Source organism: Kaistia hirudinis (assembly GCF_014196455.1).
In the GTDB taxonomy this organism is placed as follows: Bacteria; Pseudomonadota; Alphaproteobacteria; order Rhizobiales; family Kaistiaceae; genus Kaistia; species Kaistia hirudinis.
Genome location: NZ_JACIDS010000005.1, coordinates 1 through 110,271, shown reverse-complemented (window position 1 = coordinate 110,271; position 110,271 = coordinate 1). Strand labels below are relative to the sequence as shown.

General features: G+C 66.1%; 114 protein-coding genes, 1 tRNA gene and 1 pseudogene (1 of these 116 only partly in view). 58 read left to right on the top strand and 58 right to left on the bottom strand.

Features of this window, described 5'->3' with window-relative positions:
* Window positions 1-1,455: the 3' portion of a winged helix-turn-helix domain-containing protein gene (locus GGR25_RS19140; RefSeq protein WP_183400478.1), read on the top strand. 123 nt of this gene lie to the left of the window's left edge; only the last 1,455 of its 1,578 coding nucleotides appear in the window; its start codon lies beyond the left edge, outside the window; the stop codon is at window positions 1,453-1,455.
* Window positions 1,456-1,468: 13 nt separating this feature from the next.
* Here the strand turns inward: GGR25_RS19140 and GGR25_RS19135 are convergent, their stop codons facing one another.
* On the bottom strand, window positions 1,469-2,380 hold the full coding sequence (locus GGR25_RS19135) for a pseudouridine-5'-phosphate glycosidase (RefSeq protein ID WP_183400477.1): 912 nt from the start codon (window positions 2,378-2,380) through the stop codon (window positions 1,469-1,471).
* A 247-nt stretch (window positions 2,381-2,627) separates the two neighbouring features.
* Here GGR25_RS19135 and GGR25_RS19130 point away from each other — a divergent pair, with 247 nt between their 5' ends.
* From GGR25_RS19130 to GGR25_RS19105, 6 genes are all read left to right on the top strand, one after another.
* Entirely contained in the window at window positions 2,628-3,788 is a 1,161-nt protein-coding gene (locus GGR25_RS19130) for a GGDEF domain-containing protein (RefSeq protein WP_183400476.1), read from the top strand.
* Between the two features lie 170 nt (window positions 3,789-3,958).
* Window positions 3,959-5,041, top strand: coding sequence for a recombinase RecA (gene recA, locus GGR25_RS19125; protein WP_183400475.1), 1,083 nt, complete (start codon window positions 3,959-3,961; stop codon window positions 5,039-5,041).
* A 464-nt stretch (window positions 5,042-5,505) separates the two neighbouring features.
* A complete protein-coding gene (locus GGR25_RS19120) occupies window positions 5,506-6,447 on the top strand; it encodes a glycosyltransferase (protein ID WP_183400474.1) in 942 nt (313 codons plus the stop codon).
* Between the two features lie 100 nt (window positions 6,448-6,547).
* Window positions 6,548-8,179, top strand: a complete 1,632-nt coding sequence (locus tag GGR25_RS19115) for a hypothetical protein (RefSeq protein ID WP_183400473.1) — start codon at window positions 6,548-6,550, stop codon at window positions 8,177-8,179.
* A 204-nt stretch (window positions 8,180-8,383) separates the two neighbouring features.
* On the top strand, window positions 8,384-11,035 hold the full coding sequence (alaS, locus tag GGR25_RS19110) for an alanine--tRNA ligase (RefSeq protein ID WP_183400472.1): 2,652 nt from the start codon (window positions 8,384-8,386) through the stop codon (window positions 11,033-11,035).
* A 19-nt stretch (window positions 11,036-11,054) separates the two neighbouring features.
* A complete protein-coding gene (locus tag GGR25_RS19105; RefSeq protein ID WP_183400471.1) occupies window positions 11,055-12,812 on the top strand; it encodes a cation:proton antiporter domain-containing protein in 1,758 nt (585 codons plus the stop codon).
* A 6-nt stretch (window positions 12,813-12,818) separates the two neighbouring features.
* Here the strand turns inward: GGR25_RS19105 and GGR25_RS19100 are convergent, their stop codons facing one another.
* From GGR25_RS19100 to GGR25_RS19090, 3 genes are all read right to left on the bottom strand, one after another.
* Window positions 12,819-13,547, bottom strand: coding sequence for an SDR family oxidoreductase (locus tag GGR25_RS19100; RefSeq protein WP_183400470.1), 729 nt, complete (start codon window positions 13,545-13,547; stop codon window positions 12,819-12,821).
* Between the two features lie 281 nt (window positions 13,548-13,828).
* Window positions 13,829-14,851 carry an aldo/keto reductase gene (locus tag GGR25_RS19095; RefSeq protein WP_183400469.1) on the bottom strand — a complete coding sequence of 341 codons (1,023 nt, stop codon included), beginning with the start codon at window positions 14,849-14,851 and terminating at the stop codon, window positions 13,829-13,831.
* Window positions 14,852-14,899: 48 nt separating this feature from the next.
* Complete coding sequence (locus GGR25_RS19090; protein WP_183400468.1) at window positions 14,900-15,736, bottom strand: SDR family NAD(P)-dependent oxidoreductase; 837 nt, start codon at window positions 15,734-15,736, stop codon at window positions 14,900-14,902.
* Window positions 15,737-15,889: 153 nt separating this feature from the next.
* Here GGR25_RS19090 and GGR25_RS19085 point away from each other — a divergent pair, with 153 nt between their 5' ends.
* Together GGR25_RS19085 and GGR25_RS19080 are read left to right on the top strand one after the other, a co-directional pair.
* Window positions 15,890-16,798, top strand: a complete 909-nt coding sequence (locus tag GGR25_RS19085; RefSeq protein ID WP_183400467.1) for an AraC family transcriptional regulator — start codon at window positions 15,890-15,892, stop codon at window positions 16,796-16,798.
* Between the two features lie 19 nt (window positions 16,799-16,817).
* A complete protein-coding gene (locus GGR25_RS19080) occupies window positions 16,818-17,225 on the top strand; it encodes an META domain-containing protein (protein WP_183400466.1) in 408 nt (135 codons plus the stop codon).
* Window positions 17,226-17,296: 71 nt separating this feature from the next.
* On the opposite strand, the gene GGR25_RS19075 is transcribed toward GGR25_RS19080, so the two are convergent.
* Window positions 17,297-18,514 (bottom strand): NADP-dependent isocitrate dehydrogenase, encoded by a 1,218-nt coding sequence (locus tag GGR25_RS19075; protein WP_183400465.1) that lies wholly within the window; start codon window positions 18,512-18,514, stop codon window positions 17,297-17,299.
* A gap of 181 nt (window positions 18,515-18,695) precedes the next feature.
* Window positions 18,696-19,250 carry an HdeD family acid-resistance protein gene (locus GGR25_RS19070; protein ID WP_183400464.1) on the bottom strand — a complete coding sequence of 185 codons (555 nt, stop codon included), beginning with the start codon at window positions 19,248-19,250 and terminating at the stop codon, window positions 18,696-18,698.
* A gap of 168 nt (window positions 19,251-19,418) precedes the next feature.
* Here GGR25_RS19070 and GGR25_RS24810 point away from each other — a divergent pair, with 168 nt between their 5' ends.
* From GGR25_RS24810 to GGR25_RS19060, 3 genes are all read left to right on the top strand, one after another.
* Complete coding sequence (locus tag GGR25_RS24810) at window positions 19,419-20,234, top strand: RNA methyltransferase (RefSeq protein WP_246410045.1); 816 nt, start codon at window positions 19,419-19,421, stop codon at window positions 20,232-20,234.
* Entirely contained in the window at window positions 20,231-21,016 is a 786-nt protein-coding gene (gene murI, locus GGR25_RS19065) for a glutamate racemase (protein ID WP_343068120.1), read from the top strand. The genes GGR25_RS24810 and murI overlap by 4 nt, the downstream gene beginning before the upstream one ends.
* A gap of 202 nt (window positions 21,017-21,218) precedes the next feature.
* Entirely contained in the window at window positions 21,219-21,506 is a 288-nt protein-coding gene (locus tag GGR25_RS19060; RefSeq protein WP_183400462.1) for a GIY-YIG nuclease family protein, read from the top strand.
* Between the two features lie 180 nt (window positions 21,507-21,686).
* Here the strand turns inward: GGR25_RS19060 and ttcA are convergent, their stop codons facing one another.
* Window positions 21,687-22,541 (bottom strand): tRNA 2-thiocytidine(32) synthetase TtcA, encoded by an 855-nt coding sequence (ttcA, locus tag GGR25_RS19055; protein WP_183400461.1) that lies wholly within the window; start codon window positions 22,539-22,541, stop codon window positions 21,687-21,689.
* Between the two features lie 244 nt (window positions 22,542-22,785).
* Here ttcA and GGR25_RS19050 point away from each other — a divergent pair, with 244 nt between their 5' ends.
* Both GGR25_RS19050 and GGR25_RS19045 read left to right on the top strand, forming a co-directional pair.
* Entirely contained in the window at window positions 22,786-23,115 is a 330-nt protein-coding gene (locus tag GGR25_RS19050; protein ID WP_246410043.1) for a GIY-YIG nuclease family protein, read from the top strand.
* A gap of 318 nt (window positions 23,116-23,433) precedes the next feature.
* Window positions 23,434-24,489: an NAD(P)-dependent alcohol dehydrogenase gene (locus GGR25_RS19045; protein WP_183400459.1), complete on the top strand. Its 1,056-nt coding sequence runs from the start codon at window positions 23,434-23,436 to the stop codon at window positions 24,487-24,489.
* Between the two features lie 16 nt (window positions 24,490-24,505).
* On the opposite strand, the gene GGR25_RS19040 is transcribed toward GGR25_RS19045, so the two are convergent.
* On the bottom strand, window positions 24,506-25,405 hold the full coding sequence (locus GGR25_RS19040; protein WP_183400458.1) for a DMT family transporter: 900 nt from the start codon (window positions 25,403-25,405) through the stop codon (window positions 24,506-24,508).
* A 124-nt stretch (window positions 25,406-25,529) separates the two neighbouring features.
* Window positions 25,530-26,147, bottom strand: a complete 618-nt coding sequence (gene rpsD, locus GGR25_RS19035) for a 30S ribosomal protein S4 (protein ID WP_183400457.1) — start codon at window positions 26,145-26,147, stop codon at window positions 25,530-25,532.
* 301 nt (window positions 26,148-26,448) lie between these two features.
* Between rpsD and GGR25_RS19030 the strand changes: the two genes are divergently transcribed.
* Genes GGR25_RS19030 through GGR25_RS19020 form a run of 3 tightly spaced genes read left to right on the top strand, consistent with a single transcriptional unit; the run spans window position 26,449 to window position 28,642 of the window.
* Window positions 26,449-26,799, top strand: a complete 351-nt coding sequence (locus GGR25_RS19030) for a YciI family protein (RefSeq protein ID WP_183400456.1) — start codon at window positions 26,449-26,451, stop codon at window positions 26,797-26,799.
* A gap of 14 nt (window positions 26,800-26,813) precedes the next feature.
* Complete coding sequence (locus tag GGR25_RS19025) at window positions 26,814-27,377, top strand: dihydrofolate reductase family protein (RefSeq protein WP_183400455.1); 564 nt, start codon at window positions 26,814-26,816, stop codon at window positions 27,375-27,377.
* Window positions 27,374-28,642, top strand: a complete 1,269-nt coding sequence (locus tag GGR25_RS19020; protein WP_210300023.1) for an RNA polymerase sigma factor — start codon at window positions 27,374-27,376, stop codon at window positions 28,640-28,642. Before GGR25_RS19025 ends, GGR25_RS19020 begins: the two co-directional genes overlap by 4 nt.
* On the opposite strand, the gene GGR25_RS19015 is transcribed toward GGR25_RS19020, so the two are convergent.
* A complete protein-coding gene (locus GGR25_RS19015; protein WP_183400454.1) occupies window positions 28,639-29,079 on the bottom strand; it encodes a hypothetical protein in 441 nt (146 codons plus the stop codon). The two genes, GGR25_RS19020 and GGR25_RS19015, sit on opposite strands and share 4 nt — an antisense overlap.
* Before the next feature lie 219 nt (window positions 29,080-29,298).
* On the opposite strand from GGR25_RS19015, the gene GGR25_RS19010 reads away from it, so the two are divergent.
* Window positions 29,299-30,300: an LLM class flavin-dependent oxidoreductase gene (locus tag GGR25_RS19010; protein ID WP_183400453.1), complete on the top strand. Its 1,002-nt coding sequence runs from the start codon at window positions 29,299-29,301 to the stop codon at window positions 30,298-30,300.
* Between the two features lie 579 nt (window positions 30,301-30,879).
* On the opposite strand, the gene GGR25_RS19005 is transcribed toward GGR25_RS19010, so the two are convergent.
* The 4 genes from GGR25_RS19005 to purL form a co-directional block, all read right to left on the bottom strand.
* Complete coding sequence (locus tag GGR25_RS19005; RefSeq protein ID WP_183400452.1) at window positions 30,880-31,359, bottom strand: BA14K family protein; 480 nt, start codon at window positions 31,357-31,359, stop codon at window positions 30,880-30,882.
* Between the two features lie 224 nt (window positions 31,360-31,583).
* A complete protein-coding gene (gene grxD, locus GGR25_RS19000) occupies window positions 31,584-31,919 on the bottom strand; it encodes a Grx4 family monothiol glutaredoxin (protein WP_183400451.1) in 336 nt (111 codons plus the stop codon).
* Window positions 31,920-32,045: 126 nt separating this feature from the next.
* Window positions 32,046-32,279 carry a BolA family protein gene (locus GGR25_RS18995; RefSeq protein WP_183400450.1) on the bottom strand — a complete coding sequence of 78 codons (234 nt, stop codon included), beginning with the start codon at window positions 32,277-32,279 and terminating at the stop codon, window positions 32,046-32,048.
* A gap of 42 nt (window positions 32,280-32,321) precedes the next feature.
* Window positions 32,322-34,535 (bottom strand): phosphoribosylformylglycinamidine synthase subunit PurL, encoded by a 2,214-nt coding sequence (gene purL / locus GGR25_RS18990; RefSeq protein WP_183400449.1) that lies wholly within the window; start codon window positions 34,533-34,535, stop codon window positions 32,322-32,324.
* Between the two features lie 138 nt (window positions 34,536-34,673).
* On the opposite strand from purL, the gene GGR25_RS18985 reads away from it, so the two are divergent.
* Window positions 34,674-35,066, top strand: a complete 393-nt coding sequence (locus GGR25_RS18985; protein ID WP_183400448.1) for a hypothetical protein — start codon at window positions 34,674-34,676, stop codon at window positions 35,064-35,066.
* 3 nt (window positions 35,067-35,069) lie between these two features.
* On the opposite strand, the gene purQ is transcribed toward GGR25_RS18985, so the two are convergent.
* The 4 genes from purQ to purC all read right to left on the bottom strand — a co-directional run bounded on the left by purQ (window position 35,070) and on the right by purC (window position 37,466).
* Window positions 35,070-35,726, bottom strand: coding sequence for a phosphoribosylformylglycinamidine synthase subunit PurQ (gene purQ / locus GGR25_RS18980; RefSeq protein WP_183400447.1), 657 nt, complete (start codon window positions 35,724-35,726; stop codon window positions 35,070-35,072).
* An 11-nt stretch (window positions 35,727-35,737) separates the two neighbouring features.
* Window positions 35,738-35,980 carry a phosphoribosylformylglycinamidine synthase subunit PurS gene (gene purS, locus GGR25_RS18975; protein ID WP_183400446.1) on the bottom strand — a complete coding sequence of 81 codons (243 nt, stop codon included), beginning with the start codon at window positions 35,978-35,980 and terminating at the stop codon, window positions 35,738-35,740.
* 81 nt (window positions 35,981-36,061) lie between these two features.
* A complete protein-coding gene (locus GGR25_RS18970; RefSeq protein ID WP_183400445.1) occupies window positions 36,062-36,574 on the bottom strand; it encodes a hypothetical protein in 513 nt (170 codons plus the stop codon).
* Between the two features lie 127 nt (window positions 36,575-36,701).
* Window positions 36,702-37,466 carry a phosphoribosylaminoimidazolesuccinocarboxamide synthase gene (purC, locus tag GGR25_RS18965; protein WP_183400444.1) on the bottom strand — a complete coding sequence of 255 codons (765 nt, stop codon included), beginning with the start codon at window positions 37,464-37,466 and terminating at the stop codon, window positions 36,702-36,704.
* A 281-nt stretch (window positions 37,467-37,747) separates the two neighbouring features.
* Between purC and GGR25_RS18960 the strand changes: the two genes are divergently transcribed.
* Genes GGR25_RS18960 through GGR25_RS18950 form a run of 3 tightly spaced genes read left to right on the top strand, consistent with a single transcriptional unit; the run spans window position 37,748 to window position 39,637 of the window.
* A complete protein-coding gene (locus tag GGR25_RS18960; protein ID WP_183400443.1) occupies window positions 37,748-38,071 on the top strand; it encodes a DUF1476 domain-containing protein in 324 nt (107 codons plus the stop codon).
* A 16-nt stretch (window positions 38,072-38,087) separates the two neighbouring features.
* Window positions 38,088-38,861, top strand: a complete 774-nt coding sequence (locus GGR25_RS18955; protein ID WP_183400442.1) for an HpcH/HpaI aldolase family protein — start codon at window positions 38,088-38,090, stop codon at window positions 38,859-38,861.
* A gap of 53 nt (window positions 38,862-38,914) precedes the next feature.
* Entirely contained in the window at window positions 38,915-39,637 is a 723-nt protein-coding gene (locus GGR25_RS18950; protein ID WP_343068134.1) for an MIP family channel protein, read from the top strand.
* A gap of 76 nt (window positions 39,638-39,713) precedes the next feature.
* On the opposite strand, the gene GGR25_RS18945 is transcribed toward GGR25_RS18950, so the two are convergent.
* The 3 genes from GGR25_RS18945 to rpe all read right to left on the bottom strand — a co-directional run bounded on the left by GGR25_RS18945 (window position 39,714) and on the right by rpe (window position 42,293).
* Window positions 39,714-40,190: a glutathione peroxidase gene (locus GGR25_RS18945; protein ID WP_183400440.1), complete on the bottom strand. Its 477-nt coding sequence runs from the start codon at window positions 40,188-40,190 to the stop codon at window positions 39,714-39,716.
* Window positions 40,191-40,253: 63 nt separating this feature from the next.
* Complete coding sequence (purB, locus tag GGR25_RS18940) at window positions 40,254-41,561, bottom strand: adenylosuccinate lyase (protein WP_183400439.1); 1,308 nt, start codon at window positions 41,559-41,561, stop codon at window positions 40,254-40,256.
* Window positions 41,562-41,627: 66 nt separating this feature from the next.
* Window positions 41,628-42,293, bottom strand: a complete 666-nt coding sequence (gene rpe / locus GGR25_RS18935) for a ribulose-phosphate 3-epimerase (protein ID WP_183400438.1) — start codon at window positions 42,291-42,293, stop codon at window positions 41,628-41,630.
* A gap of 150 nt (window positions 42,294-42,443) precedes the next feature.
* Between rpe and GGR25_RS18930 the strand changes: the two genes are divergently transcribed.
* Window positions 42,444-43,694, top strand: a complete 1,251-nt coding sequence (locus tag GGR25_RS18930) for an NAD(P)/FAD-dependent oxidoreductase (protein ID WP_183400437.1) — start codon at window positions 42,444-42,446, stop codon at window positions 43,692-43,694.
* Here the strand turns inward: GGR25_RS18930 and GGR25_RS18925 are convergent, their stop codons facing one another.
* The 9 genes and pseudogenes from GGR25_RS18925 to GGR25_RS18885 form a co-directional block, all read right to left on the bottom strand.
* On the bottom strand, window positions 43,695-44,786 hold the full coding sequence (locus GGR25_RS18925) for a branched-chain amino acid ABC transporter substrate-binding protein (protein WP_183400436.1): 1,092 nt from the start codon (window positions 44,784-44,786) through the stop codon (window positions 43,695-43,697). It abuts the gene before it with no gap.
* Window positions 44,787-44,895: 109 nt separating this feature from the next.
* A complete protein-coding gene (locus GGR25_RS18920; protein ID WP_183400435.1) occupies window positions 44,896-46,014 on the bottom strand; it encodes a branched-chain amino acid ABC transporter substrate-binding protein in 1,119 nt (372 codons plus the stop codon).
* A 188-nt stretch (window positions 46,015-46,202) separates the two neighbouring features.
* Window positions 46,203-46,541 (bottom strand): DUF6867 family protein, encoded by a 339-nt coding sequence (locus GGR25_RS18915; RefSeq protein WP_183400434.1) that lies wholly within the window; start codon window positions 46,539-46,541, stop codon window positions 46,203-46,205.
* A 61-nt stretch (window positions 46,542-46,602) separates the two neighbouring features.
* Window positions 46,603-47,340 (bottom strand): ABC transporter ATP-binding protein, encoded by a 738-nt coding sequence (locus GGR25_RS18910; protein ID WP_183400433.1) that lies wholly within the window; start codon window positions 47,338-47,340, stop codon window positions 46,603-46,605.
* A gap of 20 nt (window positions 47,341-47,360) precedes the next feature.
* Window positions 47,361-48,239 (bottom strand): annotated as a pseudogene (locus tag GGR25_RS18905) (ABC transporter ATP-binding protein); the annotation flags it as partial.
* Entirely contained in the window at window positions 48,239-49,624 is a 1,386-nt protein-coding gene (gene livM / locus GGR25_RS18900; protein WP_183400431.1) for a high-affinity branched-chain amino acid ABC transporter permease LivM, read from the bottom strand. The gene livM and the pseudogene GGR25_RS18905, both read right to left, overlap by 1 nt.
* Before the next feature lies 1 nt (window position 49,625).
* A complete protein-coding gene (locus GGR25_RS18895; RefSeq protein ID WP_183400430.1) occupies window positions 49,626-50,543 on the bottom strand; it encodes an ABC transporter permease subunit in 918 nt (305 codons plus the stop codon).
* Between the two features lie 245 nt (window positions 50,544-50,788).
* Window positions 50,789-52,039: an MFS transporter gene (locus GGR25_RS18890; RefSeq protein ID WP_183400429.1), complete on the bottom strand. Its 1,251-nt coding sequence runs from the start codon at window positions 52,037-52,039 to the stop codon at window positions 50,789-50,791.
* A gap of 134 nt (window positions 52,040-52,173) precedes the next feature.
* Window positions 52,174-53,007 carry a uracil-DNA glycosylase gene (locus GGR25_RS18885; RefSeq protein WP_183400428.1) on the bottom strand — a complete coding sequence of 278 codons (834 nt, stop codon included), beginning with the start codon at window positions 53,005-53,007 and terminating at the stop codon, window positions 52,174-52,176.
* A gap of 94 nt (window positions 53,008-53,101) precedes the next feature.
* On the opposite strand from GGR25_RS18885, the gene GGR25_RS18880 reads away from it, so the two are divergent.
* Window positions 53,102-54,421 carry a PQQ-dependent sugar dehydrogenase gene (locus GGR25_RS18880; protein ID WP_183400427.1) on the top strand — a complete coding sequence of 440 codons (1,320 nt, stop codon included), beginning with the start codon at window positions 53,102-53,104 and terminating at the stop codon, window positions 54,419-54,421.
* A gap of 3 nt (window positions 54,422-54,424) precedes the next feature.
* Here the strand turns inward: GGR25_RS18880 and GGR25_RS18875 are convergent, their stop codons facing one another.
* Window positions 54,425-55,411 carry a L,D-transpeptidase gene (locus GGR25_RS18875; protein ID WP_343068119.1) on the bottom strand — a complete coding sequence of 329 codons (987 nt, stop codon included), beginning with the start codon at window positions 55,409-55,411 and terminating at the stop codon, window positions 54,425-54,427.
* A 173-nt stretch (window positions 55,412-55,584) separates the two neighbouring features.
* Here GGR25_RS18875 and GGR25_RS18870 point away from each other — a divergent pair, with 173 nt between their 5' ends.
* Together GGR25_RS18870 and GGR25_RS18865 are read left to right on the top strand one after the other, a co-directional pair.
* Window positions 55,585-57,246: an electron transfer flavoprotein-ubiquinone oxidoreductase gene (locus GGR25_RS18870; protein WP_183400425.1), complete on the top strand. Its 1,662-nt coding sequence runs from the start codon at window positions 55,585-55,587 to the stop codon at window positions 57,244-57,246.
* A gap of 206 nt (window positions 57,247-57,452) precedes the next feature.
* Complete coding sequence (locus GGR25_RS18865; RefSeq protein WP_380146381.1) at window positions 57,453-57,818, top strand: DoxX family protein; 366 nt, start codon at window positions 57,453-57,455, stop codon at window positions 57,816-57,818.
* 22 nt (window positions 57,819-57,840) lie between these two features.
* Here GGR25_RS18865 and pcaD read toward each other — a convergent pair whose 3' ends face one another.
* The gene (pcaD, locus tag GGR25_RS18860; protein WP_183400424.1) at window positions 57,841-58,626 is read right to left on the bottom strand and encodes a 3-oxoadipate enol-lactonase; all 786 of its coding nucleotides are present in this window, start codon (window positions 58,624-58,626) and stop codon (window positions 57,841-57,843) included.
* A gap of 266 nt (window positions 58,627-58,892) precedes the next feature.
* Between pcaD and GGR25_RS18855 the strand changes: the two genes are divergently transcribed.
* The 4 genes from GGR25_RS18855 (at window position 58,893) to GGR25_RS18840 (ending at window position 62,184) form a co-directional block, all read left to right on the top strand.
* On the top strand, window positions 58,893-59,900 hold the full coding sequence (locus tag GGR25_RS18855; RefSeq protein WP_246410041.1) for an XdhC family protein: 1,008 nt from the start codon (window positions 58,893-58,895) through the stop codon (window positions 59,898-59,900).
* The gene (locus tag GGR25_RS18850; protein WP_183400422.1) at window positions 59,897-60,505 is read left to right on the top strand and encodes a nucleotidyltransferase family protein; all 609 of its coding nucleotides are present in this window, start codon (window positions 59,897-59,899) and stop codon (window positions 60,503-60,505) included. The genes GGR25_RS18855 and GGR25_RS18850 overlap by 4 nt, the downstream gene beginning before the upstream one ends.
* A 118-nt stretch (window positions 60,506-60,623) precedes the next feature.
* Window positions 60,624-61,772, top strand: a complete 1,149-nt coding sequence (locus tag GGR25_RS18845; protein WP_183400421.1) for a GGDEF domain-containing protein — start codon at window positions 60,624-60,626, stop codon at window positions 61,770-61,772.
* Window positions 61,773-61,917: 145 nt separating this feature from the next.
* Window positions 61,918-62,184 (top strand): usg protein, encoded by a 267-nt coding sequence (locus GGR25_RS18840; RefSeq protein ID WP_183400420.1) that lies wholly within the window; start codon window positions 61,918-61,920, stop codon window positions 62,182-62,184.
* A 57-nt stretch (window positions 62,185-62,241) separates the two neighbouring features.
* Here the strand turns inward: GGR25_RS18840 and GGR25_RS18835 are convergent, their stop codons facing one another.
* The 4 genes from GGR25_RS18835 to GGR25_RS18820 form a co-directional block, all read right to left on the bottom strand.
* Window positions 62,242-62,985, bottom strand: a complete 744-nt coding sequence (locus tag GGR25_RS18835; protein WP_183400419.1) for a proteasome-type protease — start codon at window positions 62,983-62,985, stop codon at window positions 62,242-62,244.
* Window positions 62,986-63,066: 81 nt separating this feature from the next.
* Window positions 63,067-63,882, bottom strand: coding sequence for a transglutaminase family protein (locus GGR25_RS18830; RefSeq protein ID WP_183400418.1), 816 nt, complete (start codon window positions 63,880-63,882; stop codon window positions 63,067-63,069).
* A gap of 13 nt (window positions 63,883-63,895) precedes the next feature.
* Window positions 63,896-64,837 (bottom strand): alpha-E domain-containing protein, encoded by a 942-nt coding sequence (locus GGR25_RS18825; RefSeq protein WP_183400417.1) that lies wholly within the window; start codon window positions 64,835-64,837, stop codon window positions 63,896-63,898.
* Between the two features lie 60 nt (window positions 64,838-64,897).
* Window positions 64,898-66,316, bottom strand: coding sequence for a circularly permuted type 2 ATP-grasp protein (locus tag GGR25_RS18820; protein WP_183400416.1), 1,419 nt, complete (start codon window positions 66,314-66,316; stop codon window positions 64,898-64,900).
* A gap of 494 nt (window positions 66,317-66,810) precedes the next feature.
* Between GGR25_RS18820 and GGR25_RS18815 the strand changes: the two genes are divergently transcribed.
* Entirely contained in the window at window positions 66,811-68,412 is a 1,602-nt protein-coding gene (locus tag GGR25_RS18815) for a glucosyltransferase domain-containing protein (RefSeq protein WP_183400415.1), read from the top strand.
* 50 nt (window positions 68,413-68,462) lie between these two features.
* Here the strand turns inward: GGR25_RS18815 and GGR25_RS18810 are convergent, their stop codons facing one another.
* Complete coding sequence (locus GGR25_RS18810; RefSeq protein WP_183400414.1) at window positions 68,463-69,656, bottom strand: hypothetical protein; 1,194 nt, start codon at window positions 69,654-69,656, stop codon at window positions 68,463-68,465.
* 306 nt (window positions 69,657-69,962) lie between these two features.
* Here GGR25_RS18810 and GGR25_RS18805 point away from each other — a divergent pair, with 306 nt between their 5' ends.
* Window positions 69,963-70,844 (top strand): isopenicillin N synthase family dioxygenase, encoded by an 882-nt coding sequence (locus GGR25_RS18805; protein WP_183400413.1) that lies wholly within the window; start codon window positions 69,963-69,965, stop codon window positions 70,842-70,844.
* A 6-nt stretch (window positions 70,845-70,850) separates the two neighbouring features.
* Here the strand turns inward: GGR25_RS18805 and GGR25_RS18800 are convergent, their stop codons facing one another.
* The 3 genes from GGR25_RS18800 to map all read right to left on the bottom strand — a co-directional run bounded on the left by GGR25_RS18800 (window position 70,851) and on the right by map (window position 73,117).
* Entirely contained in the window at window positions 70,851-71,303 is a 453-nt protein-coding gene (locus tag GGR25_RS18800; RefSeq protein ID WP_183400412.1) for a GtrA family protein, read from the bottom strand.
* Window positions 71,304-71,585: 282 nt separating this feature from the next.
* Entirely contained in the window at window positions 71,586-72,287 is a 702-nt protein-coding gene (radC, locus tag GGR25_RS18795; protein ID WP_183400411.1) for a RadC family protein, read from the bottom strand.
* Window positions 72,284-73,117 carry a type I methionyl aminopeptidase gene (gene map / locus GGR25_RS18790; RefSeq protein WP_183400410.1) on the bottom strand — a complete coding sequence of 278 codons (834 nt, stop codon included), beginning with the start codon at window positions 73,115-73,117 and terminating at the stop codon, window positions 72,284-72,286. Before map ends, radC begins: the two co-directional genes overlap by 4 nt.
* Window positions 73,118-73,327: 210 nt before the next feature.
* On the opposite strand from map, the gene GGR25_RS18785 reads away from it, so the two are divergent.
* Window positions 73,328-74,083 (top strand): competence/damage-inducible protein A, encoded by a 756-nt coding sequence (locus GGR25_RS18785; RefSeq protein ID WP_183400409.1) that lies wholly within the window; start codon window positions 73,328-73,330, stop codon window positions 74,081-74,083.
* Here the strand turns inward: GGR25_RS18785 and GGR25_RS18780 are convergent.
* On the bottom strand, window positions 74,080-74,856 hold the full coding sequence (locus GGR25_RS18780) for a bestrophin-like domain (RefSeq protein ID WP_183400408.1): 777 nt from the start codon (window positions 74,854-74,856) through the stop codon (window positions 74,080-74,082). The genes GGR25_RS18785 and GGR25_RS18780 overlap by 4 nt on opposite strands.
* Before the next feature lie 169 nt (window positions 74,857-75,025).
* Between GGR25_RS18780 and gpt the strand changes: the two genes are divergently transcribed.
* Window positions 75,026-75,523: a xanthine phosphoribosyltransferase gene (gene gpt / locus GGR25_RS18775; RefSeq protein WP_183400407.1), complete on the top strand. Its 498-nt coding sequence runs from the start codon at window positions 75,026-75,028 to the stop codon at window positions 75,521-75,523.
* A gap of 10 nt (window positions 75,524-75,533) precedes the next feature.
* Entirely contained in the window at window positions 75,534-75,863 is a 330-nt protein-coding gene (locus GGR25_RS18770) for a hypothetical protein (RefSeq protein ID WP_183400406.1), read from the top strand.
* Between the two features lie 69 nt (window positions 75,864-75,932).
* Here the strand turns inward: GGR25_RS18770 and GGR25_RS18765 are convergent, their stop codons facing one another.
* On the bottom strand, window positions 75,933-76,832 hold the full coding sequence (locus GGR25_RS18765) for a DMT family transporter (protein ID WP_183400405.1): 900 nt from the start codon (window positions 76,830-76,832) through the stop codon (window positions 75,933-75,935).
* A 134-nt stretch (window positions 76,833-76,966) separates the two neighbouring features.
* On the opposite strand from GGR25_RS18765, the gene GGR25_RS18760 reads away from it, so the two are divergent.
* Window positions 76,967-77,827, top strand: coding sequence for a LysR substrate-binding domain-containing protein (locus GGR25_RS18760; protein WP_183400404.1), 861 nt, complete (start codon window positions 76,967-76,969; stop codon window positions 77,825-77,827).
* 7 nt (window positions 77,828-77,834) lie between these two features.
* Here GGR25_RS18760 and GGR25_RS25060 read toward each other — a convergent pair whose 3' ends face one another.
* Window positions 77,835-78,563, bottom strand: a complete 729-nt coding sequence (locus GGR25_RS25060) for a ChuX/HutX family heme-like substrate-binding protein (RefSeq protein WP_183400403.1) — start codon at window positions 78,561-78,563, stop codon at window positions 77,835-77,837.
* Window positions 78,564-78,780: 217 nt separating this feature from the next.
* Here GGR25_RS25060 and GGR25_RS18750 point away from each other — a divergent pair.
* From GGR25_RS18750 to GGR25_RS18740, 3 genes are all read left to right on the top strand, one after another.
* A tRNA-Leu gene (locus tag GGR25_RS18750) sits at window positions 78,781-78,865 on the top strand.
* A 139-nt stretch (window positions 78,866-79,004) separates the two neighbouring features.
* Window positions 79,005-79,598, top strand: coding sequence for a TetR/AcrR family transcriptional regulator (locus GGR25_RS18745; RefSeq protein WP_183400402.1), 594 nt, complete (start codon window positions 79,005-79,007; stop codon window positions 79,596-79,598).
* 193 nt (window positions 79,599-79,791) lie between these two features.
* Window positions 79,792-80,607, top strand: a complete 816-nt coding sequence (locus tag GGR25_RS18740) for an SDR family NAD(P)-dependent oxidoreductase (RefSeq protein WP_183400401.1) — start codon at window positions 79,792-79,794, stop codon at window positions 80,605-80,607.
* 111 nt (window positions 80,608-80,718) lie between these two features.
* On the opposite strand, the gene GGR25_RS18735 is transcribed toward GGR25_RS18740, so the two are convergent.
* The gene (locus GGR25_RS18735) at window positions 80,719-81,420 is read right to left on the bottom strand and encodes a PadR family transcriptional regulator (protein WP_183400400.1); all 702 of its coding nucleotides are present in this window, start codon (window positions 81,418-81,420) and stop codon (window positions 80,719-80,721) included.
* 179 nt (window positions 81,421-81,599) lie between these two features.
* On the opposite strand from GGR25_RS18735, the gene GGR25_RS18730 reads away from it, so the two are divergent.
* Entirely contained in the window at window positions 81,600-83,183 is a 1,584-nt protein-coding gene (locus tag GGR25_RS18730) for an AMP-binding protein (RefSeq protein WP_246410038.1), read from the top strand.
* Window positions 83,184-83,207: 24 nt separating this feature from the next.
* On the opposite strand, the gene GGR25_RS18725 is transcribed toward GGR25_RS18730, so the two are convergent.
* The 3 genes from GGR25_RS18725 to GGR25_RS18715 form a co-directional block, all read right to left on the bottom strand.
* On the bottom strand, window positions 83,208-84,422 hold the full coding sequence (locus GGR25_RS18725) for an EAL domain-containing protein (protein WP_183400398.1): 1,215 nt from the start codon (window positions 84,420-84,422) through the stop codon (window positions 83,208-83,210).
* A gap of 186 nt (window positions 84,423-84,608) precedes the next feature.
* Window positions 84,609-85,781, bottom strand: coding sequence for an FAD-dependent monooxygenase (locus tag GGR25_RS18720; protein WP_183400397.1), 1,173 nt, complete (start codon window positions 85,779-85,781; stop codon window positions 84,609-84,611).
* A gap of 18 nt (window positions 85,782-85,799) precedes the next feature.
* The gene (locus GGR25_RS18715) at window positions 85,800-86,048 is read right to left on the bottom strand and encodes a zinc-finger domain-containing protein (protein ID WP_183400396.1); all 249 of its coding nucleotides are present in this window, start codon (window positions 86,046-86,048) and stop codon (window positions 85,800-85,802) included.
* Window positions 86,049-86,194: 146 nt separating this feature from the next.
* On the opposite strand from GGR25_RS18715, the gene GGR25_RS18710 reads away from it, so the two are divergent.
* The 5 genes from GGR25_RS18710 to GGR25_RS18690 all read left to right on the top strand — a co-directional run bounded on the left by GGR25_RS18710 (window position 86,195) and on the right by GGR25_RS18690 (window position 89,340).
* Window positions 86,195-86,953 carry an alpha/beta fold hydrolase gene (locus tag GGR25_RS18710; protein WP_183400395.1) on the top strand — a complete coding sequence of 253 codons (759 nt, stop codon included), beginning with the start codon at window positions 86,195-86,197 and terminating at the stop codon, window positions 86,951-86,953.
* A 193-nt stretch (window positions 86,954-87,146) separates the two neighbouring features.
* On the top strand, window positions 87,147-87,971 hold the full coding sequence (cysE, locus tag GGR25_RS18705; RefSeq protein WP_183400394.1) for a serine O-acetyltransferase: 825 nt from the start codon (window positions 87,147-87,149) through the stop codon (window positions 87,969-87,971).
* Window positions 87,972-88,070: 99 nt separating this feature from the next.
* Window positions 88,071-88,286: a DUF3126 family protein gene (locus GGR25_RS18700; protein ID WP_183400393.1), complete on the top strand. Its 216-nt coding sequence runs from the start codon at window positions 88,071-88,073 to the stop codon at window positions 88,284-88,286.
* A 180-nt stretch (window positions 88,287-88,466) separates the two neighbouring features.
* Window positions 88,467-88,805: a DUF6949 family protein gene (locus GGR25_RS18695; protein ID WP_183400392.1), complete on the top strand. Its 339-nt coding sequence runs from the start codon at window positions 88,467-88,469 to the stop codon at window positions 88,803-88,805.
* A 10-nt stretch (window positions 88,806-88,815) separates the two neighbouring features.
* Window positions 88,816-89,340, top strand: a complete 525-nt coding sequence (locus tag GGR25_RS18690) for a gamma carbonic anhydrase family protein (RefSeq protein WP_183400391.1) — start codon at window positions 88,816-88,818, stop codon at window positions 89,338-89,340.
* Window positions 89,341-89,383: 43 nt separating this feature from the next.
* Here the strand turns inward: GGR25_RS18690 and GGR25_RS18685 are convergent, their stop codons facing one another.
* From GGR25_RS18685 to GGR25_RS18675, 3 genes are all read right to left on the bottom strand, one after another.
* A complete protein-coding gene (locus GGR25_RS18685; RefSeq protein WP_246410035.1) occupies window positions 89,384-90,004 on the bottom strand; it encodes a transglutaminase-like cysteine peptidase in 621 nt (206 codons plus the stop codon).
* Between the two features lie 402 nt (window positions 90,005-90,406).
* Window positions 90,407-91,009: a PilZ domain-containing protein gene (locus tag GGR25_RS18680; RefSeq protein WP_183400390.1), complete on the bottom strand. Its 603-nt coding sequence runs from the start codon at window positions 91,007-91,009 to the stop codon at window positions 90,407-90,409.
* 84 nt (window positions 91,010-91,093) lie between these two features.
* Window positions 91,094-91,714, bottom strand: coding sequence for a PAS domain-containing protein (locus tag GGR25_RS18675; RefSeq protein WP_183400389.1), 621 nt, complete (start codon window positions 91,712-91,714; stop codon window positions 91,094-91,096).
* Between the two features lie 348 nt (window positions 91,715-92,062).
* Here GGR25_RS18675 and GGR25_RS18670 point away from each other — a divergent pair, with 348 nt between their 5' ends.
* A complete protein-coding gene (locus tag GGR25_RS18670) occupies window positions 92,063-92,800 on the top strand; it encodes a rhomboid family intramembrane serine protease (protein ID WP_183400388.1) in 738 nt (245 codons plus the stop codon).
* A 178-nt stretch (window positions 92,801-92,978) separates the two neighbouring features.
* Entirely contained in the window at window positions 92,979-93,410 is a 432-nt protein-coding gene (locus GGR25_RS18665) for a CBS domain-containing protein (RefSeq protein ID WP_183400387.1), read from the top strand.
* Window positions 93,411-93,427: 17 nt separating this feature from the next.
* Here GGR25_RS18665 and hisI read toward each other — a convergent pair whose 3' ends face one another.
* From hisI to folE, 3 genes are all read right to left on the bottom strand, one after another.
* Window positions 93,428-93,886 (bottom strand): phosphoribosyl-AMP cyclohydrolase, encoded by a 459-nt coding sequence (gene hisI / locus GGR25_RS18660; RefSeq protein ID WP_183400386.1) that lies wholly within the window; start codon window positions 93,884-93,886, stop codon window positions 93,428-93,430.
* Window positions 93,883-95,145, bottom strand: coding sequence for a 3-phosphoshikimate 1-carboxyvinyltransferase (gene aroA, locus GGR25_RS18655; protein ID WP_183400927.1), 1,263 nt, complete (start codon window positions 95,143-95,145; stop codon window positions 93,883-93,885). The genes hisI and aroA overlap by 4 nt, the downstream gene beginning before the upstream one ends.
* A gap of 129 nt (window positions 95,146-95,274) precedes the next feature.
* Window positions 95,275-95,886, bottom strand: a complete 612-nt coding sequence (folE, locus tag GGR25_RS18650; RefSeq protein WP_183400385.1) for a GTP cyclohydrolase I FolE — start codon at window positions 95,884-95,886, stop codon at window positions 95,275-95,277.
* Window positions 95,887-95,983: 97 nt separating this feature from the next.
* Here folE and GGR25_RS18645 point away from each other — a divergent pair, with 97 nt between their 5' ends.
* The 6 genes from GGR25_RS18645 (at window position 95,984) to thrS (ending at window position 100,553) form a co-directional block, all read left to right on the top strand.
* Window positions 95,984-96,430, top strand: coding sequence for an iron-sulfur cluster assembly scaffold protein (locus GGR25_RS18645; RefSeq protein WP_183400384.1), 447 nt, complete (start codon window positions 95,984-95,986; stop codon window positions 96,428-96,430).
* A gap of 12 nt (window positions 96,431-96,442) precedes the next feature.
* Window positions 96,443-96,811 (top strand): VOC family protein, encoded by a 369-nt coding sequence (locus GGR25_RS18640; RefSeq protein ID WP_183400383.1) that lies wholly within the window; start codon window positions 96,443-96,445, stop codon window positions 96,809-96,811.
* A 53-nt stretch (window positions 96,812-96,864) separates the two neighbouring features.
* Entirely contained in the window at window positions 96,865-97,239 is a 375-nt protein-coding gene (gene yidD, locus GGR25_RS18635) for a membrane protein insertion efficiency factor YidD (RefSeq protein WP_183400382.1), read from the top strand.
* A gap of 110 nt (window positions 97,240-97,349) precedes the next feature.
* On the top strand, window positions 97,350-97,475 hold the full coding sequence (locus tag GGR25_RS24960) for a hypothetical protein (RefSeq protein WP_281378648.1): 126 nt from the start codon (window positions 97,350-97,352) through the stop codon (window positions 97,473-97,475).
* Window positions 97,476-97,544: 69 nt separating this feature from the next.
* Window positions 97,545-98,378: a class D beta-lactamase gene (gene blaOXA / locus GGR25_RS18630; protein ID WP_183400381.1), complete on the top strand. Its 834-nt coding sequence runs from the start codon at window positions 97,545-97,547 to the stop codon at window positions 98,376-98,378.
* A gap of 207 nt (window positions 98,379-98,585) precedes the next feature.
* The gene (gene thrS / locus GGR25_RS18625) at window positions 98,586-100,553 is read left to right on the top strand and encodes a threonine--tRNA ligase (protein WP_183400380.1); all 1,968 of its coding nucleotides are present in this window, start codon (window positions 98,586-98,588) and stop codon (window positions 100,551-100,553) included.
* Window positions 100,554-100,618: 65 nt separating this feature from the next.
* Here the strand turns inward: thrS and GGR25_RS18620 are convergent, their stop codons facing one another.
* Window positions 100,619-101,623 (bottom strand): hypothetical protein, encoded by a 1,005-nt coding sequence (locus GGR25_RS18620; RefSeq protein WP_183400379.1) that lies wholly within the window; start codon window positions 101,621-101,623, stop codon window positions 100,619-100,621.
* Window positions 101,624-101,830: 207 nt separating this feature from the next.
* On the opposite strand from GGR25_RS18620, the gene GGR25_RS18615 reads away from it, so the two are divergent.
* On the top strand, window positions 101,831-102,409 hold the full coding sequence (locus tag GGR25_RS18615; protein WP_183400378.1) for a nitroreductase family protein: 579 nt from the start codon (window positions 101,831-101,833) through the stop codon (window positions 102,407-102,409).
* A gap of 90 nt (window positions 102,410-102,499) precedes the next feature.
* Complete coding sequence (locus GGR25_RS18610; RefSeq protein ID WP_183400377.1) at window positions 102,500-103,642, top strand: DUF2336 domain-containing protein; 1,143 nt, start codon at window positions 102,500-102,502, stop codon at window positions 103,640-103,642.
* 7 nt (window positions 103,643-103,649) lie between these two features.
* Here GGR25_RS18610 and GGR25_RS18605 read toward each other — a convergent pair whose 3' ends face one another.
* Window positions 103,650-104,432 (bottom strand): NAD kinase, encoded by a 783-nt coding sequence (locus GGR25_RS18605; protein ID WP_183400376.1) that lies wholly within the window; start codon window positions 104,430-104,432, stop codon window positions 103,650-103,652.
* Window positions 104,433-104,512: 80 nt separating this feature from the next.
* Window positions 104,513-105,208 (bottom strand): fumarylacetoacetate hydrolase family protein, encoded by a 696-nt coding sequence (locus tag GGR25_RS18600; RefSeq protein ID WP_183400375.1) that lies wholly within the window; start codon window positions 105,206-105,208, stop codon window positions 104,513-104,515.
* Between the two features lie 169 nt (window positions 105,209-105,377).
* Between GGR25_RS18600 and purU the strand changes: the two genes are divergently transcribed.
* The 3 genes from purU to GGR25_RS18585 all read left to right on the top strand — a co-directional run bounded on the left by purU (window position 105,378) and on the right by GGR25_RS18585 (window position 107,890).
* Window positions 105,378-106,238, top strand: a complete 861-nt coding sequence (purU, locus tag GGR25_RS18595) for a formyltetrahydrofolate deformylase (RefSeq protein WP_183400374.1) — start codon at window positions 105,378-105,380, stop codon at window positions 106,236-106,238.
* Window positions 106,210-107,142: a bifunctional methylenetetrahydrofolate dehydrogenase/methenyltetrahydrofolate cyclohydrolase FolD gene (gene folD, locus GGR25_RS18590; RefSeq protein ID WP_183400373.1), complete on the top strand. Its 933-nt coding sequence runs from the start codon at window positions 106,210-106,212 to the stop codon at window positions 107,140-107,142. The genes purU and folD overlap by 29 nt, the downstream gene beginning before the upstream one ends.
* A 121-nt stretch (window positions 107,143-107,263) precedes the next feature.
* Entirely contained in the window at window positions 107,264-107,890 is a 627-nt protein-coding gene (locus tag GGR25_RS18585; RefSeq protein WP_183400372.1) for a 3'-5' exonuclease family protein, read from the top strand.
* A gap of 7 nt (window positions 107,891-107,897) precedes the next feature.
* Here the strand turns inward: GGR25_RS18585 and GGR25_RS18580 are convergent, their stop codons facing one another.
* Window positions 107,898-108,725: a glycosyltransferase family 2 protein gene (locus GGR25_RS18580; RefSeq protein ID WP_183400371.1), complete on the bottom strand. Its 828-nt coding sequence runs from the start codon at window positions 108,723-108,725 to the stop codon at window positions 107,898-107,900.
* Window positions 108,722-110,161 (bottom strand): hypothetical protein, encoded by a 1,440-nt coding sequence (locus GGR25_RS18575; RefSeq protein WP_183400370.1) that lies wholly within the window; start codon window positions 110,159-110,161, stop codon window positions 108,722-108,724. The genes GGR25_RS18580 and GGR25_RS18575 overlap by 4 nt, the downstream gene beginning before the upstream one ends.
* Between the last annotated feature and the right edge of the window lie 110 nt (window positions 110,162-110,271).

Sequence of the window (110,271 nt, the reverse complement as noted above, 5' to 3'; positions counted from 1 at the left end):
CGCCATCCCGGCGTGATGCTGTCGCGCAACCAGTTGCTCGATGCGATCGACGGCGAGGGCTCGGACAGTTCGGACCGCCGGGTCGACTTCATCATTAACCGCCTGCGCGCCAAGCTCGGCGATCCGGCGCGCTCGCCGCGCCTGATCGAGACCCGCTATGGCGAGGGCTATGTGTGGATCGCCGATCGCGTGCGGGCGGAGATTCCGGCCGGCACATTGCTGGTGATCGGCCCGGTCCATGGCGTGCCGGCCGGCGCGGCCTCGTCATTCGTGCAGGGCTTCCTGGCGGCGCTCGACCGCGCATTCCGGGCGCAGGCGGCGCCCGGCGAGCCGGTGCTCCTGCTGCCGGACTGGAAGCCGGGTGCGCCGTCGTCCGCGCCACGCTTCTCGATCGAGATCAGCTTCGGCCTCCGCGGCGGAGTGTGGCACGGCGCGGCGCTGCTGCGCGAGGGCGTCCGGCGCGACATCCTCGTGGCGGAAAGGCTGGACTTCGCCGACCAGACCGCGGCGCATGCGGAGGCTGAGCGGCTCGCCGGGCTCTGCCGCGCGACGATGTGGCGGCATATGGCGCATAGCACGGCCCAAAGCGCGGTCACCCCGACCGAGCAGCCGCTCTATGTCCGCCTGTATGACGCCAGCCGGCGCTTCGCGCTGGCCGATCAAAGCTGGATCGAGATGGAAGCGCAGCTGCGCGCCGCGGGCGCCGATCGTTCGGACGAGCCCGAGGCCGCGCTCATGTGGGGCTGCCATCTCTATGCGCGGCTGCTGTTCGAGGGCGGCGCCGGCGGCCTGAGCGCGTCGGATCGCGCGGCGATCAGCGACGAGATCGAGCGGCGCGCCATCGCCAGCCTGCCGCATTGCGCCGGGCGGCCGCTACTGGTGCTCGCCGCCGCCAAGCTCTTGTTCTTCGTCGACCGGGGCTATGACGCGCTGGCGGAGGAACTCGCCGAGCAGGCCTTCGCGCAGAGCACGGCGCTCGCCGCCTCCTTCGCGATGATCGGCCAGATCAGGCTGTTTCGCGGCGAGCCGCAGGAGGCGATCGAATTGTTCGATCGCGGCATCGCGCTCACCGAGCGCGGCTCCGAATTCCACCTCTATCTGCTCACCTTCCGCCTGACGGCCGAACTCGCCGGCGGCGACCGGGCGGCGAGCGCGGCGTCATTCGCGGAGCTGTGCGCCCTCAATCCCCGATCACTGTTCGACGTCGGGCCGTTCATCGCCGAGGCGCGGGACGATGGCATGAATCCCGCCGTCCAGGCGCTGTTCGACCAGTTCGACCTGGCGCGGACCCGGGGCGCGGTCGCCTATCTGCATTTCGTCATGGGGCGGCATTTCCGCGTCGAGGCGCAGCGCGAGCGCATCCTGGCCGGCATTGTCTACCATGCGCGCCGCCGCTTCGGCGCCGACGCCATTCCCGAAGAGGTCCGGCAGGCGGTTCCGGGCCTCGTCGCTTAGGCCAGCCGTTGCCTCAGCGCAGCGCGACGGCGATCTCGGCGGCGAGGCGGGCATTGTTCTTCACCAGCGCGATATTGGTCGCGAGGCTCTTGCCGCCCGTGAGTTCGAGGATCCGGCCGAGAACGAAGGGCGTGACGGCCTTGGCGCGGACGCCTTCGCGCTCCGCATCGGCGATCGCCGCCTCGATATGGCCGCGCATGACCGAGGCCGGGATCTCGTCGGTGAGCGGAACGGGATTGGCGACCAGCACGCCGCCGGTGGTGCCGATCTCCTCGCGCTTGGCGACGAAGGCCGCAATCGCCGCGGGATCGTCGAGGCGGAGCGGCGAGGGGAGGCCGCTCTCGCGCGACCAGAACGCCGGCAATTGGTCCTGCCCGGCGGTCACGATCGGCACGCCGAGCGTCTCCAGCACCTCGAGCGTCTTGGGAATGTCGAGCAGCGCCTTGGCGCCGGCGCAGACGACGGTGACCGGCGTGCGCGCGAGCTCATAGAGATCGGCGGACACGTCGAAGCTCGTCTCGGCGCCGCGATGGACGCCGCCGATGCCGCCGGTCGCGAAGACGCGGATGCCGGCGAGATGGGCCGCGATCATCGTTGCCGCGACGGTGGTCGCGCCGGGACGGCCGGTCGAGAGCGCGAAGGCGAGGTCGGCGCGCGAGAGCTTCATGACGCCCTTCAGCGACGCGAGATGCTTCAGCTCCTCGGCCGTCAGGCCGACGCGGATCTTCCCGTCCATGATGGCGATCGTCGCCGGAACGGCGCCCGCCGCCCGCACGATCCGCTCCACGGCGAGCGCCGTCTCGATATTCTCCGGATAGGGCATGCCATGGGTGACGATGGTCGTCTCGAGCGCGACGATCGGGCGTCCCTCCGCTTTCGCGGTACGGACTTCATCGGAAAGGAGCAGGGTCTGGTCGAGCGACATGATCTCAGCACGGCAAGGGGAAAATTCGGCGAGAGGTGGACAGCATGTCACCGCGCCGGTCAAGCGGCAATGCGGGAGCCCACCCCGGCGGTCCCCCGGCAAAGGACACGCCTGTGAGCCTCTCGCCGCGACAGGCGGCCGGATACAGCCAATCCGCAGAGATTCGTAAAGGACTTCCTAGCAGCTTTGCCGCAAAAGCTGTGCCGATGTGGTAGATCGGCTGCTGTCGGCAGTCGCAGGAAATCCGATGTCCCTCGATTACAGCACCATCCTGATATCCGTCGGGTTCTCGGCGGCTGGTCTCGCGCTGGCCGTCCTCGGCGGCTGGCTGCTGGTGCGCAGCGAGCGCTTCATGCTGACCTGGGCCGTCGCGCTGGTGTTCATCGTGGGCAATGTGGTGGCCTATGGCCGGCACGTCAGTACGCCGTCACCTGTCATGGCCTGGCTTTCCATGGTGTTTCTGATGGTCGGCTTCGCGACCATCTACGGCGCTTCGGTGCAATTCGTCCGCGGTGTCTCGCCGGTCGTCCCCTCCATCCGGGCCGCCGTGCCGTTCGTCGTCGGCGTGTCGATCCCTATGGTCTTCGGGCTCGATGGCATCGCCTTCTTCATCGAGAATGCGGGCGCCGCCATCCTCTTCTTCATGACCGGGATCCGCTATTGGACCGCACGCGCCGAAGCACCGGCCGCCATCACCGCGATCGCCATCCTGCATGGCATCGTCGGGTTCGGCTTCGCGCTCTGCGCGCTGATGATCGCGCTCGGCGGAAAGGTCGTGCTCGACGGGCCGCCGCAGAACTGGGCCGAGGATCTCAGCCTCGTGGTTGGGCTGGTCGGCATGACCGGCATCGGCGCGCTGTCGCTCTCGCTCACGCAGTGGCGGCTCGGCGCGCGACATCGCCGCGACGCGCGCACCGATCCGCTGACCGGGCTGTTGAACCGCCGCGCGCTGTTCGAACTCTTCGGCAGCCGGCCGATCGAGGTTGGAACGGCGGTCATCGTGTTCGATCTCGATCACTTCAAGCAGATCAACGACAATTTCGGCCATGCGGCGGGCGACGAGGTTCTCCGCCGTTTCGCCGCGACGCTGCTGCGCCTGTCCGCGCCCGCAGGGCCCGAGCTGAGGGCGGCCCGCCTCGGCGGCGAGGAGTTCGCGCTGATCCTGCCCGCGACGCCGAAGCAGGTGGCGTTGCAGATGGCCGATCTCGTCCGCCGGCGCTTCGCAGCGGAAGTCTTCGAGGCCGGGCAGGGCACGATGAACTGCACGGCGAGCGCCGGCGTCGCCGTGGCCGAGAGCGATTCGTGCACCTTCGAGGCGACGCTGAACGCGGCCGACCGGGCGCTATACGAGGCGAAGTCGGCCGGGCGCGACCGCACCTTCCCGGCGCCGCGCCCGCTGCTGCTCTGAGGCTGCGCGCGGCGGCCTCCGCCGGATTGCGGCCCTGTGGACATAGCGGGAACACAGCGAAAAAAGACAAATCGCGACGATGGTTTGCGGGATTCCTTGCACATGCGAACAAAACATGTACATTGTCGGTGTTTGATCGACTCTGGCGACTATGGAATAAGGAAGTCGGGATGTCCCAAACCGTTCTCCGTCTCGTCGAAGGGGCCACAATGGACAAGTCGAAGGCGCTCGACGCGGCGCTCAGTCAGATCGAGCGCGCGTTCGGCAAGGGTTCGATCATGCGGCTCGGCAAGAACGAGAAGGTGGTCGAGGTCGGGACGGTGCCGACGGGATCACTCGGTCTCGACATCGCGCTCGGCATAGGCGGCCTGCCGCGCGGCCGTATCGTGGAGATCTATGGGCCGGAATCGTCGGGCAAGACGACGCTGGCGCTGCACACGATCGCGGAAGCGCAGAAGTCGGGCGGCATCTGCGCCTTCGTCGACGCGGAGCATGCGCTCGATCCGGTCTATGCGCGCAAGCTCGGTGTGAACCTGGACGATCTCCTGATCTCGCAGCCCGACACGGGCGAGCAGGCGCTCGAGATCACCGATACGCTGGTGCGCTCCGGCGCGATCGACATCCTGGTGGTCGATTCGGTCGCGGCGCTGACGCCGAAGGCCGAGATCGAGGGCGAGATGGGCGACAGCCTGCCGGGCCTGCAGGCGCGCTTGATGAGCCAGGCGCTCCGCAAGCTCACCGCTTCGATTTCCAAGTCGAACACCATGGTGATCTTCATCAACCAGATCCGCATGAAGATCGGCGTCATGTTCGGCAATCCCGAGACGACGACGGGCGGCAATGCGCTCAAGTTCTACGCCTCGGTGCGCCTCGATATCCGCCGCATCGGCGCGATCAAGGACCGCGACGAGGTGGTCGGCAACCAGACCCGCGTCAAGGTGGTGAAGAACAAGCTCGCCCCGCCGTTCAAGCAGGTCGAATTCGACATCATGTATGGCGAGGGCGTCTCCAAGACCGGCGAACTCATCGATCTCGGCGTCAAGGCGGGCATCGTGGAGAAGTCGGGCGCCTGGTTCTCGTATGACAGCCAGCGCCTCGGCCAGGGCCGCGAGAATGCCAAGACGTTCCTGCGCGACAATCCGGAGATCGCCCGGACGATCGAACTCGCGATCCGCCAGAACGCCGGCCTGCTCGCCGAAGCCCTGCTCGCAAAGGATGGCGGCGAGGATTCGGACGAGGCCATGGAGGCCTGATCTGCGAATCGCCTCGAGCGGGACGGTCTCGCTTTGCCTGTGGCATGCAGTGGGATAGCGGCCTCGAATGCGTGAGCGGGTTGGCCTGTCAGCCAATTCGCGACGCATCCTGTTGTATTCGGTGGTTTCGGACGGGCGAGCATGACACGGTCTTGGCCGCGAGCGGGTTCCGCCCGACTGCGGTTCAATGAAGGCGATCGAGGCGCGCGGGCTGGAGGCGATGCCTTGGTTGGGGGGGGCTGCGAAGTGCTGCCGGAGACCGTTTGGTCGCTCGCCCGAAGGGCGAGAGGGGGCGAGTGGCTTGGCCTGACTTCGTGCCTGTGTCTCGCTGCCGTCGTCGACGTCGCCAAAACATGCATCGTCGATAAGGCTCCTAATGCGCTGGCGCCCCGGCGCGGATTGCACGATGTGTGCGATCATGTGAGAAGAAGCGGGTCGAAGCGGACGCGATCCTTGGGGGGAGCATGGGTGGGGCAAAGAACCCCGGCGGGCAGCAGCGCCTCGCCGTGCTTGTTCCCTGTTTTAACGAAGCGCTCACCGTCGGTTCTGTCGTGAGTTGCTTTCGGGCCGCGCTCCCTGACGCGGAGATCTACGTATTCGACAACAACTCGACGGATCAGACCGCGTCGATTGCGACGGCGGCGGGCGCGATTGTTCGCAGCGAACCCCGCCAGGGCAAGGGCAACGTCGTGCGGAGGATGTTCGCTGACGTCGAGGCGGACGTCTATATTCTCGTTGATGGCGATGGCACATATGATGCCGAGGCGGCGCCGTCTCTCGTCGCGAAGCTGAACGCCGAGGGGCTCGATTTCCTCAACGCTGCGCGCGTGGAAGATGGCGCGGGTGCCTATCGGCTTGGCCATCGTTTCGGAAATCGAGTCCTGACGGGCGTTGTCCAGAGAATCTTCGGTCGACAGCTGGACGATATGCTCTCGGGCTACAAGGTTCTTTCGCGGCGCTATGTGAAGAGCTTTCCGGCGATGTCGTTCGGCTTCGAGATCGAAACGGAACTGGCCGTGCATGCGCTGGAACTGAGGCTGCCGATGGCCGAGGTCCCCACGCGATACATCGAGCGTCCCGAAGGTTCGTTCAGTAAGCTTCGGACCATCCGTGACGGGACGCGCATCCTGATGCTCATCGCGCGGCTGGTCAAAGACGAACGCCCGCTGCAGTTCTTTGGTTTGCTTGGCGTTGCGGCCATTATGGTCGCTCTTGTGCTCGGATTTGGCGTTGCGGTGACGTTCCTGGAGACGGGCCTTGTTCCGAGGCTGCCGACAGCCGTGCTGAGCGTCGGCCTCGTCGTCGTCGGCGTGCTGTCCATCTTCTCGGGGCTTATCCTGGATACGATAGCGCGCATGCGTCAGGAACTGAAGCGCCTGTTCTATCTTTCGGCGGATTCGCGATGACCGGGACCGCGTTCCGAGGCGTGCTGTCGGCTGCAATGGTTGGGACTGGTCTCGGCCAGATCAGGCAAGGCGCTGCTGCGCCGCGATATGAGGGCATCAGATGAGGCGGCTCGCCCCGCCGTTTGGCAGCCAGGATGACGGTGGACGGCCGCGAGCGATCCTGTCGGCGCTCTGCGTCGCCATTTCGGTGCTTCTTGTCGCGGTCTATCTAATTGGAGCCTCGATTAGACCGCTGGTCCTGGTCATCGGACCGGACAGCTGGGGCTATCTGCGTCTCGCGATCCATCTCGACACCGGCCTTCCGGTCGGCGCGATCGGGACGAGAAGTATCGGCTATCCGTTGTTCGTGGCGCCGATCCTCGCGCTGAGAGGGCAGCTTCCTGATATTGCGGTGGCGCAGACGCTGCTTGTCGCGCTGATGGCCGTCATCGCGGCCGCGGTGAACCTGCGCATCCATCGCGTCTTGGGCCAACGAGAGCGGTCGATGTTCAGCATCATATCGACCCCGTTGCTCGTGCTGGCGATTCTGTCCTACGAGCCGACGACAGGCTATGCATTCTCGATATTGCCTGAGACGCTCTATGGGTTCCTGATAGTCCTCTGCGTCTTCCTCTGTCTTGAACATGTCGTGAAACCAAGCGGCACCATCCGCGCAATACTCGTTGCTGTTATGGTATTTTTGGCCGTGTGGCTTGTCTATGTAAAGCCACATGCAATCCTATTTGTATCGTTTCTGATCGGATATGTGCTTTACGATATATTGTCGAGCATACTCGCGAAATCATGGCGTTACGCGATTGCGTCGACCTTGGCATTCGTTGCGGCTGGCGTTGCTGCGTCCCTGCTGATCATCGCGCCGGATGTCATGCTGAAGCGGCAATTCGGGCGCTACGCAGAATCATTCGGTGCTCTGACGTTCTTCTGCAACCACCCGGCGATTGTTCTTCCAGCCGTTCGAGGTCTTGGCCTGCCTGAAGCCTTCACGGCCGATATGGAGCGTGTCCTGCAGCAGACGATCGACAATGGCGCCAATGGCTGGCCCGTTCTCGGCGTGAACGGCGACGATTGCGTCTACAGGAGCCCGCTCCGGCAGCGCCTGGGCGGCTATTTCGGCGATGACGACAAGGCCTCGCTCAAGTTCCTCAATGACGCGGCAATCCATGGAATCTTGATGAATCCGGCGGGGATGGCGCGGATCGTCGTCCGGGAGTTCGCCTATGGGCTGGCGCATCCGTTCCCCAATCTTGCGGAACCGATGGGCACGGGGCGTGATGTCTATGACGGTCTGGCCCAAAGGGAAGCGGAACTCATCGGCCGCTATGGCACGGTGGGTGCGAAGATGGCGGGCGTTGTCGGTGATCCGCTCGGAACAGCAGCACCTGCGCTTGCCTCATTTGGGCGGGCGATCCTGTCGTTGCTTGATGCGGCGGCCGCGTATCTCTGGCTGCTCATTGGGGTCTGGGCCGCTATTCTCGTCGGTGTCTCGGTCCGAATGGGCAGGGCCAGAGTTGTCCTCCGATCCGCCCGCGGCATTGGGATCATAGTCGGCGCCTATCTGTCCTCGATCGCGATCGTGGCTGTGGCGCATACCTTCGATATTGCGCGCTATGCCGAAGCGATCGCACCGTTGGCGATGCTTGCGATGGTGGTGTCGCTTGCCTCGCTCCTTGCCGCCACCGCGCAGACAGTTGCCGCCCGCCCGCTGCGGGAGGCCCCGGGCAGGAGCCTCTGACCGCCTCGGCTTTTCGCCGGCCGGCGGCCTCGGCGCCGCGGGCCGTTGACGTCATGGCCGCGGGACCCTCGTCCGGCCGGATCGGTAACCTTGCGACGCGACGCGAGCGTTTCTGGACAGGGGAGCGGACCGCCGCTACAAACGCACGTCCTTTTCCGCGGCGCCATTTGGCGCCGCTCTTCGGTTTCAAGCGGGTTCACTTGCATGAGCAGCGTCAACGACATCCGGTCGGCCTATCTCGATTACTTCGCGAAGAACGGCCACGAGATCGTCGCCTCCAGTTCGCTGGTTCCCAAGAACGATCCGACGCTGATGTTCACCAATGCCGGCATGGTCCAGTTCAAGGACTATTTCACCGGCCGTTCGGGTGCGCCCTATCCGCGCGCCACGACCTCGCAGAAATGCGTGCGCGCCGGCGGCAAGCATAACGACCTCGACAATGTCGGTTATACCGCCCGCCATCACACCTTCTTCGAGATGCTGGGCAATTTCTCGTTCGGCGATTATTTCAAGGAGCGGGCGATCGAGCTCGCCTGGAACCTCGTTACGCGCGAATTCGGCCTCGCCAAGGACCGGCTCTGCGTCACCGTCTATCATGAGGATGACGAGGCGTTCGGGCTCTGGAAGCGCATCGCCGGGCTGCCCGACGAGAAGATCATCCGCATCGCGACCTCCGACAATTTCTGGCAGATGGGCGACACCGGCCCCTGCGGCCCGTGCTCGGAGATCTTCTTCGACCATGGCGAGGGCATTCCCGGCGGCCCGCCCGGCAGCCCGGACGAGGATGGCGACCGCTTCATCGAGATCTGGAATCTCGTCTTCATGCAGTTCGAGCAGATCGCGCCGGGCAACCGCGTGCCGCTGCCGCGCCCCTCGATCGACACCGGCATGGGCCTCGAGCGCATCGCCGCCGTCATGCAGGGCGTGCACGACAATTACGACATCGACCTGTTCAAGGCGCTGATCCGCGCCTCGGTCGAGGCGACCGGCGTGCCGGCAGAGGGGGCGCAGCGCGCCAGCCATCGCATCATCGCCGATCACCTCCGCGCCTCGTCCTTCCTGATCGCCGACGGCGTGCTGCCGTCGAACGAGGGCCGCGGCTATGTGCTGCGCCGCATCATGCGCCGCGCCATGCGCCATGCGCATATCCTCGGCGCCGCCGAGCCGCTGCTGTGGCGTCTGGTGCCGGCGCTGGTGCGCGAGATGGGCCGCGCCTATCCCGAGTTGGTGCGCGCCGAGGCGCTGATCACCGAGACGCTGCGTCTCGAGGAGATCCGCTTCCGCCGCACCTTGGCGCGCGGCCTCACGCTGCTCGACGAGGCGACCACGGAACTCTCCGGCGGCGCGACGCTCGACGGCGAGACCGCGTTCCGTCTCTACGACACCTATGGCTTCCCGCTCGACCTGACACAGGATGCGCTGCGCGCCCGCGGCATCGCGGTGGATACGGCCGGCTTCCAGAGCGCGATGGAGCGGCAGAAGGCCGAGGCACGCGCCAGTTGGGCCGGCTCCGGCGACACAGCGGCGGAGACGATCTGGTTCCGCCTGCGCGACAAGCTCGGCGCGACCGAATTCCTCGGCTATTCGGCCGAAGCGGCCGAGGGCAAGGTGCTGGCGCTGGTGCGCGACGGCGCCGAAGTCGCCTCGGCTGGCGAGGGCGATTCAGTCTCGATCGTGCTGAACCAGACGCCGTTCTATGGCGAATCGGGCGGCCAGGTCGGCGACGCCGGAACCATCGAGACGGAGTCGGGCGCGGTCATCCGCATCGACGACACGCAGAAGCGCGCGGACGGCCTGTTCGTGCATATCGGCGAGGTGGTGAAGGGCGAGGTCAAGGACGGCGACGCCGTGCGCCTCGCGGTCGACCACAGCCGTCGCGGCGCCATCCGCGCCAATCATTCGGCGACGCATCTGCTGCATGCGGCGCTGCGCAAGGTGCTCGGCGAGCATGTCGCGCAGAAGGGCTCGCTGGTCGCGCCCGATCGCCTGCGCTTTGACTTCTCGCATCCCAAGCCCATCGATGCGGCGGAACTCGCCGAGATCGAGGACATTGCGAACGACGTCGTCCTCCAGGATGCGCCGGTCGTGACGCGGCTGATGGATCGCGACGAGGCGATGCATTCGGGCGCGATGGCGCTGTTCGGCGAGAAATATGGCGACGAGGTTCGCGTCGTCTCGATGGGCGAGCTGGGCGGCAAGACCTATTCGGTCGAGCTGTGCGGCGGCACGCATGTCGGCCGCACCGGCGAGATCGGGCTCGTCACGCTGGTCGGCGAGGCCGCGGTCGCGGCCGGCGTGCGCCGCGTCGAGGCGTTGACCGGCAAGGCGGCGCGCGATCATCTGGAACTGCAGGACAAGCGCCTCAAGCAGGTTGCGGCCGCGCTCAAGGTGCGCCCGGACGAGGCGGCCGATCGCGTTGCCGTGCTGGTTGAGGAGCGGCGCCGGCTCGAGCGCGAACTCGCCGAGGCGAAGAAGAAGCTCGCGCTCGGTGGCGGCGGCGGCAGCGCGGCCGGCGACGGCATCGTCGAGATCGCCGGCATCCGCTATCTCGGCCGCGTGGTCGAAGGCATCGCGCCGAAGGATCTGAAGGGTCTCGTCGACGAGGCGAAGAAGACCGTCGGCTCGGGCGTGGTCGCGTTCGTTGGCGTTGCCGAGGACGGCAAGGCCGCGATCGTGGTCGGCGTCAGCGACGATCTCAAGGAGAGCCGCAGCGCGGTCGACCTGGTCCGCATCGGCGCCGAGGCGCTGGGCGGCAAGGGCGGCGGCGGACGGGCGGACATGGCGCAGGCCGGTGGCCCGGACGGCGCCAAGGCCGGCGAGGCTTTGCAGGCGATCGAGGCGGCGCTGACGGCGTAAGGCTGCGGGCGGGAGGACGATGGAACACCTCGCCGACGGCCGACAGCTCTTCGTCTTCCTGGTGGCAGCGGGCATCGTCGTCCCGCTGTTCCAGCATCTGAAGCTCGGCATCGTCCTCGGCTTCGTTATCGCGGGGATCATCGTCGGGCCCGGTGGCCTGGGCCATCTGGTGTCGATCAGCCCGCTCTTCGCCTATGCGACGATCCAGGACGTCTCGCGGCTGCAGGCGCTCGGCGATCTCGGCATCGTCTTCCTGCTGTTCACGATCGGGCTCGAGCTGTCGTTCGCGCGCCTCGGCGCGATCGGCCGACTGATGATGGGGGCGGGCGGGGCGCAGGTGATGCTGGCGACCGGCGGCATCTATGCGATCGGCGCGTTCTCAGGCTTCGAGTTTGACGATTCGCTCGTCTTCGGCATGGCCTTCGCGCTTTCGTCGACCGCGATCGTGACGCAGTCGCTCGTCGAGCGGAAGCGGCTCGGTGGACCCGTCGGGCGCACGGCGCTCGGCGTGCTGATCCTGCAGGATCTGATGGTGGTGCCGATCGTCATCGTCGTGGGCATCCTGGCCCTGCCGGGCGCCAGCGTGGGGCTCGCGCTCATCAAGGGCCTCGTGATCGCCGCCGTCGTCATCGCGGGCGTGGTCGGGCTCGGGCGCTTCATCGTCCGCCCGCTGATGCGCTTTGCGGGCGCGACAGGCAATCGGACGCTGCTGCTCGCGATCACGCTGCTCATCATCGTCGCGGCCGCCGCGATCACCGCCTCGGCGGGCCTTTCGGCGGCGCTCGGCGCCTTTCTTGCCGGCCTGCTGCTGAGCGAGACCGAATATCGCCACCAGCTCGACGTCGATATCGAGCCGTTCAAGGATCTGCTGCTCGGCCTGTTCTTCATGACGGTCGGCATGACGATCGACCTCGCCGCGGTGGCCGGCGCGCTGCCGCTGATCGTCGGCGCGCTCGCCTGCATCTCGCTGGTCAAGCTCGCCGCCGGCTATGTCGCCTGCCGGATTTCGCGGATCCCGCGCCCGGCCTCGATCGAGACCTCGTTCATTTTGGCAGGGGCCGGCGAGTTCGCCTTCGTCGTGTTCACGCTCGCCGCCCGCGACAAGGTGATCGAGCCTGACATTGCGCGCCTCGCGACGACGATCGCCGCGATCTCCATGGTGGTGACGCCGCTCTTCGGCCTCCTGGGTGCCCGTCTCGCGCTGCTCTTCGAGCAGAAGAGCAGCGAGGCGCGGCATGGCGTGCATGACACGCAGGACTATTCCGATCACGTGCTGATCGCCGGCTTCGGCCGTTTCGGCAGCGGCATCGCCTATCTCTTGAAGGCCGAGGACATTCCCTATGTCGGGCTCGATCTCGACGCCGCGCATGTCGATACCGCGAAGCGGGCGGGCGAGCCCGTCTTCTATGGCGATGCAACCCATACGGAAGTGCTGCGGAAGCTCGGCGCCGATCGCGCGCGCGCCTTCGTGGTGACGGCTGACGATCCCAAGGTCGCCGAACGCATCGTCGCGCTCATGCATGAGCACTGGCCCGACGTCCCGATCCATGCCCGCGCGCGCAGCATCGTTCACGCCGCGCGCCTGCAGGAACTGGGTGCCGGCGATGTCGTGCCCGAGGCGCTCGAAGGCAGCCTCCAGCTCGCCGGCCGCCTGCTGGGCGATGTCGGTCTGCCTGACGAGGCGATCGACCAGCGCCTCACCGTGGCGCGCGAAGCCGTGCGCGCGCGCCTGCATCTCGATGCGCCGGGCCCGAGCCCGGCACCGCCATCCGCCTGAGACGTCTCAATCGATCAGGAAGCCGCCGTCGACCGGCAGCGTCACGCCATTGACCATCGAGGCGCCGTTACCGAGCAGATAGGCGATGGCGCTGGCCACCTCGACCGGCTCGACGAAGCGGCCGAGCGGGATGCGCTTCAGCATGGGTTCGGATTTCGCGGGATCGCTCCAGGCCTTCACGGCCATCGGGGTCAGCGTCACCGTGGGATTCACCGCATTGACGCGGATGCCCTGGTGGCCGAGCTCATGGGCCATCACCCGCGTCATGGCGTCGAGCGCGCCCTTGGTGGCGCAATAGGCGGTGTGATCCTGGAAGCCGATCGAGGAAGCGATCGAGGAGACGTTGACGATGGCGCCGTGCACGCCGCGGGCGATCAGGCTCTTCGCCGTTTCCTGCGCGACGATCATCGCGGCGCGGACATTGACGGCCATCAGATGGTCGAAGCTCTCGACCTTGACGTCGAGGAAGGATTCGAGCGTGGTCGTGCCGGCGCAGTTGACGAGATAATCGGCCGGCTGCGCCGCGATCGCGGCGCGCCGCGTCGCCTCGGCATCAGCGAGGTCGACCGCGATCGTCTCGCAGCCGGTCTCCTCGGCCAGCGCGGCGAGGTCTTCGGCGCTGCGCGACAGCGCGATCACCTTGGCGCCGAGACCCGCGAAATAGAGCGCCGTGGCGCGGCCGATGCCCTTGCCGGCGCCTGTGACCAGAACGCGCTTGCCATGAAATTCCGACATGATTCCTCCTCCCGATTGGGCCGGAGGCTAGCCATTTCGGCGCGTCGGGGGAAGGCGGGGAGGAGGATCTTCACCTCCCCCTCAGGGGGAGGTCGGCGCGAAGCGACGGGAGAGGGTTTAGGGAACCATCAGGTGCTGCCGAGGCGATTCAGCGCCTTATTCTGCGCCTTCCCTAAACCCTCTCCCGCCGGCCTTCGGCCGTCGACCTCTCCCTCAGGGAGAGGTAAAGAAGGTGCGCCGGGCCCCCAACCGAGGCCCGGCCACCTTCGTTCAGGCCCCCGTCAGCTGGCCTTGCGGCCTTCGCTCTGGCGGGTGAGCATCCAGCCGGGATATTCGGCGGGCAGGGCGCTGGCCGCGTCCAGCTTTGCCAGTTCCTCGGCCGAGAGCGTCACGCCGGTGGCGGCGAGGTTTTCGTCGAGCTGGGCGACCGTCTTCGCGCCGATGATCACCGTCGTCACGAAGGGCTGGGCGAGCAGGAAGGCGAGGGCGATCTGCGCGACCGAGACGCCCTTCGCCGTGGCGACCTCGCGCATCACGTCGATGACGTCGAAGGCGCGGTCCTTGTTCACCGGCGGGAAGTCGAAGTTCGCGCGCCGGCCGCCCTCGGCCGCCGAGCCGTCGCGGCCATATTTGCCCGAGAGCAGGCCGCCGGCCAGCGGGCTCCAGACCATCAGCCCGACCTTCTGGTCGAGCAGCAGCGGTGCGATCTCGCGTTCGAGGTCGCGGCCGGCGATGGTGTAATAGGCCTGCAGCGAGGCGAAGCGGGCCCAGCCATGTGCGTCGGCGATGCCGAGCGCCTTCATGATCTGCCAGGCGGCCCAGTTGGAGACGCCGACATAGCGCACATGGCCCTGGCGTACGAGATCGTCGAGCGCGCGCACCGTCTCCTCGACCGGCGTCAGCGGGTCGAAGCCATGGATCTGGTAGAGGTCGATATAGTCGGTGCCGAGCCGCTTCAGGCTCGCCTTGACCGCGTCCATGATGTGGCCGCGCGAGGCGCCGCGATCATTCGGGCCGGGGCCGACCTGGCCGAGCGCCTTGGTCGCCAGCACGATGTCGGTGCGCTTGCGGCCGGAATTGACGATGGCGCGGCCGGTGATCTCCTCGGAGAGGCCTTCGGAATAGACGTCGGCGGTATCGATGAAGTTGACGCCGGCGTCGAGCGCGCGGGCAACGATACCGTCGGCGACGGTCTGGTCGAGTTCGCCGATGGCGGTCCAGAAGCCGCGACCGCCAAAGGTCATGGTGCCGAGCGTGAGTTCGGAGACGAGGAGGCCGGTGCCGCCGAGATTTCTGTAGCGCATGGTTTTCCGTGTCCTTGGATTGAGGTCAGATGAGGGATGGGGCGGCGGCTAGAAGGCGCCGTCCGTTGTCGGGGAGAGGGGGCGCGTCGCCGCGAGTTCGCCGGTGAGACGCACGATCTTGGCTTCGAGCACGTCGGCCGCATCGGAGCCGGCGGCATAACGGAACAGCGGCTTTTCGGCGTTCGACAGATCGACGATCACCTTGGCGAGGCGCGCCGGATCCCCGGCCTGGCGATGGTTGCGCTCGCGATAGCCGGCGCGGATCTGCGACGAGATCTCGGCATAGTCGGGGATCGCATTGCCGCCGAAGCGGACCGAACTCTCGTCGAGGAAGTCCGTGCGGAAGAAGCCGGGCTCGACCACCGTCACATGGATGCCGAACGGCGCAACTTCCTGCGCGAGCGATTCAGAGAAGCCCTCGACTGCAAATTTCGAAGCGCAATAGAGCGAACCGCCGAGGCCGCCGCGCTGGCCGGCGATCGAGGAGAGGTTGAAGATGCGGCCTGAACGCTGGCGCCGCATCACCGGCAGCACGGTGCGGGTGACGTTGAACAGCCCGAACACATTGGTCGCGAATTGCCGCTCCGCGTCGCCCGGCGCGCTTTCCTCGAACAGGCCGAGATGGCCATAGCCGGCATTGTTGACGAGGACGTCGATCCGTCCGAAGGCGGAGACCGCCGAAGCGACGGCCACCTCGATCTGCGCCGGATCCGTGACGTCCAGCGGCAGCGCCAGCAGCGCGTCGCCCGCATCGGGGAAGGCGCTCGCGATCTTTTCCGGGTCGCGGCCCGTTGCCACGATCCTGTCGCCCGCGGCAAGCGCCGCCTTGACGATCTCCGCCCCGATGCCGCGCGTCGCGCCGGTAACGAACCAAACCTTGCTCATCGCAATCTCCCGTTCTGGTGATGCTGAGATGGCGATCCCAAGGCGTCCGCCTTAGCCGAAAGCTGGCGGCTTCTTGCACGATCCGCTCAGAGTGCCGATCTTGGGGTTTGGCGGGATTGCCCCCCGCGCGGCGCGCAGGCGATAGGATGGCGCATGGAACAGCTCAGTGAACTTCGCGACATCATGCTGCGCCGCGCGCCGCCGGGGCGGAGCGAGACACCCGTCCCGTCGCTGCGGCTATTGCGCTCCCATGCCGTGACGCTGGCGGCGCCGGCTTTCTACGAACCGGTCTTCTGCCTCGCCGTCCAGGGATCGAAGCGCCTTGTCGTCGGCGGCGAGCCGCTGGTCTATGACCAGTCAAACTATCTAGTCGTCGCCGTCGACATGCCCGTCATGGCCTGCATCGTCGAGGCGAGCGAGGACCAGCCCTATCTCTGCGTCACGCTGCGGCTCGACCGCATGGCGATCGTCGACATTCTGGCGAGCCTGCCGCCGACCGAGCCGGCCGATCAGGGCGTCGGTCTCGCCATCGGCTCCGTCGATGCGGATTTGCTCGATCCTGTCCTCAGGCTCGTTCGCCTGATCGAGCGGCCGCAGGACGCCGCGATCCTCGCGCCGCTGATCGAGCGCGAGATCCTCTACCGCCTGCTGACCGGGCCGGCCGGTTCGGTGCTGCGGCAGATGGTGGCGCAGAACAGCCGCCTTGCCCGGGTCGACCGCGCGATCGACTGGATCAAGCGCCATTTCCACGAGCCGATGCGGATCGAGGGGCTGGCGGAGATCGCCGGGATGAGCCCGGCCTCGCTGCACCGCCATTTCCGCGCCGTGACGGCGATGAGCCCGCTGCAGTTCCAGAAGCAGTTGCGCCTGCAGGAGGCGCGCCGGCGCCTGGTCGCGGAGCAACTCGACGCCGGCATCATCGGCTTCTCCGTCGGCTACGAGAGCCAGTCGCAATTCAGCCGCGAATATGCACGTCTCTTCGGTGAGCCGCCCGCGCGCGACGCGCAGCGCCTGCGCGCCCTGACGGCGAGCGATCCTGGCCGCCTCGTCCCGGCGACGTGAGGGCCCAAGGGAGGAAACGATGCGCCTCGATCCCGCTCTTCTGCTCGCTTCGGCGCTTCTCGCCATCCCGGCCGCCGCCTCGGCCGCGACCGAACCGCCGACCGGGCATTGGCGGGCCGAGACCATCGCCGGCAAGCCGGTCGCCAAGGACGTGAAGAGCGAGATCGAGATCGCGGCGGACGGCAAAATCGCGGGCACTGGCGGCTGCAACCGCCTGATGGGCCAGGCGAAGATCTCCGGCAAGTCGATCAGCTTCGGGCCGCTCGCCGGCACCATGATGATGTGCCCGGATGAGGCGATGGCGCAGGAGCGCGCCTTCCAGGAGGCGCTCAAGGCGACGCAGCGCTTCACGCTCAAATCGGGCGGCAAGACGCTCGTGCTCAAGAACAAGGCCGGCAAGGCGACCGCCGTGCTCGTGCGCGAATAGATATCCGGAAACGAAACGGGCGGGGAAGATCCCCGCCCGTTCTGTATTGAAGATGATGCGCGACGCGCCGATCAGGCGGCGGCCATCGCCTTGGTCAGGTTGTCGCTGACCTTGTCGAGGAAGCCGGTCGTCGACAGCCACTTCTGGTCCGGGCCGACGAGCAGCGCGAGATCCTTGGTCATGTCGCCGGCCTCGACCGTGTCGACGCAGACCTTCTCGAGCGTGTCGGCGAACTTGGCGAGCGCGGCATTGTCGTCGAGCTTGGCGCGATGGGCGAGGCCGCGCGTCCAGGCGAAGATCGACGCGATCGAATTGGTCGACGTCTCCTTGCCCTTCTGGTGCTCGCGATAGTGGCGCGTCACCGTGCCATGCGCCGCCTCGGCCTCGACGGTCTTGCCATCGGGGGTGAGCAGCACGGAGGTCATCAGCCCGAGCGAGCCGAAGCCCTGCGCGACCGTGTCGGACTGAACGTCGCCATCATAGTTCTTGCACGCCCAGACATAGCCGCCGGACCATTTCAGCGCCGAGGCGACCATGTCGTCGATCAGGCGGTGCTCATAGGTGATGCCGGCCGTCTTGAAGGCATCGGCGAACTCGGCCTCGTAGACTTCCTGGAACAGGTCCTTGAAGCGGCCATCATAGGCCTTGAGGATCGTGTTCTTGGTCGACAGATAGACCGGGTACTTGCGCATCAGGCCGTAGTTCAGCGAGGCGCGGGCGAATTCGCGGATCGATTCGTCGAGGTTGTACATCGCCATGGCGACGCCGGCGCCCGGGAACTTGAAGACTTCCTTCTCGATGACCGAGCCGTCCTCGCCCTCGAACTTGATCGTCAGGCGGCCCTTGCCGGGCACCTTGAAATCGGTCGCGCGATACTGGTCGCCGAAGGCATGGCGGCCGACGATGATCGGCTGCGTCCAGCCCGGAACCAGGCGCGGCACGTTCTTGCAGATGATCGGCTCGCGGAAGATGACGCCGCCGAGGATGTTGCGGATGGTGCCGTTCGGCGACTTCCACATCTCCTTGAGGCCGAATTCCTTCACACGCGCCTCGTCCGGCGTGATCGTGGCGCATTTCACGCCGACGCCGACCTTCTTGATCGCCTCGGCGGCCTCGACGGTGACCTTGTCGTTGGTCGCGTCACGATGCTCGATGCCGAGATCGTAATATTGCAGGTCGATATCGAGGTAGGGATGGATCAGCTTGTCCTTGATCGCCTGCCAGATGATCCGTGTCATCTCGTCGCCATCGAGCTCGACGACGGGATTGGCTACCTTGATCTTCGCCATGGGGAATAGGCCCTCGCTTGATGTTGGGCGGGTCCACCGCCGCCCAAGGGGAGGATCGCGGGCGGGCAGGACGGCGCTTCTTGAACGTGCGAGGTCCCTATAGCACCGCTGCCGCAATGCGAGAAGGCGCGGGAAGGGGTTCCCGCGCCGGTTCGTATCGTCGCGCGCGCCGCGCTATTCGTCAGGCGATGCGCTTCGCCGCGAGGCCGAGCGCGATATAGCTCCAGCCGGTGAAGATCAGCGAGATGCCGGCGAGCGTGCCAGGCACGAGCAGGCCGGAGAAGGAAATGTCGGCCAGGATCATGATGCCGACGATGAGCGCGATGATGCCGGCCGTCAGGATCCAGCCCCAGCCGTCGATCGGGCGCAGGCGGAAGCCGAGAATGACCTGGAATACGCCCTTGGCGATGAAGACGGCGGCGATGACCAGCGTCAGCGCGATGCTGCCGGTCGTCGGCGAGGCATAGATCGCGATGCCGCCGAGCAGCAGGATGATGCCGATGATCAGCTGCCAGATGAAGCCGGTCCAGCTCTGCACGCTGAAGGCGCCCCAGATCTGGAACACGCCGGCGACGACCAGCGCCGCGGCCAGCAGGATCGACAGCGCGATCGAGGAGATCAGCGGCTGCATGATCGCGAAAACGCCGCCAATGATGAAGATGATGCCGAGAGCGAGGAACCAGCCCCACTTCGCCTGAACGGTATCCGAAATGCTTCTGAAGCTCGCCGTGGCCATGGCCCATCCCCTTCCGACTCGACGCGCGGATTGTCGCGCAAGGGGCGGGCTGACACAATTGAATGTTGTCGCGCGCCTCCCGGCCCGCGCGTGGGCGCGGTCATGTGGCTGGCGGGCCCGGCGGCGATGGGGTAGGAGCAGGGGTTCATCCCCCATGCCGATCGGTCCATGAACGACACCTCGAACCCGCTTCTCATCGACGGCCCCGCCGTGATCCTCGTCGAGCCGCAGCTCGGCGAGAATATCGGCACGGCCGCCCGCGCCATGGCCAATTTCGGCCTGTCGGACCTCCGCCTCGTCAAGCCGCGCGACGGCTGGCCGAGCGAGAGCGCCGTGCGGGCCGCGAGCCGGGCCGACCATGTGATCGAGCGCGTGCGCCTCTTCGACAGCGTCGAGGCGGCGATCGCCGACCTCGGCTATGTCATCGCGACGACGGCGCGCGTGCGCGGCCTCGCCAAGCCCGTGCGCGGTCCGGCCTCGGCGGGGGAGAAGATGCGCGCCCATGCGCTTGGCGGCATCCGGTCCGGCATGCTTTTCGGGCGCGAGCGGATCGGCCTCATGAACGAGGAAATCTCGCTCGCCGACGAGATCGTCACGCTGCCGGTCGATCCCGATTTCGCCTCGCTGAACATCGCGCAGGCCGTGCTGATCCTCGCCTATGAATGGCGCCGCAGCGGCGTCGTGCAGGAGGAGGAGGGGCTGCGCTTCACCACGCGCACGGATTCGCGCCCCGCGAACAAGGAAGAGATGCTCGGCCTGTTCGAGCATCTCGAGGGCGCGCTCGACGCCGTCACCTTCTTCCGCCCGCCGGAGAAGAAGCCGGCCGTGGTGGCGACTTTGCGCGCCATGCTGCAGCGCGCCGGCTTCACCGAGCAGGACGTGCGCACGCTGCGCGGTGTCGTGGCGGCGCTGCAGAACCGGCCGACCCGGCCGCACAAGCGCGCCGACGGCACGCTGACCACCAGCCGGGAGAAGAAGGAGTGAGCATCCGCCTGCTCGTCTTCGATTCAGGCGTCGGCGGGCTCTCGGTGCTGAAGGAGATCCGCCGCCGCGTGCCGACGGCCGATATCCTCTATGTCGCGGATGACGCGGCCTTCCCCTATGGCGATTGGGAAGACGAGCCGCTCAAGGCGCATGTCGTCGCGACGATCGGCGCGCTGATCGCGCGCGAGGCGCCCGACGCGGTGGTCATCGCCTGCAACACGGCCTCGACCCTCGTCCTGCCGGCGCTGCGCGCGCTCCACGCCATTCCCTTCGTCGGCACGGTCCCCGCGATCAAGCCGGCGGCGGAGACGACGCAGAGCGGCGTCGTCGGCGTCCTCTCGACGCCCGGGACGATGCGGCGCGATTATACCCGCGCGCTGATCCGCGATTTCGCGGCTTCCTGCCATGTCCGCCTGGTCGGCTCGTCGGAACTGGCGCCGCTGGCCGAGGCCGCGATGCGCGGCGAGGTTGTCGAGGATGCCGCGATCCGCTTCGAGATCGAGCCGGCCTTCATCACGGTCGAGGGGCGGCGTACCGACAAGATCGTCCTCGCCTGCACGCATTATCCTTTCCTGCTCGACCGTCTCGTGGCACTGGCGCCCTGGCCGGTGGACTGGATCGACCCCGCCGACGCGATCGCCCGCCGCGTCGTCTCGCTGCTCGGCCTCACCGAGGCCCCCGACGCCCCGCTCGCACGCGGCACGGCGCAGCTGACGAGCGGCAAGTCCTGGCCGCCGGCGCTGTTGCCCGTGCTGGCACGCTTCGGACTGGAGCCGCGGTAGACGTCGGTCTGCTTTCGCAGCGCTTCGGCTGCATGGATCCCGGCTTCCGCCGGGATGACGCCGGTGTGGGGGATGGCGCGTGCATAAGCGTCGCCCCGCTCCCAAAACCCTTCAAGCTGCCGTCATCCCGGCGAAAGCCGGGATCCATTCAGCCTGAGGCATGGGGCGTGACACCACGGCAGGACCGGGCGATGATCCATCTATGCAACCGTGCGTCTACATCATGGCCTGCGGCTACAACGGCACGCTCTATGTTGGCGTGACGAGTTCGATCGTGCATCGCGCATGGCAGCACCGTGAAGGCCTCGCCGACGGCTTCGCGAAGCGATACCGGACGCGGATGCTCGTTTACTACGAACTCTTGGGCTCGATGCCGGAGGCGATCCGGCGGGAGAAGCAGATCAAGGAGTGGCGGCGCTCCTGGAAGATCGACCTGATCGAGCGCGGCAATCCGACATGGCGCGATCTTTATCCCGAGATCGCGCAGTGAGGCGATTCCTTCCCCACGCATCGGCTGCATGGATCCCGGCTTTCGCCGGGATGACGCCGGTGTGGGGGGATGGCGCGTGCACAAGCGTCAACCCGCTCCCAAAGTCCTCCAAGCTGCCGTCATCCCGGCGAAAGCCGGGATCCATTCAGCCTGAGGCAGGGGGCGTGACGGCCCCTGCGCTCAGTCCCTTATCGTCAGCCCGGCGAAGTCGAACAGGTCGCGGTCGAGGAGGTGCGAGGGGTTGGCGTTGGTGAGTGCCTTCATCATCACGTCCTTGCGGCCCGGCGCCTTCTTTTCCCATTCGGCCAGCATCGCCTTGACGAGGTTGCGCTGCAGGCCTTCCTGCGAGCCGCAGAGGTCGCAGGGGATGATCGGGAAGGCCATAGCGTTCGAGAAGCGCGCTATGTCGTCCTCGGCGCAATAGGCGAGGGGGCGCAGCACGAAGAGGTCGCCCTCGTCATTGACCAGCTTCGGCGGCATCGCGGCGAGCTTGCCGCCATGGAAGAAGTTCATGAAGAAGGTTTCGAGGATGTCCTCGCGGTGATGGCCGAGCACCACCGCCTGGCAGCCTTCCTCGCGCGCCACTCGATAGAGATGGCCGCGGCGCAGCCGCGAGCAGAGCGCGCAATAGGTCCGGCCCGTCGGCACCTTGGAGACGACGACCGAATAGGTGTCCTGCCGCTCGATCCGGTAGGGGACGCCGACGCCGTCGAGGAAGCTCGGCAGCACATCGGCCGGGAAGCCCGGCTGGGCCTGGTCGAGATTGCAGGCGAGAAGATCGACCGGCAGCAGGCCGCGCCATTTGAGATCGAGCAGCATGGCGAGGAGCGCATAGGAATCCTTGCCGCCCGAGAGGCAGACGAGCCAGCGATCGCCCGGCCGCACCATGGCGAAATCGTCGAGCGCCTCGCGCGTCTGCCGGATCAGCCGCTTGCGGAGCTTGCCGAACTCGACGGAGGAGGGCGCCGCACGAAAAAGCGGGTGGCAGGTATCGCCCGCCTCCAGATCATCGACGGGATCGAGCGTTTCGGACATGTATGGCGGCTCCGGCTTCGCCGTTCTCTTTGCCGAAAAGCGCAGCGCCGCGCAATGGTCGGGGGGCCGGGACATAGCCCGCCTACGCCGCAAAGGCGATCGGCGCTTCGGCTGCATGGATCCCGGCTTTCGCCGGGATGACGCCGGTGTGGGGGGAGGGCGCGTACATAAGCGTCGACCCGCTCCCAAAACCCTCCAAGCTGCCGTCATCCCGGCGAAAGCCGGGATCCATTCAGCCTGAGGCATGGGGCGTGACAGCGCGGCATGGTCGGGCGATGATCCATCTATGCAACCGTGCGTCTACATCATGGCCAGCGGCTACAACGGCACGCTCTATGTTGGCGTGACGAGTTCGATCGTGCATCGCGCGTGGCAGCATCGCGAGGGCCTGATCGGCGGTTTCGCGAAACGGCACAGGACGCGGATGCTCGTTCACTACGAACTCTTGGGCTCGATGCCGGAGGCGATCCGGCGGGAGAAGCAGATCAAGGAGTGGCGGCGCGCATGGAAGATCGACCTGATCGAACGTGGCAATCCGACCTGGCGCGATCTTTATCCCGAGATCGCGCAGTGAGGCGATTCCTTCCCCACGCTGCGGCTGCATGGATCCCGGCTCTCGCCGGGATGACGCCGGTGTGGGGGAGGGCGCATGCATCATCGGCAACCAGATCTCGAAACCCTCCAAGTTGCCGTCATCCCGGCGAAAGCCGGGATCCATGCAGCCTGAGGCACAAGACTAACAGCGCGGCAGCACGCGCGCGTCACCGGCTTTGCCCGCCCACACCACCCCGCCTTGCCTCGTCGCCCCTGTCGCCCTATCGTTGTGACGGGGCGTATCCAAAAACGTCTTCCATCCCATCCTTGAATCGACTCAAGTCCCACGGAGTCCGATATGTTCGTCTGCACCGGTTATGCCGCGCAGAGCGCTGACACGCCGCTCGCGCCCTTTTCCTTCAACCGCCGCGATCCCGGCCCGACCGATGTCGAGATCGAGATCCTCTATTGCGGCGTCTGCCATTCCGACCTGCACACGGCGCGCGGCGAGTGGCCGGGCACGGTCTATCCCAATATTCCCGGCCACGAGATCGTCGGGCGCGTGCGCCGCGTCGGCGCCGATGTGAAGAGCTTCAAGGTCGGCGACTTGGCCGGCGTCGGTTGCCTGGTCGATTCCTGCCGCACCTGTGCGAACTGTGTCGAAGGTCTCGAGCAATATTGCCTCGTCGGCGCGACCGGCACCTACAATGCGCCGGACAAGCACACGGGCGGCGTCACCTATGGCGGCTATTCTAAGGCGGTCGTCGTCGACGAGGCCTTCGTGCTGCGCCTGCCGGAAAATCTCGATCTCGCGGCCGTCGCGCCGCTCCTCTGTGCGGGCATCACGACCTATTCGCCGCTGCGCCACTGGAAGGCCGGTCCCGGCAAGACGGTGGGCGTGGTCGGGCTCGGCGGCCTCGGCCATATGGCGGTGAAGCTGGCGCGGGCCATGGGCGCCGAAGTCGTGATGTTCACGACCTCGGAGAGCAAGCGCGCGGATGCCGAGCGGCTCGGCGCGCATCACGTCGTCGTGACGCGCGATCCTGAGGCGCTGAAGGCCTGGGGCGGCAAGCTCGACCTGATCATCGACGCGGTCTCGGCCGAGCACGACATCAACGCCTATCTCGTGCTGTTGAAGCGCGACGGGACGCTGGTGCAGGTCGGCGCGCCGCCGGCGCCGCTACCGGTGCATGTCTCGAACCTGATCTTCGGGCGCCGCTCCTTCGCGGGCTCGCTGATCGGCGGCATTCCCGAGACGCAGGAAATGCTCGATTTCTGCGGCAAGCACGGCATCACTGCCGATATCGAGATGATCCCGATCGACAAGATCAACGAAGCTTATGACCGCATGCTGAAGAGCGACGTCAAGTATCGCTTCGTGATCGACATGGCGACCCTGCCGGCCGCCGCATAAGACCGCATCGGCGGCGTCAGCGGCGTCGGCCCATGAGGTTGACGAGCGCGACGCCGCCGATCGCCATCGCGCCGCCGGCAAGACCGAGCGGCGTCGGGATCTCGCCGAGCCAGACGAAGCCGATCAGCGTCGCGGTCGGCGCGATCAAATAGAGGAAGTTGGAGGCGCGCGCGGCCGCGAAGGTCTTGAGCGCGACCGCCCAGGTCAGATAGCCGATCACGGTCGGGAAGACCGCGAGATAGAGGATCGCCGCGCCCACATCCGCCGGGGCGCGCGAGAGCGCATCGAGCGTATCCGGCACGGCCGGCAGCAGCGGCAGCGCGCCGATCAGCAGGATCCAGGCCGTGACGACGATCGCCGGCATGCGGCCGAGCAGCGGCTTCTGTACGATTGTCGAGATCGACGTGCAGAGCGCCGCCCCGAGGATCAGCAGCACGCCCGGATCGAAGCCGAAGGCCTCGCCGCTGCCGACGGCGATCAGCCCGACGCCGGCGAAGGAGACGGCCGTGCCGATCCAGCCCCAGAGCCCGAAGCGCTCGCCGAGCAGCGGCAGCGCGACCAGCGCCACGATGATCGGATTGACCTGGATGATGAAGGCGGCGGGGCCGGCGGCGACGGTGCGCTCGCCCGTATTCAGCAGCACGGCATAGGCCGCGATGAAGAGCGGGCCGATGATCGCGAGCCGCAGCAGGTCGCGCGGGGCGGGCAGGGGCGGGCGGGCGATCGCCAGATAGAGCCCGGCGGGAATGGCAGCGGTCAGATAGCGCGCGGCGGCGAGCTCCACCGGCGTCAGATGCTGGAGCCCGACCCGGATCGCCGCGAAGGCCGAGGCCCAGGTGATGATGGTGACGAGAATGGCGCCATAGCCGATGGCCGCGCGGCGGTCGCGCGCTTGGGGCGTCACAGCATGGCTCATGCTTCGGATCCTCCGGCGAGCGTCTTGATAGACGCTCGGCATCGTCGACGCAAAGGCCTGCTGCCGGCCCGGAAAGCAAAAGGCCGCCCGGAGGCGGCCTTTCGAACTCAGCGGCTGAAAGAAATCAGCGCGAATAGAACTCGACGACGAGGTTCGGTTCCATGTGCACCGGATAGGGCACATCGGCGAGGCCGGGAACGCGGGCGAACTTCGCGGTCATCTTGTGATGATCGACTTCGATATAGTCCGGCACGTCGCGCTCGGCGAGCTGCGTCGCCTCGATGACCATGGCGAGCTGCTTCGAGGTATCCTTGACCTCGATCAGGTCGCCGACCTTCACCGAGTAGCTCGGGATGGTGACGCGGCGGCCATTGACCTTGATGTGGCCGTGCGAGACGAACTGGCGCGCGGCGAAGACGGTCGGCACGAACTTGGCGCGGTAGACGACCGCATCGAGACGGCACTCGAGCAGGCCGACGAGGCTCTCGGACGAATCGCCCTTCCGGCGCGTCGCCTCGGCATAGATCTTCCGGAACTGCTTCTCGGAGATGTTGCCGTAATAGCCCTTGAGCTTCTGCTTGGCGCGGAGCTGGGTGCCGTAGTCGGACACCTTGCCCTTGCGACGCTGGCCGTGCTGGCCCGGGCCGTATTCGCGCTTGTTGACCGGGGACTTCGGACGGCCCCAGAGGTTTTCGCCAAGACGGCGGTCGATCTTGTGTTTGGACGAAGCACGCTTCGACATCGCATATCCCTTGAGGATAGAGTTTCAGGGACACGCGCCCTCCTCTGTCCACCCATGGGGGGCGAACCGACAGGACCAGGCCGAAGCCTCATCCGCGGGTGCGTGAAATGACAGGCGGGGCCCGAAGGACCCGCTTGCCACGGGCGCTCTCATAGGCGGGATGCTTCGCCATGTCAATGAAAGCGCGGCCGGGCAGACGCCGCATGGTTTTTTTCCACGGCCTTGTCCATTGCGGCGGGCGCTCGCGCGTCATTGGGTTGGCGGCGCATGATGCCTCGCCTGAAGCTCGGGAGAAAAGACGATGCAATATCTGCTCATGCTCTATTTCGACGACACGGCCTGGCCGCAGATGACGCCGGAGCAGCAGAAGGAGGGCGAGGCGGCCTATATGGCCTATACGCAGGCGCTCGCCGATTCCGGCGCGCTGGTCGGCGCCAATCGCCTTCAGCCGAGCCGTTCGGCCACGACGGTTCGCCTCGTCGACGGCAAGCCGCAGGTGCTCGACGGCCCCTTCGCCGATTCGAAGGAGCAGGTCGGCGGCTATTACCTGATCGAGGCGGCCGATCTCGACGCGGCGCTCGCCTGGGCCGCGCGCTGCCCGACGACGGGTCACGGCGTCGTCGAGGTCCGGCCGGTCTGGCCGACAATGTAGGGGAGGGCGGGGCGATGGGACGGCTCTCGGTCTTCAACCAGGTCACGGTCGACGGCTATTTCGCGGATGCGGGCGGCGACATGAGCTGGGCCAAGGCCTCGCGCGACGCCGAGTTCGACGCCTTCATCGCCGGCAATGCGTCCGGCGGCGGGCGGCTGCTCTTCGGCCGCGTGACTTATGAGATGATGGCTGGCTATTGGCCGACGCCCTTCGCCGCGCAGGAGTTCCCCGTCGTCGCGGCGCGGATGAACGCGATGCCGAAGACAGTGTTCTCCCGCACGCTCCAGCGGGCGGACTGGTCCGGCACGCGCCTCGTCGCGGGCGATCTCGTCGGCGAGGTCGCCCGCCTCAAGGCCGAGCCCGACGATCTCGCCGTGCTCGGCAGCGGCAGCCTCGTCGTCCAGCTCGCCGAGGCCGGGCTGATCGACGAGTTCCAGATCGTCGTCTTCCCGCTGGTGCTCGGCAGCGGGCGGACCATGTTCGACGGGCTGAAGCGGCGGCTCGCGCTTGAGACGATCGATGTCCGCCGCTTCGGCAATGGCTGCCTCTTCGTGCGCTACCGGCCGGTGCCGGCTTGAACGGCGAGGCGCGGCGGCTGGCGGAGGCGGTGGCGCGGCGGAGCTATTCCCGCCTCGTCGCGCTCCTCGCCGCGCGCTCGCGCGATGTCGCCGCGGCCGAGGACGCGCTCGCCGATGCCTTCGCCGCCGCGCTCGACGACTGGCCGGCGCGCGGCGCGCCCGACAATCCGGAGGCCTGGCTGATGACGGCGGCGCGACGGAAGATGACGGACGCCGCGCGGCGGCGGCAGACGGGCGAAGCCTTCGCCGCTGCGTTCCGCGACCTCGCCGACGAGATCGACACCGCCGATCCCGCCGCCATTCCGGACCGGCGGCTCGCGCTGCTCTTCGCCGTCGCCCATCCCGCGCTCGATGCCGATCTGCATGCGCCGTTGATGCTGCAGGTCGTGCTCGCCCTCGACGCGAAGCGCATCGCTTCCGCCTTTCTCACCTCGCCCGCCGCCATGGCGAAGCGGCTTGTCCGCGCCAAGGCGAAGATCCGCGAGGCCGGCATTCCCTTCGAGATCCCCGACCGCGCGGCGATGCCGGAACGGCTCGATGCCGTGCTCGCCGCCATCTATGCGGCGTTCTCCGAAGGGTGGGGCGATCCGGAAGCCGGTGGGCGTGACCTGACCGGCGAGGCGGTCTTCCTCGCGCGGATCGTCGCCGAACTGCTGCCACAAGAGGCCGAAGCGCTCGGGCTCGTCGCGCTGCTGCTGCATGTCGATGCCCGCCAGGCGGCGCGGCGCACGGAGGCGGGCGACTATGTCCCGCTCTCCGAGCAGGACCCGGCGCGCTGGAATGCGGATGCGATCAACGAGGCCGAGGCGCTGCTGCGTCGCGCCGCCGCGCTGGGACAGATTGGCCGCTACCAACTGGAGGCGGCGCTGCAGTCGGCGCATGTCGCGCGGCGTCTCTCGGGCCGCGACAATGGGGATGCGGTGCTCCGTCTCTATGACGCGCTCATCCGCGTCGCGCCGTCGCCCGTCGTCGCGGTCAACCGCGCCCTCGCGCTCGCCGAGGTCGAGGGCCCGGCCGCCGGCCTCGCCGCACTCGCGGCGCTGGATGGCGATCCGCGGCTTGCGCAATATCAGCCCTATTGGGCTGCCCGGGCCGAACTCCTCGCCCGCACGGACGCACGCGAGGAGGCCGCATCCGCTTTCGACCGCGCCATCGGCCTTGCGAGCGATCCGGCCGTGCGGCGCTTTCTCCAGCGGCGGCGGGAAACGCTGCGCTGCCCGGAAGAGCCAGCCGCGGACGGCTGGACTCGTCCTGGCCCGCGCTAGGGGTACTGACCGTCGCTTTTCGGCGGAACGGCCTTCGGCGCCCACCAGGGGAAGGGCCATGGCACGGGCACGCCTTGTCCCGGAGGCGGCGGTTCTTCCTGCCGGGGCGTGAGGCCGGCGATCCTGGCTTCGAGCCTGTTCGTCGAGGCGTGGACGCGCACACCGATGACCCAGTGCGGCACCAGCAAGGACTCGACGACCCGGATTCGCGTGAAAACCTGCAGGGCGAGGCCTGTCGGTACGTCGGCAAGAAAGCTGACGTCCAGGATGCCGTCTCGCGGTGGCATGACGTAAATGTGCGGACTGAGTGCCGGGTGGCTCCAGCCCGTCGTCGGAACCCATCCATGCGCCGTGATGGAAATTGCGCGCGGATTTTCAGGGATCACGAGCAGTTCTTCGACATCAACCTTCTCGACTGAATAGACCAGGGATTGCATGATCTCCTCCCGAGACTGCAAGGCCGTTCACTGACGGCCGCAGCCAGAAGGCTCCTGGCTTCAGGTATAGTCAATCATGGGTTGTGATATGGCTGCGCCTACAGGCGTGATTCGCGGAGGTCTCATTCCGGAATCGTGTCCGCGTGTGGGTGCGACCCCTCCTGTCGCCCTGTTTGGCACCTACATGGTGTGGCCAGCCACAGATCCGGACGCCCGCCTATGCCGACACTCGCCGATACGCCGCTTTCCGTTCTCGACCTCGCGCCGGTCCGCCAGGGCGGCACGATTTCGGATGCCTTCGTCAATTCGGTGGCGCTCGCGCGTCACGTCGAGGCGCTCGGCTACAAGCGCTTCTGGCTGGCCGAGCATCACAATATGCCCGGCATCGCATCCTCAGCGACGGCGGTCCTGATCGGCCATATCGCCGGCGCGACATCGACCATCCGCGTCGGTTCGGGCGGTGTCATGCTGCCGAACCATGCGCCGATCATCATCGCCGAGCAGTTCGGCACGCTGGAGGCGCTTTATCCCGGCCGCATCGACCTCGGCCTCGGTCGCGCGCCGGGAACGGACCCGCTGACGACGCGGGCGCTGCGCCGTGACCTCGCCGACGACGAAAACGCCTTCCCGCGCAATGTGCAGGAGTTGCTGGCGCTGCTCGCGCCCGCCGGCGAATTGCAGCGCGTCCGGGCGGTGCCGGGCTCGGGCTCGAACGTGCCGGTCTGGCTGCTCGGCTCCTCGACCTTCTCGGCGCAGCTTTCCGGCATGCTCGGCCTGCCCTTCGCCTTCGCGAGCCATTTCGCGCCGCAGCGGCTCATGGAGGCGATCGAGGTGCATCGCCACTTCTTCAAGCCGTCCGAATATCTCGACAAGCCGCATGTCATGGTCGGCCTGCCGGTGATCGCCGCCGAATCCGACGAGCGGGCGAACTATCTGGCCACCACGACCTTCCAGCGCCTGATCAATCTCGTCCGCGGCCGGCCGACCGTGCTCGTCCCGCCCGTTGAAAGCATGGACGGCCTCTGGGACGAACGCGAAGAGGCCTATGTCGGCACGCATCTCGGCGTCGCGGTCATCGGCGGCCCCGAAACGGTCAAGCGCCGGCTGGAGGATTTCGTCCAGCAAACCGGCGCGGACGAGCTGATCATCACCTCCGACTTCTATGACCCGGTCGACCGCCTCCGCTCGTTCGAGATCATCATGGAAGCGAAGAACGGGTAGGGCGCCGGGGAAGCGACGCTGGATTTGCCTGGTTCCGCGCTGAGGCAGGGGCGGGACGTGGTTCCGGCGAGATCGGCGCTCCATGTCCGGCCTTCCTCCTTGCTAGCTCTCCCCCAAGGGGGAGAGGGCAGGGGCGGTGGCCATCATCGACTCTGAGTCAATGCGATAGCGGCTGACGTACAAGTCGGGAGGCGATTCCCTCACTTTCGTGGGGAGGGCTATCGCCCGCGGGATGGTCGGGCGTGATCCTGACCTTTCTTAACCTCCCCCTGAGGGGGAGGTCGACGACCGCAGGCCGGCGGGAGAGTGTTTAGGGAACCCTCCGGAGAGGCCGTAAACCCTCTCCCGGCGCTCCGCGCCGACCTCTCCCTCAGGGAGAGGTGAAGAGGGGAGTTCGGCGCGATGGCTCGCCCTTGAGGGGATGAGAGTTGCAGTCCTGCCGATGACTGGGCCGTGATGGTGCGTTCACCGTGCTGGCCACAATACCGCGCCGCGCGACAACGCTCCGGGAGACGGTCCGCGCACAAAAAAGCCGGCGCCCCTTGAGGCGCCGGCTCTGTTGCTTCATGCGATCGCGTCTTACGGCATCACGCAGCGATACTGCCGGCCGTCATAGCCGGTAAAGGTGCCCGTTGCCGGGTTGAAGCTGCGATAGCGCTGTGAGCAATAAGCGACATAGTCGTTGCCATAGCGCTGCTGGTTGGCTGAGCCGGCGATCGCCGCGCCGAGGGCGAGGCCGAGAACGCCGGCCGCCAGGGCCGCGTTGGGATTGCCGTAGTAATTGCCGCCGTAATAGCCCGGGCCACGCCAGCCATAATAGCGATGGCCGCGGGGATAGTTGTAATAGCGCGGACCGGGTCCACCCGGGCCTCGCCAACCGGGGCCACCCCGGCCGGGGCCGCCCCAGCCCTGACCGCGCGGCGGTCCATCCCATTGCGCAACCTGGTAGGAACCGTCGGGCAATGCCACGCTTGCAGCCTGTGCCGTGGTCGGCACGGCCGCCATCGAAGCCGCGACCATCGCGGCCGAGATCGCTCCAATGATCGGTGTCTTGAACATATGGGACCCTTTCTTCTGTTCGACCGCGCGCCAAGGCGGGGATTGCCAAGCTTTTGGAAACTCGGCCAGATCGCCGCGACGCTGGTGTCGCCGTCCGCTTGCAGAAAGAACGGGCGAGGCGGAGGAAGGTTCCGGATGCGGATCGTCAGGGTCGGCGCGAACGCGAAAAGGCCCGCGCCGGTCGCCCGGGCGGGCCTCTCGTCGGAAGAGAGATCGATCGACGATCAGGCGGTCTGCGCGACCGCGATGCCCTTCTCGGTGAAATAGGCCTGGATCTCGCCAGCCTGGAACATCTCGCGCACGATATCGCAGCCGCCGACGAACTCGCCCTTCACATAGAGCTGGGGAATGGTCGGCCAGTTGGAATAGGTCTTGATGCCCTGACGGATCTCGGGATCGGCGAGCACATTGATGCCCTTATAGTCGACGCCGAGGTAATCGAGGATCTGCACGACCTGGCCCGAGAAGCCGCACTGCGGGAAGGCCGGGGTGCCCTTCATGAAGAGCACGACGTCGTTGGACTTCACCTCGCTGTCGATGAAGCTCTCAATATCGCTCATTGTGGGGTGTCCTTGCGTTGTCCGGTTCAAGGCCGGGAACGGAAACATGGAAACTAGGTAAGCGCTCGTCATCGTCCTGTCGAGAGCGCTGCACCTCGATCAGGGCGACAAGACGGCAAAGGGATTTCAGTCCGGCGCACTCGTCTGCAGCGCCAGCGCATGCAGCGTGCCGCCCATATTGCCCTTGAGCGCGGCATAGACCATCTGGTGCTGCTGCACGCGGTTCTTGCCGCGGAACTGCTCGGAGACCACCTCCGCCGCATAATGATCGCCATCACCGGCGAGGTCGCGGATCACGACCTTGGCGTCGGGCAGGGCCGACTTGATGAGGCTCTCGATGTCGCGCGCATGCATCGGCATGTCATGTCCCCTGGACCGTTGCGGCCCTTCGCGGCCGGCGAGTCAGAGTTCGCCGGCCATGAAAGCCGGAAACCAATTCTCATGGGCTTCCGTGAGCTTTGCAACCGATATGGCTGCGATATCCGCGATTGCAAGGTCCGTGCCGCCGACCGTGCCGAGCCGGGTCACCGCAACGCCGGCCGCCGCTGCCGCCGCTTCGATCGCGGTGACGCCATCGGGCCGTGCCGTCATGACATAACGCGCCTGATCCTCGCCGAAGAGATAGGCATGCTTCGCCGCGATGCCCTCGGGCAGGCGAATCGCCGCGCCGATGCCGCCGGCCATGGCCATCTCGGCGAGCGTCGCCGCGAGGCCGCCATCGGAAACGTCGTGGCAGGCCGTCACCTCGCCGCCGCGGATCAGGCCGCGCACCAGATCGCCGGCGCGCCGCTCCGTCGTGAGGTCGACCGGCGGCGGGGCGCCTTCCTCGCGGCCGAGGATCTCGCGCAGATAGATTGACTGGCCGAGATGCGTTCCGGCCTCGCCGATCAGCAGAACCACGTCGCCCGCCTGCTTGAAGGCGACCGTTGCCATCACCGAGAGATCCGGCAGCAGGCCGACGCCGCCGATCGCCGGGGTCGGAAGGATGCCGACGCCGCTGGTCTCGTTGTAGAGCGAGACGTTGCCCGAGACGATCGGGAAGTCGAGCGCCCGGCAGGCCGCGCCGATGCCCTCGATGGCGCCGACGAACTGGCCCATGATCTCCGGCTTCTCGGGATTGCCGAAATTCAGGTTGTCGGTCGCCGCCAGCGGCTCCGCGCCGACCGCGGTCAGGTTGCGCCAGCATTCGGCGATCGCCTGCTTGCCGCCCTCGAAGGGATCGGCCTCGCAATAGCGCGGGCTGACATCGAGCGAGAAGGCGAGGGCCTTCTTCTCGTGACCCTCGACGCGGACCACCGCGGCATCGCCGCCGGGGCGCTGCGCGGTGTTGCCCTGGATCAGGTGATCATACTGCTCCCACACCCAGCGGCGCGACGCCATGTCGGGCGAACCGACGATCTTCAGCAGCGCCGCGGCATAGTCGTTCGGCTCGGCGACGTCTTCGGCCGCGAGTTTCGCCAATGGCGGCTTGCGGGCGAAGGGGCGGTCATATTCCGGCGCCTGGTCGCCGAGATCCTTGATCGGCAGGTCGGCGACGACATCGCCATGCCGCAGGATGCGGAAGCGGAGGTCGTCGGTCGTGTAGCCGACGATCGCGAAATCGAGCCCGAACTTGCGGAAAATCGCCTCGGCCTCGGCCTCCTGCTCGGGGCGGAGCACCATGAGCATGCGCTCCTGGCTCTCCGAAAGCATCATCTCATAGGCGCTCATGCCCTCCTCGCGGCAGGGCACCTTGTCGAGGTCGAGCTCGATGCCGAGATCGCCCTTGGCGCCCATCTCGACCGCCGAGCAGGTGAGGCCGGCCGCGCCCATGTCCTGGATCGCGATGACCGCGCCGGTGGCCATCAGTTCGAGGCAGGCTTCCAGCAGCAGCTTCTCGGAGAAGGGATCGCCGACCTGGACCGTCGGGCGCTTTTCCTCAATGGATTCATCGAATTCGGCCGAAGCCATGGTCGCGCCGCCGACGCCGTCGCGCCCCGTCTTGGAGCCGAGATAGACGACCGGCAGGCCGACGCCCTCGGCCTTCGAATAGAAGATCCGGTCCGCGCGGGCGAGGCCGGCCGCGAAGGCGTTGACGAGGATGTTGCCATTGTAGCGCGGGTGGAAATTCACCTCGCCGCCCACGGTCGGCACGCCGAAGGAATTGCCATAGCCGCCGACGCCGGAAACGACGCCCGACACGAGATGGCGCGTCTTGGGATGATCGGCCGCGCCGAAGCGCAGCGCATTCATCGCCGCGATCGGCCGCGCGCCCATGGTGAAGACGTCGCGCAAGATGCCGCCGACACCGGTCGCCGCGCCCTGATAGGGCTCGATGAAGGACGGATGGTTGTGGCTCTCCATTTTGAAAACAATGGCTTCGCCGTCATCGATGTCGACTACGCCAGCATTTTCGCCGGGGCCGCAAATGACGCGCGGCCCGGTGGTCGGCAGCGTACGGAGCCACTTCTTCGAGGATTTGTACGAGCAGTGCTCGTTCCACATCGCCGAGAAGATGCCGAGCTCGGTCAATGTCGGCGTCCGGCCGATCAGGTCCAGGATGCGCTGGTACTCGTCAGGCTTCAGGCCATGGCTGGCGACGAGTTCGGGCGTGATCGGCGTGTCGTTCGGAAGCACGGGATACCTCGGACGTGGCGATGCAGCATGCGATAGTGCGCGAAGCGGCCTCTGTAAATGGCCCGAAGAGACTCTTCGCCGATTGCGCCTGCCGAGTTGCCCGGCTTAGATCGCCCTCTCGTTGCCGGAGAGATCGCCTTGCAGTTCAATCACGTCGCCAATCGCGTCGCCGAGACGCATTTCGAAACGGTCGTCGCGCTCTTCCGCGATCAGCTCGGCTTCGTCGAGCTGCGCCGCAACGCCCGCGCGATCTGGATGCGGCAGCCCGGCGCCAATATCGACCTGCAGTTCTCGCGCGTCGCCGCCTCGCGCGACGACCCGGAGCGGGAGCGCTCGCAGGTTTCGTTCCTGAGCGAGACGCCGCGGCAAGATCTTGAAAAGCTTGCGGAATGGCTGGGCTCGAAGGGCCTCGTCGCCACGGTCGGCGCCTATTCCGACCGCGAATTCTACCTCGACGCGCCCGACGCCCTGGTCGACTTCGTCATCGAGGCGATGCGGCCGGAACTCGCCGACTATCCGGTCAAGGTCTGAGCCTCAGGCGGCGAGCAGGCTCTCGAAGAGCGGGCGCCCATCGAGACCGCCATTCAGCGGCTCGATCAGGTTCTCCGGATGCGGCATCATGCCGAGAACATTGCGTTTCTCGGACAGGATACCGGCAATGTCGTCGATCGAGCCGTTCGGATTGCCGACATAGCGGAACGCGATCCGGTCCTCGCCCTTGAGGCGGGCCAGCGTCTCGTCATCGGCGCGGTAGTTGCCGTCGCCATGCGCCACGGGCGAGCGGATCACCGCGCCCTTGTCGTAGCGGGCGGTAAAGGCCGAATCGGTCGTCTCGACGCGCAGCTTCACTTCCTTGCAGATGAATTTGAGGCCGGCATTGCGCATGAGCACGCCCGGCAGCAGACCCGCCTCGCAGAGGATCTGGAAGCCGTTGCAGACGCCGAGCACCGCGACCCCGCGTTCCGCCTCGCGGCGAATCGCGTCCATGATCGGCTCGCGCGCCGCGATCGCGCCGGAGCGCAGATAGTCGCCATAAGAGAAGCCGCCGGGAATGACGATCAGGTCGACCTTCGGCAGGTCATGATCGCCATGCCAGACGACGGCCGGACGATGCCCGCCGACCTTCTCGAGCGCGGCGACCATATCCCGTTCGCGATTGGAGCCGGGGAAGACGACGACGGCTGATTTCACGTCAGGTCTCCTCAGCCCACGATCTCGACGCGATAGTTCTCGATGACGGTATTGGCCAGCAGCTTCGCGGCCATGGCCTCGAGTTCCGCTTTCGCCTTGCCGGCGTCGGTCTCCGCCACTTCGATGTCGAAGACCTTGCCCTGGCGGACGCTGGCGACGCCGGCGAAGCCGAGCGATCCGAGCGCGCCCTCGATCGCCTTGCCCTGCGGATCGAGGACGCCATTCTTCAAGGTGACGGTGACGCGGGCTTTCATGGGCATCCTGTCGGCGAGTTTCCAGTCGGCAATCGGTTCCCGCGTCATAGGACGGACATCGCCGGAAGGAAAGTGCGGACTCTATCCCGGACGGCGAAAATCGCCGCTCTTGAAGGCCTTGGCCAGATTCGCACGAGCCAGGCTGGGGGATTCGCCCACCGAAGAAAGAATGAACATCCTTCCTCCTTGTACGATCAGCATGATCGCGACATCGACATCCTGGTAGACGCCTATCATGTGCACTGCCGTATAGTCGGCCGTCTTCGTTTTTCTCACCTCGGTGAATTTCCAGCCGCCGTATTGCCCATCATAAGCATAGAGCAGCATATCGTTCACGAACGCACGGATATTGACGTAGGGCTTGTTAAGTCTGTCTTCCGTGTCGGAAAGGACCTTTGTCCGGACCAAGCCGACGATCGCTATCCCGCCACAGGCCGGCACGTCGCAGCTATATTCGATGCCCTGGAAAGTCTTCTTTGCTTTCCATCCTTCGCCGCTCATCGCAATCGTCGGTTCCGCGCGTGCCGCAGCAGCGAATCCGGAGCCAAGGAGACTGGCCAAGAAGACAAGCGATATCAGTCGAAACAGCGTCATGAGCCCCCGCATCCGCTGGTTGAATCGGCGTCACGCTAGTTGCGCGGCGGGGCGCTGTCGAGAGGCAAACAAAAAGGGCGGCGATGATGATCGCCGCCCTTGATGATGTTCGAGCCGTTTGGCTGGCTTACTGCACCAGAACCGGGCCGCCGCCTTGCGGGCGCTCGGGCTCGATCAGGATGCCGAGACGGCGCGCGACTTCCTGATAGGCCTCGACGAGGCCGCCCATGTCGCGGCGGAAGCGATCCTTGTCCAGCTTGTTCTGGGTTGCCACGTCCCAGAGCCGGCAGCTGTCCGGCGAAATCTCGTCGGCGACGACGATGCGCATCATGTCGCCTTCCCAGAGCCGGCCGCACTCGATCTTGAAATCGACGAGCTGGATTCCGGCGCCGAGGAAGAGGCCGGAGAGGAAGTCGTTGACGCGGATGGCAAGCGCCATGATGTCGTCGATTTCCTGCGGCGTCGCCCAGCCGAAGGCCGTGATATGCTCCTCGGAGACCATCGGATCGTCGAGCGCATCGGCCTTGTAGTAGAACTCGATGATCGAGCGCGGAAGGACAGTGCCTTCCTCGAGTCCGAGGCGCTTTGCCAGAGATCCGGCAGCGATGTTGCGCACCACGATCTCGAGCGGAATGATCTCGACTTCGCGGATCAACTGCTCGCGCATGTTGAGCCGGCGGATGAAATGCGTGGGAATGCCCATCCGATTGAGATGCGTGAAGATGTGCTCGGAGATCCGATTGTTGAGCACACCCTTGCCGTCCACGATCTCGTGCTTTTTCTTGTTGAAGGCGGTGGCGTCGTCTTTGAAGAACTGAATCAGCGTGCCGGGCTCGGGTCCTTCGAAGAGAATCTTGCCCTTGCCCTCATAGATGCGCCGACGGCGGTTCATGGGCACATACCGTGGTTTGAGGAAGTCCATATGGCCGGGGTTCCAATATATCGGGATTCGCCGCGGCGAAACTATCGCGTTCAGTCCGGGGGCCGTTCGCGCGGCGAGAACCTACTCGATCGCACGTCAATTCACAACGTTCGATGCTGCGACGCTTTCCGCCGCGGCCCCGCCGTCGCCGTGCTGCTCCCCAATGACGTATCGGACGTTGATTTGGTGAATCCTGCACGATATGCAAGGGCCGGCCGGCGAGAGCCCTGAAACCACCGGAGAAAATGCTCATGACGACGTTCGACAAGCGCGAGGACGCCTTCGAGAACCGCTTCGCCCTCGACGAGGAGCTGAAGTTCCGGGCCGCTGCGCGCCGCAACAAGCAACTCGGGCTCTGGGCTGCCGGCCTGCTCGGCAAGAGCGGCGACGCTGCCGAGGCCTATGTCAGCGAGGTCGTTTCCGCCGACTTCGAAGAGCAGGGTGACGAGGACGTGTTCCGCAAGATCCGCCAGGATTTCGACGCTGCCGGCGTCGCGCAGTCTGACCACCAGATCCGCCGGACGATGGACGAGCTGCTCGCCAAGGCGATCGAACAGATCCGTACCGAAGGCTGACGCGATCGGCGCAATCATGGCCGCTGAAACGCTCGTATCGCTTCTCGCCGGGGAGCCCTGCCGGTTCTCGGCGTGGGTGGCCATGCCCGAGCCGCTGGTCGCCGAGGCTTCCGCACGCGCGGGCTTTGATTGCGTCACGCTCGACATGCAGCATGGATTGCATGATCCCGCGAGCGTGATGCGCTGCATCGGTGCCGTCGCGCTCGCCGGCAAGCCTGCGGTGGTGCGCATTCCCGTCGGCGACTTCGCGATGGCGAGCCGTGCGCTCGATATGGGCGCGGCTGCCGTGATCGCGCCGATGATCAACTCGGTCGCCGATGCGCACGCCTTCGCCAGGGCGATGAAATATCCGCCGATCGGCGAACGGAGCTGGGGCCCGGTTCGGGCGATGCAGCTTGCAGGCGCGACCGATCCGGTCGCCTATCTGCGTGGCGCCAACGGTCAGACGCTCGCCTTCGCCATGATCGAGACGCGCGAAGCGATGGCACTGGTCGACGAAATCCTGGCCGTGCAGGGCATCGACGGCATCTTCGTCGGTCCGTCCGACCTCTCCATCGCGCTCGCGAATGGTGGTTCGGTCGATCCGCTGCGCGCCGACAATGTCGAGGCCATCGGCGCGATTCTCGCCGCGGTGAAGGCGGCGGGCAAGTTTGCCGCGACCTATGCCATCACCGGAGCGCAGGCCCGCGGCTATGCCGCGCTCGGCTTCGATCTGGTGGCGATCGGCAGCGACGGCGGATACTTGCGTGCCGGCGCCAGTGCCATGCTGGCGGAAGCGGGCGCGCAATAGTTCGCCGGCTTTGCCGCGCTTCAAGCGTGGCGCTATTCTCTCCCCGGGGGCGAATCGCACTTCAAGGGGTTGAGGAAATGCAGAAGGCTCTCGCCGAGTTCATCGGTACATTCACGCTCGTATTCTTCGGCTGCGGCGCCGCAGTCATCGCAGGACCGGCCATTGCCGGCGCGACGACTGTCGGCGTCCTCGGCATTGCTTTCGCGTTCGGCCTCGCCATCGTCGCAATGGCCTATGCGATCGGCCCGATCTCCGGCTGCCACGTCAATCCGGCCGTCAGCCTCGGCGCGCTGATTGCGGGCCGCATGTCGGCCGGTGACTTCGTCACCTATGTGATCGCACAGATCCTCGGTGCGATCGTCGGCACGCTTGTGCTCTATCTGATCATGACCGGCAAGGCATCGGGCTGGACCGGCGGGCTCGGCGCCAATGGCTGGGGCCCCGGCTATCTCGGCGAATACAATGTCGTCTCGGCCTTCGTCTTCGAGACGGTCGCGACCTTCATCTTCCTCGTCGTCATCCTCGGTGTCACCCACAAGCTGGTGCCGCATCACTTCGCGGGCCTCGCCATCGGCCTGACGCTCACGATGATCCATATCGTCGGCATCAACGTCACCGGCGTCTCGGTCAATCCGGCACGCTCGATCGGGCCGGCGCTGTTCTCGGGTGGGGCCGCGATCTCGCAGCTCTGGCTGTTCATCGTGGCGCCGCTGCTCGGCGCAGCGATCGCCGGTTTCGTCTATCGCGCGGCGATCCTCTACGGCGGCGAGACCTGAGTCGGTCGAACTTTTCCCACGAACAAGGGAGCCCGCCGAAAGGCGGGCTCTTTGCATTTTCGAGACAAGAGAACGTTCAGTTCTTGGCGAGTTCGGCTTCGATCGCCGCGACGACGGCCGCATCCTCGGGAACGGTCTTCGGCGAGAAGCGGGCGGCGACCTTGCCGTCGCGCCCGATCAGGAACTTCTCGAAGTTCCAGCTGATGTCCTCGTCGCCTGCCAGCGCGTCATAGAGCGGATGGCGGTCGTCGCCCTTCACCGAGATCTTGGCGAACATCGGGAAATCGACGCCATAGGTCGAGCGGCAGAACTCGAGGATCTCGTCATTGCCGCCCGGCTCCTGGCCCGCGAAATTGTTGGCCGGGAAGCCGATAACGGTCAGGCCGCGGTCTTTGTATTTGGCGTAGAGCGCTTCGAGCCCGTCATATTGCGGGGTCAGGCCGCATTTGGAGGCGACGTTGACGACGAGAAGGACGCGGCCGGCATAGTCGGCGAGCGTCGCCTCGCTGCCGTCGATCCGCTTCAGGGGGATTGCGTAGAGAGAGGCGGTCATGGGGGTTCCTGTTCGCTGCCTGGGCATTGAACATAGGCTGCCCCCCGACCGCCGCAAGCCTCGTCAGGCCTCGCCGAACACCCGGCGGAAGATCGTATCGACATGCTTGGTGTGATAGCCGAGGTCGAACTTCTCCTCGAGCTCGGCCTCGGAGAGCGCCGCGCGCACATCCGGATCGGCCTTGAGCTCGGTCAGGAAGTCGGCGCCCTTTTCCCAGACCTTCATGGCATTGCGCTGCACGAGCGCATAGGCGTCCTCGCGCGACACGCCCTTCTGGGTCAGTGCGAGCAGCACGCGCTGCGAATGGACGAGGCCGCCGAGACGGTCGAGGTTCCTCTGCATGTTCTCGGGATAGACCATGAGCTTCTCGATCACGCCGGCGAGACGGGCGAGCGCGAAATCGAGCGTCACGGTCGCATCCGGGCCGATCATGCGCTCGACCGAGGAATGCGAGATGTCCCGCTCATGCCAGAGCGCGACGTTCTCCATGGCCGGCACGACCATGCCGCGCACGAGACGCGCGAGCCCGGTGAGGTTCTCGGTCAGAACCGGGTTGCGCTTGTGCGGCATGGCCGACGAGCCCTTCTGGCCCGGCGAGAAATATTCCTCGACCTCGAGCACTTCCGTGCGCTGGAGATGGCGAATTTCCGTCGCGAGGCGCTCGATCGACGAGGCGACCACGCCGAGAGTCGCGAAGAACATGGCATGGCGGTCGCGCGGGATGACCTGCGTCGAGACCGGCTCGACCTTGAGGCCGAGCGCCGCGGCGACATGCTCCTCGACTGCCGGGTCGATATTGGCGAACGAGCCGACCGCGCCGGAGATCGCGACCGTTCCGATCTCGTCGCGCGCCGCGACGAGGCGGGCGCGGTTGCGATCGAATTCGGCATAGGCCTGGGCGAGCTTGACGCCGAAGGTCGTCGGCTCGGCGTGGATACCATGGCTGCGACCGATCGTGACCGTGTCGCGATGCTCGTAGGCGCGGGCCTTCAGCGCGGCAAGCAGGCGATCGACATCGGCGATCAGGATGTCGGCCGCGCGCACGAGCTGGATGTTGAGGCAGGTGTCGAGGACGTCGGACGAGGTCATGCCCTGGTGCACGAAGCGCGCATCCTCGCCGACGATCTCGGCGAGATGCGTCAGGAAGGCGATGACGTCATGCTTGGTCACGCGCTCGATCTCGTCGATGCGATCGATGTCGAACGTGGCGGCGCCACCCTTTTCCCAGACCGTCTTCGCCGCCTCTGCCGGCACGGTCCCGAGCTTCGCGAGCGCGTCGAGCGCATGCGCCTCGATCTCGAACCAGATCCGGAACTTCGTCTCCGGCGACCAGATCGCCGTCATCTCGGGGCGCGAATAGCGCGGGATCATGGAAGGCACCTCATCTCTGTCGCGGCCCGTCTAACAGAGCGAAGGCGAGGGGACAATCACCGACTGTCAGGCCGGCGCATGCCCACGGACCGCGTCGATGTTGCGCGCATAGTCGGCTGCTCCTCCCTTGAAGACCGCGGAGCCCGCGACGAGCACGTCGGCGCCGGCTGCGATCACGGCGGGGGCGGTCTCGGGCGAGATGCCGCCATCGACCTCGATCCGGATGTTCCGTCCGGCGATCATGGTCTTGATGCGCGCGATCTTGTCGACCGCGGCGGGGATGAAGGATTGACCGCCGAAGCCCGGATTGACGCTCATCACCAGTACGAGGTCGATATCATCCAGCACATAGGCGATCGCGTCTTCCGGCGTCGCCGGATTGATGGCCACGCCGGCCCGTTTGCCGAGCGAGCGAATCGCCTGCAGCGAGCGATGCAGATGCGGGCCGGCCTCGGCATGCACCGTCATGCCGTCGGCGCCAGCTTCCGCGAAGGCCTCGAGATAGGGGTCGGCCGGGGCGATCATGAGGTGGACGTCGAAGAACTTCGTCGATACCGGCCGCAGGGCAGCGATCACCGGTGGACCGAAGGTGATGTTGGGCACGAAATGCCCGTCCATGACGTCGAGATGGATCCAGTCCGCTCCGGCGGCGTCGATGGCGCGCACTTCTTCGGCGAGACGCGAGAAGTCGGAGGAGAGGATGGACGGGGCGATCAGGGGGCGCTGCGTCATGGCGGGCGGTCTCCGGCTGGTCGTGTCGATGGGCGGCCCTAACACGGCGGGAAGGCGACGGCAATTGCGGTTGTCGCTCCGCCTCGGCAAACTCCGCTCCGCCATGCGCGGGGCATAGGCGCGGGCGTTGGTCTTCGCTAAGAGTTCAACATGGAAAAGTTCGATACCATCGTGCTCGGCGCGGGAATCGTCGGCGTCTCGGCGGCGATCCATCTTCTGAGGCGCAACCGGTCGGTGCTCCTCATCGACAAGGCGCCGCCCGGGGAGGCGACCTCCTACGGCAACTCCGGCGTCATCGAGCGTGAGGGCTTCTACCCGATCGTTTTCCCGCGGCAGCTCAGCGAACTCACCGGGGTCGCGCGGAACAACCAGACGCGCCTGCACTACAATGCCCGCTTCCTGCCGAAGATCGCGCCGTGGCTGCTTCAGCTCCGTGCCGCCTCGTCGGAGGCCGGCATCGAGGCCTATGCGGAGAGTATGAACCCGATCCTCTCGCATGCGGCGGCCGAGCACGGCACGCTGGCGGGCAAGGGCAGGGCGGTCGAGTTCTATCGCGGCACCGGGTGGCTGCGCGGCTACCGCACCGCGCAGAGCTTCGAGGCCGGCACCCGACGGCAGCTGGCGCTCGCCGATCGTTTCGGCGTCCGCTACCAGATCCTGAGCGCGCATGAGATCTCGGACCTCGAACCCGACCTGTCACCGGTGTTCGAACGGGCCATCCTGTGGCCCGACACGGTCTCCGTCTCCAGCCCCGGCGGCGTCACCAAGGCGTTCGCGCGCCTGTTCGAGCTGATGGGCGGCTCGCTCTCCACGGGCGACGGGCGCACGCTGCGCCGCGAGGGCGACCTCTGGGCGGTCGATCACAAGAGCGGGGTCGCCAGCGCGCCAGACGTGGTCGTCGCCATGGGGCCGTGGTCAATGGATCTGCTGCGCCCGCTCGGCTACCGTTTCCCCTTTGCCGTGAAGCGTGGCTACCACATGCACTTCAAGCCGCGCGGCGACGCGGCGCTGGATCGCCCGGTGGTCGATGTCGATCATGGCTATGTCCTGACGCCGATGCGGCAGGGCTATCGCATCACGTCGGGCATCGAGTTCGACGATCGCGATGCTCCGCCGACGCCGGTGCAGATCGAGCGGATCCTGCCGCAGGCGCGCGCGATCTTCCCGCTCGGCGACGCGATCGAGCGCGAACCCTGGATGGGCGCGCGGCCCTGCTTCCCGGACTCGATGCCGATCGTCGGGCCCGCGCCGCGCCATCCGGGCCTGTGGCTCGATTTCGGCCACGGCCATCTCGGCTTCACCCTCGGGCCGGCGACGGGGCGGCTGATCGCAGAGCTCATCACGCGCGAAATGCCGTTCGTCGATCCCGATCCGTTCCGGGCGACGCGCTTTCGGGGTTGATCACTCGAGCAGGACGGGTTTGCCGTCCTGCCAGCGATAGACGCTGAAGCCAGGGATTCTGGTGCTGCCATTGTCCCAGAAATCGACCTTCCCGATCACCGAAGGGAAGCTGCCGTCCTGAAGTGTAGCGGCGATCGAGGCGGCGTCCTTGGCGGGCGCGCTGCTCCGCGCCGCCAGCCAGACCTCGAGGGCTGCATAGGATGGCAGGACCAGGCCCACGGGCTCGGTGCCGCTGGCGCGGAAGGCCGCGACCACGTCCCTGGCTTCGTCGCCCAAGCGGAAATCGGTGAAGAAGGTGAAGAGCAACCCTTCGGCCGCATCACCCGCGAGATCGAGAAACTGGTTCGTCCCGATCGTGTCGGGACCTATGACGATTATCGCTGAATTCGCGGCGCGCAGCGCCTTGGCGATCAGCGCGATGTCGCCCTGATAGCCGGCCAGAAAGACCACATCGGTCGCGTCGTCGATGAGGCGGGCGGCAAGGGCGTTGTAGTCCTTCGCGCCGGCGTCATAGGTTTCGCGGCGGAGCGCCGTGACGCCCTCGCGTTTCAGAGCCGCGGCCGCGCCATCGGCAATAGGCTTGCCATAGGGCGAGCCGTCATCGAGGACGGCGATGCGCTTCCTTGGATAGGTTTTGGCGATATATCCGCCCGCGACATAGCCTTGGGCCCGGTCCGTCGTCGCGATGCGGAAGATGGTCGGGCCGGCGCGTCGGTCGGTGAGCGAGTCGGCGCTCACACCCGGCGAGATGAAGAGAATCCCGTTCTGGGCATAGACCGCCGCCGCGGCCTCGGCAGCAGCGGCGCAGACATAGCCGATGACCAGAACGTCGCCACGGCCCGCGGCCCGGTTCGCCGCGGCCGCCGCGGTTTCCGCCTTGCAGCCGTCGTCCTCGACATCGAGCACGAGCTTCTCGCCATCGACGCCGCCACGCGCATTGATGTCGTCGACCGCCTTCTGCACGCCGGCGCGCATCTGCTGGCCGAGCACCTGGAACTGGCCCGACAGCGGCGCCATCACGGCGATCCGGATATCGGCGGAGGCAGGCAGTGCCAGCGTGGCCGCGAGGAGGAGGACTGAGAGGCGGAGCATGCGCGAGGCCGTGTTTGACGGGGGAGCCGACGCCGATCATGCCCGGCATGGCCGCAAAAGAAAACGCCCGCCCCGGGGAGGGGCGGGCGTCGATGGGAAGCGGCCCAGATTAGAGCTGCTTGTAGTCGAGCTTGCCGTCGGCGTCCTTCACCCACGAATAGACGACGTAGTCGGCGGTGGTGCGGTCACCCTTGCCGTCGAAGGAGAGCTCGCCGAGCACCGTCTTCCAGGGGCCGCCCGACTTGATGACTTCGGCGACCTTCTGCGGATCGGTGGTACCGGCCTTGGCGATCGCCTGGGCGATGACCTGGACGCCGGCATAGGCGTAGAGCGTGTAGGCTTCCGGCTCGAAGCCCGAAGCGCGGAACTTCTCGACGACGGCCTTCGCGTCGGGATTGAGGCGCGGATCCGGACCGAAGGTCATGAGCGTGCCATCGGCCGCCGGACCGGCGATCGAGGCGAACTCGCGGTCGGTGATGCCGTCGCCCGAGAAGAGCACGGCCTTCAGGCCCTGCTCGGCAGCCTGACGCACGATCAGGCCGGCTTCCTGATGCAGGCCACCGTAGTAGATGACCTCGACGCCCGCCGACTTCATCTTGGAGATGAGCGCCGAGAAGTCCTTGTCGCCGACATTGATGCCTTCGTAGACGACTTCCGTCACGCCGCCGGCATTGACCGTCTTCTTCGTCTCATCCGCGAGGCCCTGACCATAGGGGGTCTTGTCGTGGATGATGGCGAGCTTCTTGCCCTTCAGGCTGTCGAGGATGTACTTGCCCGCGACAGCGCCCTGCTGGTCGTCACGACCGCAGACGCGGAAGGTGTTCCAGAGATCGCGCTCCGTGAACTTCGGATTGGTCGAAGCCGGCGTGATCTGCAGGATGCCGTTTTCGACATAGACTTCAGACGCCGGGATCGAGACACCCGAGTTGAAGTGACCGATGACATAGGTGACGCCGTCGCCCACGAACTTGTTGGCGATCGAGACACCCTGCTTGGGATCCGACACGTCGTCGCCGAGCTCGACGACGAACTTGGAGCCGTTGACGCCGCCGGCGGCATTGATGTCGGCGACGGCCTGCTCAGCGCCCTTCTGGAGCTGAGCACCGAAGGCCGCATTCGCACCGGTCAGCGGTCCGGCGACACCGAGCTTGATGTCGTCGGCATGAGCAGCGCCCGCAAAGGCCAATCCCGCTGCAAGCACGAGACCGGTCATCAGGGATTTCTTCATAGATTGTCTCCCGTTTTTACTGGAAGTCTGGCCTTTCCAGGCCTATCGGCGAATGAGAAGCGCGCCTTATCGATCATCTTGCCGATTTTACGGTGCCTGTCATCCGGATTCATGTTTGTGCCGGACGCCGGTGACATCACCGAATCCGGCGGGGTTTCGGGCGGCCACATCGACTTCATCGCTGAAGCTTACTTGGCACGCCACGAGAGCGGTCCTGACTTCGAATAGAGCCAGTAATACTGCGACACCATCTGATTGGCCAAGTTGTAGCGATAGGCAATCGAGCCAATCAGAAGGAGAAGTGCAAAGGCGACGAGCCAGTAGTGCAGCGACAACAAGGTGCCACCGAACAGCGCGAACAGAATGAAACGAACGCCGAAGGACAGGATCAGGATGTAGACGACGACCGGCAGGTATGAGCGCCATGTCGACGCGCAGGCCCGGCCCGTCATCCAGGCGCCAAGGCCGCTGAGGATCAGGAAGACGAGCTGCAGGATCGAGAAGTTTTCGAACAATAGTCCGTCCATCGACATCACCCTTCGATGCTGTGCGTCATGGTTTCGGAACGCGGTGCGGGGAAGGAGCGGGTCAATGGGCACCGCCTTCCAGATAAGCCGCGCGGATCTCCGGCTTCTCGAGCAGTTCCCGGCCCGGACCCGACATGGTTACCGAGCCGTTGACGAGCACATAGCCGCGATGGGCGAGCTTCAACGCGTGATAGGCGTTCTGCTCGACGAGGAAGACGGTCAGGCCCTCCTTGCGGTTCAGCTCGGCGATCGCATCGAAAATCTGCTTCACGATGAGCGGGGCGAGACCCAGCGAAGGCTCATCCAGCATGAGCAGCTTGGGCCGCGCCATCAGCGCGCGGGCGATAGCAAGCATCTGCTGCTCGCCGCCCGAGAGCGTGCCGCCGCGCTGGGCGATGCGCTCCTTGAGGCGCGGGAACAGCGTGAACATGCGTTCGACGTCCTCGTCGAAATAGGCGAGGTTGTCGATCGCCGCGCCCATCTGGAGGTTCTCGAACACCGTCATGCGCGGGAAGATGCGGCGCCCTTCCGGCGACTGCGCGATGCGCAGGCGTGCAATCTCATGCGTCGGCAGGTTCGTGATGTCGCGGCCCTCGAACAGGATCCGCCCCTCGCGCGCCCGCGGATTGCCGCAGATCGTCATCATCAGCGTCGACTTGCCGGCGCCATTGGCGCCGATCAGCGTGACGATCTCGCCCGGGTGAACGACGACGTCGACACCCTTCAGCGCCTGGATCTTGCCGTAATAGGTCTTTGCGCCCTCGACCTGGAGCAGCGGCGTTCCGGACAGCTCACTCATCCGGCGGCCTCCTCGGCGATCTCGTCCAACTGTTCCTCGACCTTCTCGACCTCGGAATCGTCGACGCCGAGATAGGCCGCGATCACGCGCGGATCGCTGCGGACTTCGAGCGGCGTGCCGTCCGAGATCTTGGTGCCGTATTCGAGCACGACGACATGATCCGAGATCTCCATCACGACCGACATGTCGTGCTCGATCAGCAGGATCGACGTCTTCTCCGTCTCGCGGATGCCGAGGAGAAGCGCGTTGAGATCGGCCGACTCGCGGGGGTTCAGGCCCGCGGCGGGCTCGTCGAGACAGAGGAGCTCGGGGCCGGTGCACATGGCGCGCGCGATCTCGAGCCGCCGCTGCGCGCCATAGGGCAGTTCGCCTGCCGGATCGTCGGCCCGCGCCGTGAGGCCGGTCCGGTCGAGCCAGTAACGGGCGCGCTCGATCGCTTCCTTCTCGGCGCGCTTATAGGTCGGGACGCCGAGCACGCCGAGAATGCTCATGCCGGACGCGATCATCAGCGCGTTGTGCTGGGCGACGAGCAGGTTCTCCAGCAGCGTCATGCCCGAGAACAGGCGGATGTTCTGGAAGGTGCGCGCAACCTTGGCTTTCGCGGAGATGCGGAAGTCCGGCATGCGCTCCAGCAGGAAGCTGTCACCGCTCGCATGCTTCAGCAGAAGCATGCCCTGCGTCGGCTTGTAGAAGCCGGTGATGCAGTTGAACACGGTGGTCTTGCCGGCGCCGTTCGGGCCGATGAGCGCGGTGATGTCGCCGCGCCCGACCGAGAACGAGAGATCGTTGACGGCGACGAGGCCGCCAAAGCGCATCGAGACGTGCTCGACGGTGAGGACCGGATCATCGGCCCAGGGCGCCGCGACTTCGGGCGCGATGGTGTCGAAGGCAGCGGACATCAGCCGTGGCCCTCCTTCACCAGCGAACTCGAAATCGACTTGCGCTCGGCGAGGAACACCGTCGGCTCACGCGCCCCGACGAAGCCGCGTGGCTTCCAGATCATGACCAGAACCATGGCCAGACCGAAGAAGAGCATGCGGAACTGGTCGGGATCGAAATTATTGCCGAACACCGCCTTGAGGAAGTCGAGCTCGCGCAGCATTTCGGTGCCGCCGATCATGGCGACGGCGGCGAGGGCCACGCCGATCATCGAACCCATGCCGCCGAGCACGACGATCGCGACGATCACGGCCGATTCCATGAAGACGAAGGATTCGGGCGAGACGAAGCCCTGCCGCGCCGCGAAGAACGAGCCGGCAAAGCCGCCGAACATGGCGCCGAGCGCGAAGGCCGTCAGCTTGGTGTTGGTCGTGTTGATGCCGAGCGAGCGGCAGGCGATCTCGTCCTCGCGCAGCGCCTCCCAGGCGCGACCGACGGGCAGGCGGCGCAGGCGGATGGTGACATAGGCCGTCAGCAGTGCCAGCAGCAGGATCAGATAATAGAGGAAGATCTTGTAATAGGCCGACGACAGCGGCAGGCCGAACATCTTGGCGAAGCCGTTCGGCGAGGCGTCGAACGGAATGCCGAACAAGGTGATCTTCGGAATGGAGCTGATACCGGCCGACCCGTTGGTCAGTTCGCGGAAATTGATCAGAACCAGCCGAATGATCTCGCCGAAGGCGAGTGTGACGATGGCCAGATAGTCACCGCGCAGGCGCAGCACCGGGAAACCCAGCATGATGCCCCAGAGCGCGGCGAGAATTCCGGCGAGCGGCAGCAGCAGCCAGAACGACAGCCCGAAATGGATCGACAGCAGGGCGTATGAGTAGGCGCCGACTGCGTAGAAGGCGACATAGCCGAGGTCCAGCAGGCCGGCGAGGCCGACCACGATGTTGAGGCCCCAGCCGAGCATCACATAGATCAGGATCTGGATGCCGAAATTGTCGACCCATTTCAGCGAGCCCTGGAAGCCGACGAGGCTGACGACAATCGCCGGATAGAGAAAGAGGAACACGAGCGACGTGCTCGGGAACCATTTGGCGATCGCGGACCGCCGGGCGATCTGTGCAGCGGTCGGGGCCGGCTTGTCGCGCATCTTGCGCGCCCGCAGCGTCGGCCAGATCACCGTGGTCAGCAGGAAGCGCCCGACGATCACGATGCCGACGATGATGGCGACGAGCCCCCACCGCGTCGTCAGCACGAGCTCGTTGCGCATGTTCTGCTCGCTCTTCAGGCCGACGAGCGGCCCGAAGATCCCGAGGGCGATGACGCCCGCGAGAATAGCGTCCTTGACGGCTGCGGCCGCGTTCAGGCCGTCCGTATCCTTCCTGGTCGCGCCTGCCATGTCACACCTTCTCGACTTCGGGTCGGCCGAGCAGTCCTTGCGGCATGAAGATCAGAACGATGGCGAGGATCGAGAAAGCGGCCACGTCCTTGTAGTCGATCGAGAAATAGCCCGACCAGAACGTCTCGATGAGGCCGATCAGCAGCCCGCCGAGCACGGCGCCCGGCAATGAGCCGATGCCGCCGAGCACGGCGGCGGTGAAGGCCTTCACGCCGGGCGTGAAGCCGTCGGAGAAGTTCACCACGCCGTAATAGGTGAGGTAGAGCGTGCCGGCGACGGCGGCGAGCGCCGCGCCCATGACGAAGGTCAGCGAGATCGTGCGGTCGACATTGATGCCGAGCAGCGCCGCCATCTTGCGATCCTGCTCGCAGGCGCGCTGAGCGCGGCCGAGCGACGTCTTCTGGACCAGATACCAGAAGGCGGCCAGCAGAACGGCAGTCACGACCCAGATCAGGATCTGCTTGTAGGAGATCGTGGCGGCAAAGCCGTTGCGCTCCATCAGCGTGATCGTTCCGGGGAACATGGGCGGCAGGGGCTTGTTGCGCGGACCCTGGGCGACCTGGATGAAGTTCGACAGCACGATCGACATGCCGATCGCCGAGATCAGCGGCGCGAGACGGAACGAGCCTCGCAACGGGCGGTAGGCGACCCGCTCGATCGTCCAGCTCAGGAGGCTGGTCAGAACCATCGCGATCACCAGCACGATGATCAGTGCCAGGATGATGGACGAAAGGCCGAAGACAGTCGTCAGCAAGAGGAAGAAGATCATGGCCAGGAAGGCCGCAACCATGAACACGTCACCATGGGCAAAATTGACCATGCCGATGATGCCGAAAACCATGGTGTAACCGATTGCAATCAGACCGTAGATCGATCCGAGCGTGATTCCATTGATCAATTGCTGTAGGAAGACTTCCATAAAACGAGTTCCCCGATGCAGCCGACTTTGTTCTTCTCGGAGGTCCGTGCTTGTGCCGGCCTCTCTTTGATCCTTTGGCTTAGCAATTCGGCAGGCACAAAACAACAGCAGCCCGCGACCGGGGGAAGGGTCGCAGGGGCATGACGAGCTGGGAGCCGGCAGGCATCCGGCGGGTCGGTATCCTGGTCCGGGATCGTCCGCGCTTCGCGGATCGATTCCGGAAACGGCGCTAAATCATTGTCCGTTCAGGCCGCTGCCTTGGTCTCGCTGGCGCGCGGATCGAGCGCGATGGTCTCGGGCGTCGCCTCGCGCAGCGGCGGCATCGGCTGGAAGTTGTCGCGAGGGACATCGCGAACCGGCGGGCGGCGGGTCAGCCGATACGCCGTATAGGCGATCAGCGTCAGATGGACGGCGCTGCAGAAGGTGAAGAGGCCGGTCGGGCTGAACCACTCCATCGCGAAGGCGCCGATGATCGGGCCGATCATCGTTCCGACGCCGGAGAGCAGCAGCAAGCCGCTGGCGATCTTCACGAAATCGTCCGGCGCGGCGTAGTCGTTGGCGTGCGCGACCGCGAGGCCGTACATCGGATAGATCATGCCGCCGAACAGCGCGACTAAGCCGATCACGAGCCATGCATCGGTGGGGGCGAGAATTGTGATCGTCAGGCTGACGGCGATCGCCGCAGCGGAAACGCCGATCAGCACATAGCGGCGATCAACGCGGTCGGAGAGGCGCCCGAGCGGGACCTGCGTGATCGCGCCGCCGAGCACGGCGCCGCTCATCACGAAGGCGATCGCCTGGGTGGGCAGGCCGATCTTCTGCGCATACACGGCGCCGAGCGTGCCGAAGGCGCCGTTGACCATGCCGACGAGGAAGCAGCCGACGCCGGCGACGGGCGAATTGGCAAAAATGATGCGCAGATCCAGCTTCGTCGCCTTGAGCGGGCGCGGAGTCTGCGCCGTCGAGAGCGCCGATGGCAGGATGGCGAGCGAATAGAAGATCGCGCCGAGCACGAAGAAGAAATAGCCCTCGGTCGGGGCTGTCGCGATCAGAAGCTGGCCGGCCGTCGACGCCGCGAAGTTCACCATCTGGTAGACGGAGAAGATCGTGCCGCGGTTCTCCCGCGTCGCCCGCTCATTGAGCCAGCTTTCGACGATCATGGCCGCGCCGGCGAAGCAGAAGCCGGAGAAGGCCCGCAGCCCGATCCAGGCCCAGGGCGAAACGAAGAGGAGGTTGAGCAGGATGACGACGCTGGCGATCGACGCCATCACCCCATAGGCGCGCACATGGCCGACGCGCCGCACGATCTGCGGCACGACGAGGCAGCCGGCGACGAATCCGACCGCCCAGCCCGTGCCTATGAGGCCCAGCTCCGTGGTCGTGAAGCCCTCGATCGATCCGCGGATGGGCAGCAGAAGCCCATGAATTCCGCCGGCGACAAGGAGGAGGGCCGACCCCAGAAGGAGTGCGGCGACAGGGAAGAGCTGGGAAGCCATGGTATAAGAAACGCCGAAGGGCGATGAAATGAAGTGCCCGTTTTTTCTTCTGCTGCGTTGCCATGTCGAAATGATGGCGCCGGACGAAATTCAGCGCGATTTCGGGGCAGTTTGGCGCTGAAAACGGCAGTTCTTCAGGCGCCCGTTTCGTCGAGCGCGGCACGCAATGTCAGAAGGTCGCGCCAGACGAGTCGCTTCTGGAGCGGCTGCCGCAGCAGATAGGCCGGGTGAAGCGTGGCCATGGCGCGGATTCGGCGCCGCCCGGTCTCGAAATCATGCCATTGGCCGCGCAGGCGCAGGATGCCTTCGGTCGTGCCGAGCAGTTCCTTAGCCGACGCACCGCCGAGGCAGATCAGGAAATCGGGATCGGCCAGTTCGATCTGGCGTTCGATGAACGGCCGGCACAGCGCCGTCTCCTCGGGGGTCGGCGTGCGGTTGCCCGGGGGGCGCCAGGGCACGACATTGGCGATGTAGACGTCGTCGCGCGTGAGGCCAATCGACGCCAGCATCCGGTCGAGAAGCTGGCCGGAGCGCCCGACAAAGGGCAGGCCCTGGAGATCCTCTTCCCGGCCCGGCGCTTCGCCGACGAACATGACGCGGCCGGCCGGATTGCCGTTGGCAAACACCAGCGACTTCGCGGTCAGCTTCAGCGAGCAGCCATCAAACGCCTCGAGCGCAGCGCGAAGCGCCTCCAGAGTGGGCGCAGTGCGCGCGATCTCGCGGGCGGCGCGGCTTGCTTCGCCCCCGTCCGGCGCTGCGATTTGCGGCGCTGCAATTGACGGCGAATTAGCCGCCGGTGCGGATTGCCCGGGGATTTCGGCGGGGGCGAGGACTGGCGCCGCAACAGGTGGCGCGACGAGGCGGTCGATCGCCTCTTCCTCCAGCGCAATGTCCACGCCGCTCGCCGCATACCATTCGAGCAGCGTGGCGATCGAGCGTGCGGTTGGGTCGGAAAGCGCGGGATACATCGGTCCGATCGTCGAGGATCCGGTTGCTGGCGGGACATTCAGCCCTATGTGGACCTTATCGATCCGCTGAAGCAAAGACAAAGACGGACTGCCCGTGACGCTCCGACTGTCCCCACTGATCCTTCTCACGCTCTCGTTCCCGGCGTCGGCGCAGCCGCTGACCGGGCCTGCGGCCTATGGCGACTGGCGGGCTGACCGGCCCGGCGTCCAGCGCCTGATCCGGCCCGAGGACATGCCGAAGCCGGGCGCCACGGCTTCGGTGGCGGTCACGGCCAAGGTCGTGAAGCGTCCCGATGGCCGCAGGCCGAGCGTGCCACGCGGGTTCGACGTGACGCTCGTCGCGGAAGGGCTCGTCGGTCCGCGCATGATCCGCACCGCACCGAACGGCGATCTCTTCGTCGCGGAAAGCCGGGCCGGGCGGATCAGCATTCTGCCGGCGTCTGCGAAGGGCGAGCGGCCGGCGCCTGTTGCCTTTGCGAGCGGGTTGAACCGGCCCTATGGCATGGCCTTCTATCCGCCGGGCCCCGAGCCCCGCTACGTCTATGTCGCCGAGGCGAATCGCGTGGTCCGCTTTGCCTATGTGGCGGGTGATCACGTCGCGAGCGGCCCCGCCGAGGCGATCGTGCCGAGCCTGCCGACGGGCGGGCACTGGACGCGGGATATCGCTTTCTCGAAGGATGGCGAGCGGCTGTTCATCGCTGTCGGCTCCGCCTCGAATGTTGGAGACCAAGTCGTCGGCGCGCCGCCTGGCGGGATCGCGGCGCTGGAGCAGCGGTCCGGAATCGGCGCCGCCTGGGCAAACGAGACGGATCGCGCAAGCGTGCTTGTCGCAAACCCGGATGGCAGCGGCCTTCGTCCTTTCGCCAACGGGATCCGCAATTGCGCGGGGCTCGCCGTAGCGGCGCAGGGTGGTGCGCTCTGGTGCGCGACCAATGAGCGCGACGGCCTTGGAGACAATCTGCCGCCTGATTATGCGACCAGCGTCAGGGAAGGCGGCTTCTATGGCTGGCCGTGGTTCTATATCGGCGCGAACCAGGACCCCCGTCATGCCGGCGAGCGCGCCGATCTCCGCGAACGTGTCCTCACACCCGACGTGCTGATCCAGCCGCATTCGGCGCCGCTGGGCATCGCGTTCTATGACGGGGAGGCGTTCCCGGACGACTATCGCGGCGATGCCTTCGTTGCGTTGCACGGCTCGTGGAACCGCAGCGGACCAACGGGCTACAAGGTTGTTCGCCTGCGCATGGCCAATGGCGAACCGACGGGCGTCTATGAGGACTTCATGACCGGCTTCGTGCTGTCGCGGAGCGCGGTCTGGGGCCGGCCGGTCGGCGTCGCCGTCGGGCGGGCCGGGGAGCTCTATGTGTCGGAGGATGCGAACGGGTCGATCTGGCGCGTCGATGCCGTTCGCTGAGGCTCAGGCGGAGGGCGCCGTGTCCATCACGACGAAATCCTTGCCGCTGCGCGAATCCGGATGGAGCGGCAGGTCGGTGGTGACGAGGATGGCGCCCTGCACCATGCGGGCCTGCATGGCCTTCACGACATCGGCGTCGGGGTGGATGCGGTAGAGCGTCTTCTCGGCCGTCTCGCCGGTCGTGCTGTCGCGGTTGTAGCCGATGGCGTGCCATAGCAGGGCGCCGCCGGACGAGGCGGTGCGGCTGAGGATATAGGTATAGGAGCCGAGCGGCGTGTCGGGCGCATCGATCGTGACAGCGCCTTCCGCGACGGTCTCGCCGTCTTCGAGCACGATAGCCCGCTTGTCGGCGCTCGAAATGACGATCGAGATCGACTTCTCCTCGGTCGGCGCGGCGGCGTCGGCGCCATGCGGCTCGGCGGAGGCTGCCGCGGCGTCGGCTTCCTCGGCCGCGACATTCGACAGCACCATGCCGGAATCGCCGACATCGACCGGCTCGTCATGCTGGCCGGCGATGATGACCGCCGTTCCGACCGTGGTGATGCCGAAGAGGAGGGAGGAGAATCTCAGCGGCAGGTGCACGCAGCCATGCGAGGACGGGTAGCCGGGCAGGCCGCCGGCATGGAGCGCGACGCCCGACCAGGTGAGCCGCTCGGTATTCGGCATAGAGGCGTCGTCATAGAGACTGGAATGATGGTCGCGATCCTTCTGCAGGATCGTGAAGACGCCGGTCGGCGTGTCATGGCCCGCCTTGCCGGTCGAGCAGGTCGACACGGCGATGCGGATGCCGTTGCGATAGACGAAGACGAGCTGCTCGGGCACGGAGACGACGATGGTGATCGGCCCGCTCGGCGAGCGATCGGGATGCCACGTGAAGTCGCCGGGTTTCAGATCTTCGACATTCTCGACCTGATCGGCGAAGCCCGTGCCGCGCAGGATGAAGGAGCTGCCCAGAAGCGCTCCGCCGGACAGGAACTGCCGCCGGCTCACCCGGAATATCCCGCTCGTCCTGAACATCGAATCAATCCCCGATCGCGCCTGGAATCGGGATTGCCAGTGTTGCCCCACGGGGTCAAATGGCCGTTTTGCGACGCTGCCCTTATGCTGCGTTGCGCCCTGCCTGTTGCTCTTCTAAACAGGCCCGTGGAGCACAAGAGCCGCACATGACCGATCATCCGGACCTTCCCCCGCGCGAGGCCATGGAATTCGACGTCGTCATCGTCGGGGCCGGGCCGGCCGGCCTCGCCGCGGCGATCCGGCTCAAGCAGGTTTCGCCCGACATCTCGGTCGTCATCGTCGAGAAGGGTTCGGAGGTCGGCGCGCACATCCTCTCCGGCGCGGTGATCGATCCGGTCGGGCTCGACAGCCTGCTGCCGGAATGGCGCGGCGAGGACGACGTGCCGATCAAGACGCCCGTCACCGAGGACCGTTTCCTCTGGCTCGGGCCGGCCGGCGGCGTCCGCCTGCCGAATGTCCTGATGCCGCCGCTGATGTCGAACGACGGCAATTATGTCGTGTCGCTCGCCAATGTCTGCCGCTGGCTCGCCGGCAAGGCCGAGGCGCTCGGCGTCGAGATCTATCCGGGCTTCGCGGCGTCGGAGCTGCTGCGTGACGAGACGGGTGCCGTCGTCGGTGTCGCGACCGGCGACATGGGCGTCGATCGCGCGGGCGAACCCGGCCCGAACTACCAACGCGGCATGGAACTGCGCGGCAAGTACACGCTGCTCGGCGAGGGCGCGCGCGGCTCGCTCGCCAAGCAGGCGATTGCCGCATTCGGCCTTTCGGAAGGCCGCGACCCGCAGAAATTCGGCATCGGTCTCAAGGAGCTCTGGCAGATCGATCCGGCGCTGCATAAGCCGGGCCTGGTGCAGCACTCGTTCGGCTGGCCGCTCGGCAATGGAACCGGCGGCGGCTCGTTCCTCTATCATCTGGAGGACAACCAGGTCGCCGTCGGCTTCGTGGTGCATCTCAACTACAAGAACCCCTATCTCTCGCCCTTCGAGGAGTTCCAGCGCTTCAAGACCCATCCGCTGATCGCGCCCACTTTCGCGGGCGGCCGGCGGATCGCCTATGGCGCGCGCGCGATCACGGAAGGCGGCTGGCAGTCCGTGCCCAAGCTGGTCTTCCCGGGTGGCGCGCTCCTCGGCTGCGCGGCGGGCTTCGTCAACGTTCCGCGCATCAAGGGTAGCCACAACGCCATCCTGTCCGGCATGCTGGCCGCGGATCACGTCGCGGCCGCGCTCGGCGAGGGCCGTTCGGGCGACGAACTGACGGGGCTCGAAGAGGGCTGGCGCACCTCGGCGATCGGGCGCGATTTGAAGCGCGTGCGCAACGTCAAGCCGCTCTGGTCGCGCTTCGGCACCGCGATCGGCATCGCGCTCGGCGGTGTCGACATGTGGGCGAATACGCTGGGCTTCTCGCTGTTCGGAACGCTCCGTCACGGCAAGACCGATGCGGCCGCAACGGAGCCGGCGCGGAACTTCAAGCCGATCGCCTATCCGAAGCCCGATGGCGTGCTGACCTTCGACCGCCTCTCGTCGGTGTTCCTCTCGAACACCAATCACGAGGAAGACCAGCCCGTCCATCTCAAGGTCATCGACCCGGCGCTGCAGAAATCGTCCGAGCACGATGTCTATGCCGGGCTGTCGCAGCGCTATTGCCCGGCCGGCGTCTATGAGTGGATCGAGGAGCCGTCGGGCCCGCGCTTCCAGATCAACGCGCAGAACTGCGTCCACTGCAAGACGTGCGACATCAAGGATCCGAACCAGAATATCGTCTGGACGACGCCAGAAGGCGCCGGCGGTCCGAACTATCCGAATATGTGATCGCACGAAGAAGGGTGCCGTGGATCACGGACGTACGATTTAGAATAGTTTCAGACTATGCCGCTTCGTTCGTCAGACCTGACGCGAAGTTTATCGTAGTGTGATCCGTTCTGCGGGAGTCCCCATGCTACCCATCGCCGGTCCTTTTCGGATTGGAGATGGTCTTGCTTATGTTTTCTGCCCGTTTGTCGCGTTTCGAGCCGTATATGCTCGGCGTCCTGCGTATCGTGTCCGCCTTGATCTTCATGGCGCATGGCACCCAGAAGATTCTCGGTTTTCCGCCGTCCGAGCGGACGAGCCAGATGTTCAGCCTCTCCTGGATTGCGGGCGTTTTCGAACTGATCGGCGGCGTGCTGCTAGTCCTCGGCCTGTTCACGCGGCCGGTCGCGTTCGTCCTCTCGGGCGTCATGGCCTTCGCCTATTGGATCGCGCATGCACCGCGCAGCTTCTATCCGGTGCTGAACGGCGGCGACGCGGCGATCCTCTACTGCTTCCTCTTCCTCTACCTCGTCGTTGCAGGCCCGGGACGCTGGAGCGTCGACGGCATGCTCGGACGGGAAGGGAAGGTCTAAGCAGGCCGGCGGCCTGCACCGGTCAGCTCTGGAGGAAGTCCAGCACCAGCTTGTCGAACGTCGCGGCTTGCTCGATGTTCGGCAAATGGGCGCATTTGCGGATCACCTCGAGACGCGCGCCCTCGATCGTGGCGACCCATTCGCGCGTCTTGGCCGGCTGAACGCCGGGGTCCGAATCGCCACACAGCACGAGCGCCGGCACCGGGATAAGCTCCAGGTCGTCGCGGAGGTCCATTTCGGCGAGGGCTTCGCAGCAGGCCGCATAGCCCTCATTGGAGGTGCCGAGGATCATCGCGCGGACACGGGCGATCGTCTCGGGCTGGCCCAGGCGAAACTCCTCGGTGAACCAGCGGCCGATAACGGCATCGACCAGCGCCGCCACGCCTTCATTGCGGGCGGTGTTGGCGCGCCCCTCCCAGACGTCCCGGGGCGCCAGATGCGGCGCGGAGGACGAGATCACCAGCTTTTCGACATGCTCGGGAGAATTGGCGCCCAGCCATGCCCCCACCATGCCGCCCTTTGAGACGCCAACGACGTGCGCGCTGTCGATATCGAAGGCCTCCAGGACGCCGCGTGCGTCCCGGCCGAGGCGATCGATCGTATAGGGCGTATCCGGAATGTCGGACTGGCCGTGGCCGCGATCGTCGAAGCGGATGATGCGGAAATGCTCGGAGAAGACCGGGACCTGCTGGTCCCACAGGGTGTGGTCGCTACCGAGCGCATTCAGCAGGAGGAGAGGTGGCTTCCCGTTGTCCGGCGCGGCCTCGACATAAAGTCCGATCCCGTCGTCCATCGTGATCCGTGGCATCGACCCTTCCCCGTACGATCCCTAACTCATGCGACGGCTGGAAACGCCGTCCATGCCGCTTGTCGCTCGCCATGTCACCATGGGCTGTCGTCTCGTCAAGCGATATAAACGAGGGATGGCCGGAGATTGAAGCCCCGAGACGCGATGCCGGCGCAAGGATGTGGCAGGGAACCTGCTGCATCCTCGTCGCTATTCGTCGATTCATGGCACACGGTTGAGTGGTGCACGACAAGGAACGGGGTATGGCGAAGGAGCTACGAGCCGACTTGGACGATCCGCTCCTGCTGGCAGAGCGCTGGGCCGGCGAAGGACAGGGCGTCGCCCTGGCGACGGTCATCGAGACATGGGGATCGTCGCCGCGGCCGGTCGGCAGTCATCTGGTGATCCATGCCGATGGTCGCTTCCAGGGCTCGGTCTCCGGCGGCTGCGTCGAGGGGGAGGTCGTGAGCGAGGCGGCCGACGTCATTGCGACCGGCTCGCCCCGCGTCCTCGCATTCGGCGTTGCCGACGAGACGGCCTGGCGCGTCGGGCTCTCCTGCGGCGGCCGTATCCGGGTCTTCGTCGAGAAGGTGGCCTGGCAATGGGATCTTGCCACACTCGCGGAGCTGAATGCGCTGAGGCGTCAGCGCCGTGCCGCGATCCTCGTCACGGATATCGCGACGGGATCGACGCGCCTCGTGCGGGAGGACGAGGTTGCGGGCGATCCTTTGGAGGGCGAACTCGCGGCCCGCCTTCGGTCCGGACGTTCTGGCCTCGTCTTCGAGCCGGGCAAGGACGAGGTTTTCCTCGCCGTTCACCTGCCGCCGCCGCGCCTCGTGGTGATCGGCGCGGTGCATATCGCGCAGTCGCTGCTCCCCATGGCGCGGCTTGCCGGCTTCGACGTGACGATCGTCGATCCGCGCACGGCCTTCGCGACACCCGAGCGCTTTCCTGGATGCGATGTCATCGCCGAATGGCCGCAGGACGTGCTCCCGCGTCTGGCGCTCGATCGCTTCACGGCCGTGGCGGTGCTGACGCATGACGGGCGGATCGACGATCTGCCGCTCCGCGCGGCGCTGGATGCCGATTGCTTCTATGTCGGCGCACTCGGCAGCCGCAAGACGCATGAAAAGCGGGGGCAGCGCCTCCTCGACGCGGGAGCCTCGGTCGCCCAGGTGGTGCGCATCCGGGCGCCGATCGGTCTTCCGATCGCGGCGCAGTCTCCCGCCGAGATCGCCGTCGCGATCCTCGCCGAAGTCGTCGACTCGCTGCGCAAGCGGGGTACGCAGCCTTGAGCGTCGCCGCGCTCGTTCTGGCGGCGGGGCAGGGGCTGCGCGTGGGCGGCCCGAACAAGCTGCTGGCCGAGCTCGGCGGTCGCGCGCTGGTGCGCCGCGTCGCGGAGGCCGCGCTTGCGAGCCGGTTGTCGCCCGTCGTGGTCGTCACCGGTCATGCCGCACCGGACATCGCGGAGGCGCTCGCCGGCCTCGACGTGGCGCTCGTTTCCAATCCCGCCTATCGCGACGGACTGTCGACATCATTGCGATGCGGCCTGGCCGCTTTGCCGCCCGCGTGCGACGGCGCGGCCGTGTTGCTCGCCGACATGCCGTTCATCACGGGCGCCGTGCTCGACACGCTCGTCGCCACCTTCGAGGCGGGCGATCCGCATCCGATCGTGGTGCCGACGCATCAGGGCCAGCGCGGGAACCCGGTGTTCTGGCCCCGGCGCTTCCTTGGCGATCTGATGGGCCTTTCTGGCGACAGGGGCGCGCGGGACCTGATCGCGGCTTACGCCCGGGAGGTCGTCACAATCGAGATCGGGGAGGCCGTTTCCATTGACCTCGATACGCCGGAAGCGCTCGGCCGGTTCGGAGCGCGGATCGGCCGCGCAGACGGGCATTGAGCCCGGTGGAAGACCGAGGCATGTTCGGCTGACGGCCGCGAGGTCGCGATGACGATTGCCCCGCCGGGGCGACTATTCTTTTCAGTTCAATCCGTTCCTGGCTCAAAGTGTTTCTGGAATGAGCGGCGCCGCTTTCGCACTCGTCGTCAACACGTCGCTCGCCCTGCTGGTCGCAGCCGCGTTCCTCGCCTTGTCGCGGAGTGCCGAGGCGCCCGGCGTGCGATGGTTCGGCGCGAGCTATGCGATCGGCGCCGGGACGCCGCTGAGCGAATTGCTGGTGCGCCTCTCGCCGACGCCACCAATCTTTGTCTTCAGCAGCTTCGCGATGTTCTCCCTGGCCTTCCATGTCATGGCCGCGGGGCTTGCTCGCTATTATCACGTGCCGCTGTCGCGCTGGCTGCTCCCGGCCTCGTTCGTCGGGTCGCTGCTCGGGCGGGTCCTGCTGTGGCAGGCGCCGCGCGGCGTGCTCTGGTACGAGCTGCTCTACCAATTGCCGTTCACGATCGCATTGCTGATCTGCACGGCGATTCTGGCGGTCGGCGCGCCGCCGCGCCTCCTTGACCGGCTCCTCACCGGCGCGTTCGGTCTCGCGGCGCTGCACTTTCTGGCCAAGCCGTTCATCTCCGTCCTGGTCGGGTCGGGCGCAACGGCGCGTGACTATGTCGAAAGTCGCTATGCGCTGATCTCGCAATCCATGACGGCGATCGTGCTGATCGCCGTCGCGCTGTCGCTGATTCTCGTGGTCGTGACCGACATGATGGAGACCTCGCGCCGTCAGGCCGATCGCGACGAATTGTCGGGCCTGCCGAACCGGCGCGCCTTCGATCGCGACGCCGCGCTCCTCCTCGCAAAATCCCAGAATCAGAACCGTGCCTGCCGCGTGCTCATGTTCGATCTCGACCTCTTCAAGGCGATCAACGACACGCACGGCCATGACGTCGGCGACCAGGTCATACGCGCCTTCGCTGCCGCGTTGAGCGATGCCGCGCCGCGTGAGAGTGCCATGGGGCGGATCGGCGGCGAAGAGTTCGCGATGCTGTTCGCCGATGCGGGTCCGGAAACGACGGCCGCGTGCATCGAGACGATTCGCCGGCGGTTCGGCGGTATCGTCTTCGCCTCGCGCGAAGGCACGTTCAGGGCGACGTTCAGTTGTGGCGTCGCCCGGTCGCTGCCGGGCGAATCGCTGCACGACGTCATGGTGCGATGCGACCGGGCGCTCTATCGCGCCAAGGCGGAAGGGCGCGACCGGGTCGCCGATGCCGGCTGAGCGGCTGGCAGCACTCCGTTGCGGATGCTGCTAATGATCTGATTCCAAAGGACAATCCATCAAAGCTGGCTTGAAATCAATGCTGCGCTGCGGAACCATGGGGTGGTCCCGAAAGGGGTCGACCTGATCGCAATCCGAGGTGCCCATGGCTTCATCCCTGTTGCGTCAACTCGCCGGCTACGGCCTCACCACAGCCGAGATTCTCTACCGTCTGCCGGATCATCCCAGCATGCTGCAATCCTTCGTCTGGCAGGAATACGACCGCGCGCCGGACTTTCCGGAACTGAACCGCTTCCTCTCCTTCTGGCGGCGCGAGATCGAGGGGCCGCTGCATTCGGTGAAGGTTGCGCATCGCCATCTGATCGGCGCCGCCGAGGTGCGGATGGCGTCAGCGGAATTCGCCGTGAACTAAGGAGCGTGGACCGCTCGAGCCGGCCCGCCGGATGCGTCCGACGGGCCGGGTCTTTGTTCAGTCGCGCCCATAGGGTGGCGGCGGGATAGCCTGATGGGCAGCGCGGAGCGCGGCCGACCAGCGCTCGCGCAGATCCATGAAATACTCGTCGTTCCGGTCGATCCGGTGCGATACCTCGACGGCGAGCGCATCGCGGCGGATCGTGGCGACGTCGACGGGCATGCCGACGCCGAGATTGGAGCGGATGGTCGAATCCATCGACACGAGGCCGAGCTTCAGCGCTTCCTGAAGGCCCGTTTCGCTGGTGACCGCCCGGTCGAGGATCGGCTTGCCATATTTGTGCTCGCCGATCTGCAGATAGGGCGTGTCCGCGGTCGCCTCGATGAAATTGCCGGCCGAATAGACCATGAACAGCCGCAGCCTGCCGCCCTTCACCTGGCCGCCCAGCAGCATGGTGACGTCGAAGCTCGCCGATTGCTGTTCCATCGACTTGCCATGCACGCGATAGACCTCGCGGATCGCACGGCCGACGAACTGCGCCACCTTGAACATGGTAGGGATCGTGAAGATCGTCTCGAGCTCGCCCGTCTCGGGATCGCGCACGCCTTCCGTCATCAGGTTGAGCACGGACTGGCTGACGGCCAGATTGCCGGCGGTGGCGATTGTGATGACGCGCTCGCCCTCGGTCTGGAAGAGATGCAGCTTGCGGAACGTCGCGATATTGTCGAGGCCGGCATTGGTGCGCGTGTCCGCGATCATCACGAGACCCTCGCGCACGAGTATTCCAACGCAATAGGTCATGCCGGGCACCTTCCTGCGAACCGAACGCGGATCATCAAAGCTCCGCGTACGAGTCGCAAGGCCGAAGGAGGGCTTGTGCCCCTATCTCTTTGCCGCACGGGCCTCGCTCACGCGGATCGAGACCTTGGGAGGGGCGTGTTCATCGCCATAGGACGCGCCGCGAACCGGCGCCGCCGCGATCCGGTCGAGACCGATGGCGAGGCGGACATAGTTCTCCGTCGGGCAGAGATTCATGGACGCATCGAAGCCGATCCAGCCCACGCCATCGACGAAGGCCTCGGCCCAGCCATGTTCGGCGAGCGCCGGCTCGGCCTCCTCCGGCCAGTGGAGATAGCCGCTCGCATAGCGGGCCGGCACCTGGAGATGCCGCGCCATGGCGATGAAGACATGGGCGATGGCGCGTGGGTCGCCGGTGCGGCCGGCAAAGGTCGCGACGGCGCTGTCATCGTCGCCATGGCCGATCTCGATCGTCTCGTGCACCGCCTGCATCAGCGCATGCATGCGCGACAGCGGATCGGTCGACGCCTGCGCGCCGACGCTCGAAGCGAAGTCGCGCAGCGCCGCGTCGGCTTCGGTCAGCCGGGTGTCGCGCAGGAAGACCGACTTCGGGAACCGCTCGGCCTGGCCGCGCACCATGCCGGCCATGTCGTTGGTCTCGACCTCGCCGAGGGCCGTGATCACCAGATGGTCGAGCTTGCCCTCGGTGGTGAACGACTGGACGATGTTGCCGAACGGGTCGGTCGTCGTCGAGAGATGGCAGTCCTGATCGACCTCGATGCGCCAGTTGATCACGAACTGGCCGTCATGCCCGCGCGGCGTCAGGCGCAGCGTCTGGATCGTGCCGTTGGCCGGCGGGGCGTAGTGATAGGCCGTCTCGTGGACGATCCGCAGGCGCATGGCGAGGTGTCCGTCAGACGAGATACTGGTCGGTGATGGCCTGCCCGAGCCGGCCATTGTCGGCGATGAACTCGGTCAGGAATTCGTGCAGGCCGCCCTGGAAGACCTGGTCGATGGTCGAATTCTGCAGGCGATTGCGGATCGAGCGCGCGACGCGCTGCGCCGGACCTTGCCGGCCATAGGCGAGCGCGAGCTCGTCCAGGAAGGCGCAGATCGCGTCGTAGCAGGCGGCGAGCGAGCGCGGCAGCTGGGGATTGAGAACCAGCAGATCGGCCACTAGCCACGGCTTCAGGCTCTCGCGATAGACCCAGTGATAAGCGGTATTGGCGGAAACCGAACGCAGGATCGACGACCACTGGAAGAAATCGAGGCCGCCACCCACGCTTTCCCGCTCCGGCAGGAGGATGTGGTATTTCACGTCCAGGATCCGCGCCGTGTTGTCGGCTCGCTCGATGAAGGCGCCGAGACCGGAGAAGAAGAACACGTCGTTGCGCAGCATGGTCCGGTTAGCGGACCCGTCGAAGCGCAGCGATGCTTCCTTCACATAGTTCAGAAACTCGTTGAGCTGCAGGCGGTTGTGCGAGATGCCGTCGAAGCGCTTGAGGCCCAGCCAGGCTCCGTTGATCGCCTCCCACATTTCCGAGGTGAGCGCCGTGCGCACGGTCCGCGCATTGAGGCGCGCCCGCTCGATGCAGGAGCGGATCGAGGACGGGTTCTTGGGCGAGAAGGCAAGGAATTCGACGACGCTTTCGGCAGTCGCGGGCTTGTCGAGCGCCGTGAACAGGCCAAGCGAGCCGGTCGCCGCGACGGCCGACTCCCACTCGTTCGACTCACCGGCATAGGAAATCGGCATCGCGGCGAGACGGTTCGCGGCGTCGACGATGCGGGCGGTGTTTTCCGCGCGCTCGACATAGCGCGCGAGCCAGAACAGATTGTCGGCGGTACGACTCAGCACGGTGCATGACTCCGGAAATTGCGCATCGGGCTCAGGATCTCGGGATTCGAGCGGCCAAACTCACGCATCGAGCACCCATGTATCCTTCGTGCCGCCGCCCTGGCTGGAATTCACGACGAGCGAGCCTTCCTTGAGCGCGACGCGGGTCAAGCCGCCGGGGACGATGCGCACCTTGTCGCCGCCCGTCAGGACGAAGGGGCGGAGGTCGACGTGGCGCGGCGCGACGCCGGACTCGACGAAGGTCGGCGAGGTGGAGAGGGCCAATGTCGGCTGCGCGATGAAATCGTCCGGATCGGCCTTCAGCTTGGCGGCGAATTCGGCAATCGTCTTCGAATCCGCCGAGGGGCCGATCAGCATGCCGTAGCCGCCCGAGCCGGCGACCTCCTTCACGACCATCTCGGAGAGATGCTCCAGCACATATTTCAGGGCATCGGGCTCGCGGCAGCGCCAGGTCGGGACGTTCTTCAGGATCGGCTCCTCGCCGAGATAGAACTTCACGATCTCCGGCATGTAGGAATAGACGGCCTTGTCGTCGGCGACGCCGGTTCCAACCGCATTCGAGAGCGTGATGTTGCCGGCGCGGTAGGCACTCATCAGGCCGGGCACGCCGAGTGCCGAATCGGGCCGGAAGGTGAGGGGGTCGAGGAAGTCGTCGTCGAGGCGGCGATAGATCACGTCGACCCGCTTCGGCCCCTCGGTCGTCCGCATATAGACGACATTGTCCCGCACCAGCAGGTCGCGGCCTTCGACTAGTTCGACGCCGAGCTTGTCGGCCAGGAAGGAGTGCTCGTAGAAGGCGCTGTTATAGGGGCCGGGCGTCAGCAGCGCGACGGTCGGGTCGGCAGGCGCCGAGCGCGGCGCCACGGATTTGAGCGTCGCGAGCAGGGCGTCGGGATAGTTCTCGACCGGTGCGATGCGGTGCTCGGCGAAGAGATCCGGAAAGAGCCGCATCATGACTTCGCGGTTCTCGAGCATATAGGACACGCCCGACGGCGTGCGCGCATTGTCCTCGAGCACATAGAAGGTATCGGCGTCGACCCGGACGATATCGATGCCGGCGATCATCACATAGATGTCGTGGGCGAGCTTGAGGCCCGCCATTTCCGGCCGATAATACGGGTTGCGATAGATGAGATCCTCCGGCACCAGGCCGGCACGCAGGATCTCGCCCTTGGAATAGATGTCGGCCAGGAAGGCGTTGAGCGCCTTGGTGCGCTGTTCAAGCCCCTTTGCGAGAACGCCCCACTCCGTCTTGGTGAGCACGCGCGGAATGAGGTCGAACGGGATCAGCCGCTCCTCGCCCGCCTCGTCGCCATAGACGTTGAAGGTGATGCCGATCCGGCGGAACAGCAGCTCGGCTTCGGCGCGCCGTGTCGCCAGGAGATCGGGCGGCGTCGATTCGAGCCAGCGTTTCAGCACCTCGTAACCCGGCCGGCAGCCTTGGCTGCTTGCGCCCATCTCGTCGAAGGCAACGACCATCGGTGCGCGATCTCCCTTTCATCTCCTGCCATTCCCGGCAAGCCGCATGCCAACGTCCGGAAGGCTGCAACGTTGCAGCCTTCCAATGGCTGCTTCCCGGCTATTGCATATGAGCCGTGCAGACTTGGCTAGAGGCAATCGCATCATTCGCAATGAACGGGATGCCGCGGCGCGAAAGGCGGCAGTTGCTTAAGGAGCGGGCAGACTATGTGATCGCTGGGATCATGTGCGATACGCGGCCCGTCCGATCACGGGCGGCAGTTTAGGGCGCTTTCAACAGAGAGGTTAGGGCGCTTCAACAGAGAGGGGCTTCGACATGCGCCTGGGGGCGTTGCGAGCCGAGGAGGATCGACGCTACGCTTTTACAATCGGCCTTTGTGCGAGGATTCGGTTGGCGTGGCTTGTAGAGATCGGTGTCGTATGGCTCAGCCTTTGGTTTGCTCGCGTGTCTCAAATCGTCGGTCAACCAACAACGCTCTGGAGTGTAGAAAATCTTGTATCTCGCAGGCATCTTCCCCGCCCTTTTCGGACCTCAAATAATTGCCGCGACAGAACAACGTTTTCGACGCATTCGGCAAAATGCAGACAGCTTATTGAAGGCGGATGGACCAGTATTTGCTATAGCATATCTTCTGAATTTCGTTGCATATGCGTATCTATTCACGGATTTCCCCTTTACGAACCATACAACGCAGAACGCCTTCGTGCAGGCCTATCCGTCATATCGCACGATCTGGGAGGGACGGTGGCTGCATGATATAATAATTCAGCTGTCTGGCGGCTTCGGAACGCAATCGCTCCAGATGTTCGTCGGTGTCGCTCTTCAAATCACAAGTGGAATCGTCTTTGCGCGCATCATTGGTGCGAGAAGCCGCGGCGAGTTTTTGATGGTTGCGTTGCTCGTCAGCTTGCATCCACTTGTTGCGGATTATTACTCTTTCAACAGTGATGCGATTTCGTTCACTCTTGGGGATCTTCTTATAGCTATTGGGGGCTACGTGCTTCTCCGTCCAGGAAGATATAGTATTTTTGTTGCTTTTATTTTATTCTTTCTTTCGTTATCAATATACCAGCCAAAGATATCGATATTGACCGTGATATTATTGATTGCACTTCGCCAAGCGCTGCTCGAGGTGACCTCACCTGCGCCCGGTCTCGTCAGCCGTTTGCGGTGCGTCGGGCTCATCGCCGTTCGTTTTCTCCTGCCAGCCTTTCTCGCTTGCGTTGCCTACTGGCTGTCTCTGAAGGCTGTTGTCAGTCGTCCAAACGGCCCGATGACGCTACTTGATGTCGACAAATCGCCGCTTGCCCGGATCGGGGCCGCCTACGCCCGAGCGTTGGCGAGCGCCTATGATCTGACGCAGATGCTGTTGTTTCCGCTATCTTGCATTGTCCTTCTTGCGATAGCTGGTGGTGTGGGTGCTTGCATTGTGATTTGCTTGTGCAGGCCTTCGATTGAACGTGTGCTAGGGCTTTTTATACTGGCGTCTTTGCCAGTCTGCATCTATCTAGCCTATGTATTGAATGATACGGCTTGGAGTGTCGCCGGCCGACTGGTTGTCGCGGAGGCGTATACCCTGGCATTTCTCCTGTCGCTTTCCTGGCGCTATCAGGTGCTTCGACAGCTGTCCATTGTCGCGGCTGTCGGTCTGATCTACGTTTTCGTCATCGTTGGCGCTCAAGAGTCGCAGGCAGCGAATCTGCGCTCAACGCTTGAGTTGCAGCGGGCAGGTCGGATTCTTGCTCGGATCGAGGCCGAAGTTCCTGATCTTTATTCACGCAAGCACGACCTTTTGATCTTGGGGCACTTGCCAACTGAGGCTTATCGGCAGTTCGTCAAGTTTCCGTGGCGCGCAAATCGGCCCAATATCTCATTCTCTCTTTTCGCAACCTATCATCAGGTCGACTATCTGAATTTGCTGGCAGGAGCAGACGTATTCGAGCGCGTTCAGGCCAAGAACCTAAACGTGTTGTTGAGTGCAGCCACCGCTCACGCGATATGGCCGGCCCCCGGCTCAGTGTTTGTCGCGAATGATACGATCGTCGTCAATTTGGAGTCTTATCGGGACGGTATTGAGAAAACCGACCTACGTTAGTCGATGCTGACGAAGCCAGCAGTGCGGGGTATCCGGCCAGATAGTCGACATCAGGCGAGGCCTAGCCACGAGAGTAGCGGTCCCGGCAGAACGCCGGACTCGCCAGAGGGGCGCCAGTGCGTCATCCGCCATGATCCAGCAAACAGCACCAGGATGAGGGCCTTGCCGACAAGCACCGAGAGGCCGCGAGGACAAGTCGGCGATGGACACGCTCGGAACGGTTCACCGCTCAAGGCAGTCCAGGTGGCGAGGAAGGTAACCGACGTAGAAAGGCTGATGAATCGTCCCCAGTCTGTGGCGAGCGCCAGTGGAGCGAGCGAGCCGAGCAGGCCTGCAATCAGGCATAGCGTGCCCAATATCGTTCTCGGCTCGCGAGGCGGTCGAGACCACACCAGAACCAATGTTGGAATGATCGCCAGCAGGGCGCCCAAGATGTAGCTGTCTCTGGGGAGTGGGGCCGCCGCGGTGCCGGCCATATGCTGCAGTGCCTGGGAGAGGTTCATTCCGAGGCAGCAAAGGGCGCCGGCATTCTGGTAGGCGTCGGGATAGAGGGTTTGCCACGACGTGGCGATCATCGATTCATTTGTGGATTTCAGAGCGTAATTGACAGCGAATCCAAGCAGGGTGACGGCCCCGACGATCAACGCCGCGGTGACGCGAAATTGAATGCTCTCATTCCTGCGTGTGGAGAGAAATCCCCAAAATATCAAGGGGATGTAGAACGTGACCGTCTCGCTGAAGGCGGTGGCGCCGATGGCCGTTGCCAAGATGGCGGTAAGAGACTGCCAGCTATTGCGAACTTTCGTCGTGAGAACGGCGGCAACCACGGCGACCGCCCAGACGAAGAGGTCCTTTCGCCCAAACGCCGCCTGGTCATAGATTGGGAATAGCAATCCTGCTGGAGAAACGAGAAAGAGAAGTCCAGCAAATGATTGGAAGATGCGCAGGACCCATACAATACTCAATATGCAGGTGACCCATAGGCTAACTATTACTGCAAGAATGAATAGGCGAGCAGGGAGTAAAAAATCGATATGATAGGCGATTTCACCTAGGGCGGCTCGCTTTATGACGCCTCCCTGGTAGTTCAGAAGCAGTTCCGTCCAGGTATAGCTGGTTGGGAAGCCGTAGTTTAGATTCTGTGTCGCAAGGGCGTATTCGAATACGAGGACGCCTGTGAGCGCCGTTGCGGCAAGGTAGCAAACGACCGTGGGGTGGTTCCCGACAGCATCTTGCCGCTTCATCTACTCTCTCCAGGGAATACGTATCCAATTTGCTCGTAGCACCCGAGGGCACCTCCGTCGACAGGTGTTCCATTGGCTCGGTTGGTTCGGTTGAATTCGTGGAGAGGGGGCTGTCGATCGCTGCCGTCAATGGCATGATGATCGGCGGTAAGAATTGGCTCGACACTGCATCGGCAGTCCTGGAGGTGCATCGGGACATGCGTTTCAGTCGACTCCGGGGGGCTGGCTGGGATGTTACGCATTGCGAGATCGTGATCGGGGTTGTGCCTCGCGTTTTGGTCAAGAGCAAAAAGACAGGGACGATAGATGACACTTTCCGGACAGAGTTCAGTCGGCGAGAGCGGCGTGATTTCCGTCGATTACCGCGACCCCAATGCGCCGGCGCTGTTTGCGCGCTCGCTGCGGCAGTCGGGGTTCGGCGTGCTGCGCAATCACCCGATTCCGCAGGATCTCGTTGAGCAGATCTATTCGGAATGGCTCGCCTTCTTCGACGGCGACGACAAGATGAAATATCTCGTCGGCGAGAAGCATGACGGATATTTCCCGCCGCACCGCGCCGAGACTGCCAAGACCGGCAAGAAGCGCGATCTCAAGGAATACTATCACATCTATTCCTGGGGCCGGTATCCGGACGAGGTCTCGGATGCCGCACGGCGTTATTATGATCTGGCCGTCAAACTTGCCGCTGAACTGCTCGGGTGGGTCGAGGACAATACGCCTCCCGAAGTGAAAGCCAAATTCTCGATTCCACTTCCGGATATGATCGAAGGCAGCTCCGGCTCGCTCTTCCGCATCCTTCGCTATCCGCCGCTGACCGGCGAGGAGGATCCCGATGCAGTCCGCGCCCATGCGCATGAGGATATCAACCTGCTCACCGTCTTGCCGTCGGCGAACGAGCGCGGCCTGCAACTTCTCAATGGCGCGGGCGAATGGGTCGACGTGCCGTTCGATTTCGGAACGCTCGTGATCAATACCGGCGACATGCTGCAGGAGGCGTCAGGCGGCTATTACCGCTCGACCACGCATCGGGTGATCAACCCGACGGGCGACGCCGCCAAGCGCTCGCGCGTCTCGATCCCGCTATTCCTGCAGCCGCGGCCCGACGTGGTGCTGTCGGAGCGCCATACCGCCGGCAGCTATCTGGCGGAGCGGCTTGCCGAGCTCGCGCGCAACGACAAGGGCATGTAGAGCGGCTCAGCTGCTCCCGGACTCCGTCCGCGGCTCGGTGCCGCGGGTGTCCGCCGTGGCGCGGAAAGAGAAGAGCTTGTGCCCAAGGAAGCTCGGCAGCGTACAGGCTGCCAGGCCGAGGAAATGAGCGGTGAGCGCCGGAGCGTAGGCGAAGCGGATTGCCGGCAGGCCGACGCGGTAGAGCCATGAACTGACGCCGGTCGCGAGCAGCAGCGATACCACGTTGACCAGCGTGAATCGGCCGAGTTCGTCCCAGACCGGGCGATCGGAGGAGGGGAAGACTGCCAGCCGGTTGACGCCGAACGAGAACAGCATGCCGACGATATGAGCGACGACCACCGAAGCTTCGAAGGCGATGACGAGGTTGGCGGCATATCGTACGGCCAACGACAATACGGCCGAGACGATCCCCACGACAACAAAGGCGGCGAACTGGCGCCTGGATGTCCCGCGTGGCATGCACCCTCCCGGCGTTCGGCCGCGCTTCCCCGCCGGCTCTCCACACGTCCGGACAGCAGGAAGCCCAGGCACGCAGACACGGCGATCCTAACTCTTGCCTTGGGCGCGGTCCATCGTAGTGATGGTGTCGCCAGAATGCTTGGGCCTGTTCACGACGGGGCCCGGGGGCTCGTGAGCGCCCGGGGGCATCTCATTCCAGCCTCGCCGCGATTTCGTCGCCTGGGACGTGCGACGAAAGGGGCGACGGCGCGCGTCTCTTGCTGCTGATCTCCGGCCGACCCCTCAGATCAGCTTCAGTCCCTTGAAGCTCGCATGGCCGTTGCGGCCGACGATGATGTGGTCGTGGACGGTGATGCCGAGTGGGGTGGCGACGTCGATGATCGTCTTGGTCATCTGGATATCCGCGCGGGAGGGCGTCGGGTCTCCGGAGGGGTGGTTGTGCACGAGGACGATCGCCGTCGCAGAGAGTTCCAGCGCCCGCTTGACCACCTCGCGCGGGTAGACGGGCGTGTGGTCGACGGTGCCGACCTGCTGGACCTCGTCGTCGATCAGCGCGTTGCGCTTGTCGAGGAAGAGGATGCGGAACTGCTCCTTTTCCTCATAGGCCATGGTCGCGCGGCAATAGTCGATCACGGCGCTCCAGGAGGAGAGGAGCGGGCGCTCCCGCACCGCGCCGCGGGCGTAGCGCATGGCGGCGGCGTGGACGACTTTCAAATGTGCCGCGACCGAGGCGCCGATGCCGGACACCTCCATCAACCGCGCTTCCGGCGCGGCCAGCACGTCGGAGAAGGTTCCGAAGCGGGCGAGCAGCGCCTTGGCGAGCGGCTTCGTGTCGCGGCGTGGCACGGCCTGGAAGAGGAGCAGTTCGAGCAGCTCGTAGTCGGCCAGGGCGTCGGCGCCCTGGTCGCGGAAGCGGGCCTTCAGCCGCTCCCGGTGGCCGACGAAATGGGGCAGATCCCCGGGATTGTCGTCGAATCCGCTCATGCCCCGGCCGGGTAGGGCGGGCAGGTATAGCCGCGCGGCGACAGCGTGAAGATCTCGCAGCCCGTCTCGGTGACGCCCACCGTGTGCTCGAACTGCGCCGAGAGCGAGCGGTCGCGCGTGACCGCCGTCCAGCCATCGGCCAGCACCTTCACATGCGGCTTGCCGAGATTGATCATCGGCTCGATCGTGAAGATCATGCCGGGCTTGAGCTCGACGCCCTCGCCGGGATTGCCGTAGTGGAGGATGTTCGGCGTGTCGTGGAACAAGCGTCCGACGCCGTGGCCGCAGAAGTCGCGCACGACCGAGCAGCGTTCCGCCTCGGCGAAGGACTGGATCGCGTGGCCGATATCGCCGGTCGTGGCGCCCGGCTTCACCACGGCGATGCCGCGCATCAGCGATTCGTAGGTGACCTCGACCAGACGCTCCGCGGCGCGCTTGACCTCGCCGACATAGTACATGCGGCTCGAATCGCCGTACCAGCCGTCCAGGATGTAGGTGACGTCCACATTGAGAATGTCGCCCTCGCGCAGCGGCTTGTCGTTCGGGATGCCGTGGCAGACGACGTGGTTGATCGAGGTGCAGGTCGACTTCGTATAGCCGCGATAGCCGAGTGTCGCCGGCAGCGCGCCATGGGCCTCGCCGAATTCGAACACGAAGCGGTCGATCTCGTCGGTCGGTATGCCGGGATGGATCAGGTCGGCGAGTTCGTCGAGGCAGGCGGCGGCCAGGCGGCCGGCACGGTGCATGGCGTCGAAGCCCGCGCGATCATAGAGGCGGATCTGCCCGGTGTTCTTGAGGGGCGCGGTCGCGTCGTCGACATAGGTAACCATGGACTACTCCAGCGCCGGCGCGCTGCGCTCAAAGCGACGGATCGCCGGTATCGTTCGGGTTTCTTCCGATCTGGCGTATCGGAGGCGAGCTTACAAGCGAATTCGCGACGTTTCGACGATTTCGCGCCTGCGGCGGTGCTGCTGCGAAACGGCGATTGAGTGTCGCCGCGCAGCCGGCTAAACCGCTGCGATCCGTTGGAGCGCATCACGATGAGCCAAGCTGCCGAAGGTCCGAAGATCGTCACCGCCGCCATTCTCGTGATCGGCGACGAGATTCTCTCGGGCCGTACCAAGGACAAGAATATCGGCTACATTGCCGAATATTGCACGGCCATCGGGATCGATGTGCGCGAGGTGCGCGTCGTTCCCGACCTCGAGGACGAGATCGTCACCGCCGTCCGCGCGCTGTCGGCGCGCTACGACCATGTCTTCTCGACCGGCGGCATCGGCCCGACGCATGACGACATCACCGCCGATTCGATGGCAAAGGCCTTCGGCGTGTCGATCGACCACGATCCCCGCGCCGTCGCGATCCTCACCGAACATTATGGCGCGGCCAGCCTGAACGAGGCGCGCCTGCGCATGGCCCGCATTCCGGCCGGCGCGGCGCTGATCGACAATCCCGTTTCCAAGGCGCCGGGCTTCACGATCGGCAACGTCCATGTGATGGCCGGCGTGCCCGTCATCATGCAGGCGATGCTCGACGCCGTGACGGCGACGATCCCGACCGGGACCAAGATGCTCTCCGCCACCGTTCCCGCCTCGATGGGCGAGGGGCGGATCGCGGCCGGGCTCGGGGCGATCCAGCAGGATTTTCCCGATGTCTCGATCGGCAGCTATCCGAAGATGCTCGATGGCGGCTTCGCGACAGATATCGTGCTGCGTTCGCGCGATGCGGATCGTCTCGCCGTCGCCGTGCGCGCCGTCGAGGAGTTGATCGCCAGCCTGCTCGTCACGCCCCGCTAACGTTTCAGCTCCGTCAGGGCGTGTTCAAAGGGCGCGGATGAGGCCTGGATCGGGCCGTCGAAGGGGCGGCCCATATCGAGGATCATGAAGATCGCGCCTGAGAGCAGGGCCGAGGAGACGACGAAACCGGTCACGACGATCGCGTTCTTCGGGGCGCGGTAGGCATAGCAGGCCATCGTCATGGTGAGCCAGACGATGAGGGCGACCAGCAGGGGGAACGGAACGGACCCCTCGGTGCGGTCGATGATGCCCCAGCGGGCGCGGAGCAGCGTGTTCACGTCCGCCTTGGCGGTGTCGCGCTGCGCAATCATGTCGGGGTCGGTCAGCTGCAGCGCCGCCAGCTTGGTGCGGACGTCATGCAGCGTCTCCTCGGCCGTCTTGTTCTCGGCGGGAAGCGCGGGGCGCTCGACATCGCGCATCGCGACGACGTTCGTGACATAGGCGAGGAGGTCGGCGCGAGCCGGCTCCGCGGCGGGGCCGAGATCGCGTATGGCGCGATCGAGCAGGATCAGTTCGGTCGCATAGGCGTGCACCGCCTTGTCGACCTCGCCGAAATTGCTGCTCGCCTGGCTGACCATGAGGCCGAGAACCAGCGAGCTCAGCAGGCCGAAGATGTTGGCGACGATGCGAACGATGTCGAGCGTCTTGTCGTCCAGATGGTGCTCCGGCAGGCGATGATAGGTGAACAGCGTGCCGAGCGATGCGGCGCAGAGGCACAGGAAGGTCACCAGCGCGACCGATGCCTCGTAGGACAGCCCGAGCCAGCCCTGCACGCGTTTCTCCCCATCGTCTCGTCATTTCCCGGCGAGCCTAGTACCAATGCGCGGTTCGCAACAGCCGCCCGCGCCTTCGCACTTTCCTGTGGAGCGCTTCCTCTGGCAGATTGCGCGGCAAGGCGGGTCGCTTCATGGCTCGTGCCCATTGAGGATTTCGGAGGCAGGCATGGCGGATACGAGGGCCGAGAAGGCGTTTCCCGTTTCCTGGGACCAGTTCCATCGTGACGCGCGTGCGCTCACCTGGCGCCTGTCCGGCGACAAGAAATGGGAAGCGATCGTTTGCGTGACGCGCGGCGGCCTCGTTCCTGCAGCGATCGTCGCGCGCGAACTCGGCATCCGCGTCGTCGAAACGGTGTGCGTCGCGTCGTATCATGACTACCAGGAGCAGGGTTCGCTCAAGGTTCTGAAGGGCGTCAGCCAGGCCGTGATCGACCTGGCAGGCGGCGAGGGGGCAGGCATTCTCGTGATCGACGACCTCGTCGACACGGGCAAGACGGCCCGTCTCGTCCGCGATATGCTGCCCAAGGCCCATTACGCGACGCTGTATGCGAAGCCGCTGGGCCGTCCGCTGGTCGACACCTTCATCACCGAAGTTTCGCAGGACACGTGGATCTTCTTCCCCTGGGATATGGGGCTTTCCTTCCAACCGCCGCTGGTCGGCTGAGGACATTGACATGAGTGAGCCGGGCGACGACGACCTCGAGGGCTTCGAGGAAGAATATGACGAGCACCGCGAGGCGCTGTTCGATCTCATCACGGATTATGCCGAGGAGAATGAGGTCGACGACGCGTTCCTGACCGGGCTGCTGCTCGATCTCGCCGTGACCTTGCGGATGATGCTCTATGCCAACAGCATGGAGAAGCCGTCCTCGAGCGGGCTCAAGCTGGAACTCGACCGCTTCCTCAAGGATGCGGGCGATCACGTCCGCGAGGTCAAGAAGGGCGCCGACGAGTTCATCGCCGATATCAAGGCGGCCCGCGAGGCCGACAGCGAGGCGCAGTAGACCGCGCTTCTTCGCGTATCGATTCCGCAAAGGGCGCCAGCGCCTTGATGCGGAATCGAACTTTATCCGCTAGCCGCGCGTCACCAGCGCGATGCCGATTGCGATCGGCACGATGCCGAGCATATCGACGGCGCTGACCGGCTCGCGGAAGACCAGCCAGCCGAAGAGCAGGCCGAGCGGCGGCATCAGGAAATGCAGCGCGCTCGCCTCGGTCGCCGTCCGCGTCTGCAGCAGGCGGAACCACAGCCAGAAGGCACCGATCGACACGGCAACGACGAGATAGGCGAACGCGCCGGCAAGCGCCGGCGTCGGATTGATATCGCCGACGCTTTCGGTCGCGAGCGCGACCGGCAGCAGCACGACGCCGCCGGCGAGCGACTGCAAGGCCGTGCCGGTGAAGAGATCGCCGCCGGGCTTCCACTTCTTGAACAGCACCGTGCCGAGAACGAGCGCGACGAGGCCGCAGGCGACGAGCGCCGATCCATGCAGATCCTCCGCGCCGGCTAGGCGCGAGCGCAGCACAATCGCGACGCCGACGAGGCCGAGCACGAGGCCCGCGAGCTTTCTTGCCGTCAGCCGTTCGCCGAGCAGCGGCGCGGCCAGCATCGCGACGAGCAGCGGATTGGTGCTGATCAGGACGGCGCCGAACGCCGACGAGACCGTGCGCATGCCGGAGAAGGAAAAGCCGAGATAGATGGCGTTGTTGAGAACGCCGAGCAGGGCCAGCTTCATGAGGCTGGTCCTGTCGGGCATCCGCAGCCGTCCGATCGCGGCCGCGATCACCAGCATCAGCCCGCCCGCGGCAAGGAAGCGACCGGTCAGCAGCAGCAGCGGCGGGCAATGGGGCAGGGCGATCTTGGCAGCCGCGAAGGCCGAACTCCAGATCAGGCAGAACAGGATTACGGGCACGAGCCCCACGATCCCCTGCGGATGCGCTGGGCTGCTGGTCGAGGTTTCGGCGGTGGTCATCGGCTTGGTCCGGCATGCGTGGCTGGCGTTGCCGGAGAACGCCCCGACCTGCCGACGCGCTTGTATCGCGCCCATTCCTTATTTGGAAATTCAATCGATGGATGCTATCCATTCGATAAATCGATGGATGCGTCATGTTTGATCTCGACCTTCTGAGGAGCTTCGTCTCCGTCGTCGATGCGGGCGGCTTCACGCGCGCCGGGGAGCGCGTCCATCGCACGCAGTCGACGGTCAGCCAGCAGATTCGCAAGCTCGAGGAGCAGGCGGGCGCCACGCTGATCAATCGCGAGGGCCGCGGCGTTTCGCTGACGAGCGAGGGCGAGAAGCTGCTGCTCTATGCGCGGCGGATCCTGGCGCTCTCCGCCGAGGCGGCGAGCGTGGTCGGCGGGGCCGCGGGCCGCGAATGCGTGCGTCTCGGACTGACGGAGGATTTCGCGCTGGTGGAGCTGACTGCGCTGGTCGCGACCTTTGCGGCGCGCCGGCCGGATTGCCGCCTGGAGGTTCGCTGCGATCTGTCGGTCGAGCTCGAAGCCGCGCTGCGGCGGGGCGATCTCGACCTCGTGCTGGTCAAGCGCGACGCCGGCGAAGCCGGCGCGGAGGCGTCATGGCCGGAGCGACTGGTCTGGGCGACCAGCCGGCCGGAGCTCGCTTCGATGGAACCAATCCCGCTGATCGCCTTTCCGCAGGGCTGCCGCTATCGCAACCGCGCGATCCACGCGCTTGAATCCACGGGCCGGCGCTGGCGCATCGCCTATGAGAGCGCGAGCCTCGTCGGCATCGACGCCGCGATCACCGGCGGCATCGGCATCGCGCTGATCGAGGCGCGCTCGCTGAAGCGCGGCTATCGCGTGCTCGGCCCTGCGGATGGCTTTCCGGACGTTCCGCTGACCGAACTCGCCCTGCTCGTGGCCCCGAAGGCGGATCCGGCGGCGCGGGAACTGGCCGGTCTCGTCGCCGCGTTCTGCGACAAGGGATTGGCCGACCGCGCCGCCTGATGCCGCGTCAGGCCGGCACGGCCGCGTCGGCGAAGGCCGCCTCGGGCCCTTCGATCCGAAGGCCGAAGGCCGCGCCGTCAGTGCCGACCGAAGACCACAGCGCGCGGCCGTTCGAGCGCTCGACCTGCCAGCTTGCGATCTGCTGGCCGCGGAGGTGCAGGTGCACCATGTCCTGCAGAATGTTGATGTAGTTGTGGCCGAAATGGAGCCGCGTGATCGGCCCGGTCCAGGACTGGAACGCCCCGGGGCGCGTGAGGCTGAGCGTGATCGTCTCGCCGCTCGCCGCGGCAGCCTTGAACGGCAGCGCGCCGGGATCGGACGGATCGACGGGGACCGAGGAGCGCTCGATCGGCGACTGATAGGGCAGTGGGCTGCGCGGTATGCCGGCGAGCGCGGCGTCGAAGTGCTCGATGCCGTCCATGGCCGTGACCTTGATGATCGAATGGCCATCGGCACCGAGGAAATCGACATAGGCGAGGACCGTGTCGTGCGGCGTTTCGCTCCGGTCGGCGACGATGGCGACGATCGCGGCGGGATCGAGCCGCGTCATGTGCGACGGGCCGTGCGCAACCAGCTGTCCGCCTTCCGCATGGATGCCGTCGAACACGCCGATGCGTTCCAGGAGCGCACCCGCCCAGCGGACACCGACGAGCGTGCGTCCCATGGCGGCGGCACGGGAGAGAATCGCGAGCGGCTCGAGCGGCAGCGATTGGCGATAGGAGACAGGTTCCGTCACGGCGGCATCCTTTCGGCAGATATCATCGATGTGGAGCAAGCCGCCGTGGTGTCACGGATCACCCGGCACGGATGTAGCAGCGCGGATGCGGGGGAGGGAAGGCGAAATCCGACGCGGCGTTCGATCGCCTGAAGCGTTCGAAGAACTTTGCACAACGCCGGAGAGCGGGGCGAATACCCTTCCACCGGCGGGCCGGAAATGCCAGAAAACTCCCGTCGCGGGCGTGGCGAAACTGGTAGACGCAAGGGACTTAAAATCCCTCGACCTTGGTCATGCGGGTTCGATCCCCGCCGCCCGCACCACTGTTTCGCGTCGAATTGCCGGCCGATCATCTCCCCAAGAGCGCTGTGGGATCGAGCCAGGGGCATCGACGGGCCGTAGCACGCATTGGCGTTAGATGATGATGGCCATATATAGGGCCTGTCTCCAGGAGGGTTCGTCATGGCGCGCGCATCGCGCAAGGAAGCTGAGCAGCATCGGAAGGACATCGTCGAGGCGGCGTCGCGCCTGTTCCGGCAGAAGGGGCTGGGCGGGGTCAGTGTGCCCGAGCTGATGGCCGCTGCCGGGATGACGCATGGCGGATTCTACGGTCATTTCGCTTCGAAGGATGCGCTCGCCGCCGAGGCGTTCGGCGCTGCGTTCCGCCAGATGGCGGCGTGGACGGCGCAGGTGACCGGCGAGGGAGGAGCGGCGGGGCGCGCGGCGTTCGTCGAGCGCTATCTTTCGCCAGAGCATCGCGATCACCCGGAGGCGGGCTGCGCGGCGGCCGGCCTGCTCGATTTCCCGCGCGATACAGACAACGAGGCCGTGCGCGCCGCCTATGTCGCCGGTGTCGAGGCGATGCTGGGGGATGTCGCCCGCATGAACGGCGACGATGCAGACGCCCGGCGGACGGCACTCGCCCGGCTGGCGACCCTTGTGGGCAGCCTGATGCTGGCGCGCGCCACCAAGGGGACGCCGCTTTCCGACGCCTTCCTCGATGCGGGGAAGGCGAGCCTGCTGGCGGACGCGCCGAAAGGGCCGCATTCGGTCTGAGGTTCGTTCCCGCGCCCAAGCGCTGGATCCAGCGCCGGCTGCCTTTCGCGGTCGGCGCATTCGTTTTCGCGCGATCTGCTCCGAACGGCCAAAACGCCGCGTCGGCCGACCTTGTACTTTTAAATTATGATCATAATCTAAAAGGCGTAATCGATGGCCGGGCATGTGCCACGGCTTTGCAACGGAGCAGACCATGAGTGGAAACAAGCAGAAGGGCGTCGCCCTCGTCACAGGCGCCTCGATGGGGATCGGCGCGGTTTACGCCGATCGGCTGGCGCGGCGCGGCCATGATCTCGTGCTCGTCGCCCGCGACGGCGCACGGCTCGGCGTACTTGCTGAGCGCCTCGCGGCCGAGACGGGCCGCCATGTCGAGGTGCTCGTGGCGGATCTGGCGAAGCCTGACGATCTGCTCGCCGTCGAGGCACGCATCAGGAGCGAGCCGCAGCTCGATCTGCTCGTCAACAATGCCGGTATCCTGGTTGCCGGCACGATGGCGGCCGCGGATATCGATGCCACGCAGCGGATGATCGATCTCAATGTCAGCGCGCTGACGCGGCTGACGCTCGCGGCGCTGCCCGGCTTCGTCGCGCGCAGCGAGGGAGCGGTCATCCAGATTGCCTCGGTGGTTCCGCTGTTGCCGGAGCGCTTCGCCAACATCTATGCCTCGACCAAGGCCTATGTGCTGCATTTCTCGCAGGCGCTGAACGTCGAACTCGCCGATACGGGCGTCCGCGTGCAGGCGGTGCTGCCGGGGGCAACGGCGACGGCAATCTGGGAGAAGGCAGGGCAACCGGTCGAGACGCTGCCGCAGGAGATGGTCATGAGCGCGGACGACATGGTCGATGCGGCGCTTGCCGGCTTCGACCAGGGCGAGACCGTCACGATCCCGTCGCTGCCGGATGCAGCCGATTGGGACGCGTTCAACGCGGCACGGCTGAAGCTCGCGCCGAACCTGTCGCTGAAGCGGCCGGCCGAGCGCTATCGGGCATCCCGGAACGCCGCTGCCTGAGCCGAAGCGTTCCGGATTTTCAGGCTCCGCCGCGGCCGGCCAGCACCGCCGCCCAGGTTGGGAAGGGCAGGGCGGAGGCTGTCATGCCGGCCGCGACGAAACGGGGGGCCGTCAGATGTCGACCGACGGCTCCTGGCTTGCGTCGATCTCCGCAGCGGCCTTTCTGAGGATATCGGCGACGCGGCGCTGTTCCTCGGGGCTGCCGCCCATGCGGTTCGCGATCGCACGCTTCAGCGTCCGGCGCGCATCGTTCAACTCCGGCACGACGCCGGGGATGTCACGGTCCGGCGCGTCGGGGCGTGGGCCGTCGCCGTCCCGGCCGAACCAGGCGCGGGCCTGTGCGATCTTGCGGCCGACATGGGCGAGATTGTCGATGAGGGCCGTGACGTGGTCGCGGTTGGCCGTGAGATGGGCGCGGCCGGCATCGGTGATCGCATAGACCTTCTTGTTGCCCTCGCTGGTCGCCTCGGCGTGACCGGCCTCCTCGAGATAGGTCAGCGTCGGATAGACGACGCCGGGGCTCGGGCTGTAGCTGCCGCTCGTCAGCTCTTCGATCGCCTTGATCACGTCATAGCCGTGACGGGGCTGCTGCTCGATGAGCGACAGAACGATGAGCCGCAGGTCGCCATCGGCGACCATGCGTCCGATGCGCAAGCCGTCGCCGCCGCGACCGCCGAAGGGGCCGCGTCCGAAGGGCGGAAAGTCCGGTCCGCCGCCGCCGCGCCGACCCATGAACTCGAAGAAGCGCGCGCGGCCCTCGGAGTGGCACTCGGCCCGGTGCTCACGCGAATGGGGATGGTGGTGATGTCGCATTTGAAGTCTCTCTTGTGGCTTTCGATATATCGTAAGTAACTCTCAGCGCTGGCGTCGTCAAGATATATCTTACGCTATATCTGCACAGCCGTTCCGTTCGCGCTGTGACCCGGGTCATTGTAGGATGGGCGCCTCTGGGAGATATGGCGGCGCAGAGCCGGGGTGGGGGAGGAATGGGAATGGACATGCCGATGGCGATCGAGAGCCCGGCGACCGGGCTGATCGCGCTCGATCGGCGCCGCTGGCGTCGCACGTTGTTCGAGATGCTGCTCGATTCCCGCGCGACCTTCGGCGGCAAGCGGCCCGTCATCGAGGATGTCCAGCGCAAGCCGTTGACCTATGACCGCGTCGTCATCGGCGCCATGGTGCTCGGCCGCGTCTTCGCGGCGATGACGCAGCCCGGCGAGCGGGTCGGCCTGATGCTGCCGAACGTCGCGACGGTGGCGCCGGCCTTTTTCGGCTTGAGCGCCTTCGGGCGCGTGCCCGCCATGCTCAATTTCACGGCCGGGGTGAAGAACCTGCTCGTCGCCTGCCGGGCGGCGGAGATCCGTCACGTCGTGACGTCGCGCCGCTTCATCGCCGAGGCCAAGCTCGACGAGCTCGTCGCCGCGCTGGGCGCACATGTCACGTTCATCTGGTTGGAGGACGTCGCCAAGGGGATCGGCACGTTCGGCAAAGTCAGGGGTGTCGTCTCGTCATGGTTCGCCCGCGCGATCCATCGCCGTCACAGCGCCGGGCCGGATGGCATCGGCGTCATGCTGTTCACCTCCGGTTCGGAGGGCCTGCCCAAGGGCGTTGCGCTGACGCACGCCAATGTGCTCGCCAATGTCGAGCAGTTCCTGAAGACGCTGGAACTGCGCTCCGACGATTCGCTCTTCAACCCGCTCCCGGTGTTTCATTCCTTCGGCATGACGGTTGGCCTGGTCGCGCCGTTCTCGATCGGCATGCGCGTGTTCTTTTATCCGACGCCGCTGCACTACAAACAGATCCCCGCGGTCATCGCCGATAGCGGCTCGACCATCCTGATCGGCACGGACACCTTCGCGGCCGGCTGGGGCCGGCAGGCCGAGCCGCAGCATTTCGAGAAGCTGCGCGTCGTCGTGCTCGGCGCCGAGCGGATCAAGGAGCCGACGCGCAAGCTCTGGCGCGAGCGCTTCGGCATCGATCTCTATGAGGGCTATGGCGCGACCGAGGCGGCGCCGGCCATTGCCGCCAACACGCCGCTCTACCACCGCGACGGAACGGTCGGGCGCCTTCTGCCGGGCATGTCCTACCGGATCGAACCCGTTCCGGGGCTCGATGAGGGTGGGCGGCTCTGGATCACCGGCCCGAACGTCATGCTCGGCTATATGCGCGAGAGCGCGGCGGGCCAATTGGAGACGACGGCCGACGGATGGCACGACACCGGCGACATCGTTTCCGTCGACGATGACGGCTACATCACGATCCTCGGCCGCGCCAAGCGCTTCGCGAAGATCGGCGGCGAGATGGTCTCGCTGGCGGCTGCCGAGGCCTATGTCTCGCAGGTCTGGCCGGACGAGGGGCACGCCATCGTCGCCGTGCCCGATGAGCGCAAGGGCGAACAGCTCGTGCTGGTGACCGAGCGACGGGAGGCCAACCGCGAGGATCTCGTCGCTTCGGCACGGGCGCATGGCATCGCCGAGATCATGCTGCCGAAGCGCATCGTCTCCGTCGAAGCCCTGCCCATGCTCGGGACCGGAAAGACGGATTATACGGCGATCGCGGAGATCGCCCGGCATTGACGGCGGCCGTGCGGCTGAAGGGGGCTACGTGACGGAGAGCCCCCGCATCTCCAGCGCTATGGCCAGCGGCGCCGGTGCTCCCAGGAAATAGCCCTGGCCCTTGTCGACCCCGAGCGAGCGGAGCGCCTTGAATTCGCCGGAGGTCTCGATCCCTTCCGCGATGATCGTTGCCTCTGTTTCGCGCGCGAAGGCGACGAGTGCGGTCGCCAGGGCGCGGCGTGCCGGGTCGCGGTCGATCGACCGCGTCAGGCTGCCGTCGAGCTTGATGCGGTCAGGCTTCAGGCTGATGATGTGCTGGAGGCTGGCATAGCCGGCGCCGGCATCGTCGATCGCGAGGCCGATCCCCGCTTCGCGCAGCGGCTCGAGCGCCGCCGTGAGCCGGTCGTAGTCGTCCACCGGCGCATGTTCCGTAACCTCGATGACGACGGATCCCGGCGGAACGCTCGAAAGCAACTGATGCAGACGCCCGCTGAGCACCGTCGTCGGCGATGCGTTCAATGAGAGAAACTGCGATGTGGGAATAGAGGGCAGATCCTTCAGGGCCTCGCGAATAACGGCCAGCTCGAGTTCGATCGTCAGCCCGATCTCCGCGGCCTCGGCGAACCATTTGTTGGGCGCCCGATAGGGCCCGGGCCGAAACCGGCACAGCGCCTCGAAGCCCAATGGCCGGCCAGTCGAGAGCTCCCAGATCGGCTGATATTCGAAGGCGAAGGCGGTTCCGTCGATGATGGCCCCGATATCGGCGCGAATCCGGCGGGCGCGCTTGTCGGTCTCGATCCTGTTGATGATCTGGCGTCCCGCCAGATCGGCGAAGACCCGCATGATGGCCAGGTCACGCGGTGTCAGGGATGGGTCGGGGGTGCGCCTGAGGCATCCAAACATGCCGATGACCCGGCCATCGGCCTGGCGGATCGGAACCCCGAGATGCGCCCCGATCGGCAGCCTGTGCGTGATCGGCAGCCGCATCGCCGCCTCATACTCGGCGGTATCCCGCATCAGTTCGGGCAATCGCCCATCGAGCACATGGTGGCAGAAGGCGTCGGCGATGGGGACCGAGTCGCCCGTCTTCAGCAGGTGCTCGAGCCCGGGCCCGTCGACCTCGCGGAAGCGGGCATGATCATCGACGAATTCGGAGACATAGGCGAGTTCCATGCCGAGATGGAGGCGGACTGCCGTCAACGTACGACCGACGTGATCGTCAATGGCCAGATCGGCAGCTTTGGTCAGCGTCGAAAGCACGGCCGCAATGCCCCACTCCGTTCAGGCAGGACCATCGCCCAATCCCCACGGAGCATCAGTTGTTTCAGATGCCAATAAAGACCGGCGAGGTATTCAAGTAAATCAACTTGCTATCGAAATCTGCAAGATGAGTGACAAGTTTGCGGCATTTCATTCTTTTCGGTTCCAAAATTAGATGACCGCGGCTTATGCGTTCTGCTTCCAGCTATAGAGCCAGTCATAGCGCGCCAGCAGGCGCTCGCCGCCGAGGGCCTTCATGGTCGCATCGCGGAACGCGGCGGTGAGGGGGCCCATATGGTAGATCGTGCCGTTCTGCCGCGCCGCGTGCCAGACGCGCGTGACGCGCGGCTTGCGCAGGCGCTCATACAGGGCGAGGGCGCCTTCCATGTCGCCGGGCTGGCGGGTGAGGCAGCGCGCGAGGATCGCCGCATCCTCGATCGCCATCGCCGCGCCCTGGGCAAGGAAGGGCAGCATGGCGTGCGCCGCGTCGCCGACGAGCACGGCGTGATCGCTGTGCCACGGTCCGGACGGCTCGACGGCGCGAAGACACCAGCGCGTCCAGCTGACGCCGGCGGCGATGATGTCCGCGAGGAGGGTGGGCGCCTTGCGGAAGTGCGCCTGGATCGCTTCCGGATCACCGGGCTCTGCCCAGCCTTCCCCCTCCCAATCCTCCTCCACGATCGCGACGATGTTGATCTCGCGGCCGGATCGGATGGGATAGACGACGACATGGCTGCGATCGTTCAGGAAAACGCTAACGCGATCGCGGGCGAGGTCGGCCGGAGCGTCGTCTGCCGGGATCGTCGTACGCCAGGCCGTGCGGCGGGCTGGCGCCGGGCTCCAGCTCGGATCGATGAGCGGCCGCACCACGGATCTGATGCCGTCGGCACCGATCAGGAGGCGGGCTCTGTGGCTCCGGCCCGCGATGGAGAAGTCGATGCCCTCGGGCGTCGATTTGAGGTCCACGAGCGGGGCGGCGAGGGTCAGTTCGATCGCGGGATCGTTGTGGACCGCCGCGAGCAGGACCGCCTGCAGATCGGCGCGGTGGACGACCCTGTAGATGCCGCCGCTTCGCTGCGCGGAGCCGGCGAGCGGCAGCGAGACGACCGGGCGCGGATGGGCCGCGGAATAGATATCGATGGCAACCGGCCTCACCGCGACGGCGTCGAGCGCCGCCCCGAGCCCGAGATGCTCCAGGATGCGTCCCGCGTTCGGCGACAGTTGCAGGCCGGCACCGACCTCATAGTGGACGGCGGTCCGCTCGAAGATGGAAACGCGGCGCCCCGAACGCGCAAGCAGGAGCGCAGCGGCAAGCCCCGCGATCCCGGCTCCGGCGATCACGGTCTCGAACTCGGCCATGGCCAGCTCCGATGCGGCCTAGGCCGCGATTGGCTCCACGAAGAGATGGCCCGGGGGAATGGTCTCGGTGCCGTGCAGGGCGGGGTTGTATCGGTACAGCGTCGAGCAATAGGGGCAGACGCGCTCGTCGTCCTCGCCGAGGTCGATGAAGATGTGCGGGTGATCGAAGGGCGGCTTGGCGCCCACGCACATGAACTCCTTCACGCCGATCTCGATCCGCGCCACGCCGGAATCATTGTGGAAGTGCGGGATCACATGGTCGGCCATCGTCGTCTCGTCTTTCAGATGATGAGTGGCGGGACCATAGCCCCGTCGGCGGGTGATGAACAGAGCGTGATGGTTCGATCGGCGGCGACACCTTGGCGCGGCCGAAGCCTTGCGCCATAAGGGCGTCCCCACCAGAGGCGCAAACCATGCCCCGCTTCACATCCAACGGCTACGAAATCGCCTACATGGACGAGGGCGCGGGTCCGCCGATCCTGCTCATCCACGGTTTCGGCTCCAGCTACCGCGTCAACTGGGTCAATCCCGGCTGGGTGGATACGCTCGTCCAGGCGGGACGCCGCGTGATCGCCTTCGACAATCGCGGCCATGGCGCGTCCGACAAGCCGCACGATGTCGGCGCCTATCGCCCCGCCGCGCTCGCCGAGGACGCCCGCAACCTGCTCGACCATCTCGGGATCGGCCGGGCCGACGTCATGGGCTATTCCATGGGCGCGCGGATCACGGCGTTTCTCGCGCTGGCCCATCCCGGCATGGTGAAGGCCGCGGTGTTCGGCGGGCTCGGCTACGGCATTGTGACCGGGATCGGCGACTGGGCTCCCGTGGTCGCCGCTTTGGAGGTCGAGGACGCGTCGTCAATCACGGACCCGATCGGGCTGATGTTCCGCAAATTCGCCGATCAGACCGGCAGCGACCGCGTCGCGCTCGCCGCCTGCATGAAGGCGACGCGCCAGCCGATCTCGGCCGATGAACTCGCCTTGCTGCACATGCCCGTCCTCGTCGCCGTCGGCGAAAAGGACGAGCTGGCCGGCTCTCCCGAGGCGCTTGCCGAGATCATTCCCGCGGCGGAGGTGCTGAACATCCCCAAGCGCGACCACATGCTCGCCGTCGGCGACAAGGTGTACAAGGCGGGCGTGCTCGACTTCCTGAAGCGCCGCGGGCTCGGTTAGACGTGCAGGACCCGGAGAGGAAGGGCGAGTTGCCGCAAGGGTCTGCGCCGTTTCGCTGACACTTCGATTCCGCGGGATCGCATTGCCCCGCGCAGGCATTATTTACCTACGCAGCGCCGGTTTCGTGGTATGCGCCCGGCGTGTTAGGTTCAATCCGTAGAAGGCGGCTCCGTCCGCCGTCGAGGAGGCGTTCATGTCGGCTACGATTTCGCGTCACCCGAGCGAGAGCGTCGCGAGCTTCGATCCCATCTGGTCGGCGATCCGCGCCGACGCCGAGGAGATCGTCCGCGCCGAGCCCGCTATGGCGAGTTTCGTCTATGCCACGATCCTCAGCCACGAGCGGCTCGAAGAAGCGGTCGCCTGCCGGATCTCGGAGCGGCTGCATCACCGGGACGTCTCCAGCGAGATCATCCGCCGCACGTTCATGGAGGCCTATGCGGGAGATCCCGCGATGGGCGAGGCGCTGCGCGTCGACATCGCCGCGGTCGTCGACCGTGATCCGGCCTGCAACCGCGCGATCGAGCCCGTGCTCTATTTCAAGGGCTTCCACGCCATCCAGACGCACCGTCTCGCGCATTGGCTCTGGTCAGTCGGCCGGCGCGACCTTGCCTATTATCTCCAGAGCCGCGCCTCGTCGGTGTTCCAGGTCGACATCAACCCGGCCGTGACCATGGGCAAGGGCATCTTCTTCGATCACGCCACTGACATCGTCATTGGCGAGACGGCGGTGATCGAGGACAATGTGTCGATCCTCCAGGGCGTAACGCTCGGTGGAACCGGCAAGGAAGTCGGCAATCGTCACCCGAAGGTGCGCCACGGCGTCCTGATCGGTGCGGGGGCCAAGATCCTCGGCAATATCGAGATCGGCAATTGCTCGCGCGTCGCCGCAGGTTCGGTCGTGCTGCATGCGGTTCCGCCGAACACCACCGTTGCCGGCGTGCCTGCCAAGGTGGTCGGCAGCGCGCCCTGCGCCGAACCGTCACGCGCGATGGACCAGATGCTGGCAGGCTCCGCCTGACGGCGCCCTTCGCTTCCAGGCCGTGATCGGGTACAAGCTGCGGCGCAAGGGTGCCGCCGCTGATCGAGGCCGCCCATTTCCCCCGCTAAGGAGAGAGAATTGGATCGCAAAGAGATCCAGAAGCTCGAGAGCTTCTTTCGTCGCCGCTTCGCCATGAAGGACATCACCGTGCGCCAGCGTCCGCGCAAGGACGATTCGGCGGAAGTGTATTTCGGTGAGGAATTCGTCGGCGTCGTCTTCCGCGACGATGAGGAGGGCGAGCTCTCCTACAACTTCACCATGGCGATCCTCGACATCGATCTCGAGGACCTCTGATCTGTCCCGAAACGGGACGGATCGCGCTATCTGTGCCTTAACGGCTCAGTAACCATGAGATCCGGGCCGGTGCTTCCGTGCTGGTCCGCCGTCTCCCCGGTTCGCGGCAAAGCGGCACGCCGCTTGCCAGTCCCGCGCTGATGCGCGGCAATCGTCCCGCGCAGACGCAGCGGGGCGCGCGTGCAGCGATTCTGGCTTGAAATCATGATCATCGGCTATGCCAGCGCGACGGGCTTCGTCGCCGCCGGCATCGCCTCGAGCTTCTATGAGCTGGTGGCGGCGGAAAAGCTGCGCTTCCGCCTGATCGGCGACTCGTTTTTCGCCTGGATCCTCAGCATCGTCTTCCTGGGCGTCAGCGGGCCCTATATCGTGGGCCGGCAGGCTGTCCGCGCCGGCGTTGGTGAAAGCCGGTCGTCGGGAAGGGTGATCGGCAGCCTGCTGATCTGCGCGGTCTGGAGCGTCTGCTCCGGCCTCGTCGTGCTCGGCATCGCGCTCGAACTGCGCGATCGCCTGATGTGAGGAAAGCCGAATGCCGGTTCACACGCTGGGCGGGATTGGTCCGCAACTGCCACCCGAGAGACGCTACTGGATCGCGCCGGATGCACGCGTCATCGGCAAGGTGACGCTTGGCGAGGACGCCGGCATCTGGTTCGGCGCGGTGCTGCGCGGTGACAATGAGCGCATCACGGTCGGCGCCCGCAGCAACATCCAGGAACATTGCGTCCTGCACACGGACATGGGCTTCCCGCTCGATATCGGGGAGGGCTGTACCATCGGCCATCGCGCCGTGCTGCATGGCTGCACGATCGGCGAGAATTCGCTGGTCGGGATGGGGGCGATCATCCTCAACGGCGCCCGGATCGGCCGCAACTGCTTGGTCGCTGCCGGAGCGCTGGTGGCGGAGGGGCGTGAGATCCCCGACGGTTCGCTGGTTGTCGGCGTGCCGGGAAAGGCGATCCGCAGCCTCGACGAGGCGTCGATCGAGAAGCTCCGGCGTTCGGCCGAGAATTACGTGGCCAACTGGAAACGCTTCGCCGCCGGGCTCGATCGCTGAACCGTAGGGCAGGGCCGGCGTTCGACGCGCGGCCCCAGCCCGATCAGCGCTTGGCGATACTGCCGACCAGCGGTGCCCTGCCGTCGTCGATAGAGACCCAGCGGCCGCTATCCGTGTCGGACTGGCGCTTCACGAACTGGTAGTCCGTGTGGCTCCAGAGAAGGATCTTGCCTTCGAGATTGTCGAGCACCAGGTCGCCGCGATCGGTGCGGACGGTCAGGATCGCATGGCCATCGCCATTGGTCTGGCGCACGACCGTGATCAGCAGCGAGCCGGCCGGCCAGCCACGCTCCATCAGCTCGCGGCGCTTCAGCAGGACATAGTCCTCGCAATCGCCCTTGCCGGCGTCCGGATAGGCCCAGTACTCGTCCTTGCCGTAGATGTCCTTGTCGGTATCCGGCTGGATCGCGGTGTTGACGTTGTCGTTGATGGCGATCAGCAGGTTCCAGCGCTCGGGGGTCAGGTGGACGGGCTGGTCGCTCGCCGTACGCTCGCGGCACTCGGCCGGCATGCGGCTGCAAAGGTCGTGATGGCCGATCGGCTGGGTCGTCGGTCCGACCACATGCATGAAGGGCGACATCACCTCAGCATTGGCCGCCGGGACGGCAAGACCGATGACTGCAAGAAGAGCTGTGATCTGAACAACGAAGCGTACGCAGAACATTACCGCCGTCCCCACTGTGCCTTGGATACACTGGCGCACAGGCTTTTCGTCTGATCTAAGTCTTGTGATCGAATTCGAATTGACTTCGTCTCGAATTCGATTTGACTTTTATGCTTGTTGTTAACTTCTTGTTAAGAATATGCGGGCGGGGAGAAGCGCGCAACCTTAAGCTTCTATTAAGGTTAACGGGCGTCAACGATTAGAGGAGGCTGTTCGGGCGGGTGGGGACGGGCTTGTCGTCGCCGCTGACGGCACGCCGTTGCTGAGTGGCGCGCCCGTTGCGCGGGCTCGTTCAGCGCTTCGCGGAGCCGCGGCGACGCCGTCGCTCGGCCAGGTCGCGTCGCTTCACTCGGACAGGCAGCCGCCTCGTTCGGGAATGATCGGGGTGGCGCGGGGAGGGGGCTAGAAGTGTCCGGCCAGGGTCTCTTCGGACTGGACCGTCACGAAGGATATGGCGAGCCCGCCGGCGAAATGGCGGGCGACGCGCGCCGCGATGTCGCCGAGGCGGACGGGCGTGCCGATCGCGGGCTCTGCATCGAGCGCGAGCGCCGCGCCGGCCAGCGACAGGTCGAGGATGCGGCAGCGAAGCGCTTCGCCGTCCGGGAGCGTGAGATAGGAGAACGGATTGTGCGGCACGACGCGCCCGTGGCGGCGCATCTCGTCGCCATCATCGGAATCATGGTCGGCTAGCCAGTCGAGCGTGGCGGCGAGGCGGTCGCGTTTTCGCAGGGTGGCGGCGATCGCGATGGTGAAGCCGTGCTCGGTCGCCCGAACGAGGGCGCCTTCGATGCGTCCGATGTGATCGATATAGGCGATGACATGCTCGCCGGGGAGGCCGGCGACCGGGGCGGCGAGCGATGCGCCGTCGGCCGAGATGTCAATGGTCCGGCAGGCGAATTCGCGCCGGCTCTCCAGCATGTAGCGCCCGGCGAGCGACAGGCGATGGCGGCGGTATCGCCTGCGATCATAGTTCGCGAGGAGCGGCCGATGCGTCGAACTCGACATGCGATTTCCGGGGCGAGCGCTGCTGCCGGAAATCTAGGGGTTCCGCGTTAACGAAGGGTGCGGATCGGGATGCTGCGGGCGCGTTCAGCCGCGCCCGCCGTCCAGCACCACCAGATGGCCGTGGCGGCGGCCGGAGGCCAGCACGGGCGGCGGCATCGGCGTGGGAGCGGGCTCCGGCCGGGCCAGACCGCGCCCAAAATCCGGACGCTCGTCAGGCCAGATCAGGCGAAGGCTCGTCACGCTCTGCCGGATGATCGGGTGCAGGCCGAGCCAATAAGGCCGCTCGATCGCCACCATGAGCCCGAGCACGCGGTCATAGATGCGGCCGCCGCGCGAGAGCGGCAGCAGGATCATCTCGGCGGGAACGGATTGGCCGCGCTCATTGAAGCTCTCGACGCCGATGACCGCCCCGGCGGCGTCGAAGGCGATGGCGGCGAGCAGCGTGGAGAGCGCCGCCATGTCGCTCTCGCTCCAGAGCCCCAGGAAGCTCCGGCCCTTGAGTTCCCGTCCATAGAGCGCGCAGAGGCGCGTCCCGGCCAGACGGAAGGGAATATGGGCGGCTGGCGGAGCGTTCTCCAGAATGAATGTGTCGCCCAGCACCTCGCGTATGTCAGCCGGCTCGATCGCGCCGCGCAGCGGCGCTGCGGAATCGCCCCGCAGATCGGACCAGTAGGCGTGGAGGTGCCGGGTATGCCGGTGCTTCATGCTCGCGCTTTGCTTCTCGAATCGCTCGTGTCCCGTGCCGGCAGGGTCGATCGGTCGCCGCCTGTGCGGCAATGGTACAGATCGGTTCCTCTCCGTTAAGGTAAACAACTCGTTTGCAGGGTCTGTGCCAGTTTTGTCGATGTTTCCCGGCATATGCATCGACCAGGTGTTGCCCTGTTGCACGCTGCGGTGCTGCGTGCCAATTTCTCTCCCGGTTCACGTCCGTTCTGTGCCGGGGGGCTGGACGGGACGCGAACCGGCCGTCCGTGCGCGCCTTCGTGGCTGCGCCGGACGGCCGTCTCACAATGGAACAGCCGCGATCGCGCTGCGCCCACTCAATCGGTCGACATGGATCAGAGAAGCGATCAGACGGCACGCGAACCCGTCTTCAATCTGCCGCCTGTCATGGTTGCGAGCCTCGCCGTGCTGGTCGCGATCCATGCCATCCGCGTCTTCCTGCTGACGTCCGATCAGGACGCCTATGTCATCGCCACCTTCGCCTTTATCCCGATCCGCATCACCGGGCTCGAGAATCTCGGCTTCGCCTGGCCGGGCGGGGTGGCGGGGGATGTCTGGACCTTCCTGACCTATGCGCTCTTGCATGGCGACTGGCTGCACCTTCTGAACAACGCGTTCTGGATGACCGCCTTCGGATCGCCGCTCGCCTGGCGGTTCGGGACCTGGCGCTTCCTCGGGCTCTCCGCAGTGGGCGCCATCGCAGGGGCGGCGGCGCATCTGGCGCTTTCGCCCTATGGGGCTTCGCCGCTCGTCGGTGCCTCCGCGGCGATCTCGGCGCAGATGGCGGCGGTGGCGCGCTTCGCCTTCGCCCCCGGCGGCCGTCTCAGCGGCCGGCGGATCGGGCCGGCGGCGGATTTCGCCCCCGCTTTGACGATCGGCGAGATGCTGCGGGATCGCCGCGCCATGTCGTTCCTGGCCGTCTGGTTCGTGCTCAACCTCGTCTTCGGGCTGATCTTCACGCCGCCCGGCGTCCAGTCGAGCCAGATCGCCTGGGAATCCCACATCGGCGGGTTCGTCGTCGGTCTGCTGTTCTTCCCGATCTTCGACCCGGTCTTCAGCCGCCGCTGACGCGCGCTGCCGGCCTTGCGCCAAGGCGTGGCGTGCCACGGCGAGCCTTGCCAAGCCTCGCCCGCGAGACCATCATCAATCTGTGTCCGCCGGCGTCGTGCCGCGGACTGCCGAGGGGTCCGAACCGGTCCGAAGCAAGAAGAGAACGGCCAGCCTCTCGCCAACAGGGAGTGAAGCCATGACCGTTGCTGCTATCCTCTCCGGCAAGGGCCGGGGAGTGACGACCGCCGCGATTGACACCACCATCCGTGAGGCCGTGCATATTCTCGCCGAGCGCCGCATTGGCGCGCTGGTCGTCGTGGACGCCAGCCGGCGCATCATCGGGATCGTCTCCGAACGGGACATTGTCCGCGCCCTGGATCGTTTCGGGACAGAGGCGCTCGACGGCCAGGTCGCCTCGATCATGACAGCGCGGGTTGTCACCTGCAGCGATACCGACACCATCAACCATGTGATGGAGCGGATGACGGAGGGGCGGTTCCGTCACCTGCCGGTCGTCGAGGAGGGACGCCTCGCCGGGATCGTATCGATCGGCGACGTCGTCAAGGCGCGGATCCAGCAGGTCGAGCGCGAGGCGGAGGAGATGCGCGCCTATATCGCCATGGCCTGAAGATCCGCCCCTGAGGATCAGCCCTTGTAGACGGCCTTGGGATCGAAGAGCGGCTCGTCGCCGGTGAATTCCAGCACCGGCCCGGTGGCGTCCGCGCCGGCCGTCACGCGGCGATAGAAGCAGCCCTTGCGGCCGGTATGGCAATTCGCGCCGGTGCCGGCCGTGCGGACGCGGAGCAGCACGGCGTCCTGGTCGCAATCGATCCGGATGTCCGTCACGGTCTGGACATGGCCGCTCGTCGCGCCCTTGTGCCAGAGTTCCTGGCGCGACCGGCTCCAGTACCAGCCTTCGCGCGTCGCGATGGTGCGGGAAAGCGCCTCGGCATTCATCCAGGCGACCATGACGACGTCGCCGCTTTCGTCGTCCACGACGACCGCGGCGATCAGACCGTCCGCGCCGAAGTGCGGCGTCAGGGCGAGGCCCTCCTCGACGGCTTCGTGGCTTCCGGGCGGGGCGAACAGCGGCGTGTCGGTCATGTGCGCTCCTCCAGTTCGACGCCGAGGCCGGCGAGGGCTTTCCAATAGCCGGGATAGGTCTTGCCGACGCAATCGGGGTCCAGGATCGTGATGCCCGCGATCTTCAGCCCGGCGAGCGCGAAGCTCATCGCGATGCGGTGGTCGGAATAGGTCTCGATCTCGGTCGGCAGCGTCTGGCCCGCGAGCGCCGGGTCGGACGAGACGATGAGATCGTCGCCTTCCTCGTGCGCGAGACCCGGCCGGATGCGCGCGAGCTCGGTCGAGAGCGCGCGGACGCGGTCGCATTCCTTGACGCGCAGATTGGCGATGCCGACGAAGCGGACCGGCGTCTCGTTGAACGCCGCGAGCACGGCGATCGTCGGGATCGCGTCCTGCATCTGCGAACCGTCGATCACGGCGGGCAGGTGAGGGAACTGCGCGATGACGGCCTGCGCCTTCGCGTCCGGCTGCGTGAAATCCTCCGGCGCGACGCCGAGATCGATCCGTCCGCCCGTCAGCACCTCGGCGGCCCAAAGATAGGTCGCCGCCGATGCGTCGGGCTCGACGTAGAAATCGGTCGCGACATAACCCGTCGGCTCGATCCGCCACGTCGCCTCGTCGAGCTTCTCCACGCGCGCGCCGAACGCCTTCATCGCGGCAACGGTCAGGTCGACATAGCCGCGTGCGCCGATTTCCGTTCCGGTCAGCGCCACTTCGACCGGACCCGTGCCGCATGCGGCCGCCATCAGCAGCGCCGAGACATATTGGCTCGAGAGCCCGCCATCGATCTCGATCCGGCCGGCGCCGAAGCGGCCGGTGCCGCGGACCGTGACCGGCGGACAGCCGTTGGTGTCCGAAATGGCGATGCCGACAGAACGCAGCGCCGTGACCAGAGGCCCGATCGGGCGCTTGCGCATATGTTCATCGCCATCGGCGATGACTTCGCCCTCGACGAGGGCAAGAGCTGCCGTCAGGAAGCGCATGGCCGTGCCGGCATTGCCGAGATAGAGCGGCTTGCCCGGTGCCTTCAGCGTTCCGGTGCTGGTGACGGTGAAGCTGGTCTCGTCGGGCTCTTCGATGCCGACGCCCATGTCGCGCAGCGCGGCGGCCATGAGCTTTGTGTCGAGGCTCTTCAGCGCGCCGGTGATGCGGCTCGTGCCCTTGGCGAGCGCGGCGAGCAGCAGGACGCGATTGGTGATCGATTTCGATCCCGGCGGCGTCACGCGGCCGATGAGCGGGGCCCGCGTCGGGGTGATCGTGATCGCCTTCGCGCGATCCATGACCGTGGTCATGCTGGCTCCATGCGTTTCCGGTCGGCGCGCTTCGGCTCTCCCGGCCATCCTCTTTTGCCAGAGCGGACTAGACCCTTGCGCCGTCCGAGACAAGCGCCGAGCCGCTACCGGCGCATCTCAGCGCCCGTTCACCATCGACAGAAAGCGCGCGCGCTCCGCCGCATCGGTCTTGAAGCGGCCGAGGAAACTGGTAGTGACGGTCGAGACGCCCTGCTTCTGCGCGCCGCGCATCGAGACGCAATGATGCTCCGCCTCCAGCATCACCGCGACGCCGAACGGCTTGAGCCCGTCGTCGATCGCCGCCGCGATCTCCGCGGTCAGCCGCTCCTGCATCTGTAGCCGCCGGGCGAACAGCTCGACGACGCGGGCGAGCTTGGAGAGGCCGACGACACCGCCATCCGGAAAATAGGCGATATGCGCCTTGCCGATGAACGGCACCATGTGGTGCTCGCAATGGGAGAAGAAGGGGATGTCGCGCAGCAGCACCATGTCGTCATAGCCGCCGGCCTCGTCGAAGACGCGGTCCAGCGTCTCGGCCGCATCCTGCTCATAGCCGCAATAGAACTCGCGAAACGCCTTCACGACGCGCTCCGGCGTCTCGATCAGGCCCTCGCGCGCGGGATCGTCGCCGGCCCAGGCGATGAGCGTGCGGACGGCGGCCTCGGCTTCGGCCTGGCTCGGCCGACCAATGACGTCGTCCGTTCCGGCGGTCTCGATCTTCGCATCCATTGTCCGCACTCCATCAGGACGCCGAGAAGGGGCGCCGTGCTATCATCTGGTCCAGGCCGCGTGAAGCTCCTATATGGTTCCGGCGGAGCCGCTTTCCATGATCGACGACATCTACAGCAGCCGGATCCTCGAATTCGCCGGCAATATCCCCCGCATCGGGCGGCTCGCCGATCCGGATGCGAGCGCCAAGGCGCATTCGCGGCTCTGTGGCTCGACCGTCATCGTGGATCTCAAGATGGCGGACGGGCGCGTCGCGGATTTCGCGCATGACGTGAAGGCCTGCGCGCTCGGCCAGGCCTCGTCGTCGATCATGGCGCGCAGCGTGGTCGGCGCCACGGCGGAGGAGCTTAAGGCGCTCCGCGAGACGATGATCCGCATGCTCAAGGAGAACGGCCCGCCACCGGAGGGACGCTTCGCAGATCTGCGCTTCCTCGAGCCCGTGCGCGACTACAAGGCCCGCCACGCCTCGACGCTGCTGACCTTCGACGCCGTCGTCGACGCGATCGGCCAGATCGAAGCGCGCGCAGCGGCGTTGGCGCCATAGGGGGAGGGAAGCTTGGGCTTCGACCATATCGGCTTTACGGTCCCGAACTTCCTGAAGAGCCGCGACTTCTACGTCTCCGCTCTGGCGCCGCTCGAGATCGGGATCGTGCATGAGGGCGCGGATCGGGCGGCTTTCGGCGAGAACGGCCGGGTCCTGCTGTGGATCGGCAGCGGCCCGTCGCTCCAGGCGTCCATACACCTTGCCTTTGCCGCGCGCGACAAGGCCGCCGTCGCCGCCTTTCATGCCGCCGCGACCGAAGCCGGCGGGCGCGACAATGGCGCGCCGGGTTATCGGCCGCAGTATCATCCGGGCTATTATGCCGCCTTCGTGCTCGACCCGGATGGACACAATATCGAGGCGGTCTTTCACGAGCGCGTCTGACCGTCGGGCCGGCGGAACTCCCGCAGGAGGACCACACCATCTGCTACGCCTGCATGCCCGAGGGGGACGAGCCCGGAACGCGGCGCGAGCGCGCGCCCGTGGAGGGTGGCGCCGGCTTCGGCGCATGGCCCCGCACGCTCGGCATCGGGCTGATCCGCGGCTACAAGCTCTTGATCTCGCCGCTGCTCGGGCCTTCCTGCCGGTACCTGCCGACATGCTCGAGCTATGGCGAGGAAGCGATCACGCGGCATGGTCTCTGGGCCGGTGGCTGGATGACGCTCGCCCGCTTCCAGCGCTGCGGCCCGTTCGGCGCCTCGGGCTATGATCCCGTGCCGGCGGCGCTTCCCGAGCGGGCGAGCTGGTATCTGCCCTGGCGCTATGGGCGCTGGACGGGCAGGCACATTGATCCGGCGACGCGGCTCGACTAGGTGCGTCGTCCGGTCTCACGCTGAAACGTGTCGGCCGTCACATCCCTCTGCATCCCTTTCGCCGCGTCCACGTTGTGGAGCCGTGCAGGGCTTCGCGCGCAGAGGAAGACATGATGGGCACCGTTCAGAGCTACGCACTGATCCTTATCGGCGGTCTGGCCGTCGCGATGGCGCTCGGCCTCGGATTGCACCTCCGCCGCTGCGCGCCCTATCGCAAGCTTCCGTCGCGTCGCTGAGCCGACATCATTTGCCGTTACCTGGCGCATGACCTAGCAAGGGGCGCCGGGGCAACGGAGATGGTGTGCATGATCGACAGACGGCAGTTTTCCAGGCGCTTCATGCTGGCGGCGGCGTCAGCCGCGATCGGCGGTGCCGGCTTCGCCCGCGCGGCACTGGCATCGGAGCGTTTCGTTGCCACGGTGCTGGTCGATGTCGAGAGCGCCGCGACGATCCTCCGCGAAGGGCCGGCCGAGCGTCGTTTCTCGCCCTGTTCCACCTTCAAGCTGCCGCTGGCGGTGATGGGCTTCGATTCCGGCATTCTGATCGATCCGCACCATCCGCTTTGGGATTATCGCCCGGAATTCCAGACAACCATGGACTCGCAGAAGAAGCCGGCCGATCCGACGATCTGGCTTGCCGACTCGATCGTCTGGTATTCGCAGGAGCTGACCCGCAAGCTCGGCGCGGCGCGTTTTCGCGACTACGTCACCGCTTTCGGCTATGGCAATGAGGATGTCTCGGGCAATCCCGGCAAGAATGACGGGCTGACCCAGTCCTGGCTGATGTCGTCGCTCAAGATCTCGCCGGACGAGCAGGTCGCCTTCGTGCGTCGCTTCCTCGGCCGCAAGCTCGACGTTTCCGATCATGCCTATGGCGCGACGGAGGCCAGTCTGGCGCAGTATCCGGCCGAGGGCGGCTGGACGCTGCATGGCAAGACGGGCAGCGGTTTCGTCCGCTCCGCGAACGGCACCACCGATCGCAGCAGGCCGCTCGGCTGGTTTGTCGGCTGGGGTGAGAAGGGCGGCCGCAGGATCGCGTTCGCGCGTTTCAATCAAGGCAATGTCCGCTCCAAGATCTTTGGCGGCATGATCGCCCGCGACGCGATGGTGAAGGATTTCGCGAAGCTCGCCGGGAGTTGAACGGGCTTGAAGCGAGACTGGCGGCGATCGGCCGCGACCTTGCCGCCGGTCGGGCTTCTCGGCAACCCTCCGGCTTGAATGGCGGGCTGCCATCGTATAGCCGTCTCGCGCTGGCCTTTTCGGCCGGCGGGGCGGGCCCGGTTCCCGCTTCTCTTTCAGCCCAACCGCTTACCCGCGCTCGTCTGCGGGAGTGAGCAGGAGAGACACATGATCCATCTGACCTTCCCCGACGGCTCCGTGCGTGATTTCCACGAGGGCATCACCGGCCGCGAGATCGCCGAGGGCATCTCGAAGTCGCTGGCCAAGAAGTCCGTGGCGCTGGCCTTTGACGGCACGCTGGCCGACCTTTCCGACCCGATCACCCGTGACGGCTCGATCGAGATCGTGACGCGCGAGGATCCGCGCGCGCTCGAACTGATCCGCCACGACGCCGCCCATGTGATGGCCGAAGCCGTGCAGGAACTCTATCCCGGCACGCAGGTCACCATTGGCCCGGTGATCGAGAACGGCTTCTATTACGACTTCTACCGTGCCGAGCCCTTCACCACCGAGGATCTGCCGAAGATCGAGGCGAAGATGCGCGAGATCATCGCGCGCAACGCCCACTTCACCAAGGAGATCTGGACGCGCGACGAGGCGAAGCAGGTCTTCGCGGCCAAGGGCGAAGCGTTCAAGGTCGAGCTCGTCGATGCGATCCCGGAAGACCAGACCATCCGCATCTACAAGCAAGGTCAGTGGTTCGATCTCTGCCGCGGTCCGCACATGGCTTCGACGGGCCAGATCGGCTCAGCCTTCAAGCTGATGAAGGTGGCCGGCGCCTATTGGCGCGGTGACAGCAACAACCCGATGCTGACCCGCATCTACGGTACCGCCTGGCACGACCAGGTCCAGCTCGACGCCTATCTCCACATGCTGGAGGAGGCGGAGAAGCGCGACCACCGCAAGCTAGGCCGCGAGATGGACCTCTATCACTTCCAGGAGGAGGGCCCCGGCGTCGTGTTCTGGCACGCCAAGGGCTGGTCCATGTTCCAGGAACTGATCGCCTATATGCGGCGGCGCCTGCGTCCGCTCGGCTATCAGGAGGTGAACGCGCCGCAGCTGCTCGACAAGTCGCTGTGGGAGACCTCGGGCCATTGGGGCTGGTACAAGGAGAACATGTTCGCGGCGCAGTCGGCCGGCGACGATACCGAGGACGAGCGCGTCTTCGCGATCAAGCCGATGAACTGCCCCGGCCATGTGCAGATCTTCAAGCACGGGCTCAAGTCCTATCGCGATCTGCCGCTGCGTCTCGCCGAGTTCGGCGCGGTGCATCGCTATGAGCCCTCGGGCGCGCTGCACGGTCTTATGCGCGTGCGCGGCTTCACGCAGGACGATGCGCACATCTTCTGCACCGAAGAGCAGATGGCGGCCGAGTGCCTGAAGATCAACGACCTGATCCTGTCGACCTATGCCGATTTCGGCTTCGGCGAGGTGGTCGTGAAGCTCTCGACCCGGCCTGAGAAGCGCGTCGGCTCCGATGCCGTCTGGGATCACGCCGAAGAGGTGATGATGCGCGTGCTCGAGACGATCGAGGCGCAGTCGGGCGGCAAGATCAAGACCGGCATCCTGCCGGGCGAGGGCGCGTTCTACGGGCCGAAGTTCGAATATACGCTGCGTGACGCGATCGGCCGTGAATGGCAGTGCGGCACCACGCAGGTCGACTTCAACCTGCCGGAGCGCTTCGGCGCGTTCTATGTCGATTCAGACGGCGAGAAGAAGACGCCGGTGATGATCCATCGCGCCATTTGCGGCTCGATGGAGCGTTTCCTCGGCATCCTGATCGAGCACTTTGCCGGTCACTTCCCGCTCTGGTTTGCGCCGACCCAGGTCGTCGTCGCGACCATCACCTCGGAGGCGGATGCCTATGCCGAGGAGGTGGTGGCGAAGCTCCGCAAGGCCGGGCTCCGGGCCGAGATCGATCTTCGCAACGAGAAGATCAACTACAAGGTCCGCGAGCATTCCGTCGCCAAGGTGCCGGTCATGCTCGTCTGCGGCAAGCGCGAGGCGGAAGAGGGCACGGTCAATATCCGTCGCCTCGGTTCGCGCGATCAGGTCTCTGGAAGCCTTGCCGACACGATCGCGGCGCTGCTCGACGAGGCGACGCCGCCTGACGTAAAGCAGGCCGCTGCCACCTGAGCGAAACCAAAGGTCCGGGCGCCATGGCGCCCGGATCCTTCGGCGCCCGGGTCCCTGCGCCGTCGCTATTGCGCCATGACCTCGACGTCGCGATCGGCGCCTGACTCCACCGTGAAGCTCTTCTCGTAGATCTTGTTGTCGTGCTTCGCGACGGCGGTGTAGTCGCCGATCGCCAGCACGACCTCCGGGAAGGCGCCGACGCTGTCGAAAACGCTGTCGCCGCCCGGCGTCACCACCGACCATGACGTGTTGGCGAGCGCCTCGCCGCCGGATTCTGCGACCAGCTTCAGCGTGATATGGGCGGCCTTCTGGAACAGCGTCGCCTCGGTGAGCTTGCCGGCTTCGACGCGGATATCCGCGCGCACCGACGCATTGGCGTCGCCATAGCGGCTGACCACGTGATAGGTGCCGGCGGCGAGCCGCACCGTCTGCTCGGGGGCGACGTCGCTCACCAGCGGATCGGTCTCGGCGTCCTGGCCGTCAGTGCCGCGATAGATGTCGAACACCACCTGATTCGGGTTGAGCTTGCGGTCCTTGCCGACCTCTGCCGTCAGCTTGAGCGCGCCGGCATTCAGCACGATCGTGTCGGAACTCGCCGACTTGTCGACGCGGATCTGCTTCGAGATTCCGGCACGCCCATAGGCCACGTGGACGATATAGGTGCCCGGCTTCAGCGCCAGATGCACCGTGCCGCCCTTCGCTTCGCGCACCAGCGGCAGCTTGCCGTCGCGGCCGGGCTTGTCGGCGAAGACGCGCCAGGTGATGCCGGCTCGCAGCGGTTCGCCCTTGTCCGTCAGCTTGGCCGCGAGCGTGAGATTGGGCGGCGGTTCCTTCGGCGCTGCGGATCGGCCCGCGGCTTCGCCCGGCTGCGCCGGCTTCAGGAGCGCGGCCGGGTCGAGGGTCTGGGGAAGGATGGGCGCGAGCGGCATCGGATCGGCCGCGGCGGCGCCGTCCGGAATGTCGGCGGGCGGCGTCGGCGGAGCCTCCTGCGCGAGAGCGGAGGAGAGGATCATCATTGCGAAAACGGCCGCCATCGGCAGCAGGCCGCGGCGCAGGTGCACCGGTTTCATGACGGCGTGCGACTCCCGGTCGACTTGAAATCAGACCCTCTTTAGAGCCCGAGGAGGGTGGCGAATTCAAGGCCCATCGGCAATCGCGGCATCGCGCGGGCGACGCCGCGGGGTTGCGCTGGCGGCAAAATCGTCCGATCTCTTGCCTAGCCAATCGGTCGCTGCGGCCGAGCGCCACCTTCCTTGTCTCCATCCCGCAAAGATCCGATGACCGATACGCTTACGCTTCTGAAGACGCGCCGCTCCATTCCCTCGTCCAACATCGTCGAGCCCGGCCCGACCGATGCCCAGATCGAGGACCTCCTCACCATCGCTTCGCGCGTGCCCGATCACGGCAAGCTCGCGCCCTGGCGCTTCATCCTGTTTCGCGGCGAGGCTCGCGCGGCGGCCGGCGAGGCCACGGCCGCGCTGTTCGCCCGCAAGCGCCCGGATGCTGATCCCAAGGCCATCGACTTCGAGCGCACGCGTTTCACGCGCTCGCCGCTCGTCGTCGCCGTCGTCAGCCGTGCGGCGCCGCATGTGAAGATCCCGGAATGGGAGCAGCTGATGTCCGCCGGCGCCGCCGCGATGAACCTCGTCGTTGCCGCCAACGCCATGGGCTTCGTCGCGCAATGGCTGACCGAATGGGTGACCTATGACGAGGAGGCCCGCGCACTCCTGGGGTTGAAGCCCGAAGAGCGGCTGGTCGGGCTCGTCTATATCGGCACGCCCAACACGGCGCCCTTCGAGCGTCCGCGCCCGGCGCTGGCCGACATCGTGACCGACTGGACGCCGCCTGCAGCCTGAACAGGATGCGGCGCCATTATGGTTAGCCGATCCTTAACGTCTTGAGGTGCAGTCTTCGGCATCCGCAGCTACCGGATCGCCGAAGGATCGATGATCGTCCGCCAGTTCCTCGAATGGATGGAAACCGCGCCCGCCGAACGCCGTGCGGACGCGGCGCATGCCATGGCGCGCGCCTTCCTGCATTCGAAGGTCGACGACACGGCCCGGCGCGGCATGGAAGCCGCGCTGACCGTACTGCTCGATGACCCTTCACTCGCCGTGCGCTATGCGCTGGCCGATGTGTTCGCCGCCGAGCCGCGTGCGCCGCGGCACATCGTGCTGACGCTCGCGGCCGACCAGTTCGAGATCGCGGGCCTCATCCTCTCCTGTTCGCCGCTGTTCATCGATGCCGAATTGGTGGACATCGCCGCCGCCGTCGACGGGCCACGCCAGGCGGCGATCGCCTCGCGCCTGCCGGTCTCGACCTCGCTCGCGGCCGCCCTCGCCGAAGTCGGCGATGCGGAGGCCTGCCGTGCGCTGCTGGACAATCCCGATGCGACGATCGCTGCGATCAGCCTCGTTCGTCTCGCCGAACGCCATGGCGAGGACGCGTCGATCCGTGACCGTCTGCTGACGCGACGCGACCTGCCGGTCGATTGCCGCCAGCGTCTCATTCGCGGGCTCGGCGACCGGCTCGGCGCACTGATCGCGGAGCGGCAATGGATCGCGCCCGATCGCGTGCAGCGCGTGACGCGGGAAGCCTGCGAGCGCGCCACCATCTCGATCGCGGCGGAAACGGCGGCGGAAGATCTGGCGGCGCTGGCCGAGCATCTGCGCATTACCGGCCAGCTGACGACGGCGCTGCTGCTGCGCGCGGTCTGCGCCGGCAATATTCCCTTTCTCGGCGCGGCGCTGGCGGTCCTCGCCCGCATGCCCGAACGGCGCGTCGCCGCCGTACTGCGCGCCGATCGCGCGGCGGCACTCAAGGCCGTGCTCGGGCGCGCTGGAATCCCGGCGTCGGCCTTCGGCGCCTTCATCGCGGCGGTCGAGGTCGTGCAGGACGCCGCGATGGCTCCGACGCCGCCCGGCCGGCTGGATCTCGCGCGGCGCACGGTTGAGGCGGTTCTCGCCCGCTATGTCGAGATGACGGCCGGCGAATCGAACGAACTCGCGGCGATGCTGCGCCGCTTCGCCGCCGACGAGGCGCGCATCGAGGCGCGTTCTCTTGCCCTGAGCTATCGCTCGGCGGCCTAAAGCCTTCTCAATATCGGAATTGTTCGGCGAGGATCCGGTCGTCCCAGCTATGGCCGGGATCGAACAGGATGAGGCTCTGCACGCGCCGATCCTGCTTCACCGAGATCGAGAGCACGGATTTGACCTCGGTGTGATCAGCGACGGCGTTCACCGGCCGCTTCTCGGGTTCCAGCACCTCGAAGCTCAGCGTGACGCGGTCCGGGACGAGCGCGCCGCGCCAGAGGCGGGGGCGGAAGGCGCTGATCGGCGTCAGCGCCAGAAGCGGTGCCTGGATCGGCAGGATCGGGCCATGCGCCGAGAGATTATAGGCCGTCGAACCCGCGGGTGTCGCGACGAGCACGCCGTCGCCGGTCAGCTCCTCGAGCCGCGTCTGCCCGTCGATCGAGATCTTGATCTTGGCCGTCTGGTAGGACTGGCGGAACAGCGAGACTTCATTGATCGCATAGGCGCGATGCTCATTGCCGGCGACATCGAAGGCGTCCATCCGCAGCGGATGGATGGTGGAGCGGATGGCTGCGGCGAGGCGGGATGTCAGCTCGTCCTCGCGGAACTCGTTCATGAGGAAGCCGACCGAGCCGCGGTTCATGCCGTAGATGGGCCGCCCCGAATTCATGAAGCGGTGCAGCGTCTGCAGCATGAAGCCATCGCCGCCGAGCGCGACGATGACATCGGCATTTTCGGGGTCGACGCAGCCATAGCGCGCGCCGAGCCGCTCGGCCGCGAGCTGCGCCTCGGGGGCGCTGCTCGCGATGAAGGCAATCGCGCCCTCGAAATCTGCTGCGGCCGTCATTCCAGTCCCCCGTAGCGGTGCCCCGCCGTTCGCCCGAGCGGCGTATCACGCCGCCGGAGCCATTCCAACCTGGGTGCCCGTTAAGCGATCGTCGTGCTGATCGCGCCGATACCCTCGATCTTCGCGGTTACCGTGTCGCCGCGCACGAGGCCGCCGACGCCCGCCGGCGTGCCGGTGAAGATCACGTCGCCCGGCGCCAGCACGAACCAGCGCGACAAATGGGCGATGATGTCCGCGACGCCCCAGATCATCTGCGCTATGTCGCCGTCCTGCCGGATCGCGCCGCCGACCTCGGCGGTGATGCGGCCGGCGGCCGGGTGGCCGATGCGGCTTGCGGGAACGATGGCGCCGATCGGCGCCGATGCGGCGAAGGCCTTGGCCGTCGCCCAGGGCCGCGCCAGCTTCTTCGCTTCCGCCTGAACGTCGCGCCGCGTCAGATCGAGCCCGACGGCATAGCCGAAGACATGGTCGAGCGCCGTGGCGGGGTCGATGTCGCTGCCGCCCTTGTCGAGCGCGACGACCAGTTCGACCTCGTGATGCAGATCGCTGGTCAGGGGCGGATAGGGGACGGGCGTGCCGGGCAGGACAAGATCATCGGGGTTCTTCAGGAAGAAGAAGGGCGGGTCCCGGTCGGGATCATGCCCCATCTCGCGCGCATGGGCCGCATAGTTCCGCCCGACGCAATAGACCCGGTGCACCGGGAAGCGGAGGTCCATGCCCTCGATCGGCAGGGTGGTGGGCGGGGCGGGCGGGAAGAGACAGGCTTGGTCTGACATGATGGCTCTTTGAGGCTGCGCGGGCCACCATTCCCGAAGCGCGCGGCCCTTGCAAGGCGGCGCGCTGCGGGCGCGACGCCGCGGCGGTTGACGGCATCGCCGCAGCAGCCTAGGGAACGGCCTGCCGGGCGGCGCCCCGGCACCTCTCCACAGTCTCGCGAAGTTGAAAATGCCGGCAGAACCCGCCCGTTTCGTCCTGACCCTTTCCTGCGGCGATCGCCGCGGCATCGTCGCGGCTGTCGCCAATTCGATCGCGTCGCAGGATTGCAACATCGTCGAGAGCGCCCAGTATGGCGATCCCGACAGCGGCCGCTTCTTCATGCGCGTGTCCTTCGCCGCGCCGCAGACCGTGACGCGCGAGAGCTTCGAGCGCGGCTTCCTCCCCGTCGCCACGGGCTATGATTTCAAGTGGCAGCTGCACGACCTCGCGGTGAAGCCGCGCGTCATGATCCTCGTCTCCAAGATGGGGCACTGCCTGAACGATCTGCTCTATCGCAATTCGATCGGGCAGTTGCGCATGGAGCTCGTCTCCGTCGTTTCCAACCATGAGACGATGCGCCGACGTGTCGAGGGCGAGGGGCTGCCCTACCACTATCTGCCGCTCGAGCCGGCCGGCAAGGAGGCGCAGGAGGCGGCGCTGCTGGCGCTGATCGAGAAGGAGAAGGTCGATCTCGTCGTGCTCGCCCGCTACATGCAGGTGCTCTCGCCGGAGCTCTCCGCGCGGCTCGCCGGACGGGTGATCAACATCCACCATTCCTTCCTGCCGAGCTTCAAGGGCGCCAAGCCCTATCACCGCGCGCATGAGCGCGGCGTGAAGCTGATCGGCGCGACCGCGCATTACGTGACGGCGGATCTCGACGAGGGCCCGATCATCGAGCAGGACGTCGGACGGGTGGATCATGCGATGTCGGCCGAGGAGATGATCGCGATCGGCCGCGACATCGAGAATGCGGTGCTGGCACGGGCGATCAAGTTCCATCTCGAAAACCGGGTGCTGCTCAATGGCTCACGAACCGTCGTCTTCCGCTGACGCGTCGGCCCTCGTCCTCGACGGCAAGGCGGTCGCTGCCGAAGTCACCGCGCGCATCGCGGCCGAAGTCGAGCACCTTGTCGCGCGCGGCCATCGCGCGCCCGGCCTCGCCGTGATCCTCGTCGGCGAGGACCCGGCGAGCCAGGTCTATGTCGGCGCCAAGGGCCGCAAGGCCAAGGAACTCGGCTTCCATTCCGTTCAGTACACGCTGCCGATCGACACCGGGCAGGACGAATTGCTCGATCTCGTCGCGGCGCTGAATGCCGATGCCGCGATCGACGGCATCCTCGTGCAGATGCCGCTGCCGAAGCATCTCGATCCCATGGCGGTGATCGAGGCGATCGATCCGGCCAAGGATGTCGACGGCTTCCATCCGGTGAATGTCGGGCGACTCGCCATCGGCGAGCGCGACCGCGCGCTGATCTCCTGCACGCCCGCCGGCTGCCTGACGCTGATCCGCCGCGCCTTGCCGGGAGGTCTCGCCGGGCTCGATGCCCTCGTCATCGGCCGCTCCAACATCGTCGGCAAGCCGATGGCGCAATTGCTGCTGCAGGAAAGCTGCACGGTGACGATCGCCCATTCGCGCAGCCACGACCTGCCGGCGCTCGCCGCGCGGGCCGATATCCTCGTCGCCGCCGTCGGGCGCGCCGAGATGGTGCGCGGCGATTGGATCAAGCCGGGCGCCGTGGTGATCGACGTCGGCATGAACCGCATTCCGGCGCCCGAGCGCGGCGAAGGCAAGACGCGCCTCGTCGGAGACGTCGCCTATGCCGAGGCGGCGCAGCGCGCCCGCGCCATCACGCCTGTCCCCGGCGGCGTCGGCCCCATGACCATTGCCATGCTGATGGCGAATACGCTCACCATCGCCTGCCGTAGCGCCGGCGTCGAAGCCCCGGTCTTCTAGCTTCGCCGCTGAGACCATCCGCCACGTCGCGGTGCCGTTATCGCCGGCGCCGCCTTGCTCTACGCTTCTCAGGCTGCGGGCTTCCAATCGCCCGCGCCATCCCTTTCATCGGACGAGCCTCATGACGAACACGAGCGACGGCGCCGCGCGGGCGGTCTATATCGTCACGGACATCGAGGCCGACGGACCGGATCCGGGACCGAATTCGATGATCAGCCTCGCCTCCGTCGCGCGCGACGAGGAGGGCAGGGATCTCGGCACGTTCACGATCAATTTCGCCACGCTCGAGGGTGCCGCGCCCGATCCGGGCACGATGGACTGGTGGTCGGGTCATCCGTTCGAATGGCAGCAGGCGACGGAAGCGCCGGTCGAGCCCGGCGCAGCGATCCGGGCCTGGGCCGATTGGGCCCTCTCGCATGCCGGCACGCCGGTCTTCGTCTCGCATCCGGTCTCGTTCGACGGCGCCTGGATCGACTATTATCTGCAGCGCTTCATGGCACGCCGGCTCTTCATCCGCCCGCGCGATCCCGGCATCTTCCACGGCACCGGCATCGATATTCCTTCGATGGTGATGGCCGCGACCGGCTGGAGCTATCTCGACTGCAAGCGCGAGAAATATCCCCGCGAGTGGTTTGGCGGACACCAGCACACCCATCACGCGCTGCAGGACGTGCTCGGCTATGCCCATCTGTTCGGGCTGCTGCGCCGGGGCGAGATCCGCGCCGGCGTCACGCCGATCGCGGCCTGAGCTTTTCTTATCGCGACGACATGCGCGGGCGGCGCAGTGTCGCCACCCGGTAGGCGTCGACCAGCCAGCCCATGACGCGCGGCGAGATCATCTGGCTCAGGCGGGATTTCATCCCGACCTTGGCGAGCAGCAGGTACCATCGCGCGGATTTCCGCCGGCCCTGCGCGTCGAGGATGGCGCCGAATTCGCGCACGGTCTTCAGTTGAGTGGCCGAAGCTCCGGAGAGACCGGTATCGGCCGCGCGAACCGTGATGCGGTCGAGGAAGGCCACCTTGGAGCGCTGCATCGCCTTCAGGAACCAGTCGAAATCGCCGGCGATGCGATAGCGGCTGTCGAAGCCGCCTATGGTCTCGAAGAGCTCGCGGCGCGCCATCAGCCCGGTATGCGGGACCGACATGCCATAGGCCAGCGCGGCTTCGCTCTCGGCCCAGGGCCGTCCAATGGTCTCGGTCGTCCGTCCGTTGCGGCCGATCATGGCAACGCGGGTATAGACGAGGCCCGAGTCGGCGGCGAACTGCCCCAGTTCGTCCTCGGCCCAGGCGATCGTCTCGGGATCGGCCAGTTCGTCGTCGCAGCCGATGAACCAAATCCAGTCGCCGCGGACATGCGGCAGCGCCTTGTTCCAGGCATCATAGATGCCCTTGTCGGGAGCGCTCGCCCAATGGGTGACGACGTCGCTGCGGCGGGCGAGGATATCGACCGTGCCGTCCGTCGAGGCCCCGTCCATGACGATCACGTCGAGAGGCCGCCGGGTCTGGCTCGCGATGCTGTCGAGGCACGCGGCCAGCGTCGCCGCGCCGTTATAGGTCGCAATGATGATCGAGACGGTTGTCATGATCCCAACCCGATGCCGGGCAATTGACGGAGCCAGAAATACGCGCAGAGGCCGATGATGATCATGGCCTGCGGAATGGCGGTGCGCCAGTCGAAGGCCAGCCGGCTCACGCCGAGCACATGCACGGATTTCGCGGAAACATACCAGAGCGGCAATCCGCCATAGCCGATCAGCATGGCGAGCGGCATCGCCAGGGCGCCGACCAGCGGCCAGAGTATCACGAAGGCGATGATCATGATCACGCCCGTGGCGCCGTTCACGATGTGCCAGATCACGTGATTGGTCAGCGTGTAGATCTGCATGTGCATCGAGCCGTAGCGCTCGGCAAAGAAGGCGAGGCCGAGCAGCGCCGAAAGCTCCGGCGGCGGCATCCGGACCTTGCTGCCGATCAGCGTCAGCACCTCCGGCACGATCACGACGAGGCCGATGACGCCGAGGGCCATGGTCCATAGCGCGAGGCGCATGCCGCGCATGGCGAGCATCTCGACCTCGGCATGGTTCCCCGCCGCGCGCGCCTTCGCCATGGCCGGGAGCTTCGTATAGAAGGGCGCCTGGGAGAGCTGGCTGCCGATCGTGATCAGCCGGAGCGCCAGCAGGAAGGCGGCCGCATCCGCCGCGCTGGCGAGCTGCGGCATGACGAGGCCGCTGCCCTGGATGATGCCGGTGCTGAACAGAATGCCGATGCCGCTGCGCCATGCCGCCGGCCAGACCGATTTGAAAACATGGCGGTCGAAGGGCTGGTGGGTCAGATCCTCGCCGCGTTCGATCCGGCGGACCAGCAGGATGTTGACCGTCAGCGCGACGAGTGCCCAGACCGAATAGCAGGCCGTGATCGCGATCAGATTGCCGCCGAGGAAGACGACGAGGCTGGTGGAGGCGAGCTGCAGCGCCGCGATCAGGCTTTCATAGCGGCGCATGGCCGCGATCTGCTCGAAGCCGATCAGGATGCTCGTATTCGAGATATTGAGCAGCGACAGCATGATCGACGCCGCTGTCAGCGCCCAGGCGATCCAGCCGGATGTTGGATCGGCGAGCCCGGCGATCGGCCGCATCAGCGAGAGCGTGCCGACGCCGATGATGATCACCAGCGCCGCAAAGACCAGCCAGTGATAGATGAACTTCTGCGTGCCGATGACGCGGGCAAGATCGAGCCGGCCCTGCTCCTGGCCCGTGCGGGCTTCCGGCACGCCGCCTCCGCCACGGGCGAAGGCGATCATGCGCGAGAAGGTCGGCGAAAAGCCGAAATCCAGCCACATCGACATCGTCGTGATGCTGGAGAACATCTGCCAGACCAGCACCTCGCTCACGCTGAGGCGGGTCAGCACCAGCGGCAGCAGCAACGCGAGCCCGCCGAGGCGGATGGCGAGCCCGAGCCACGTCATCAGCGTCGGCGAATTCCAGACCTTGGCGACGCGGCGCCGCAGATTGAGGGCCATGCTCTAAGCGGGGCTCGTCACGCGACTTTGTTGAAGTTAGCGAGGTCTGCGTGACCGAGGCCGAGCATGGCGAGTGCGATGTCGACGCTCATGCGGTTGACGCGCTGGAT

Coding starts and splice junctions, on each gene's coding strand:
- GGR25_RS19080 (WP_183400466.1), top strand. CDS start 16,818: ATGCGCCTCGATCCCGCTCTTCTGCTCGCTTCGGCGCTTCTCGCCATC.
- GGR25_RS18600 (WP_183400375.1), bottom strand. CDS start 105,208: ATGTCAGACCAAGCCTGTCTCTTCCCGCCCGCCCCGCCCACCACCCTG.
- livM (WP_183400431.1), bottom strand. CDS start 49,624: ATGGCAGGCGCGACCAGGAAGGATACGGACGGCCTGAACGCGGCCGCA.
- GGR25_RS19105 (WP_183400471.1), top strand. CDS start 11,055: ATGGAACACCTCGCCGACGGCCGACAGCTCTTCGTCTTCCTGGTGGCA.
- GGR25_RS24960 (WP_281378648.1), top strand. CDS start 97,350: ATGATGGGCACCGTTCAGAGCTACGCACTGATCCTTATCGGCGGTCTG.
- GGR25_RS18895 (WP_183400430.1), bottom strand. CDS start 50,543: ATGGAAGTCTTCCTACAGCAATTGATCAATGGAATCACGCTCGGATCG.
- GGR25_RS18615 (WP_183400378.1), top strand. CDS start 101,831: ATGACCGATACGCTTACGCTTCTGAAGACGCGCCGCTCCATTCCCTCG.
- GGR25_RS18800 (WP_183400412.1), bottom strand. CDS start 71,303: ATGCCACGCGGGACATCCAGGCGCCAGTTCGCCGCCTTTGTTGTCGTG.
- pcaD (WP_183400424.1), bottom strand. CDS start 58,626: ATGCCACGGATCACGATGGACGACGGGATCGGACTTTATGTCGAGGCC.
- GGR25_RS19115 (WP_183400473.1), top strand. CDS start 6,548: ATGAGGCGGCTCGCCCCGCCGTTTGGCAGCCAGGATGACGGTGGACGG.
- yidD (WP_183400382.1), top strand. CDS start 96,865: ATGCCCGAGGGGGACGAGCCCGGAACGCGGCGCGAGCGCGCGCCCGTG.
- GGR25_RS18995 (WP_183400450.1), bottom strand. CDS start 32,279: ATGCCGATGCATGCGCGCGACATCGAGAGCCTCATCAAGTCGGCCCTG.
- GGR25_RS18810 (WP_183400414.1), bottom strand. CDS start 69,656: ATGAAGCGGCAAGATGCTGTCGGGAACCACCCCACGGTCGTTTGCTAC.
- ttcA (WP_183400461.1), bottom strand. CDS start 22,541: ATGTCCGAAACGCTCGATCCCGTCGATGATCTGGAGGCGGGCGATACC.
- GGR25_RS18730 (WP_246410038.1), top strand. CDS start 81,600: ATGGACATGCCGATGGCGATCGAGAGCCCGGCGACCGGGCTGATCGCG.
- map (WP_183400410.1), bottom strand. CDS start 73,117: ATGGTTACCTATGTCGACGACGCGACCGCGCCCCTCAAGAACACCGGG.
- GGR25_RS19060 (WP_183400462.1), top strand. CDS start 21,219: ATGCAACCGTGCGTCTACATCATGGCCTGCGGCTACAACGGCACGCTC.
- GGR25_RS18870 (WP_183400425.1), top strand. CDS start 55,585: ATGACCGATCATCCGGACCTTCCCCCGCGCGAGGCCATGGAATTCGAC.
- thrS (WP_183400380.1), top strand. CDS start 98,586: ATGATCCATCTGACCTTCCCCGACGGCTCCGTGCGTGATTTCCACGAG.
- GGR25_RS19100 (WP_183400470.1), bottom strand. CDS start 13,547: ATGTCGGAATTTCATGGCAAGCGCGTTCTGGTCACAGGCGCCGGCAAG.
- GGR25_RS19130 (WP_183400476.1), top strand. CDS start 2,628: ATGTCCCTCGATTACAGCACCATCCTGATATCCGTCGGGTTCTCGGCG.
- GGR25_RS18960 (WP_183400443.1), top strand. CDS start 37,748: ATGACGACGTTCGACAAGCGCGAGGACGCCTTCGAGAACCGCTTCGCC.
- GGR25_RS18675 (WP_183400389.1), bottom strand. CDS start 91,714: ATGAAGCACCGGCATACCCGGCACCTCCACGCCTACTGGTCCGATCTG.
- GGR25_RS24810 (WP_246410045.1), top strand. CDS start 19,419: ATGAACGACACCTCGAACCCGCTTCTCATCGACGGCCCCGCCGTGATC.
- GGR25_RS19090 (WP_183400468.1), bottom strand. CDS start 15,736: ATGAGCAAGGTTTGGTTCGTTACCGGCGCGACGCGCGGCATCGGGGCG.
- aroA (WP_183400927.1), bottom strand. CDS start 95,145: ATGGATCGCGCGAAGGCGATCACGATCACCCCGACGCGGGCCCCGCTC.
- GGR25_RS18920 (WP_183400435.1), bottom strand. CDS start 46,014: ATGAAGAAATCCCTGATGACCGGTCTCGTGCTTGCAGCGGGATTGGCC.
- GGR25_RS18845 (WP_183400421.1), top strand. CDS start 60,624: ATGAGCGGCGCCGCTTTCGCACTCGTCGTCAACACGTCGCTCGCCCTG.
- GGR25_RS18805 (WP_183400413.1), top strand. CDS start 69,963: ATGACACTTTCCGGACAGAGTTCAGTCGGCGAGAGCGGCGTGATTTCC.
- GGR25_RS18915 (WP_183400434.1), bottom strand. CDS start 46,541: ATGGACGGACTATTGTTCGAAAACTTCTCGATCCTGCAGCTCGTCTTC.
- GGR25_RS18840 (WP_183400420.1), top strand. CDS start 61,918: ATGGCTTCATCCCTGTTGCGTCAACTCGCCGGCTACGGCCTCACCACA.
- GGR25_RS18740 (WP_183400401.1), top strand. CDS start 79,792: ATGAGTGGAAACAAGCAGAAGGGCGTCGCCCTCGTCACAGGCGCCTCG.
- GGR25_RS19040 (WP_183400458.1), bottom strand. CDS start 25,405: ATGAGCCATGCTGTGACGCCCCAAGCGCGCGACCGCCGCGCGGCCATC.
- GGR25_RS18710 (WP_183400395.1), top strand. CDS start 86,195: ATGCCCCGCTTCACATCCAACGGCTACGAAATCGCCTACATGGACGAG.
- GGR25_RS18665 (WP_183400387.1), top strand. CDS start 92,979: ATGACCGTTGCTGCTATCCTCTCCGGCAAGGGCCGGGGAGTGACGACC.
- GGR25_RS18585 (WP_183400372.1), top strand. CDS start 107,264: ATGACGAACACGAGCGACGGCGCCGCGCGGGCGGTCTATATCGTCACG.
- GGR25_RS19095 (WP_183400469.1), bottom strand. CDS start 14,851: ATGCGCTACAGAAATCTCGGCGGCACCGGCCTCCTCGTCTCCGAACTC.
- GGR25_RS18770 (WP_183400406.1), top strand. CDS start 75,534: ATGAGTGAGCCGGGCGACGACGACCTCGAGGGCTTCGAGGAAGAATAT.
- GGR25_RS18910 (WP_183400433.1), bottom strand. CDS start 47,340: ATGAGTGAGCTGTCCGGAACGCCGCTGCTCCAGGTCGAGGGCGCAAAG.
- GGR25_RS18685 (WP_246410035.1), bottom strand. CDS start 90,004: ATGTTCTGCGTACGCTTCGTTGTTCAGATCACAGCTCTTCTTGCAGTC.
- GGR25_RS18645 (WP_183400384.1), top strand. CDS start 95,984: ATGATCGACGACATCTACAGCAGCCGGATCCTCGAATTCGCCGGCAAT.
- GGR25_RS18720 (WP_183400397.1), bottom strand. CDS start 85,781: ATGGCCGAGTTCGAGACCGTGATCGCCGGAGCCGGGATCGCGGGGCTT.
- GGR25_RS18680 (WP_183400390.1), bottom strand. CDS start 91,009: ATGTCGAGTTCGACGCATCGGCCGCTCCTCGCGAACTATGATCGCAGG.
- GGR25_RS18820 (WP_183400416.1), bottom strand. CDS start 66,316: ATGGTCGTTGCCTTCGACGAGATGGGCGCAAGCAGCCAAGGCTGCCGG.
- GGR25_RS18690 (WP_183400391.1), top strand. CDS start 88,816: ATGCCGGTTCACACGCTGGGCGGGATTGGTCCGCAACTGCCACCCGAG.
- GGR25_RS18865 (WP_380146381.1), top strand. CDS start 57,453: ATGCTCGGCGTCCTGCGTATCGTGTCCGCCTTGATCTTCATGGCGCAT.
- purU (WP_183400374.1), top strand. CDS start 105,378: ATGCCGGCAGAACCCGCCCGTTTCGTCCTGACCCTTTCCTGCGGCGAT.
- GGR25_RS18670 (WP_183400388.1), top strand. CDS start 92,063: ATGGATCAGAGAAGCGATCAGACGGCACGCGAACCCGTCTTCAATCTG.
- purB (WP_183400439.1), bottom strand. CDS start 41,561: ATGATCCCGCGCTATTCGCGCCCCGAGATGACGGCGATCTGGTCGCCG.
- GGR25_RS19045 (WP_183400459.1), top strand. CDS start 23,434: ATGTTCGTCTGCACCGGTTATGCCGCGCAGAGCGCTGACACGCCGCTC.
- GGR25_RS18745 (WP_183400402.1), top strand. CDS start 79,005: ATGGCGCGCGCATCGCGCAAGGAAGCTGAGCAGCATCGGAAGGACATC.
- GGR25_RS18830 (WP_183400418.1), bottom strand. CDS start 63,882: ATGCGCCTGCGGATCGTCCACGAGACGGCCTATCACTACGCCCCGCCG.
- GGR25_RS18765 (WP_183400405.1), bottom strand. CDS start 76,832: ATGACCACCGCCGAAACCTCGACCAGCAGCCCAGCGCATCCGCAGGGG.
- GGR25_RS19135 (WP_183400477.1), bottom strand. CDS start 2,380: ATGTCGCTCGACCAGACCCTGCTCCTTTCCGATGAAGTCCGTACCGCG.
- GGR25_RS19005 (WP_183400452.1), bottom strand. CDS start 31,359: ATGTTCAAGACACCGATCATTGGAGCGATCTCGGCCGCGATGGTCGCG.
- grxD (WP_183400451.1), bottom strand. CDS start 31,919: ATGAGCGATATTGAGAGCTTCATCGACAGCGAGGTGAAGTCCAACGAC.
- hisI (WP_183400386.1), bottom strand. CDS start 93,886: ATGACCGACACGCCGCTGTTCGCCCCGCCCGGAAGCCACGAAGCCGTC.
- GGR25_RS18970 (WP_183400445.1), bottom strand. CDS start 36,574: ATGACGCTGTTTCGACTGATATCGCTTGTCTTCTTGGCCAGTCTCCTT.
- rpsD (WP_183400457.1), bottom strand. CDS start 26,147: ATGTCGAAGCGTGCTTCGTCCAAACACAAGATCGACCGCCGTCTTGGC.
- GGR25_RS18610 (WP_183400377.1), top strand. CDS start 102,500: ATGATCGTCCGCCAGTTCCTCGAATGGATGGAAACCGCGCCCGCCGAA.
- GGR25_RS19085 (WP_183400467.1), top strand. CDS start 15,890: ATGGAACAGCTCAGTGAACTTCGCGACATCATGCTGCGCCGCGCGCCG.
- folD (WP_183400373.1), top strand. CDS start 106,210: ATGGCTCACGAACCGTCGTCTTCCGCTGACGCGTCGGCCCTCGTCCTC.
- GGR25_RS19075 (WP_183400465.1), bottom strand. CDS start 18,514: ATGGCGAAGATCAAGGTAGCCAATCCCGTCGTCGAGCTCGATGGCGAC.
- GGR25_RS19050 (WP_246410043.1), top strand. CDS start 22,786: ATGGGGCGTGACAGCGCGGCATGGTCGGGCGATGATCCATCTATGCAA.
- folE (WP_183400385.1), bottom strand. CDS start 95,886: ATGGATGCGAAGATCGAGACCGCCGGAACGGACGACGTCATTGGTCGG.
- GGR25_RS18835 (WP_183400419.1), bottom strand. CDS start 62,985: ATGACCTATTGCGTTGGAATACTCGTGCGCGAGGGTCTCGTGATGATC.
- GGR25_RS18945 (WP_183400440.1), bottom strand. CDS start 40,190: ATGACCGCCTCTCTCTACGCAATCCCCCTGAAGCGGATCGACGGCAGC.
- radC (WP_183400411.1), bottom strand. CDS start 72,287: ATGAGCGGATTCGACGACAATCCCGGGGATCTGCCCCATTTCGTCGGC.
- GGR25_RS18925 (WP_183400436.1), bottom strand. CDS start 44,786: ATGCTCCGCCTCTCAGTCCTCCTCCTCGCGGCCACGCTGGCACTGCCT.
- GGR25_RS18605 (WP_183400376.1), bottom strand. CDS start 104,432: ATGACGGCCGCAGCAGATTTCGAGGGCGCGATTGCCTTCATCGCGAGC.
- GGR25_RS18620 (WP_183400379.1), bottom strand. CDS start 101,623: ATGAAACCGGTGCACCTGCGCCGCGGCCTGCTGCCGATGGCGGCCGTT.
- gpt (WP_183400407.1), top strand. CDS start 75,026: ATGGCGGATACGAGGGCCGAGAAGGCGTTTCCCGTTTCCTGGGACCAG.
- GGR25_RS18735 (WP_183400400.1), bottom strand. CDS start 81,420: ATGCGACATCACCACCATCCCCATTCGCGTGAGCACCGGGCCGAGTGC.
- GGR25_RS18930 (WP_183400437.1), top strand. CDS start 42,444: ATGGAAAAGTTCGATACCATCGTGCTCGGCGCGGGAATCGTCGGCGTC.
- GGR25_RS18785 (WP_183400409.1), top strand. CDS start 73,328: ATGAGCCAAGCTGCCGAAGGTCCGAAGATCGTCACCGCCGCCATTCTC.
- GGR25_RS18885 (WP_183400428.1), bottom strand. CDS start 53,007: ATGTATCCCGCGCTTTCCGACCCAACCGCACGCTCGATCGCCACGCTG.
- rpe (WP_183400438.1), bottom strand. CDS start 42,293: ATGACGCAGCGCCCCCTGATCGCCCCGTCCATCCTCTCCTCCGACTTC.
- GGR25_RS18575 (WP_183400370.1), bottom strand. CDS start 110,161: ATGGCCCTCAATCTGCGGCGCCGCGTCGCCAAGGTCTGGAATTCGCCG.
- GGR25_RS18955 (WP_183400442.1), top strand. CDS start 38,088: ATGGCCGCTGAAACGCTCGTATCGCTTCTCGCCGGGGAGCCCTGCCGG.
- GGR25_RS19015 (WP_183400454.1), bottom strand. CDS start 29,079: ATGCAATCCCTGGTCTATTCAGTCGAGAAGGTTGATGTCGAAGAACTG.
- alaS (WP_183400472.1), top strand. CDS start 8,384: ATGAGCAGCGTCAACGACATCCGGTCGGCCTATCTCGATTACTTCGCG.
- GGR25_RS19025 (WP_183400455.1), top strand. CDS start 26,814: ATGGGACGGCTCTCGGTCTTCAACCAGGTCACGGTCGACGGCTATTTC.
- GGR25_RS18580 (WP_183400371.1), bottom strand. CDS start 108,725: ATGACAACCGTCTCGATCATCATTGCGACCTATAACGGCGCGGCGACG.
- GGR25_RS19120 (WP_183400474.1), top strand. CDS start 5,506: ATGGGTGGGGCAAAGAACCCCGGCGGGCAGCAGCGCCTCGCCGTGCTT.
- GGR25_RS19010 (WP_183400453.1), top strand. CDS start 29,299: ATGCCGACACTCGCCGATACGCCGCTTTCCGTTCTCGACCTCGCGCCG.
- GGR25_RS18760 (WP_183400404.1), top strand. CDS start 76,967: ATGTTTGATCTCGACCTTCTGAGGAGCTTCGTCTCCGTCGTCGATGCG.
- cysE (WP_183400394.1), top strand. CDS start 87,147: ATGTCGGCTACGATTTCGCGTCACCCGAGCGAGAGCGTCGCGAGCTTC.
- GGR25_RS18715 (WP_183400396.1), bottom strand. CDS start 86,048: ATGGCCGACCATGTGATCCCGCACTTCCACAATGATTCCGGCGTGGCG.
- recA (WP_183400475.1), top strand. CDS start 3,959: ATGTCCCAAACCGTTCTCCGTCTCGTCGAAGGGGCCACAATGGACAAG.
- GGR25_RS18890 (WP_183400429.1), bottom strand. CDS start 52,039: ATGGCTTCCCAGCTCTTCCCTGTCGCCGCACTCCTTCTGGGGTCGGCC.
- purC (WP_183400444.1), bottom strand. CDS start 37,466: ATGAACCGCCGTCGGCGCATCTATGAGGGCAAGGGCAAGATTCTCTTC.
- purS (WP_183400446.1), bottom strand. CDS start 35,980: ATGAAAGCCCGCGTCACCGTCACCTTGAAGAATGGCGTCCTCGATCCG.
- GGR25_RS19030 (WP_183400456.1), top strand. CDS start 26,449: ATGCAATATCTGCTCATGCTCTATTTCGACGACACGGCCTGGCCGCAG.
- blaOXA (WP_183400381.1), top strand. CDS start 97,545: ATGATCGACAGACGGCAGTTTTCCAGGCGCTTCATGCTGGCGGCGGCG.
- GGR25_RS19070 (WP_183400464.1), bottom strand. CDS start 19,250: ATGGCCACGGCGAGCTTCAGAAGCATTTCGGATACCGTTCAGGCGAAG.